This window comes from Pseudomonas sp. TH08 (genome assembly GCF_016651275.1).
Classification (GTDB): Bacteria; Pseudomonadota; Gammaproteobacteria; order Pseudomonadales; family Pseudomonadaceae; genus Aquipseudomonas.
Map to the genome: position 1 here is coordinate 403,700 of NZ_JAEKEE010000004.1, position 115,343 is coordinate 519,042.

Below are 115,343 nucleotides of genomic sequence, written 5' to 3' on the forward strand. Positions count from 1 at the left end.
GGTCGAACATGCCCGGCGCAAAACCGAACTTGCGGTAGGCGCCCTGCGCCACGTCGTTGCCTTCAAGGACTTCGAGGGTGATCTTGCAGCAACCGCGCTGACGAGCGATTTCTTCGACTTTGCGCAGCATTTTCTGGCTCAGTCCCAAACCGCGAAAGCGATTCACCACGGCAACATCGTGGACATTCACCAACGGCTTGCAGGCGAACGTTGAAAAGCCTTCAAAACAGTTGACCAGCCCCGCCGGTTCGCCGCCGACAAACGCCAGCACACTGAAGGCATGAGGCCGTCGGGCCAGTTCTTCCGGCAAGCGCTGCAGCAGCTCGGGAGCGATCGGATGGCCGCCGCCCATGGGGTCTTCGGCATAGTGATTGAGCACGACACCGATGGCCTCGGCGTGCAGCGGATTGGTGTAACTGGCTTGAAGCACAAGAATTTCTGCGGAATCCATTTCCATCCCCGAACACACTAGCGCCCCGGCGCGCAAAGTGCGTGCTGAAAGGCGCTTCGACCTTAGCGCGAGCGAGTACAAGCAACAACCCTGTGGTGAGGGGATTTATCCCCTCACCACAGGGTAGGTGTCTTGAGTTTCTCAGCGCCCCCAGATCAACTCTTCAGTCCAGCCAAGTTCAGCGAAATCCTGCGCACGCAATCCGGCCTCGCCCGCACAGAAAAACTCATCCAGTTGTGGCGGTTTCACTGGCGTATCACTGAGCATCGCATGCACCTGCCCACGATGATGGAGCTGATGTTCAAATAGGTGCGAGAGCATGCGCAAACGGCTGTCGTGTTGCGGTGTGTCGCGGGCAATGGTGACGATACGGCCCAGATCGGCATCGCGCAGTTGCTCGCAATAGGCGATCAGGCGCCGATCGACATGCGCCTGTTCGGCGTGCAGCGCGGCGGCCTCGGTGAACGGCTCGTCCTGATTGAAAAACACATAGCAATCCGGGTGCGGCTCGTCACCGCGCAACTCACGCTCCAGCGCATCGACGTAGAACCAGTCACAGGTGAGGAGGTGATTGAGGGTCAGGCGAATGCCCGGGAAAAAGCTCACCCGTGGCGCCACCAGATCGGCTTCAGAGAGTTGTGTCCAGGCCTTGGCCAGTCGGTGATTGGCCCAGGCGTTCTGATACGCCATGGTCAACAAATGATGGGAAAGCGGCTGGCTCATGTCGGCGCCCTCTTCAATCAAGCTTCGGCAAAGCGCTGCAATTGCATCTCTTGCAGGCGACTGAGGGTGCGGCGGAACGGGAATTCCAGATAGCCCTCGGTGTACAGCGCGTCCATCGGCACGTGCGCCTCGATGTACAGCGGCACTTTGCGGTCGTAGCACTCGTCGACCAGTGCGATGAAGCGGCGCACGCCATCGTCGTGTACCGACAGCTGCGGTAATTCGCGATCACCCGCCACGACTCGCTCGGCGCCGTCTTCAGTGCCTCGGGCGATTCGCCCTTCGCGCTTTTGTGCGCTGAGGTTTGGCACCTCGCTCAACAGAATAGCGCGATAGCGGTCGCATAAAGCGATGAAGTCCATGGCGGCAAACGGTTGCTCGCAAAGATCGGCATAGCGGCACCACAACACTGATTCGCTCGCTTGCACCACGTTCAACACACGATGTCCGACCGACACCGGCTGATCACTGGCGGATTGCCCCGCAGCGAGCGTTTTGAATACTTCGTCCAGCGCGCTGTTTGAACCCGGCACAGCGACAAAATAGCGCTGCAGCCCTGCGCCCGGATGCAGGCGATGATCTTCGGTACCGTTCACCGGCACCACCTGCATGTGCGCCTTGATCGCGGCGATCGCCGGCACAAACCGATCACGGTTGAAGCCATCGGCATACAAATCGTCCGGCGGCAGGTTTGAGGTGCAGACCACCACCACGCCTTCGTCGAACATCACTTGAAACAACCGCCCCAGAATGATCGCGTCGCCAATGTCATTGACGAACAGTTCGTCGAAGCACAACACCCGCACTTCAGCGGCAAGCTCTTTGGCCAGCGCGCGTAGCGGATCGGCAATGCCGCTCAACTGGAACGAGCGCTGATGGACCCAGCCCATGAAGTGATGAAAATGCTGACGCCGGGCTGGCACGCGCAGGCTCTGATAGAACTGGTCCATCAACCAGGTCTTGCCGCGCCCGACCGGGCCCCACAAGTAAACGCCGGTAACGGCACGGGCCCCGGCGTGCAGGGCTTCGTGGCATTTTTGCAGCGCCCAGACGGCGTGCTCCTGAGCTTCATCCTGGATGAAGCCCTTGTGTTCGATGGCGTGCTGCCAAGCGCTGAGGGGGGAGTCGAAAGTCATGCGCGGCAGTATGCACGATGCTCCCCGGCCAACACATCCCCCGCCTGCGTCGCCCGTGTAGGAGCTGCCGCAGGCTGCGATCTTTTGACCTTGTTTTTTAAAAATCAAAGGCAAAAGATGGCAGCCTGCGACAACGCCTGCAGGGGTTTGGGTGTTTCAGCGGTCGACTTTGTGTTTGGCGGCGTAGAGGCAGAGCATTTCCATGGCCAGCGTAGCGGCCGCCAGGGAAGTGACGTCGGCGTGATCGTAGGCCGGTGCGACTTCGACGACGTCCATGCCGACCAGATTGATCCCGCGCAAGCCGCCGAGAATTTCCAGCGCCTGCACCGTGCTCAGGCCGCCGCACACCGGGGTGCCGGTGCCCGGAGCAAACGCCGGATCAAGACAGTCGATGTCGAACGTCAGGTACACCGGGTTATCGCCAACCCGCGCACGGATCGCCTCGACGATTGCCTCACAGCCACGGCGATGCACTTGCCGCGCATCGAGTATCTGGAAGCCCATGGGGTCGTCGTTGGTGGTGCGCAAACCGATCTGCACTGAACGCGCCGGATCCACCAGACCTTCGCGTGCCGCGTGCCAGAACATGGTGCCGTGATCAACGCGTTTGCCCTCTTCGTCTGGCCAGGTGTCGCTGTGCGCATCGAAATGGATCAACGACAGTGTGCCGTGCTTGCGCGCATGGGCCTTGAGCAGTGGGTAGCTGATGAAGTGGTCGCCGCCGAACGTCAGCATGGCACTGCCGGATTGAAGAATCCGCTCGGCGTGGGCCTCGATACTTTCCGGGATGGTGTGCGGCGAGCCGTAGTCGAAATCGCAATCGCCGTAATCGATTACCGCCAGATGATCGAACGGGTCGAATGCCCACGGCCAGTGGCGTTCCCAGGCGATCCCGGTGGAGGCGGCGCGAATGCCCCGTGGGCCGAAACGCGCGCCCGGACGGTTACTGGTGGCGGTGTCGAACGGCACGCCGCTGACCGCCACGTCGACGTCACGCAAATCGCGGCTGTAGCGACGGCGCATGAAACTGGTAATGCCGGCGTAGGTACTTTCGGCGGAAGTACCGTAGAGGCTGTCACGGGTCATCGCCTGATCGTTGATCATTGGCACGTCCATCGATGTGCTCCTTGTTGTTTAGAGGCTATTGGTGACTACGGAAAGTGGTCCACAGACGGGTGCGCAGGCGCATGTCCTTGAGACTCATGCTGCGATCGGCGTACAAGCGCTCGCGCACTTCTGCGGGTGGATAAATGTCCGGATCGGTGCGCACCGCTTCATCCACCAGCGGCGTTGCAGCCTGGTTGGCGGTGGCGAAAAACAGCGTGTTGGTCAGTTCGGCCACTGAGTCGGGGCGCAGCATGAACTCGATGAACGCCCGCGCGGCTTCGGGATGTGGCGCGTCTTTGGGAATGGCCAGGTTGTCCTGCCAGATCAGTGTGCCTTCCCTGGGAATGCGGTAAGCCACCTCAAACGGTTTGTTGGCCTTGTGCGCCTGATCGGCCGCCATGCTCGCGTCGCCGTTGTAAGTCAGCGCCAGACAGACGTTGCCGCTGGCCAGATCGTTGATCTGTCGCCCCGTGGCGACGTACAGCACCGACGGCTGCAGTTTTTGCAACAACGCTTCGGCGGCAGTCAGATCATTCTTGTCGGTGCTGTAGGGATCTTTACCGAGGTAATGCAGCGCCAGGCCGATGACTTCCTGCGGCGAATCGAGCACGGCGATCCCGCAATCCTTCAGCTTGCTGGCGTATTCCGGTTTGAACAGCAGATCGAGACTGTTCAGCGGCACGCCGGGCAGGCGTTGTTTCACCGCTTCGACATTCATCCCCAGACCGAGCGTGCCCCACGTATAGGGCACACCAAAGCGGTTGCCGGGATCGACAGCGGCGAGTTTTGCCAGCAGATCCGGGTCGAGATTGGCGTAGCCCTTGAGGCCCTCGTGGGGGATTTCTTTCAGCGCGCCCGCGGCCAGCCCCCGCGCCAGCACGCTGGACGATGGCACCACCACGTCGTACCCACTGCCGCCAGTGAGCAACTTGGTTTCCAATACCTCGGAGGTATCAAAGGTGTCGTAGCGCACGTGAATGCCGGTTTCTTTTTCGAAACGCTGCAGGGTCTGCGGCGGTACGTAATCGGCCCAGCTGTAGAGGTTGAGGGTTTTGTCCTCGGCTTGAGCATTGATGGCCACGGACAACAACAGCGCGGGAAAACACAGCTTGAGCATGGGAGGCATGACGAACACCTGACCGGAGGAAGTGGTCGCAGAATGCGCCGTCGGATACATTGGCAAAATATCAAGTTTGTTAACCTGACTTTATCCCGGAGTAATGTGATGCTCGGCCAGCTTCACGATGTCGATTTGCAGTTGTTGCGCCTGTTTGCGCGGGTCGTCGAGTGCGGCGGTTTCAGTGCTGCGCAAGGTGATCTGGGCCTGAGCCAATCGAGCATCAGCCAGCAAATGGCCAAACTGGAAACCCGACTCGGCTACCGATTGTGCAGCCGTGGCAAGGGTGGTTTCAGCGTTACGCCCAAGGGTGAGCAACTGCTGATCGCCGTGCGCACGCTGTTTGAATCGATCGAAACCTTTCGCCATCAATCCAACGGCGTCGCCGGGCGCTTGATCGGTGAAGTGCGTTTGGGCATTTCCGAATCAGTCGAGCCTGCGGTACTGCAAAGAGTTGCCGAGGCGATCCGGCGGTTTCGCGAGCGCGATGAATCGGTGCGCATCGAACTGATCAGCGCCATGCCCGGCGAGATGGAGCGTTTGCTGCTGCAACAGCGGCTGGACCTGGCCATCGGTTATTTTTCGCAGGTGCAGAGTGCATTCGATTACCGCCAATTGTTCAGCGAAACCCAGCACTTGTATTGCGCGGCCGGGCATCCGCTGTTTGCCGCTGAAGCGCCATCGGACGCCGCGCTGGCGGCCTGCGACCGGGTTGATCATCCGTATCGGTTTTTGCGCAGTGACGAGCCGTTTCAGGGCAAGGTCTGTTCGGCGCGCTCGGAACAGGTTGAAGGCACCCTCGCGTTTATTCTGTCGGGCAAACATGTCGGGTATCTGCCGGACCACTATGCGCGCCAGTGGCAGGACAACGGGTTGCTGTGGGCCTTGCGCCCCGGCGAGTTGAGTTTCGAGGTCGCGTTTCATCTGGCCCGGCATCGGGCGCAAGTGCCGGGGGATGCGCAAAAAGCCTTTGAAGAAGACTTATTGGCCGCATTCACCTGAACATAGAGAACCCTGTGGCGAGGGGATTTATCCCCGATGGACTGCGCAGCAGGCCCATTCTTTGCGAGCCAAGAACTGGGGGCGCTCCGCACCCCATCGGGGATAAATCCCCTCACCACAGATAAATCCCCTCGCCACAAAGTTCTCTGTTTGTCTGATGGCTATGTCCAAACCCGCCTGGCCCAATAAAACCTGACCTTTCAGGCAATTTTATTGCGTTGCCCTCGCCGCACTCTTCCGGCATCCTGCGCCTCCATTTTCTGACCCGGCCCCGCCTCACGGCGCGCAAAACACCATGACCGCCTCTGAAAAAGTCCCGCGCAACAACGATCTGATCTACGGCCTCAACGACCGTCCACACCTGACTGCCACCGTGTTTGCCGCTTTGCAGCACGTGTTGGCAAGCTTTGTCGGCATCATCACGCCGACCCTGATCATGGGTGGCGCGCTCGGCCTGCAAAGCGAAATTCCTTACCTGATCAGCATGGCGCTGTTCGTTTCCGGCCTCGGCACCTTCGTCCAGGCCAAACGTTTCGGCCCGGTCGGATCGGGTTTGCTGTGCCTGCAAGGCACCAGTTTTTCCTTTATCAGCGTGATTCTCAGCGCCGGGTTCATGGTCAAGGCGCGCGGCGGCGGCACCGATGAAATCCTCTCGACGATCTTCGGCGTGTGCTTTTTCGCCGCATTCATCGAGGTGGTGCTGAGCCAGTTCATCGGCAAACTGCGCATGCTGATCACCCCGGTGGTCACCGGCACGATCATCACGTTGATGGGCTTGTCGCTGATCAAAGTGGCAATGACCGACATTGCCGGTGGCTTCGGCGCCGCCGACCTGGGCGCGTCCAGCCATATCTTTCTGGCGGCGCTGGTGATTGGCACCATCGTTGTACTGAACCGCGTCGACGTGCCGTTTCTGCGCCTGGGCGCCATTGTTATCGGCCTGACCCTCGGCTACGTGGTGGCGTGGCTGATGGGCACAGTGGATTTCGCCACGATGCCCGAAGTGCCGCTGGTCAGTGTGCCGGTGCCGTTCAAATACGGCTTCAACTTCGACTGGGTCGCCTTCGTCCCGGTGGCGGTGATTTTCCTCGTTTCGCCGCTGGAGGCTGCGGGCGACCTGACGGCCAACTCGATGATCTCGCGTCAGCCGGTCAAAGGCCCATTGTACATCCGCCGAATCAAGTCCGGCCTGCTTGCCGATGGCCTCAACTCGGCCATGGCTGCGGTGTTCAACAGCATGCCGATGGTGACGTTCGCGCAGAACAACGGCGTGATTCAGCTCACTGGCGTGGCCAGCCGTTACGTGGCGTTTTTCATTGCCGGGCTGCTGGTGATACTGGGACTGTTCCCGATGATTGGCGCGGTGCTGCAACTGATGCCGAAACCGGTACTCGGCGGCGCTGAACTGGTGATGTTCGGCACCGTCGCCGTTGCCGGGATCAAGATCCTCGCCGAAGCCGGCCTGCATCGGCGCAACATGCTCATCGTGGCGATATCCCTCGGCATGGGCCTGGGCATCGCGGCGGTACCGGAGGTTCTGCGCGAACTGCCGCAAGCGTTGCGCAACATCTTCGAATCGCCGATCACCGTTGGCGCGCTCTGCGCTATCGTCTTGAATGTCTTCCTGCCGGAAGAATTCATCGAGCTGGAAGAAGATGATTTTGACCCGGAAGCGTCGATTCTTCAGGTCATGGAAAATCCGGACATGCCGGCCAAAGGTGAACCTGCCTCGGCGGCAGCTGTCGCACAGTTGAACCGCTAACGTCTGGCCTTGGCAAAAAGGGCTGAGCCGGCAACGGTTCAGCCCTTTTTCGTTGAGAGACCGTTTATGCGCCGTGTCCATGCCGTCATCCTGTCGCTGCTTCTGCTGTCCCTCAGCGCCTGCGCGCTGTTCCCCAACCGTGATCCGGTGAACATCAATGTGGTCGGCCTCGAACCGTTGCCGAGCCAGGACCTGGAAGTGCGCTTCGCCATCAAGTTGCGCGTGCAAAACCCCAATGAAACCGCGATCGACTACAACGGCATTGCTTTGGATCTGGAGGTCAACGGCCATTCGCTGGCGTCGGGCGTGAGCGACCAGAGCGGTTCGATTCCTCGCTTTTCCGAAACCATCGTCAGCGTACCCGTCAGCATTTCCGCGTTCTCGGTACTGCGCCAGACCCTTGGCCTCAGCCAGACACAAACCCTCGACAACCTGCCTTACGTGTTGCGCGGCAAACTCGCGGGCGGTGTGTTCGGCACCATGCGTTTTGTCGACAGTGGCAAGCTCAGTTTGCCCAAGGCCAGTGCCGCGACCTGGTAAAAATGCGTTAGCCTCCCACGTCTATCAAAGACACTCAGGGAGGCTGCAGGTTTATGGAAGACACACCGACGTTGTACACCGAACGGCTGATCCTGCGCCCGCTGGAACTGGCCGATGCTGACGCCGTGCAGCAACAGTTTGCCCATTGGGAAGTGGTGCGTTATCTCAATGCCGCCGTGCCTTGGCCGTACCCTGATGACGGCGCCCTCAGCTACCTGCGTGACGTTGCGTTGCCGGCGATATCGGCTGGCAAAGAGTGGCATTGGTCGATTCGCTTGAAGTCGGCGCCCGAGCAGTTGATCGGCAACATCAGCCTGATGGATCAGCCTGACAACAACCGTGGTTTCTGGCTGGCGCCCGCATGGCAGAGTCAAGGATTGATGACCGAAGCGTGTGCCGCGGTGACCGATTACTGGTTCAAGAGCCTTGATCGCCCGCTGATGCGCGTCCCGAAAGCCGCGCCGAACATCGGCTCACGCCGCCTCTCCGAACGCGCCGGGATGCGTCTGATTCGCAGCGATGAAGACAATTTTGTCGGAGGGCGCTTTGCTCGGGATCTCTGGGAAATCACCCGCGAGGAATGGCTGCAAAATCATTAACCATTGAAACTGGAACTGTAGGAGCTGCCGAAGGCTGCGATCTTTTGATCTTGTTTATAAAAGACAGATCAAAGGATCGCAGCCTTTGGCAGCTCCTACAGGGGATTTTCGGGGTCACGTTGTGAAGCGCACGCCCGGTTTGGCGCGTTCGTCCACGCTCAACTCGAAGACGTCCGGCCGCGCGTAGTGGCCGACCACGTCATAGTCATACCGCGCACGAATCAGTTCATCGGTGTCGATCTCGGCGGTGAGCAATCCGGCCTCACCGCGCAGCGGCCCGGCCAACACGTCACCCATCGGCCCGATTATCACGCTGCCTCCGGCAATCAACGGGCGCTCCGCCGGCCAGTTGGCAATCTCCACGCCCAGTTGCTTCGGCGACGCCTGCACCTGACAGGCACTGACCACAAAGCAACGGCCCTCATGGGCGATATGGCGCATGCTCACCTGCCACATTTCACGCTCGTCCACCGTCGGCGCACACCACACTTCAATGCCCTTGGCGTACATCGCCGTGCGCAGCAACGGCATCATGTTTTCCCAGCACACTACCGCGCCGAGTTTGCCGACCTGGGTGTCGAGCACCGGCAGCGTTGAACCATCACCCTTGCCCCAGATCAGCCGCTCGGTGCCCGTCGGCATCAGTTTGCGGTGCCTGGCTGCCAGCCCGGTCTGCGGATCGAAGTACAGCACCGTGCAATACAGCGTGCTGCCGGCGCGTTCAATCACGCCAATCACCAAATGGGCGCCGGTACGCGCCGACAAACCCGCCAGGGCTTCGGTTTCCGTGCCCGGCACGTCGATGGCATTGGCGAAGTAACGGGCATAAGCCTCACGCCCTTCCGGCAGTCGATAACCCAGTTGCGTGCCGAACCCTTCACCTTTCGGATAGCCGCCCAACAAGGCTTCCGGCATCACCACCAGCGACGCGCCGCAGGCAATGATCGCCGCTTCCCAGCCGAGAATCTGTTCCAGGGTTTCACCTTTGCCACCGGGCAGAGAGCCGATTTGCAGGGCGGCAACTATCGATTTGGCCATCACATTTACTCCGTCAGGTTCAGATGTTGCTGATTCTGCGGCGCCACGCGATCATGAATAAAGCCCAAAGCACTGCTGAATGATATGAGCCAAATGAATATCACCAATGTAGATCTCAACCTGCTGAAAGTTTTTGAAGCCCTGCACGAGGAGTCCAGCGCCAGCCGCGCAGCATTGCGCCTGGGCGTGACGCAATCGGCGGTCAGCGCGGCGTTGCGGCGTTTGCGCGAGGTGTATGGCGATCAATTGTTCGTGCGTACCGGTCGCGGCCTGGCGCCGACGCTGCAAGCCAATCAGCTGAAACCGGTGCTCAGCGAAGCGTTGAACAAGTGTCGGCAGAGTCTGGCGATGGTCGATCCGACCACGCAGCAGTATGACGGTCGCTCGGTAACGGTTGGCCTCTCGGATGATTTCGAGATTGCCTACGGCCGGCGTCTGATCGAAGAGATTGCCCGCAGCGCGCCGAAACTGCGCCTGATCTTTCGCCAGACCCACAGCCAGATCGTCGCCCGCGATCTGATCGAACGCAGCATTGATCTGGCGATCACCGCCGGCGGATTTGCCGAGCGGCTGCTCAGCCGTCAGGTCTTGGGCGAAGGCGGTTATGCGTGTCTGGTCGACCCGGCGAGCCTGGCGCCGGGCCAGCAGCAGATCGATCTGCAGGAATTTGTCGCCCGCGAGCACTTGCTGGTGTCGTCCGGGGGATTTATCGGGATTACCGATGAAGGGCTGGCAACGCTCGGCTTGAGTCGTCGGGTGTGCGCGTCGACCACGCATTTTGCCGCGCTGCCTTATCTGCTCAAGGGCAGTCAGGCGGTGGCGACCATTCCGGCGCATGCTGCGCAGAGTATTGCGGCCATCAGCGGGCTGACCTTGCTGCCCTGCCCGCTGGCCTTGCCGCGCTACCCGATCGAACTGGGCTGGCGCACCAGTACGCAGATCGATCCGGTGGTGGTCAAAGTGCGCGAGGCGATTGCCGCCAGTTTCGGCTGAAAGGTTACTTGCTCGCGGCCATCAAGCGGTTGACTTCACTGCGCACCATGTTGGCGAACTCGGGCGGTGACATGGTATCCAGCTCCGCGCGAACCCACTCCGCCCATTTGCCTTTGCGCTTCGCGCGCTCGCCGAACAACCGCGCAGCTTCACCTTTGGCTTTGCCCAGATTGTTCTGCCAGAGTTCGAACAGACGGGATTTCTCGTCTTCCAGAGCGGCGCGCTCTGCGAGGGATTTGTCGGCCAGATTGAAACTCATGGGGAATTATCCTGCTGCGTAAAATGGCGACATCTTACACGCTCGACAGAAATCTCCCGCGCAGGTTTTTCTTTCTGACCTAAATTCAGTGCAACTTTTCGCGATGCGCCACACTCCATTGATCACTGTCCATTCAACTGCAAGGAGTCACCCAATGGCCCGGAAATCCGCCGTGCAAGCCGCCCAGGATCAAATCAAGGATCAAGCCTTCAGCGAGCTTCAGGCATTGATCGAAGAATCCGACAAACTGCTGAAAAACAGTGCCTCACTGGTTGGCGAGGAAGCGGAAACCCTGCGCGGGCAAATAGCCCTGAAGTTGGAGCAAGCCCTGGAATCGGTGTCGAACGTACGCGAACGCACCAAACCTGCAGTCGAGGCCACCGAGAGCTACATCGGCGGCCATCCATGGCAGACCGTGGCTATTTCCGCCGGTTTTGGTCTGGTGGTTGGCCTGTTGCTCGGCCGTCGTTAAGCAGAATATTTTTTAGCAGAAACTCGTACCTGAGTTTGAACTCATTGTGGTGAGGGGGTTTATCCCCGATGGGGCACGAAGTGGCCCCCGCTTTTAAATCAAAAGGCGGGCCTGCTGTGCAGGCCATCGGGGATAAATCCCCTCGCCACAATGTGTAATCTCAATCAGCAGCCAGTTCCCGCAACTGCGCCAACGTCTGCTGATCCAGCACTATCCCTTCTGCCAACGATTTTTCCCGCTGCAAATGCCGGCGATCACCCGGCAGGCGCTTAAGGCCAACACCGTGCATTTGCCGCACCAGTTCATGACTGCGCTCAGCGAAACTCTGCCCGGCGGCCTTGTCCGGATCGATCACGATCAATAGCTGACCGGTCCAGGGCGTCTTCGCCCCCGGGTGGTTCTTCCAGTCAAACTCGAAGGAAAAATTACCGCCGGTCAACGCCGCTGCGAGCAATTCCACCATCATCGACAGGGCCGAACCCTTGTGGCCGCCAAACGGCAGCAGCGCGCCACCTTCAAGAATGGCTTTCGGATCCTGAGTCGGCTGCCCGAGACTGTCGACCCCCATCCCAGGTGGCAAACGCTCCCCCTTGCGCGCCGCGATCTGCACGTCACCGTGGGCGATGGCGCTGGTGGCCAGATCGAAAACGATCGGCGCTGCACCTGCACGTGGCGCCGCGAAGGCGATGGGGTTAGTGCCGAACAGCGGCCGGTCGGCGCCATGCGGCACGACGCACGTCATGCTGTTGACCACACTCAGAGCCACCAGACCTTCTTCGGCGAAAGGCTCGACGTCCGGCCACAACGCCGCGAAATGATGCGAATTGCGAATCGCCAGAACAGCGATTCCGGCACTGCGGGCCTTCTCCACCAACAACCTGCGTGCCGCCTCCAGCGCTGGCTGAGCGAAACCGTTGCCGGCATCAACCCGCACAAACCCCGAGGCGACGTCCTCGACCTGCGGCACGGCTTGGCCGTCGACCCAGCCACTGTTGAGGGTCGACACATAACCGGGAATGCGAAACACGCCATGGCTGTGGGCACCGTCTCGCTCGGCATTGGCGCAGTTGGCTGCGAGGGATCGTGCAACGGCGGCGGATGTGCCGTGGCGCAGGAAAATCGTTTCAAGCAATTGCGTCAACGCCTCAAGCGACAGCGTTGACGAGGCAGCAGCAGACAGGTGATCGGATGGCGCAGACATCTGAAGCTCCAGATTAATTATTGGAGGGAACAACAGCGTACGAACTCGCGAACCGATTAACCATGCCCGGGCTGCCGCCTGTCAACCCTCAATACCGCCCATTGCCTCGCGGAAAACCTTTCAGCCTGACAGTTTTGCCTCTGCGGCGTGACATAGCTATCTACCGCCTGCGCAGCATCGGGCGGTCCTAGTCTTGCGGCTCCGTCTGCCGGCGCTGATCCATGCGCCCCGAAAAGAGCCTCAACGATGACCACTGCCGTTTCTCCCCTGCTGTTTCCCGAAGTTCTGAACTCGCCCGGTCTGTGGCAAGCGCTGGGCAAGACTCATCATCTCAATCAAAAAGATTTTGCCTGGCTGGCTCATGTGAAGCTGGCCTCGCACACTCTGCGCAATGAGCAAAAGCCGCCCATGCTCGTCCAACGCATTCGAATAACGGCGGGCACGCAACCACCGATTACCCTGACCGGATGTTTCATCCTCAGCGCCACCGCCGACGACAACGGCGCGGTCCTCTATACGCCCTACGACGGCATCAAAAAGTACGACAGCCTCGCGGCCCTGCAGACCGCACTTGAAGAGCGGGTAAAAAAGGCTGGTGAGCAGGATGATTTATTGGCGTTTCTCGGCTTGCTGCAACGCCAACAGCTTGTTGAACAAACCAGCAGGACGTTGACGTACGAAACCATTGAGGGTGACGTATTTGATGATCAGAAAGCAGCCATTCTGGCGTCTCAACGGTTGAATGCAGAGGCCATGCTCAGCGAGTTGAAACAACTGCCATCGCTGACGGCGCTGCTGGAGGCCAGCCTTGACGAACTGCTGAAGGAGTCTTTGCCGAATCTGCAGCAAGGGCAAACGCGCACCAGTTTCTACACGCAGACAGACCCGAGCGGCAATGCGTCGTCGGCCCGACACTGGCACGACTCGACCAGTCTGAGTGAAGCGGTACTGATGCGTTACCGGCAACAGAACTGGCCGACTGAGCAACTGTATGAATTTTCCAACCCGCGCCACACGCCGACACCCGGTGATCAGGCCCTGTGGGACAAGGCGCTCGACACCGCGTCAGGCAAACTGTTGGTGCTGCTGTTTCGTGCCATGGAAAGCTACTGGGACGGCGCCAGCGCGGAGGGCTCGACTCGCCGCGTGTTCTTCGCCAAGGCCCTGCTGGAACAGGCGCGTGCCGAGCTGATGATCAAGCGCGAAACCGCCATTATCGATGCCGGCCAATTCGCCACGCTGCACCAGATGATTCGACAGGACGCGTTGGCGACCCGTCGCGCCACCATCGAAAACGTGCGTCTGTGGGAATACGAGCCCAACTACGTCGAACTGGCCGGTTCGTTGATGATCAGTTTCAGCGAAGCCTGTCTCTATACCCCGACCATGGGCCTGCAAGTGCTCAAGGACTATCAGGACCTGAAAGACACCGTGCAGAGCAAATTCCTTGCCGCCGGTCATGAGGACGAGTTGTATGGCCTGCTGAGTCTGGAAGAACGAAAACGCTTTGTGGGCTTCGACAAGCCCCACGTGACAGGCGTGCCGATCGGTGGCGAAATTTTCGAGGTGTTGTTCGAGGCCATCATCGGCAAACAGCGGCAGAACATCGAATATGCCTTGCAAGTGTTCCGCCTCAGCGATGGTGCCGTGGATATCCACGCCATGTTCGACAAGGCTCTGGACATTCGCGCCATGATCCAGGAGCGCTTGCTGGAGCTTGATGCCGGTGAGCGCTGGACCACGCGACCGGTGCTGATGGGTGTGCAACAACCGTCCGCGGTCCTCGCGGAAAAGGCCGATAACGTGGCGCGCTCCTGCACGGGCATCGAAGCGTTGCTTACCGGCTCGTTTCGCGGCCAGCCTAGCGCTACCGCAGAAGCGCAGCGAAGCTATCTCGAAGGCATGAAGTCTCGGCTGGGTCATTCACTGTATGTCGGCGTGCGTGGTGAGGCAGAGCTGCGCGAGCTCAGTGGTTCACTGAAAGCCGCTGAACGGGCCATTGTCGATACGGTGTTTCATCCCGACCAACCGAACCGCAGTGATCGACGTTCGCTCAACGGCTTTCGCCCGGATGCCTGGTCATTGACCGTTGAAAGTGCAGACAGCCCGACGCCATTGCCCTTGGCGCAATGTGTTTTGCTGACCGAGCGCGGCGGGCTCGACGATTCGCACTCCGGACGCGCGGTGTTATGGACCCCTGCCCTCGGGCTGGAGGTATTTGCCAGCATTGGCAGTGCGCGCCGGGCATTGACGCAACGCCTCAAGGATCCGGTGGATCGCCTGACACTGCTGGAAAACCTCGACCCACAAAAACGCCAGTTCCATCAGCGGTACACCTTGGGCGCCCTGCGTTTGATCGAGGACAATGTGCTGCACAACCGGGCGCAGACCGGCATTGAACACTTTCTTGCACGCTGCGATCTGGTACGTAAGCACATGAAGGACAAAACCGGCCTGCCCGACGCCCTCGACAAGCTGAAGAGAGACCTGATCGACACCAACCTGCCGCGAGCCATACACCTTGCACAAGCCATCAACCGGCAACAAACGCTACCGGCATGGCTGGGCATGGCCGCGGTCAAGGAGCAACAGCTGCACCTGGAACTGCTGGAGCAATGGCACAACAGCGTCGTTGATAATCTGGATTACCTCAGCGGTGTGCCCTCTCTGCAGGATTACGTGCACAAGACATTGCAGACACTGCTCGACAGCCGATTTTCCGACAGCAAACTTGACCCGAAAACCATCGAGATCACACCCAACCTGACCCTGGCCGGCCCTGCCCGCCCCCTCGGCGAATACGCGCTGAACCACATCAATATCGCTCAAGGCACCGGTTTCAAGGTTGCCTCGAAGAACACGCAAAAGCTACCGGAGGGGTTTGATGAAGCAGCCGTCAGGCAACTGTTGCAGTCGCTGGAAATACCGACGACTTACGCAGTACAAGTAACCGAGGCCCTGTCGGGCGACTCGGTCGAGGTAGAAGCGCGCAAACAACGGTTTTACCGCCAATTGCCCTGGCAACTGTTGCAGCATGCCCATGGTTTGAAACTGCAACAGCAATTGTCCGGCACCGCATTCGAACAAATCTGTCAGGTGCTGGACATGCCGGACGGCATAGCTCGCGCTACCGTCGAGGGCGCTCATGCGACTTTCTCGCCGTTGTCGCTGATCAAAACCGCCGGCAGTGCCGCAGTGGAAGCACTGGGCCTGTATGTGATCAGCCCGGGCACGGGGCACAAAGGCCCATCGGTGCTGTATGCACCTTATGCCGATGACGTTTTTCGCGAATTCGAAGGCCAGGAGCAACTGATTGCAGCGCTGAATACACCGGGGCCACTGCAGGATTTGCTGATTCGCCGGCTGCCACCCGAGGATCAGGCGGTATTTCGCGCACTGTTGAAGTCGAGTGTCGGCGAAACCAGTGAAATGACTCTGGCCGGCGATGCCATCAGCGGCAATCTGTTGCACCGGCTGTTCAAGGACAACCTCAAACTGTTGACGCAATTCCTCGCCTGTCAGGCGCAAAGCACCGCGCAGGATGATTGGGAGACCGCGAAAAGCCTGTTCAGCTACGGGATCAAACTGCTCCCCGGGCTGCTGCCGGGCAAATTGTCCTACTTGACGTTTCTCTGGCAGGCCTACAAGGACTTCAAGGTCTCGGCCGAAGCGCTGCAGGATCATCACTGGGCAAAAGCCTTGAAAGCTTTTATCGACGGTGGGATACAGATGGTCAGTCTGGGCCGGGTGTCGCTTGAGGGATTATCGGAGACCACGGTGCAGTCCCCGGCGGCGGCCGCGACGACAAGAGCCAGACGCCAGACGCCAACCACCGTGACAACGACAACCGATGTGACTACCCAAACGGTCGACCTGGCAACAGCCCTGACACTGCCGGTTCCACGCTGGTCGAGCATCCGACTGACGTCGCCATGGCGCACTGCGTTACAACTGTTTGAAATGGCGGCCGTGGCACTTAAGGATCTCAAGCACAACTCAAAGAATGGCACCTACGAGCACCCGACCAGCAAGCAGATTTACAACGCTATCGCCGGCAAGGTTTATCGCATCGAAAAACCTGGAGCTGTCTGGCAAATCGTCAATGACCAAATGCCCGGCCCCTCGTTAATAGAACAGGGCTCGCGTCTGTTGTTGGCACCTGATTCGCACACCGTTCACTACGGCAAGGCCATTTCAAAACTGCACACACGCTACACCGTAGAGCAAAACCGCCGGGCACTGCTGAACATCGAGGCCAAGGGCATGGTGGACATTCGTCGCCATCACCCCGAAAAAGCCCGCGTCATTCAACAAGCAGTCGATCTGGCGCGGTTCTATGCGTTCAACAGTCTGCACAATCTGGTTCTACTGAAAAGCAACGTTCCGGGTGGCCGACTGGAAGGCTATCTGAAAGACTTTTTCGGCGTTGCACAGATCGATACGACGTTGCTGGCCAAAATCAACAAGGCCATCGTGCCGATCTGCAATGCCTTGGTCGATCCTGACGAAGACTTGATGAATACCGATCGCTTCATTGTCGGCTCGAATATTTTCAGATCACCCATCATTGCGTTCGTCTTGACCAACGACGACAAAAAAATGTGCACTTCACCGAGCACTTCTTCAACCAGCAGTTGGATCTGTATGAAGGGTTTCTCGCCCAGCCATTCGATGTCGCCGGGCACGCTCAAGCGGCGACATTGATCCACGAATTCGCCCATCAGTTCTCAAAAGCGGAAGATTTCGCCTCACTGGAGGCTCGCCGACCATTCGCCGATCTGATTGAAGACCTCACCCATTACGGGCAATCAATGAGGAGTGAACTCGAACTCTTTCAGAGCCGGGCGCTGTCATTGCTCACCCCTCGCGAGGAGTTGTTTGCACGTTGGAGCGCCAAGAAAGGCGAGTTTGTGAGTCTGGATAAAATTCGTGGGGGCGAAGTGCTGACCAAGGAAATTCTCCAGTTGACCCTCAGTCCGACCATCGATGAGGCGCGCAACAAGTTTTATGATCGAACGTCATCGGATGTACGTGCCGATGTCATCCTGCGCAATGCCGACTCGATCGCCCGGCTGATTTGCGAGATGGGCCGGCAACTCGATCCGGTACCCGCCCCTTAAAAATTCCAAGAAAAAAGCGCAGGTCGTAACCTGCGCCTTTTCGCGAGCAATTAGTCTCAGTCTTTCTGATCCCTCAGTACATTGCCCGATGCGCCGTCGATGCGAAATTCGTAAACAACGCCATCGGCTTTGCGCCCCTCGCCTTTCCAATAACCGTTGTTGTCGGCTTCGATTTCATAGACTTCGACATAACCGGCCTTGGTTTTGACGATTTCGATGGCTTTTTCAATGGTGACCCAGCCGGCACCTGGTTTATCCGCCAAAGCGGCACCCGCAGTGAGCAAACTGGCGGTGGCAATCACGGCTGCGAAGGTTCTTTTGATCATTTTTTCACTCCATTTGTGGATAGTAGTCAGTGGCGTCCTGCTTTTTGGGCGTCAGAGCGAAAAATAAGTTCCACTTTGATGGGTAATTGCCATGACGGATGTTCTCGGCAACTTCCCCTCAAGGTTAGAATGTGCGAAATCAGGACGAGTCAATGACCCAAGACACTCTCTCGGAAGCCGAATACGATGCGATCACCGATGCCGCCGCGCATTGGTGCATGCGTCTGCATGCCGCCGATTGCACGGATGGAGAACGTCGCGCATTCGAACAATGGCATGACGCTCATCCTCTGCACGCATTCGAGTATGAAGCCATGCTGGAAATCTGGGACGTCGCCGAGCACTTGCCGCGCCCGGAACCTGCCGTTGTGGTGCCGATCCGCCAACCTTCACGCGCATGGCGTCAATACGCGGTAGCAGCGGGTGTCTGTGCACTGGCCTTGCCGCTGGCGGCTTATGCCGGCTGGAATCTCGGCTGGTTGCCTGACAGCTATGAGCATTTCGCCGCGACCGACAATGTGCGCCAGGTCACCTTGAGTGACGGCAGCCAGCTCCAACTGAACCTCAACACTGACCTGACCTTCAGCAATTACAAGGATGAACGACGCGTTACCTTGAAAAAAGGGGAAGCGTTTTTCACTGTCAGCCACGACCTCAGCCATCCGTTTATCGTTCGCGCAGGCGAAGGCAGAGTTCGCGTGACAGGCACGCGCTTCAATGTCTGGATGTACGAAGATCAAGTGCGGGTGAATCTGGTCGAAGGTTCAGTGCTGGTCACCAGCAATTCCGCACTGCCGGGTGATGGCTTGCGTCTCGGGCCAGCGATGCAGGCGCGTTATCGGCAAGGCGATTACATGCCACAAATCAGCCAGACGTACCCCGGCGACACGTCGCTGGCCTGGCTAAGCGGAAAACTGGTGCTGGACAATCTGGCACTCAGCGATGCGCTGCCGCTGATCAACCGTTACCTGAAAACCCCCTTGATGCTCGCCGACAGCAATACCGGTTCGCTTCGGGTCGGCGGCATTTACAACATCAAAGAACTGAACAACCTGGTGAGCTCTCTGCCCAAAGTGTTGCCGGTCTACGTGACGCGCAACAAGGAAGGCAACACCGTTATCAATACCCTGCCGCAACAACCGCCAAAAAGCTGAAGGCCACATCCTTTAACGGAATGTGGCCTTCGGGTCTTGCGTAGAAAGCAATCTAATTATTGCGCTGCCACTTTCCCGCTCTTGTCTAGCGAATCACCGACTGTTTGCACTTGATACTGCGGGTCGGCCTGGATCTGCTGTTCAGTAAACGGCAGCACACTCCACTGCTTCTTCGAAAATGCCTCGGTCTGGTCCCGTGAGTATTTCGACGCCGGATCACTGGACAGCGAGAATGCCAGCAGTCCCTGCGCGTGTGGCCCCTTTTCATCGAACGTCACGACTTGCAGATAGCTGGTGCCACCCACCACCTCAAGCTTGCCATCCTCGCGCGGCACACTTTGAATCGCGTTGTAGATCCCCAACGTACCCGGCCCACCGTGGATCGGCGTTTGTTGGCCGCCACTGCTGACCACCTGGATATCGCCCCAGCGAGTTTGCGCCTTGAGGCCCATTTTGCTCGCCGACTCCGCCGAGGCCAGCATGGCTTCGCGCAGTGCCTTGGCCACTGCCGGTTGCTCGACAGCCAGGCCACGCGGCGTGTGCTGTGCATCTTCAGGGTCGAAGGCGACGCTCCAGATATCCGGCGATTGCTGCAACGCTTGCATGATGTGTTGGAAATGCACCAGACCCAGGCCCGAATCAAGGTTTGCCCGACCATCCCACGCCTTGAGGCTGGCACACACCGACTTCAATGTTGCGGCGTTGCTAGCCTGCTCGGCAGCACAGAACTTCAACAGATCCGGTACCACCAGCGTCGCCAGATACACCTGATCGTCCATGACCATCTGTTGCAGATCCTTGACGGCCAGTGGGCCTTTCTTGCTCAGATTGCCCAAGCGATCCAAGGCAAAACGCGAGCGCAACCCCAGCGGTTGGCCTTCCTGACTGATCAATGGCGAGAAACCGGTCAGCGGCTGAGCCGGGTTGGCCAACCACGCGGAATCGTTGGAATGCTGGACAAAGTCCTTGCGCAGCAATTGCGGCAATTGACTGGCGGCATAGATCCCCTTCTGCGCGGCCTGCGGATCAATGTCCCAGGCGCAGCCGCTGTTGGCACCGTCCAGCACGATCAGTTGCAGACCGATACGCGGGTCGCTGCACTTGGCCAGTTTCTCGGCGCTAACGTTCGGCACCACCGACAGGTTCATGTACAGCGTCTGCCCTTTGTCATCCACTGCCAGGGTGTTCACCCAGGGGATGCCCTGAATCTTGTGTACCGAATCCTGCAGATCCTTGAGGCTGGCAGCCTGATTCATGGCGTACCACTGCTTCAGCACTCGGTCGTTGTCGAGATTGGCATCGCGCAGGCTATAAGCGTACTGCTTGTCCCAATCGAGCTTGCCCGGCCATTGCACAATCGGACCGAACTGCGAGCTGTAGACATCACGTGCAACCGGCACCACTTGGCCGTCCGCCTGCTTGACCTGCACGGTGACGGTCTGCTTGCTCATCGGCAGCGATTTGCCGTCAAGCAGGTAATGCGTCGGATCCTTCGGATCAAGTTGCAAGCGATACAACGTGAAGTGCTTCGACGAATCGACGGTGTGAGTCCAGGCGAGATGCTGGTTGAAACCGATATTGATCATTGGCAGGCCAGGCAAGGCAGCGCCCATGACGTCGAGTTTGCCGGGAATGGTCAGATGCATCTGATAGAAACGCATACCGCCCACCCACGGAAAGTGCGGGTTTGCCAACAACATGCCACGGCCATTGAACGAGCGCTCACTGCCGACGGCCACCGCGTTACTGCCGCGATCCAAGGCAAAGCGTTGCTGGCGCGCGTCGGCCAGTTGGTAGGCGCGCTGGTCGTGCGTGATGCTCGCAGTCGCTTGCGGCGGTGTCGCGCCGGCCAAGGCTTCGGCAAACTGGCCAACGCCGCCTTCAACCAATAGACGACGCGTCAGCTTGACCAGATCCTCGGGGGCGATATCGCGCACCCACTCGCCCTGACACTGCTGCGGCAAGCCCTGCTGGCGACGCTCGGCAAGATAACGGTTGTAGCCTGCGGCGTAGCCTTCGACCAGATCGCGTACCTGAGTAGATTGCGCCTGCCAGAACGTCTGTACCGCCTCGGGCGTATTGAGCCAGGTGAAGAACACATCGCTGACGCGGTTTTCGCGTTGTTCGACCGTGAACTGATCGGGACCGAAATAACGTGAGCGCTGACCGTTGACCGTAACGATCTCGTTGGCCAGCAGGCAGAGATTGTCCTGCGCATAGGCATAGCCGATGCCAAAACCGAGGCCGCGTTCGTTTTCAGCGCGAATGTGCGGCACACCAAAACCGGTTCGGCGGATATCGGCACGGGCTTCAGTGGCTGGACTGAATGCATGGGCCGACAGACTCAGTCCGAGAAACATACCGGCAAGGGTCAGTCCGGTTAACTGCCTGGAAATAATCACGTTCGCTCCTGATCGAAATACCGAAGAGCGGACCAGACGTTGCCACGCGAATAGGACGGCAGCGGATCCGCTCTGGAAACGCCCACGCGTCCACGCGCAATGAGCCTGTCCTGAAAACGAAGCCGGAAGAAAAAAATTTAACCCGTTGAATGGCAATCCGGAGCCCTGAAAACGCAGAAAAGACGAAACAGCGACGAATTTTCTACATTTTTTCTTTCATGATTTGCCGAGCTGATACGTCTTGTTTAGAGAACGCAAAAAAACCTTTCCCGATCAGGTTCTGAAAAGGAGTAATCGCATGTACAACTCGCAACTACCAACGGACGGTAGCCAGGCGCCACAAGGAGCTTCCATGAGCCCACACGCGAGCGATTTCGGGCACAGTGTCGACCGTCACGGCAACGAACGGATTCGGCTGCTGCTGAAAAGCTTCGGGTTGCGCACCAGCCTGATCCGCCTGAAAGTCATCGACGCCCTGCTGGTGGCTGCTCAAACCGAGCGTCGCCTGGGCGTGCGCGGTGTCCACAGCCAATTGCTGGATCTGGACATTCCGCTGTCATTTCTCAGCGTACGCGAAGTCCTCAAGCGTCTGTGCGCCGAAGGGGTCATCACCTTCAATGCGGACAAGAGCTACAGCCTGCATCCACAGGCTGCGGCAGTCCTCAACAACGAGTGAAGCGCGTAGCGATCGCCGTCAGGGCTTGACCTTGCGGCGCATCACGCCGTTGATAATCACCACGACTACCGCAACACCAATTGCGATGAACTGAAACATCTTCTCCGTGATCATCCCGGCGTTTTGCAGCCAGGACAGACCTAACATGATCAGCAGTACGGACACGGCGATCACGATCGAATAAATCAAGCGTTGCTTGTGGGTCATTGCGGCTTCCTGAAACTTTGAAATGTATCCGGTTTGTATCCGTTCGCATGCCATGCGCTTACCGTGTTTCGGGGATGCGCCTGCACAAACGGGGTCTCATGTTACAGCCGATGAAGAGTTTTGGCTTCATGACGGCATCACCATGAGGACTTTTGAAATGCTGCGTCGAATCACCTGGCTGATTCCCCTTCTCGCCCTGCTGACCCTGAGCGGTTGCATCATCTTCCCGCACGGCGGCTGGCACGACGATCACCATCGTTATTACCAGGGCGGTCCTGGTTATTATCAACATCGTTAGAACAGGATTGTTCGCCCTGCCCGCCTACCGATAATGCGCGCAGGGAAATTGACAGCCGAACCACTTCAAAGATGCCCGCTCCTAGCGGGCATTGTTTTTTCCGACGTCCACCGACAACGAACGTCGGATCCAATCAACACAATGCAACCATTTGAAATTTAATGTATTAGCAAACAACTAGGTCACTCGCATCACTACCCTTAGTCTCTGCAAACTTCCTTAACACTAACTTAACAAGGATGCTTCATGCAGAGGACATTGATAAAAATAGGTCCGCGACACCTCATCGGATTCTGTCTGGCCCTGAGCGCTTTTGAACTACTGACCTATATGGCCAGCGACTTGATCATGCCGGCGATGTTAAGCGTCACTGCCGATTTACATGCTGATGTCCGCCATGTACCCCATGCCTTCAATCTTTATTTGCTGGGGGGCGTCTGCCTGCAATGGTTGATGGGGCCACTGTCTGATCAGTGGGGTCGACGACCGATGTTATTAATCGGTTGCGCAGTATTCGGGATTGCCTGTGCGGCTACATTCATCACCCACAACATCGAAGTTTTCAATCTGCTACGACTGATTCAGGGGGCAGGCCTGGGATTCGTCGTGGCAGTCAGCTATCCAGCCCTGCAGGAAGTCTTCTGCGAGGCCGATGCAGTGCGTCTGATGGCCCTGCTGGGCAACGTCGCGCTGTTATCGCCATTGCTGGGTCCATTGCTCGGCAGCCTGTTGCTGGAATGGCTGAGCTGGCGCGAGCTGTTTCTGGCTCTGGGTTTCGCTGCGGCGGCGGTCTGGCTGGGGCTCTATGCTTTCATGCCGGAGACCGTGGGCGTTGTGCGACTTGATGGCCAGCAACAGGCGCAAGTGCGGTTTTCCCTGCGCCAGACGGGACAGCGCTACCTGGCTTTGCTGGGCAATCGTCACTTCGTCTGGGCGTGCCTCGCCCTGGGGCTGATGAGCCTGCCGCTGATCGCCTGGATCGGCGTGGCACCGCTACTGCTGATCCAGTTGCTGGGTATGACACCGCTTGAATACGGGCTGTGGCAGATCCCGATTTTCTCAGCCGTCATCGCCGGCAATCTGATCCTCGACCGCTTGCTGGTCACTCACTCATTGCCACAGGTGATTCGCTTGGGGCAATGGCCATTTTGCCTGGGTCTCTTGGGGTTGATCGGTTGCGCGTTGCTGTGGAAAGGCCTGGTACCCGTGGTGGCCAGTCTGACGCTTTATGCCGTCGGGTTGGGCATCAGCAATGCCGCGCTGTATCGACTGGCATTGTTCTGCACGGATGACAGTAAAGGTCTGGTCTCGGCCATGGTCGGCATGATTTCGATTGCCGTGATGGGCATCGGTGGATCACTGGTTGCCGTCCTTGGCGGCGGCACACACCTTGGATTTTTCGCACTCTTGTCTGCCTTCGGCGGCCTGATGTGCCTGCCCTTTCTGCACGGATTCTTACAAGACCGGCATAACGACTGCATCTCACCTCAGTAAAGGAATATTGATGAATCACTTACCCGTCAGCGACGCGCTCTGCGCGTTGCCAGGACCTTATTGCCTGGATTCCGTGCCCGGTGGCCTGTTTGATCGGGCCATGGCCGAAATCAGCCGCTTTCACTGCCGGCACACACCCGGTTATGAAGGCTGGCTGAACGCCAACGGCCTTGTGGTAGATGATTTGGACGGCCTCGATGACTGGTCACGACTGCCACCGATCTTCGCCAACTTTTTCAAGCAGCGACTGCTCCTCAGCACCGTCGGCGAAGACGCGCTGGAACTGACGTCCTCCGGCACCAGCGGTCAGCAAAGCCGCATGCGCTATGACAAACGCAGCCTGGCGGCAGCTCAGTTCATGGTCGCGCAGATCTTTCGGCATTACGGCTGGGACACTCCGGACACGCCCTGCAACTACCTGCTGCTGAGTTACGAGCCGCAAGGCCGGATCACGCTGGGCACCTCATTCACTGACCAGTTTCTGTGTAGCTTTGCCCCCGCCAATCGCGTGGTTTATGCCCTGCGCAATACCGGTGACGGTCACCAATTCGATGTGTTCGGCGTCATCCAGGCTTTGCAGGAGTTTGCCGAAGAAGGTCTGCCGGTGCGCATCCTCGGTTTCCCGGCGTTTCTCTGGCAAACCCTGCAACGGATGCAGGCCACTGGCGTCGCGGATCTGCAGTTGCCCGCCGGTTCGCTGGCATTTTTCGGTGGTGGCTGGAAAACCCAGGCAGCGCAAGAAATTCCCCGGCAACAACTGTACGCACACATCCATCAGCAACTGGGCATTGAAAAGGTTCGTTGTCGCGATGGTTACGGCGCCGTCGAGCACGCGGTGCCTTATGTCGAATGCGACCACCATCACTTCCATGTCCCGGTTTACGCAAAGGTGCTGGTGCGCAATCCCGCGGACTTTTCCTTGCAGCCCTATGGCCAGCAAGGCCTGCTGGGCTTCGTCTCGCCGTACATCTCGTCCAGCCCCGCGCATGCGGTGGTGATGAGTGATCTGGCGACGCTGCACCCCGGCGCGAGCTGCGGTTGTGGCTTGGCCAGCGACTGGTTTGAGCTGCATGGCCGTGCGGGCACCACGGCGGGCAGAAGCTGTGCGATGGCTGCGTCCGAACTGCTAGGAGGTCGATGACATGTACTTGATCAACGGACAGCAACACCACGCCTATAACTTCGACAGTGCACTTGAAAGCCTTGAGGCGGACCTGGCGCAACACCTGAGTACGCCGCTGCACAGCGAAACCGTGATCAACGCCGCCCTGCACTTTGCGCAATACCTGCGCAGCGCGGACACCACGCTGCCGCTCGATACAGAGCAACGACAGGCTTTGATCGACTTCTGCGATCCGCAGGCGTTACGGCGCAAATTGCAGCGCGAACTCGGCGCACAACCCGGCTCATTGCGGCGCTTTGATTATCGCCAGGCCCGCTTCGAATGCTGGAGCCCGCTTGGGCTGGTGGTCCACATCACGCCGGCCAACGCGCCGTTGCTGGCCTTCTGCGCGGTGCTGGAAAGCCTGCTGGCCGGCAACGTCAACTGGTTGCGACCCAGCAGCAGCGATCAGGGTCTGACCGCAGGCCTGCTTGGCGCTCTGCTGCAATGCGACCCGAGCGCTCAACTCGCAGGTTACGTCGCCGTATTGCCGGTCAGCACGGCGCAAATCGCACGCCTGTGCAAACGGGCCAACGGCGTCGCAGCCTGGGGCGGTGAAGCGGCCCTGCAAGCCATTCGCCAACAGATCCCGGCCGGCTGCCGCTGGATCGATTGGGGCCACCGCATCAGTTTCGTTTACCTGACGCCCGATGCCGCCACCCCACAAGCCCTGGATGCCGTGGCGGATGAAGTCTGTCGGCTGGATCAGCAAGCCTGTTCCAGTCCGCAATGGCTGCTGGTCGACAGTGACGACCCCGAGATCCTGCACGACATCGGCGAACGGCTGACGGCCGCCTTCGAACGTCGCGCAAGACAATGGCCAGCGCTGCTGCCCACGGCGCAAGAAGCCTCGCAAATCACCACGCATGCGCAAATGGCGCGGCTGGCGCAGAGTTTCGCTGAGCAAACCGGGCACGTCTGGAGCGCACCGGGCTGGCGAGTCATCTGGGCGCACAATCGTCAACTGACGCCTTCGCCGCTGTTTCGCAGCGTGCTGATGTATCCGGTGCCGCGCGCCCTGATCACCGACACGCTGTTGCCATGGCGCAATGTCCTGCAGAGCTGCGCGCTGCTGTGCGGCGCAGCGCAAACCGGCGAGCTGGCACGTACGCTGATCGGTGCGGGCGTCACGCGAATCGCCCCGATCAGCAGCATTCATGACGGCTATGACGGTGAGCCACATGACGGCGTCTACGCCCTGCAACGACTGAGCCGTCGCGTGTCCGTCAGCTTGCCCGCCGACGTTTTGCCGAACCACGCCACCCTTGATTGCCCGCCATTGTCCGCGTCGCTGTCCGGGCTGCCGATCATGGACAAAACAGCCTTTGTCACCCAGCAACTCAACGCTAGCGCGCAGCTGTACTTTCGCTCCGGAGGCAGCAGCGGCACACCAGCGTTATCGGCTTACAGCTATGACGATTTCGACCGGCAAATGCGCGCGACGGCTGACGGCTTGTTCGCTGCCGGCCTCGACCCGGCCCGGGATCGAGTGATGAACCTGTTCTTCTGCGGCGGTTTGTACGGTGGCTTCCTCAGTTTTGCCAAAGTCCTCGAGTTGCTGGACATCACGCACCTGCCGATGGGCGCCCCGACCGATGACGATTACCGCGAAATCGCCGAATTGATCGTCAGTCAACGCGTGACCACATTGATTGGCATGCCGAGCACCGTGCATCGGCTGTTCCTCAACGAACGGCAACGGTTGCAGGCCTATGGCGGGATCGACAAGGTTTTTCTCGGCGGCGAACACCTCAGCGCAAACAGTCGCGAGCTGCTGCACAGCTGTGGCGTGTCGAACATCCGCTCGGCCATTTACGGCAGTGTCGACGCCGGCCCACTCGGTCATGCCTGCCAGGCTACCAGCGATGGCGTTTTCCATTTGATGAGTGACACCCAGCACCTGGAAATTGTCGCCCTCGACGCCGATGAACCCGTCACGGGTAATCAAATCGGCCGCTTGCTGTTTACGTCTATCGCACGGGAGGCACAAAACGTTCGGCGTTATGAGGTTGGCGACACGGGACGCTGGATTTCCGGCCCCTGCGCCTGCGGACTCCTCTCGCCGCGCTTCGAACTGCTGCAACGCCACGGCAAGCTGATACGCATCGGCACCGACTTCATTTCATTGAGCGAACTGGCAGAACACCTGCAGGTGCCGTTTCAGTTGCTGCTCGAGCATGCCCCCGATGGCCTGGAACGCATGAGTCTGCGAAGCGAGCTGGAAGCGGCCGACGCACAGTTGCGGTTGTCCCGTTACCCGACACTGACCACGGTGATCGAAACCGGACTGTTACACCTGGAAGTTGAAGTCTGTGCCGTCGAGCACTTCACCCGAAACAGACACAGCGGCAAGACGCCGATCCTGATTGATTCACGCACTTGATACGTGCGGCGAGTTCAACCAGACCACGATAAAAATGGTGAACATTGTGAAAACTTCCGAACAACTGAACGAGTTGATCAACTTCGCTCGTCAACATTCGCCGTATTACCACGAACACTTAGTTGACGTTTCGAAAAAAATTACCGCATTGACTGAACTGCCGCTGATTGAACCTGCTGAATATTGGCAAAACAGTCAGACGTTAAACAAATGGCCAGTTTTGACCGGTGCTGTGGCACAGGCATTGGTATTTAAAACCGGCGGTTCAACCAGCGCTGGAAAACTTTCTGTATATACGCAAGATGAATGGCGTTCATTGGTCGGTGAATTCGGCAAAAGTCTGAATTGGCAATTCCAGCCCGGTGACCGAGTCGCCAATCTATTTTTTGCCGGTGACCTGTATGCCAGCTTCCTGTTCGTCCACGACGCACTGGCCCATGTTGCCGTAGAGATTACCGAGTTCCCCTTTACCGGCAATGTCGACTCCGCTGTTCTGGCGCAATCCATCGTGCAGCATGGGATCAATGTGCTGGCGGGCCTGCCTGCACATCTGTTGACGTTCGCGGCCTGGCTCAAACGTCAGGAGCAGACGCTGCCTGTGGTCGACAGCCTGCTTTACGGCGGTGAAAGCCTGTTCGACTCGCAGCGCCAGTTACTCGAACTGGCGTTCCCCAACGCGCGCATTGCCTCCATCGGCTATGCCAGTGTCGATGCCGGTTTCATCGGTAGCAGTCAGCGCGACTGCGCCGAAGGCGAGCATCGAATGCATGCCGAACACATCCTGGTGGAAATCATCGACGAACATTCCGGCGCAGTGATCGATGCCTGTGACCACACCGGTTTGCTGGTGATCACCAGTCTGCATCGTCGGTTGATGCCGTTGATTCGCTACCCGGTGGGCGACCGCGCCTGCTGGCGAGAACCCGTCGGCAGCGCCCGGCGCAAGTTCGCACTCAAGGGCCGCAGTGCTGGCAGCCAACGGGTTCGGCTGGGGATTTTGTCGCTGATGCCGGAGGAAATCGGCGTGTTGATCCAGCACACCGCCAACAGTGACGACTGGCAACTGCTGATCGAACAGGACGGGAACAAGGATGTGTTGAGCCTGAAATGGGTGCCAAGCGCGCGATCCGCCGCCGTGGGCGATGTCAACCGGGACCTGGAGGCGGGACTGATTGAACAGTACCCGTTGATCACGCAATTACAGGCGGATCACCAGCTAAACCTGCTAGTCGAGTGCTGCACCCATGAAGATCTGCCACGCCACGCCCGCTCGGGCAAATGCTTGCGTGTGCTGGATTTGCGCTGCTATGAACACCGTCACAAGGAGGTGCCCTATGAAAGCGCTGATTCTGCGTAACTACCGTGACAGCGATGCCACGGCCGTCAGCCAACTGTTTCGTAAGGTGTACGGCGACCTTTATGTGCAGCCCCATGTGTATCTGCCACACATGATCAGCCAGAACCACGCCGACAAGCGTTGGCACTCGCTGGTTGCCGTGGTCGGTGAGGACATTTGCGGGCACGCCACGCTGTTCCGCGAAACAAACGCGCGCACGGCCGAACTGGCTTTGAGCGTGGTTCACCCGAATACCCGAGGACAAAACGTTGCTACCCGTCTGAGCCAGCATTTGTTGACCCATGCACAGGCATTGGGCTGTCAGAGCGTATTGATCAAACAGGTCACCCACCATCCGTACACGCAGCGGATGGCAATCAACCTCGACTTTCATAACACCGGATTACTGCCGGACTACGTCCCTTCGCCGTTCGGCAGCGCGGTGCCGGAATCGATAGTCCTGGGCTGTTATGCCGTCGACGGCCGCCAGCGCCCCTTGCCTCGGCAGATCTGGCCTGCCGCTTACCGGGATTTCATGCAGCAGTTATGTCGGGTGTTCGGCACAAAGAAGCAGACATTTCGTTGGCATGGCGCGGCCATTCAGCTGGAAAAACACGCTGATCGTTATGACATGCGGCTGAAAAAGCTGCGGACCGGGCTGCTCAAAGAACTAAGCGAACTACCTCGGCAATGGCTGATTTCACTTCGCCTGCGACTGTCGCGGCACTTTGCCTGGGACCTGAACAGGCTGAACGCCATTGGCTTTATCTTTACCGGGCTGGCACCCATGGAAGGTAAAGGGGGGGGATGGCTGGCGCTGTTTCACCGCGGTTACCGGTTGCGCGAGCTGGCGTTAGCCTGCCCGCACATGCAGCAATTGCACGATCAGGCCCAACAGGAACTTGCCAATCACTTGATCGAGACACCGCCATCGCGCGATTGAACGCAGTGCCGTCATTCGACAACGGCCCGCTCAATGTCGAGCGGGCCACATTGAAGTCTCAAGCCTTGGCTTTGACGCCTTGGTCGACCGGTTTCGCCGCGTTGCCTTCACCGTACGTCTTGAGGTTCTGCAGGACGTAGATGGCTTTTTTGTACTCAGGGATCAGGGCTTTCCCGTAAGCGTTGCCATTGAGGCCATTGTTCTGGATCGCATCGAGCTGAGTCGCGAAATACTCCAGTGCGTTGAATTTAACATCAACGTCTTTGGTTACGCCGAAACGGTCGAATTTGTCGCCGGCATTCATCAGCGTGAAAGACGTGATCTCGGAGATCAGCCCTCGGCTGCGCAACATGGCGCTGAGGTTGCCCATCTGTTTTACCGAGACGTTCGTAGGATCAAAGCCCTTGATGTTCTTGCGCAGGCCTTGCTTGTCCATTTCGGCGGTATTGATGGCGTTGGGATCGGTGCCGACCTTGGTGAGCATCTGCTGCACCTTGACACTTTGCGCAACCTGCTTTTTCGCGCCAGTGTCGCGCACCAGAACCCCTGCCTTGCTTTGCCATTGGCCGACAATGCCGATAGTCATGCGCGGACTCCCTGTGAAATGTGCATTGAATGTCCTTGTTGAACAACGTGAATAGCGCGGAGTATCTACCGGCCAACTGATAGCACCAACCCTTTTGGTGCACTTTTTTACAATTCTTGTACATTCTCGATACAAACAGACAAACGCCCATAAATGCTGGTCTGTACGCCCTTGATCGAAAATCTTTCAATAGACCGTTTGCTCTAACGGACGAGCCCGAGAGGCTACCTGTATCAGACCCGATACTGACCAATCGTCGGTACGCGTATTTTTAGTACGCCAGTACCTAAAGCTTCTTTCAACGGCGACGATACGTTAGGGATACCCGCACTGTTTTATCCCCCGCCCCTAATAAGAATCGCAGCTCAAGGACCGGTCTCCATGCCCGCATTCCGCACCATTCAGGCTCGCTACACGCTGTTTCTGGTTCTGTTCATCTTGCTGTTGTCGGTGCTGACCGTGGTCGGTATCAGTCAACTGGTTGCGCCCAAACTGCGGCATACCGAAGAGCAGGTAGTGCTTAACCGTATCGCCGAAGTCGCCGAGCAGATTCAGGGCGAGCTGAACAAGGTTCAGTCGCAGCAACGCAGCATCACTCAGACCATCCCGCTACTCGACAGCGCAGCCATCGACACGGTATTGCCGGGGCTGGTGGATCAGTACGGCGAGTTGAAGGTTTTTGGTGGCGGGATCTGGCCTTTGCCCGGCCAGCGTGAAGCCGGGCGCAACAAGTTCAGCACCTTCTGGCACCGTGACGCCTCGGGCAAACTGGCGGTCAACACCTTCTGGAACAGTGACGCGGCGCCCAACTATTACGACCAGAGCTGGTACAAGGGCGGCATGGCCACGCCTCGCGGTCAGTGCGCCTGGGCCGCGGCCTATAAAGATGACGCCAGCGCCGAGCCACGCACCAACTGCGCCATGGCCATTCAGAAAAACGGCAGCGCCTGGGGCGTTTCGACCATTGACGTGACCCTGGGCTTTTTCAATGACCTGGTGGCGCGCAAGGAAAAAGACCTCAACGCCGAAATGCTCATCGTCGAGGCCGACGGCAAGATCATCAGCAACAGTTCGCGCATCAGCGGTCCGATCGTGTTGAAAAACATCAACGAACTCGCCGGCAGCTCGACGTTCGCCAGCCAGATCAAAACCGGCCTGCAAAACCGCGATCAAGCGCAACGCGTCGAGTTCGACAACAACGGTGAAGCCAGCACCTTCTTCATGCGTCCGATCGAAGGCACACCGTGGTTCCTTGCCACGGCCCTGCCGACCAAAATGCTCACAGCGCAACGCGATGACGTGCTGAGCACCTTGAGCCTGTTGCAGATTCCGCTGGTGATCCTGCTGGTGCTGTTGCAGGTCTACGCGATTCGCCAGTTGGTTCAGCGCATGAAAGCACTCAAGGCCAACATCGATTTGCTCTCCAGCGGCGATGCCGACCTCACCAAACGGATCACCATCCGTGCTGAAGATGAACTCGGTGCGATCGGCCATTCGATCAACACCTTCATCACCTACTTGCAAAACATGATCGGCGAAGTCACCCAGGCCACCGGTGCCATGGCGTCGAGCCTCGACAACCTGCAACGCACGTCGGCGCACACCAGCCAGATTCTGCTGCGCCATGCTTCGGAAACCGATCAGACCGTGACGGCCATCACCGAGATGAGCTCGACGGCGGACAGCGTTGCGCAGAACGCCGCCGAAACCGCAGCGTTCACTCAGCGTGCCAACGAAAACGCCGACCGTTCGCGAGTGGTCGTCGGCGAAGCCACCAATAGCGTCGTGGCGCTGATTGATGAAGTGGCCAGTGCCACACACAAAGTCGAAAACATGCAACAGGACGCCCAGCGCATTACCGAGATTCTCGGGGTGATCGGCGCCATTGCCGGCCAGACCAATCTACTGGCACTCAACGCGGCGATTGAAGCGGCACGCGCCGGTGAACAAGGTCGCGGTTTTGCCGTGGTCGCCGATGAGGTTCGCGCCCTCGCCGCCCGCACCCAGGCCAGCACTTCAGAAATCAATGAGATGTTGACGCGCCTGACCCAAGGCGTGAGCTCGTCGGTTGCAGCCATGGAAAACACCCAGGCCAGTTGCCAGTCGGCGGCCGACGCGACCGCACGGGTCAATTCCGGTCTGGATGAAATGGCCGGTTCGGTCAGCCACATCAACAGCCTCAGCACGCAAATAGCGACGGCGGCCGAACAGCAAAGCGCGGTAACCGAAGAAATCAACCGCAGCATGGTGCAGATCCGCCACATGGTCGATGAACTGGTGCAGAGCGGCCAGGCCAGCGAGCTCAACACCCGCCAGTTGCTGGAAGCCAACAGCCGAGTGAGCGCGATCATGGGCCGCTTCAAAGTCAGTTGATTGATGCAGTTTTTTTGCCAATCAGATAACCCCTGTGGGAGCTGGCTTGCCAGCGATGGGGCCCGGTCAGACACATCGTCATTGACTGACCTGCCGCCATCGCGGGCAAGCCCGCTCCCACAAGGTCCCACGGCGTTCACGCAATCGTCATTCGTGGCCGCCTGACAGATTTGTCATCTTGCGCTCAGTTATTTGTCAGCGTTGATCTACGATCATTCTGGCAGTCTGTCTTGTAGCAACTGGAAACACTCCGTTGATGCCAGGCAGGAAAAACCGGTCAAAATGCGTTCTTTTTTGACCGCCAACCGAGTCGAGAACCCGTCATGCGAACCCATTTGCGTCTGGTCGCCCTGAGCGCCCTGTTCATCTCCTCCCTGGCTCAAGCGGCCGACCTGATCCCCATCGAAGTCCACCGCGATGCCAATTGCGGTTGCTGCAAAAAGTGGATCAGCCACCTCGAAGCCAACGGTTTCAAAGTCGAAGACCACATCGAAGCCGACATGAGCAGCTTCAAGCAACAACATGGCGTACCGCCGCGCCTGGCGTCGTGCCACACCGCAATCATCAATGGCAAATTCGTCGAAGGCCACGTTCCCGCAGAACAGGTGCTGGCATTGAGCAAACGCGACGATCTGCTGGGCGTTGCCGCCCCGGGCATGCCGATGGGCTCGCCGGGCATGGAAATGGACGGCATGAGTGACGCCTATCAGGTCATCGGCCTGAAGAAAGACGGCGCGGATGTGGTGGTGGCGGACTACCCGGCCCATTGATCGGCGCTGCCTACACAGGGCTGTTCGTTGCCGCGTTCGGTGCGGCGACCCTGTTGCCGCTGCAGTCGGAAGCGTTGCTGGTCGGTTTGATCGTCAGCGACCGTTACTGGCTGTGGGGCCTGCTCGGCGTGGCAACGCTGGGCAATGTGCTCGGCTCGCTGGTCAACTGGTGGCTGGGCCGAGGCATCGAAAGATTTCAGGAGCGGCGCTGGTTTCCAGTCAGCCACAAACACATGGCCAGCGCGCGCAAGCACTATGAGCGTTACGGGCATTGGTCGTTGCTGCTCAGTTGGCTGCCTGTGATCGGCGATCCGTTGACCTTGATTGCCGGCGTGATGCGTGAACCACTCGGGCGTTTCCTGTTGATCGTCACCTTCGCCAAAGGCGCGCGTTATGCGGTACTGGCGATGCTGACCCTCGGCTGGCTCGGTTGAACGATCAACCTGCAACATTGCCTGTGTTTAACGTCGCCCTAATCCAGCCGTTCCAGCATCGGCCGATTTCCATGGAGTTTGCCCTTATGACCGTCACGCTTTCCCGCTGGCTGCCCGGCCTGTTCCTCAGCGCTGCCCTGCCGCTGTTCGCTCATGCCGCCACCGAGGCGGCGCCCGCAGAGGGCCCGGCGTACGGCCCGGAACTGCAAGGCTTCGAATACCCTTACACCCTTAAACACTTCGCCTTTCAGTCCCAGGGTAAATCCCTGCAGATGGGTTACATGGACGTCGCGGCGCACGGCAAGGCCAACGGTCGCACCGTGGTGCTGATGCATGGCAAGAATTTTTGCGCAGCAACCTGGGACAGTTCGATCAAGGCTTTGAGCGAAGCGGGCTACCGGGTGATAGCGCCGGATCAGATCGGTTTCTGCACCTCCAGCAAACCGGACAACTATCAATACAGCTTCCAGCAACTGGCAACCAACACCCAGCAGTTGCTCAAAGCGCTGGGCATCCAGAAAGCCACCCTGCTCGGCCATTCCACCGGCGGCATGCTCGCCACCCGTTATGCGCTGCTGTTCCCCGAGCAAGTCGAGCAACTGGCACTGGTCAACCCGATCGGCCTCGAAGACTGGAAAGCCCTCGGCGTGCCTTACCGCACGGTGGATCAGTGGTATCAGCGTGAATTGAAAGTCAGCGCTCAGGGTATTCGCGACTACGAACGCACAACGTATTACGACGGCCGCTGGAAGCCTGAATTCGATCGCTGGGTCGACATGCTCGCCGGCCTCAGCAAAGGCCCGGGCAAGACTCAAGTGGCGTGGAATTCTGCATTGATCTACGACATGATTTTCACCCAGCCGGTGTACTACGAGTTCAAGGACCTGAAGATGCCGACCCTGTTGCTGATCGGTACTTCCGACACTACAGCCATTGGCAAGGACCTCGCGCCACCTGAGGTGAAAGCGAAAATCGGCCACTATGCGGTGCTCGGCAAACAAGTGGCCAAGCTGATCCCGCAGTCCACGTTGGTGGAATTTCCCGGCATGGGCCATGCGCCGCAGATGGAAGAGCCCGCGCAGTTTCACAAAGCCCTGCTCGGCTGGCTGAGCACAACCAATCCCTTTCGTTGATGAGGTGAAGCTGATGGCGGTGCAGATTGCAGTGATCGATGACTGGCAGGACGTAGCCCGCGACGTGGTCGACTGGTCGGTGCTCGACAGCCTCGGTGAAGTGACGTTCGAGCATGATTACCCGGCGGACAACGCCACCCTGGCCGAGCGCCTGGGCCGCTATCAGGTGATTTGCGTGATGCGTGAACGCACGCGGTTCGACGAAGACCTGCTCAAGCGATTGCCCAACCTCAAGCTGCTGGTCACGGGTGGCATGCGTAACGCGGCGCTGGACATGCAAGCGGCGGCAACGCTCGGCATTCAGGTCTGCGGCACTGACAGCTACAAGCACGCCGCGCCGGAACTGACCTGGGCACTGATCATGGCCGCCACACGCAATCTGGTGAACGAGGCCAATGCCCTGCGCGCGGGTCAGTGGCAGCAAGGCCTGGGCGCTGATCTGCATGGCCGGACGCTGGGCATCCTTGGCCTTGGCAGCATCGGCCAGAAAGTCGCACAGTTCGGGCAGGTCTTCGGCATGCGGGTGATCGCCTGGAGTGAAAACCTCACGGCTGAGCGGGCCGAACAGGCTAGCGTGACCTATGTCAGCAAGCAGGCACTGTTTGAGCAGTCCGATGTGCTGTCAGTGCATCTGGTGCTGAGCGAGCGCAGTCGCGGCCTGGTCGATGCGCAGGCCTTGGCCTGGATGAAACCGACGGCGCTGCTGGTCAACACGGCACGCGGGCCGATCGTTGACGAAGCGGCGTTGATCAAAGCCTTGCAGAAACAACAGATCGCTGGCGCCGCGCTGGACGTGTTCGAGCACGAGCCGTTGCCGGCCATGCACCCGTTTCGCACGCTCGACAACGTATTGGCGACGCCGCACGTGGGGTATGTCAGTCGGCAGAACTATGAGCAGTTCTTTTCGCAGATGATCGAGGATATTCAGGCCTGGTCGGCCGGCAATACGCTTCGCCAGCTGAACTGAAATTCGCACTCGCTCACTGAACTGCCCCCTGTAGGAGCTGCGGCACGCTGCGATCCTTTGATCATGATTTAAAAACAGGATCTAAGGATCGCAGCCTGCGGCAGCTCCTACATTGGCAAGGGTCACCCCTTTAACAAAGTGTTCGCACCACAACAGTGCAAGCGCTCTTCCTGCTAGCACGAAAACGTGACCGCCCGGTCACCGTTTTGATCCACTCCCCCAAAAAAACCTGCACTTCGTCGGTGCGTTTGCCCCAGCAAACCAAGGTTTCCGTTAACGGCAAACCGATTGTCGAACAATTTACCCATTTGCGCTCGCCCGCTCTAGGATCTGGCCTAGACTGATTTTTCGGGGACATGACCTGCCGGTCACATCGCGGAAAAAAAGTCGAAACTTTTGCGTGAAGCGGCGGGTCATCTGAAAGGCGGGGCCAAAGCGGCTGGTGCAATCCTTGCAACGGCCCAACCACCCATTCTGCTTAAGCGTGTTGGGTAGCATTTGCTCACCGATGCGTGGCGCGTTTGCGCCCGGCCACAGGACGTGGTCATGGACAGGGTTTGTTCAAGACAAGAATCAGATCAACGACACGGGAGATTCATATGATCAGTGCGGCATTGGATATTCAGGGAGAGCGTGCTCAACAGTCGACAGGCGAATCGAGCACCGTCAGCGTTCCCGGCAGCCGAGCGATCAACGTCCCCGGCACCAAGACCCTGACACCAGTAGCAAGTCAGAATCCCAACAAGAAAAAAGTGTTGTTCGTGACGTCGGAAATCGCCGATCTGGTCAAGACCGGTGGCTTGGGCGACGTCTCTGCCGCTCTGCCCCGCGCCATGGCGCACTTGCATGATGTGCGCGTGCTGATTCCCGGTTACCCGCAGGTGATGCACAGCGAAAACCCGATTCACATCATCGGCGAACTCGGTGGCCACGCTGCGCTGCCGCCCTGCAAGATCGGCCGCATGGACATGCCCGACGGCCTGGTGATCTACGTGCTGATCTGCCCGGAACTGTATGAGCGCGAAGGCTCGCCGTATGGCGCCAACAACGGGCGCGACTGGCCGGACAACCATATTCGCTTCGCCCGCCTTGGTCTGGCCGCCGCTGATATCGCCGCCAACCTCGCGCAAATCCACTGGTGCCCGGATCTGGTGCACGCCCACGATTGGCCGGCCGGCCTGGCGCCCGCTTATATGCACTGGCGCGGGCAGCGTACGCCGACGCTGTTCACCATTCACAATCTCGCCTATCAAGGCGTGACCAGCCTCGGCTCGTGCCCTGAGCTGGGCATTCCCAACCATGCCCTGCAACAGGAAGGCATGGAGTTCTACGGCAAAATGTCGTTCCTCAAGGCCGGCATGGCCTATTCGAGCCACATCACCACGGTCAGCGCCACGTACGCGCAGGAAATCACCACACCGGATTTCGGCTGTGGCCTCGACGGTTTTCTCGCCGCCAAGACCCAGCAAGGCTTGCTCAGCGGTATCCCCAACGGTATCGACGAGAGCTGGGACGCTGCCACTGATCCGCACCTGTTCGCACCGTTCGCCATTGGTGACTGGGAAGGCAAAGCCGTCAACGCCGCCCATGTCCGCGAGCTGTTCGAGCTGAATGATTCCGCAGGCCCGCTGTTTGCCGTGGTGTCGCGCCTGGTGTATCAGAAAGGTCTCGACCTGACCGAGGCCGTGTCCGAGTACATCGTGCAGAACGGCGGCCAGATCGCGATCATCGGTCGTGGCGAGCCCGAAGAAGAGCAAGCCATGCGTAATTTGGCCTTGCGCTTCCCCGGTCAGATCGGCGTACGCATTGGCTTCAACGAAACTGATGCCCGACGCATGTTCGCCGGCAGCGACTTCTTGCTGATGCCATCCCGCTACGAACCTTGCGGCCTGAGCCAGATGTACGCCCAGCGCTTCGGATCGTTGCCGGTGGCGCGCAATACCGGGGGTTTGGCCGACACCATCGAAAACGGTGTCACCGGTTTCCTCTTTGACGAATCCACTGCCGAAAGCTATCAGGAAGCCCTGAGCCGCGCGTTCAAGGTCTTCGCCTTTCCCGAACTGCTCAACGCCATGCGTTGCCGAGCGATGGCCGCACCGTTCAACTGGTGCAAAGCGGTTGAACCGTACGCCGAACTCTACGAACAACTGGTGGCCAAGGCACTCGGTAAAGCGCTGCACAAATAACAGGGAGAATTGCCACAATGCCGTTACGGTCTTCTGAAACCTGGCCCCACGGCGCGATCATGCTGGATGCCGAGCACACGCAGTTTGCGTTGTGGGCGCCGGATGCGTTTTACGTCAGCGTCGAGCTGGAAGACGGCCAGTCCCTGCCCCTGCTACCGCAGGCTGACGGCTGGTTCGTGATCAAGGCTCGCTGTGCGGCGGGTATGCGTTACCGCTTCAACATCGATGGCGAACTGGAGGTCCCCGACCCGGCCTCCAGAGCGCAGGACGGCGACCTCGACCGCCAGAGCATTGTCGTCGATCCACTGGCCTATCAATGGCAACACAGCGCCTGGCACGGTCGGCCGTGGAGCGAAGCGGTGATCTACGAGTTGCACGTCGGTGCGCTGGGCGGCTTCGCCGAAGTCGAGCAACACCTGGCCCGCCTGGTGACCCTTGGCATCACCGCCATTGAGCTGATGCCACTGGCGCAATTCCCCGGGGATCGAAATTGGGGCTACGACGGCGTCCTGCCCTATGCGCCACAAGCCTCCTACGGCACGCCGGAACAACTAAAGCATTTGATCGATACGGCTCACGGTCAAGGTCTGGCAGTGATCCTCGACGTGGTCTACAACCACTTCGGCCCCGACGGCAATTACCTGCATCGCTACGCCAAAGGTTTTTTCCGCGAGGACAAACACACGCCATGGGGCGCGGCGATCGATTTTCGCCGCCGCGAAGTGCGCGATTTCTTCATCGAAAACGCGCTGATGTGGCTGCTCGAATATCGCTTCGACGGTCTGCGCCTCGATGCGGTACATGCCATCGAGGATCCGGATTTCCTCATCGAAATGGCCCAGCGCATCCGCCAGCAGGTTGACCCGAGCCGCCACGTCTGGTTGACCGTGGAAAACGAGCTGAACCAGTCGAGCCTGCTGGAATACGACTACGACGCGCAGTGGAATGACGATGGCCATAATGCCCTGCACGTCTTGCTGACCGGCGAAACCGACGCCTATTACGCCGACTACGCCTTGCAACCCACCGAGCAATTGGTCCGTTGCCTGAGCCAGGGCTTCGTGTTTCAGGGCCACATCACCCGTCATGGCGAACCGCGCGGCGAACCGAGCGAGCATCTGCCGTCGACGGCGTTTGTGCTGTTTTTGCAAAACCACGATCAGATCGGCAACCGCGCCTTCGGCGAGCGCCTGCATCAACTGGCCGATCCGCGGGCTTTGCAAGCGGCCACCGTGCTGTTGCTGTTGTCGCCGATGATTCCGCTGATGTTCATGGGCGACGAGTTCGCAGCGGAACAACCGTTCCTGTTTTTCACCAGTCACCACGGTGAGCTGGCCAAGTTGGTGCGCGAAGGCCGACGCAATGAATTCGCCGCCTTCAGTACTTTCGCTGATCCGCACAAACGCGAGCAGATTCCCGACCCCAACGCCGAACAGACCTTCCACGCCTCACAACCCAGGCTGATCGGCAGCGGCACTCAACACCAGCAGCAAACCCTCGCGCTGTACCGGCAACTCCTGCAATTACGCCATCGCTACATCATTCCCAACCTGTCCGGCACTCAGGCGCTGGGTGCACACATGCTCGGTTATGGCGCGGTCAGTGCGCGCTGGCGCCTGGGCGATGGCAGCGAGCTGCGAATTGACCTGAACCTCAGCGACACGCCGGTGGTCAACCCTCCACAGACCGACGCCGTGTGGCTGTTTCAGCAGCCGCCCGCTGCGGCGCTGTCGGATCCGGGCGAACTGCCCGCGTATTGCGCGATTGTCAGCCTCACGGCCGCAACCCCTTTGCAACCTCTGGATGGAGAGCGCCTATGAGCGATGCGCAACTGGAAATTCTGGCCAGCCGAGCCGGCCTCGCCGTCGACTGGATCGACGCCAACGGACGCCCGCAAAAAGTAGCCCCGGCGGTGCTGCGCAATGTCCTCATCGGCCTCGGCCACCCCGCCAGCACGGCGCAGGAAATCGACGCCAGCCTGCTGCAACTGCAAGAAGTGCAACAAGACCGCCACTTACCGCCGCTGTTGACCAGCGATGTCGGCGTCGGCGTCGATCTGGCGCGCTATTTCGAGCCGCACACCCCTTGCGAAATCCACCTTGAAGACGGCTCCCGCCTCAATCTCAAACTCGATGCAGAAGCCGTCCTGCCGGGCCTGATTCCTGTCGGTTATCAGCAAGTACACATCGCCGATCAGTACTTCACATTGGCCGTGGCGCCGGAACGCTGCTTCAGTGTTGGCGATGCTGTCGACAATCCGATCCCGCGCGCCTGGGGCCTGAGCGTGCAGCTGTATTCATTGCGCCGTCCCGGCGATTGCGGTTTTGGTGACACTCAGGCATTGGAAGAGCTTGCTCGCGTGGCTGGCGAGCGCGGCGCCGAAGCCCTGGCGATCAGCCCGCTGCACGCGATGTTCAGTGCCGACACTGGCCGCTACAGCCCTTATTCGCCTTCCAGTCGCTTGTTCCTCAACTCCCTGTACGCCGCACCGGGCGCGATTCTCGGCGAACGCGCCTTGCGTGATGCCATCGATGCCACTGGGCTGGCCGAGCACTTTGCGCAGCTCGAAGATCTCAAACTGATCGACTGGCCGGCCGCCGCCGAAGCCAAACAGAAACTTCTGCACGCGTTGTACGAAGGTTTCGTGGCCGGCGACCACCCGTTGCATCCCGACTTCGCCAGTTTCCGTCACGCCGGTGGCGAGGCGTTGGAAAACCATTGCCGCTTCGAAGCGATTCAGGAAATGCGCGCCGCCCGTGGCGAAAACCTCGATTGGCGGCAGTGGCCGCAACATTGGCATGACCCGCGCGGTGCAGCGCTTGAAGCCTTCGCCGAAGAATATGCCGAACGCATCGGTTACTTCGCTTTTTGCCAATGGTTGATTCATCGTTGTCTGGAGCGCGCGCAAACGGCCGCTCGCGGCGCCGGCATGGGCATCGGCCTGATTGCTGACCTCGCCGTCGGTGCCGATGGCGCCGGCAGTCAGGCGTGGAGTTTCCAGGACGAATTGCTCGCCTCGCTGACCGTGGGTGCACCGCCAGACATACTCAACCGCTCCGGTCAGGGCTGGGGGATTTCCGCATTTTCCCCGGAAGGCCTGATTCGCAATGGTTTCCGTGCCTTCATCGACATGCTCCGGGCCAATTTCGCCCATGCCGGCGGCTTGCGCATCGACCATGTGATGGGCCTGCAACGCCTGTGGGTGATCCCCAACGGTGCAGCCCCTGCCGACGGTGCGTATCTGTATTACCCGGTCGACGATCTGCTGCGCCTGCTGACGCTTGAATCCCATCGTCACCAGGCCATCGTCCTCGGCGAAGACCTTGGCACTGTGCCGGACGGCCTGCGCGAAAAACTCATCGCCCGCTCAATCCTTGGCATGCGCGTGCTGCTGTTCGAACAAGACAACAGTCATTTCAGACCGATACTCGACTGGCCGGACAATGCGCTGGCGACCACCAGCACCCACGACCTGCCGACGCTCAACGGCTGGTGGCACGGCCGTGACATCGACTGGAATGCGCGGCTGGGGTTTGTCGACGCCAATGGCGAAATCGAATGGCGTCACCACCGGCAACGCGAGCGTGAAGGCCTGCGCAGCGCCTTGAGTCAGGATCCGCAGAATTTTCGCGAGGAGTCCCACGAAGCCGATCAAGTGGTCGATGCCAGCGTGCGGTTCCTCGGTCATACCCGCGCGCCTCTGGTATTGCTGCCGCTGGAGGATGCGCTGGGCATCAATGAACAGGCCAATCTGCCGGGCACCATCGACACCCACCCGAACTGGTCGCGGCGATTGCCCGGCACCAGCGAAGCACTGCTCGACGGCGTCGATGCGGCGCGACGCCTAGAGTTGCTGGCCTGTGCACGTCTCCAGGCTGCCGAGCGTGACCAATGAATCAAACGCTTATTCAGCCCCTGCGCGCGACTTTGCGCCTGCAATTTCATAAAGACTTTACCCTCGAAGACGCGGTGCCGCTGGTGCCGTACTTCGCCAGTCTCGGCATCAGCCACATTTATGCCTCGCCGCTGCTGGCGGCCCGAGCCGGCTCAATGCACGGTTATGACGTGGTCGACCCGACACAAGTGAACCCGGAACTTGGCGGCGAAGCGGCGCTACGGCACTTGGTCAGCACCCTGCGCGAACACAACATGGGGCTGATCCTCGACATCGTTTCCAACCACATGGCTGTTGGTGGCAGTGACAATCCATGGTGGCTGGACCTGCTGGAATGGGGACGGTTGAGTCCCTACGGTGAGTTCTTCGACATTCAGTGGCACTCGCCGGACCCGTTGATGGAGGGCCAATTGCTGCTGCCGTTTCTCGGCAGCGATTACGGCGTGGCGTTACAGGAAGGCACGCTGAAACTGCATTTCGATGCGCAAAAAGGCAGCTTCCACGTCGAGCATTACGACCACCACTTCCCGATCTGCCCGAGCGATTACGCTGAGTTGCTCACGTCCGACGAAGCGCTGAAACCCTTGGCCGATCGCTTCGGCGCGCTCAGCTACCAGACCGATGCCCATTCGCTGGCGATTCCTTTGAAGGAAGAGCTGCGGCAAGTGGCGAGTGATCCGCACATCCTCGAAGCGATTCAAACCAGCCTCACTCACTACGACTCCACAACCGAAGAAGGCTTCCACAAGCTGCACCAATTGCTCGAACGGCAAAGCTATCGTCTCGCCAGTTGGCGCACGGCTGCGGACGACATCAACTGGCGGCGTTTTTTCGATATCAACGAGCTTGGCGGTTTGCGCGTCGAACGCCCGGCCGTGTTCGAAGCGACCCACGGCAAAATCTTCCAGTTGATCTCTGAAGGGCTGGTCGACGGTTTGCGTATCGACCATATCGACGGCCTCGCCGATCCGCGCGGGTACTGCCGCAAACTGCGTCGGCGAGTCGATCTGCTCGCGCCGGGACGCCACTTGCCGATCTACATCGAAAAGATCCTCGGCGCTGGTGAAACCCCACGTCGCGACTGGTCGGTGGATGGCACCACCGGCTACGAGTTCATGAATCAACTGTCGCTGCTGCAACATGATCCGGACGGTGAGTACGTGCTCGGTGAGCTGTGGCAGCGCCGCACCGAACGCCCCGCCGCATTCATCGAAGAAGCACAACTGGCGCGCCAGCAGATACTCAACGGTTCGCTGGCCAGCGATTGCGAAAGCGTCGCTCAGGCGCTGCTGCAAGTCGCCCGCGATGACTTGATGACCCGCGACCTGACCCTCGGCGCGATTCGTCGCGCGTTGCAGGCGTTGATCGTGCATTTCCCGGTGTATCGCACCTACATCAGCGCAATGGGCCGCTCAGCGCAGGATGAAGTATTTTTCCAGCAGGCCATGGACGGTGCGCGACAGACCCTTGGTGAAGGCGACTGGCCGGTGCTCGACTGCCTGGCGGCCTGGCTCGGTGGTACACCGTGGCGGCGCAAACCGCGCGGGCGCTCGCGCAAAATCCTCAAGCACGCCTGCGTACGCTTTCAGCAATTGACCTCCCCGGCTGCGGCGAAAGCTGTGGAAGACACCGCGCTGTATCGTTCGGCGGTGCTGCTGTCGCGCAATGACGTCGGCTACAACACTGAACAATTCAGTGCGCCGGTCAGCGACTTCCATGCCGTCAATCAGCAGCGTCTGGCCGAGTTCCCCGACAACCTGTTGACCACCGCTACCCACGATCACAAACGCGGCGAAGACACCCGCGCACGCCTCGCCATACTCAGCGAGCGCAGTCACTGGTACGCCGAGCAGATCGAATTGTGGCGCGCCCTCGCCCGCCCGGTGCGCAGTGACGATCAAGTGCCGTCGTCGGGCGATGAATTGATTTTGTATCAGGCATTGCTTGGCAGCTGGCCGCTGGAGTTGCACGAAGGCGATCAGGCCGGGTTTGCCGACTACGCCAAACGCATCTGGCAATGGCAACAGAAAGCGCTGCGCGAAGCCAAGCTGCAAAGCAGTTGGAGCGCGCCGAACGATGCCTACGAAGACGCCGCCAAAGCTTTCACCGAAAGACTGCTCACCGGTGATGAAGGCGAACTGCTGCGCGCGGCGCTGGGCAAGACGGTCAACAGCATCGCCGCTGCCGGCGCGCTCAACGGTTTGGCGCAAACCTTGCTGCGCATGACCGTGCCGGGGGTGCCGGATCTGTATCAGGGCAATGAGTTCTGGGACTTCAGCCTGGTTGATCCGGACAACCGCCGGCCGGTGGATTACGCCGCTCGCAAGCAGGCCCTGACGGCGCAATTGCCGATCACGGAGCTGCTGGCGAACTGGCGTGACGGGCGCATCAAGCAAGCCTTGATCGCCGAGGTGCTGAACCTGCGCGTTGAACATGCCGAGCTGTTTCGGCGTGGCTCGTACCAGGCCCTGGAGGTGCTGGGCAGTCAAGCGCACAACGTGCTCGCGTTTGCCCGCGAGTACGAGGGGAAACAGGCCATCGTGATCGTGCCGATCCGTTGCGCGACGTTGCTGGAAAATAGTGCTGTATCTCAGGTGGATGCGCTGCGCTGGGGCGATACGCGGGTGGTTTTACCGTTCGCCGCCTCTGATACAAACCTGAAGGGACTTTTTTCGAGCGGCGCAGTCACAAAAAACAGGGAGCTGAATATCAGCGACGCGCTGGGGGATGTCCCGGTCAATCTCTTTATCCAACACTTAACGTAAGCACGAGTTCAGTTCAGGAGCATTGCGATGAGCACCGACGATAAACGCATCCGCGAATTCGCCTATCAGATCTGGGAATCCGAAGGGAAACCCGAAGGCCACGAGGATCGCCACTGGGAGATGGCGCGCAAATTGGCTGAAGCCGAAGCGTTGGCCCCGAAGAAAGCCCCGAAAGCGGCGGGCAGCAAAACCGCTGGCAAGACTGCTGAGGTCAAGGCACCTGCTGCCAAACCGAAAGCGCCGGCCAAGGCCAAGCCTTCCAGCGCCGCCAAGGTGATTCCACCCGGCGAAAAACCCGCCGAGAAAAAGCCACGAGCGCCGCGCAAGCCTTCGGCGATCTGACGCTTAACCCGACGATTGAATTGAACTGAATGACCGTGTGGCGGGCTTGCTCGCCACCGAGGGCCAACTCTTCCTGAAAAAACCTCACAAACCAGAGCCTGACTTCAAGGAGGCAGCTTTTGTGGTGAGGGGATTTATCCCCGATGGGTCGCACGGCGACCCCAAATGCTTCAATGCGGGATTTCAGACATTCCGCATTCAACGATTTTGCGACTGCTGCGCAGCCGATCGGGGATTTATCCACTCACCGCAAAAGCCCGCTCCCACAGGGGATCAGTGTCAACGAACTATCCCCGTTTTTTGCAGGAGCAATTATGACCCGTCCAAAGAAAGCCGAGCCCGCAGCGCACACCGAGCCGTCGAGAATCCGTGAAGGCCTGCCCTTCCCGCTGGGTGCGACCTGGGATGGACTGGGGGTTAACTTTGCGCTGTTCTCCGCCAACGCCACCAAGGTCGAGCTGTGCATTTTCGACGACGCCGGCGAAGTCGAACTCGAACGCATCGAATTGCCGGAATACACCGATGAGATCTACCACGGCTATTTGCCCGATGCGCATCCGGGGTTGATCTACGGCTACCGCGTTTACGGCCCGTACGATCCCGCCAACGGCCACCGCTTCAACCACAACAAACTGCTCATCGACCCGTACGCCAAACAGCTGGTGGGTGAGTTGAAATGGTCGGAAGCACTGTTCGGCTACACCATCGGCCACCCTGACGCCGACCTCAGTTTCGATGAGCGTGACAGCGCGCCGTTCGTGCCCAAGTGCAAAGTCATCGACCCGGCGCACACCTGGGGCAACGACCACCGTGTCAGCGTGCCGTGGGACAAGACCATCATTTATGAAACCCACGTGCGCGGCATCAGCATGCGTCACCCCTCGGTGCCGGAAAACGTGCGCGGCACGTTTGCCGGGTTGATGGTCGACGACGTACTCGAACACATCCGCAAGCTCGGTGTGTCGACGGTCGAGCTGCTGCCGATCCACGCCTTCGTCAATGACCAGCACTTGTTGCAAAAAGGCATGACCAATTACTGGGGCTACAACAGCATCGCGTTTTTTGCCCCCGACCCGCGCTATCTGGCCAGCGGCAAGATCGCCGAATTCAAGGAAATGGTCGCGCACCTGCACGAAGCCAATCTCGAAGTGATCCTCGACGTGGTCTACAACCACACCGCCGAGGGCAACGAGCAAGGCCCGACCCTGTCGATGCGCGGTATCGATAACGCCTCGTACTACCGCTTGATGCCCGACGACAAACGCTTCTACATCAACGATTCCGGCACCGGCAACACCCTCGACCTGAGTCACCCGTGCGTGTTGCAAATGGTCACCGACTCGCTGCGTTACTGGGCGAGCGAGATGCACGTCGACGGCTTCCGCTTCGATCTGGCGACCATTCTCGGTCGTTATCATGACGGTTTCGACGAACGCCACAGCTTCCTCGTCGCTTGCCGACAGGACCCGGTGCTGCGCCAGGTGAAAATGATCGCCGAGCCGTGGGACTGCGGCCCCGGTGGCTATCAGGTGGGTAATTTCCCGCCGGGCTGGGTCGAGTGGAACGACAAGTTCCGCGACACGGTGCGCGCGTTCTGGAAAGGCGACGATGCTCAGGTCGCCGACTTCGCCAGCCGCATGACTGCGTCCGGCGAGATGTTCAATCAGCGCGGTCGCCGGCCGTATTCGTCGGTCAATTTCATCACCGCTCACGACGGTTTCACCCTCAACGATCTGGTGTCGTACAACGACAAGCACAACGAAGCCAACGACGAGAACAACCAGGACGGCAGCAACAACAACCTGTCGTGGAACCACGGCGTCGAAGGCCCGACCGACGACCCGGAGATCAATGCCCTGCGCCACCGGCAGATGCGCAATTTCTTCGCCACGCTGTTGCTCGCGCAAGGCACGCCGATGATCGTCGCCGGTGACGAGTTTGCCCGCACGCAGGACGGCAATAACAACGCCTACTGCCAGGACAGCGAGATCGGTTGGGTCAACTGGGATTTGAGCGAGGACGGCAAGGCATTGCTGAAATTCGTCAAGCGCCTGATCAAGTTGCGCCTGGCGTACCCGATCCTGCGTCGCGGACGTTTCCTGGTCGGCGAATACAACGAGGACATCGGCGTCAAGGACGTCACCTGGCTGGCCCCGGACGCCACCGAGATGACCACCGAGCATTGGCATGACGCGCACAACCGTTGCCTGGGCATGCTGCTTGATGGCCGCGCGCAGGAAACCGGGATTCGTCGCAAGGGTGGCGATGCGACCCTGCTGCTGGTGGTCAACGCGCATCACGACATCGTCAATTTCAAATTGCCGGAAGTGCCTGACGGCGGATTCTGGACATGCATGATCGACACCAATCAGCCATCGATTCGCGGGCAGGAGCGCTTTGATTTCGATCATGAGTATTCGGTGACCGGACGTTCACTGCTGCTGTTTGAACTACAACGTGATGAAGAAGACTGAAATGGACTTGGTACATTATCTCGCCCGTCGGCCGCCGGATTATCCCGACGCCGCGGCCCTCGGCCATTGCCTGCGGGCGCTGGTCGAGGCCGGGCTGGATCGCTTGCCGTTACCCGGCAGCGGTCTGACGCTCGCGCGGTTGCAACGGCTGGCCGATGTCGGCGGGCATGATCTGGGGTTGTGCAAACTCTACGAAGGTCACACCGACGCACTGGCGATCATCGAGCAACTCGGCGGTACGCCGACGCCCGGCAGCACTTGGGGCATGTGGGCCGCAGAACCGCCGCAGGCGCGAGTGCAAGTGCGTCCCGCCGGGCACATGGTGGCGCTGCACGGACGCAAGGCATGGTGTTCCGGCGCGGCGGTGCTCAGCCATGCGCTGCTCACCGCGTGGGATGCCGATGATCAGCAGCAACTGGTGGCGGTCGCACTCGATCAACCGGGCGTGACCATCACCGATCAAGGCTGGCAAGCCGTGGGCATGGCGGCCACCGGCAGTGTTGAAGTGCTCTTCGACGGCGCCGAAGGTCAGGCCATCGGCAGCCCCGGCGACTATCTGCAACGGCCGGGCTTCTGGCAGGGTGGCGTCGGCATTGCGGCATGCTGGTATGGCGCCACACGGCAAATTGCCGAATCCTTGCGCCAGCACTGCGCGCAACGTGAAGAACCGCATGCCCTCGCTCACCTCGGTGCGGTCGACAGTGCCTTGCAGGCCGCCGCCGACGTGCTGCGCTTCAGCGCCTTGCACATCGATGCCCACCCCGAAGACAACGCGCAACTGCTGGCCCGTCGCGCCCGCGCTGTGGTCGAACAGACTGCCGAACAGGTGATTCGCGAAGTCGGCCGTGCGCTGGGCGCCGGGCCTTATTGCAAGGATCGGCACTTCGCGCGACTGATCGCCGACCTGCCGGTGTTCCTGCGCCAAAGCCACGCCGAACGCGATCTCGCTGCCCTTGGCAGCCTGGTTGCCGGCCAATCCAGCGAGGTCTGGTCACTATGAGAGCCAATCCAATCGTCGGCCAGGGCACCTCGCTGCAACAGTGGCAAGCCTCGCGGCATCTGGCAGAACTGCCCAGCATCGACATTCTCAGTCTGGTGCCCCCAGGCGCGCGGGCGGTGATTGTCGCCCCGCACCCGGACGATGAAGTGCTCGGCTGCGGCGGCCTGTTGCAAGTGCTCGCAGCCGCTGGCCGGCCCCTGCAATTGATTTCGGTCACCGACGGCAGCGCCAGTCATCCAGGCTCGGCACGCTGGCCGGTACAGCGCCTGAGCGTGGTGCGCCCGCAGGAGTCCGCCGAAGCCCTGCGTCGTCTCGGCCTGCCAATGCATCGTTTGAAGTGGCTGCGCGGTGGTTTCACCGACAGCCAGGTGGCGGCACAAGAGGCGCAATTGTGCGAGTTCATCGAACGCCATCTGCGTCCCCAAGATGTGCTTTTTGCCACTTGGAGTGAGGACGGCCATTGCGACCACGAGGCCGTCGGCCGTGCCAGCGCTGAAGCTGCGCGGCGCGTGGGCGCGAGCTTCCATGAGTTGCCGGTGTGGACGTGGCACTGGGCAACGCCCGAAGACGCGCTGGTGCCTTGGCAACGGGCGCGCAAAATTCTCCTGTCACCCGAGCAAATTGCGCGCAAACGCCATGCAGTGCATGCCTTCGCCAGCCAATTGGAGGGTGATCCCGACGCCGGTCTGACGCCAGTGCTGGCGCCCTATGTGCTGGATCGCCTGCTGCAGCCCTTCGAGGTGGTGTTTCTATGAGTGTCGAAGATCGCTATTTCGAAGGCCTGTTCGCCGGCAACGACGACCCTTGGGCCTTCCGCGAGCGCTGGTACGAGCAACGCAAACGCGCGATCACCCTCGCCGCCCTGCCCCGACCGCGTTATCGCGCAATTTTTGAACCGGGCTGCGCCAATGGCGAACTGAGCGCTGAACTGGCGAGCCGTTGCGACCGTTTGCTGTGTTGCGATACGGCCGCTGCCGCCGTGCGGCTGGCGAAAACCCGTTTGAGCCATTTTGACCACGCCGAAGTGCGGCAAAATCGCTTGCCGAGCGACTGGCCGGAGGAAAAATTCGACCTGATTGTATTTAGCGAAATCGGCTACTACCTGGATAGCAAAGATCTGACAGCCGTTATCCGTCACATCAGCAATTCCCTGACTGCGGACGGCCAATTGCTCGCCTGTCACTGGCGTCCACCGATTGATGGTTGCCCGCTGAATGCGCGCCAGGTTCACGACCTGATTCATGAGCAATTGCAATTGCCACGCCTGGTGCTGCATCAGGAAGCGGATTTCATCCTTGAAGTGTGGAGTCGAGAGCCACGTTCCGTGGCGGCGCTGGAGGGTTTGCGATGATCGGCATCCTGATTCCGGCGCACAACGAAGAGGACTTGCTCGACGCCTGCCTGAACGCGGCGTTGCGTGCCAGCAAGCATGGTTTGCTGGCTGGGGAACGCGTGGAAGTGCTGGTGGTGCTCGACAGTTGCACCGATCGTTCGGCGCAAATCGTCGCGCGTTACCCGGTCATGAGCCTGCCAATCGAGGCGCGCAATGTCGGCCAGGCCCGCGCTTGCGGTGCGCGAGTGCTGCTTGAGCGCGGTGCGCGCTGGATCTCCTGCTCGGACGCCGACAGCCGCGTGGCCGACGACTGGCTGGTGGCCCAACTGGGGCTTGGCGCCGACGCCGTGTGCGGCACCGTGACGGTCGAGCACTGGCATGACTCGTTCGATGAGGCTGCGCAGATCCGCTATCACAGCCACTATCAGGCCAGTGACGGTCATCGCCACATCCACGGCGCCAATCTGGGCATCAGCGCCGATGCCTATCGCTGGGCCGGAGGCTTTAAACCGCTGGCTTGCGACGAGGATGTGCAATTGGTGCGGGAGCTGGAACTGTGCGGCGCCAACATTGCCTGGAGCCATCGTCCGCAAGTCCACACCAGCGCCCGACTGGACAGCCGTGCACGGGGCGGATTTGGCGATTATCTGCGACAACTGACACAGCTTTGCGAAAAAAAACCGGATCAGCTGAATCTGTAACGCGACGAATGACAGTTCATGAGCAATACTCTGCTGCGCGGCAATCCAGGGTTCGGAGCGTCGCACGGCAATTCACCAGCCTTCACGGGTCGGCCACGGGCGTCATGTCTGTGCGCGACAGAGGGCCAGACACACAAGGACGTCGCTCACATGAAACTGTTATCCCTCAGCGAAAACAGAGCGCCAGCGCAGATATGGAACAGCGCCCGGCAACTCGACAACATTCCGGTCATCAACACCCGCAGTCTGGTGCCCGTCGGCGCGCGAGCCGTCGTCATCGCCCCGCACCCCGGCGATGAGGTGGCGATAGCCGGCGGCCTGCTGCAACTACTCGCCAACCTTGGCCATCCGCTGCAATTGCTATCGATCACTGACGGCAGTGCCAGCCATCCCGGTTCACGGCAATGGTCGGAGAAACGCCTGAGCGTGTTCCGTCCGCAGGAAAGCGTCGAAGCCTTGCGCCGCCTCGGTCTGCCCATGCACAGCCTGAAATGGGTGCGTGGCGGGTTTACCGACAGCGCACTGATCGATCAGGAAGCGCAGCTGACCGAGTTCATCAGCCGTTACCTGCGCCCCGGCGACGTGGTGTTCAGTACCTGGCGGGGCGACGGCAATAACGACCATGAAGCGGTCGGCCGTGCCAGCGCCAAAGCCGCTGAAATGACAGGGGCGACATTCCACGACGTAGCGATCTGGGCCTGGCACTGGCCGGAACGCGAACACACGCTGATTCCCTGGGAGCGCGCACGCAAGCTGCGCCTTGACAGCTGGACCGTCGCGCGCAAGAGCCACGCCACCCATGCCTACGCCAGCCAGCTCAACGGCGAGCCTGCGCTGGGCATCGCACCGATGATGCCCCCGGTGACCCTCGAGCGCCTGCGTTTACCCTACGAGATCGTGTTCGTCTAACACCGCACCGTGTGTAAATGCGGAATGCGATCAACCGGTGGGTGTGGCACTTTCGCCACCGCCGCACCATCCGTCGCCACCTGTCAGATCTGACAGGTGCGCAAATCCTCATTTAGCGCTCTGATGGCTCCTGCCCGTTCTCACTACGCAGGAGCCTCTTCCATGACCGCCTCGTCCTCTGGCGACAACACTGTCCTTGTCCTCTTTCCGCCCATAGTCAACGGCCAGACCGAGCCCGTGGTTGGCGCGGACATCGGCGTGCCTTTGGTGGCCTATGACCTGGTCACCGACGGTGAAGGCGCGGTTGTTTTTGTCGATCCGCCATTCTCTCCCACCATGGAGTCCGGGGATGTCATGGAGCTTTGGCTCAAGGACGAGTCGGCCAAACTGGACAGTAAAACCATTGACGATCCGAACGTGCGCACCAGGTTGCGCATTCCCAAGGGCCGGCTGCTTCCTAATCGGGTCAACGAGCTTTACTACACCATCACGCGCGGCAGCCAAAACATCGGCAAGTCGAATCCGCTCACCATCCTCTACAACAAGATCCGTCCAGGCTTGAAGGACAAGTACGACGCATCCGGTGGCCATTCCGAACTCAAACTGCTGCTGCCCGACGTGATCAAGAACGGCGTCGGTGCGGATTTCGTCAGCGCCGACGTCTGTGTGTCCTACCCGTACTGCCGGGCTTATGACCTCATCACCCTCAAATGCAACGGCGAACTGATGACGGCCAATGTGAATCCGAATCAGGCGCCGCAACCGCCGAATCATGGCTCCGAAGAGCCCATCACCATTTGCTTCACCATCACTCGCGCGTTTCTGGACAAGGCGAAACGGATAGAGCAGAAACTGTATTTTTCCTACACCGTCACCGACCAGATCGGCAACGGCCCGGACACCGATGCGCCATGGTCGCCGGTACAAGCCGTGGATGAGGATCTGGATGGCATCCGTTTGCCGAAGCCGATTCTGCTGGAACTGCTGGAGGAATTTCCGGGGGATGACCCCGAGGAAATCGATCTGAAAAAACTGGCCGGCAAGCCTTTGCTGCTGGTGGTGTTGACGGCGAATCCCCCTTTTGTTGCGGGTGATAACGTGCTGGCGACCTACACCGCCCAAGACACCGGGCAACCCGCCGATGTGGTGGTGAACGTCAGCGGCAAAGTCGAAGCGGATCAGTTCGGATCGAAAAAGCCCTGCATTCTCGAAGTGCCCAACGCCAAGGTCTTCGCCGGCAGCCGTGTAACGGTGATCTATGAACTGCGCAGACCCAATGGTGACTTGGTGGGCAATTCCGTCACGGCCAACGCAACGGTAACCGGAGCCACGCCGATTGATCTGCTACCGCCGAGTCTCGTGGCGCCGGCCGTCGATCCTGTCGATGTGCTGGCCTATCCGAACGGGATCACGATGCGCATCGAATACCTTGCAGCCCTTGACGGCGATCGTGCGCGATTGGCCGAGGTCGATCCGCCGACAGGTTCGCCACAGTTTCCGTTGGTGGCATTCAACAGCAACAAACGGGTCAACACCGTGCTGACCCCGGCGTATCTCGCGGCCCGCCAAGGCAAGTCATTCGAGTTGCGCTGGAACCTCAATCGCAATGGCGGGCAGGCCGGGAAGTCAACCCCGACGCCACTGAGGGTGCTGAAGATTGCCGATGGCGACTCACGTTTGCCGACACCGAATATCGCAGGCAATACAACTAACGTACTGGACGTTGAAGCCCTCAACGACGGGGCGCGGATTCTTGCAGTGAAATGGCCAGTGTTCGAGCCAGCGCAACCGATCTGGGTTACGTGCAAGGGTTTTGACAACAATGGCAACCCGATCAGTACCGAGGTGAAGTCTGGCGAGCCCAATGACTCATTGGATGGATTGAACGTTCAGGCGCCGGTTGCGTGGTTGAAGGCGCTCAAGGATAGCAGCGCACTGACCGTGGAATGCGCCGTCAGTCTTGATGGCTCGCGTGACAGGACCAGGGCGGTTTTACTTCCGCTGCGCACTTACACCATCAACAGTGTGGAGCTGATTGTGCCAACAATCACCAAAGTAACGGACTCCAGAGGTAATCCGATCCCAAACAACGCACGCACCTTCGATACAACTCTGACTCTCGAAGGATCTGCCACGAAGAATCTAAGTATTGATGTGCTTGATCGAGGGAACTTTCAGGCCACCAGAACAGTTGATACTGCTGGAGTGTGGATACTTCCTTCACTCACGGTGATACCCGGCTCGTATATCTTTACTGCGAAAGCGAAGTATGGGGAAGATCTAGAGTCCGACCCATGGATTGTTACTGTCGATCCGACCGCTTGAGTACGAAATTACAACGTTTGAAGACGGTACATTTGGGGGATGGTCGCCTGGCCCAGCAGCGAGTGACCCTAGGGATTTGAGTATCAGACTGGAACAGGGCAATCGAAGATTATTCAATAACACGTTTACCAACAACTCGGCGGGGATTGTTCTTAAAAAATCCTTTGGCAACTTCAAAATCGGACAACGTTATCAATTTTCCATTACGGCTGTTACCCGTTGGATCGGAGGGGTGGTGCTGTACCGATTCTTTCTTTGAGCACGACACTGGAACAGTTAACCCAAGCCACGGCTCTTCCCAGAACATGGATATACCTCACAGGAACATTCATTGCCCAGCAAAATACTCTGGAGCTGAGAATAAACAGCCACCAAGCCACAACTGACAGCAACGATTATGAGATGGATAATTTACAGATAAAAGCTATTTAGCAATTGCTACATGATCAAGGACTGACCCTGTGAAGCTGCCGATGCCGATCTTTTGCATTTAAACACCAACGTTTAAATGAAACGCCAAGACACGTAATCAGACTACACGACCTTGCGTAATTGCCTACAGCTACGCCAGAATCCGCCGGCTTGTGCGCCTTGGGGGCGGGTTCTATTGTGGGGCGGTCGCTGACGAATCAGCGGTCGGGTTTCGCAGCCCGGGTCAATCAAGGCGCACAACGTCCGCAATCGTTGCTCTCAAGATTTATTGCAACGATGCTTCATGGCGGCTGTGCGCGGGATACCTTCGGGTATGCCGGGTTCCTTGATTCCCGGTCTGCGAACCTGCGTACAGCTGCCACCTCTCTTCGTTTCGCAGCGAAATGTGGCGGCTCCGACAATCAAGGAGCTTCACCATGATCAAACCAACACCCAACCCGCCCGAAACCGACCTCACTTCGCCCTACGAATCCATCGAGTCGAAAAGGCTCAACGAAGCCGCCGATCGCGCCCTCGATCACTACCTCTGCCCGCCCGGGTCTGTGCCAGCGCCCCGTAAAACCCGCAGGATGTATGCCGTAACAGCAGACTTCAAAAACGAAGAGCTGCTGGTCGATGCCTGCGAAACCCTCGCTTCTGCCAGAACCATCGTCAATGATTTCGCTCATCTCATACCCGCCTCACAACGCCGGACGCTGCTGGGCATTGCGCAACTGATCATGCTGGGGGAACTGGCGGTGAATCGGGCGCTGGATAATCTCGAGCTGCCCGCCTGAGAAGTCAGACAAAAATCCGTGGCGAGGGGATTTATCCCCGTTCGGCTGCGCAGCAGCCCCAAAACCTGTGACCTCGATCTTTCAGGAAGACCGCATACTCAGGATTTACAACTGCTGCGCAACCCATCGGGGCGGTGCGACGTTTCGCTGAATCCCCTCACCACAAGTACGTAGTTTTTCTGAAGGATCGAGGTCATAAGTTTTGGGGCGGTGCGATGTCTCGCTAAATCCCATCACCGCAATGATTTTGTAAAAACTGCCGCAGGCTGCGATCTTTTGATCTTGTTTTTAGAAACCAACGTCAAAAGATCGCAGCCTTCGGCAGCTCCTGCACGGGAATCGGGAAGGAACTGCGTAGCCCTCGGATCTGTCGCATGAATAGGCAGACAGATTCAGAGGAGTGAACGTGTCCAGCGATCCCGAGCGTCACCACGTCGACGCACCCGTCATCCATCGCCTGCGCGTGCTGACGGTCAATACCCACAAAGGCTTCACCGCGCTCAATCGGCGTTTCATCCTCCCGGAGTTGCGCGAAGCGGTGCGCAGCACCTCGGCCGATCTGGTGTTTCTACAAGAGGTGGTGGGTGAACACGAACGCCATTCGAGCCGCTACAACGAATGGCCACAGACTTCGCAGTACGAATTTCTCGCCGACAGCATGTGGAGCGATTTCGCCTACGGACGCAACGCCGTGTACCCCGACGGTCACCACGGCAATGCCCTGCTGTCGAAATACCCGATCCGCGAATACCGCAACCTCGACGTGTCGATCACCGGGCCCGAACGCCGTGGCCTGCTGCATTGTGTGCTGGACGTACCGGGGCATGCCGAGGTGCATGCGATTTGTGTGCACTTGAGTTTGCTCGAAAGCCATCGCCAATTGCAGTTGCAGTTGCTCTGTCAACTGCTTGAATCCCTGCCTGACGATGCGCCGGTGATCATCGCCGGCGACTTCAACGACTGGCAGTTACAGGGCAACGCCACCCTCGCCCGTCGCGACTATTTGCACGAAGCGTTCGAGCGCCATCATGGTCGTCCGGCGAAGACCTATCCGGCGCGGTTTCCACTGTTGCGGCTGGACCGGATCTACCTGCGCAACGCCAGCAGCCACGACCCGCAGATCCTGGGCAACAAGCCGTGGACGCACCTTTCCGATCACCTCCCGCTGGCGGTCGAAGTGCATCTGTAGCACCGTCATGAGTACGACCGTTCGTCAGTCATGCTGACAACGACAGAAATACCTTCTACACCTTAAAAGGCTGAAGGATTGGCACTTTCATAACGTTAGGGTTCAGATCTCACGTAGTTCATAAGCTTCAGAGGTTTTTAGATCAGGCACCCCTTCAAGGACGAATTCCCCCAGTCGCTACACTAGGGAATTGCCACGATGCGATCTATTCAATCTTTGAAAAGGCTGTCGCACACTTTCATTCTCCCGGCGTCCATTGCGCTACTCGCCAGTCCACCGGCTTGGTCTGCCTGTGTATTGACACCCGGCCCCGGCAACGATTCCTTCACCTGTGACAGTGGCAGCAGCGGCCCGTTGACTGACCTTTCGGGTAACAACAGTCTGACCCTCCCCGTAAACGGCACCGGCCAGATCAATGGCAGCGTGACTTTCGGCGCTGGCACCGATCGGGTTGAGATGAACTCCGGCGTTATCACGGGTGCGGTGAATCAAGGGGCGGGCATCGATGACTTCGTCATGACTGGCGGCTCGATTGGCTCCCTCGCCCAAGGCGACAGCCGTGACACCTTTCTCATGACCGGCGGCACCATCGTCGGCGCCTTTGAAGACGGCGATGTCGCACGCATGACGGGTGGCACGATCGGCCGCGTCGACATGAAACTCGACAACAATATTTTCGACCTGTCCGGGGGGCAGATTCTCGGCAATCTGGTCACGGGGTTCGGCACCGACACGATCATCGTCTCCGGTGGCCGCATCGGCGGCAATATCAGTGTCAGCGGCGGCAACGACAGCATCACCGTGACCGGGGGCGAAATCCTCGGTGAGATCCGCGCCAGTGTCGGTGACGACCGATTGCTTTGGGACGGCGGTGGGATCATTCGTTCGGCGATCCTGATGGACGTCGGCAACGACAGCGCCACCCTGCGCAATCTCGACGACAGCATTCTTGCCATCACGCCGAGCGTCGACGGCGGTGTCGGCAGCGACACCCTGACCTTCGATAATACCCGCACGGCACTCCCCGCACGCTTCATCAATTGGGAAACAGTCAACCTGAGCAATGCTTCACAACTGGATCTGGGCTCAGGCAGCCTGGTACTCGGCGATGCCGGCACGGGCAGCGGTGCATTGAACATCGATGCCAGCAGTACGCTGTTTTCAACTCAGGGCACAGTATCGGCCGCGGTGGCCGGGCAAGCCGCGACGCTGACTAACTCGGGGGTCATCGACCTGACCCGTGATAACAGCCGCATCGACGACACTCTGACCGTACAAGGCAACTACGTCGGCAACAACGGCCAGTTATTGCTGCAAAGCGTCCTCGGTGGCGACAACTCACCGAGCGACAAACTCGTGGTCAATAACGGCAACCTGAGCGGCGCCACGGTCATCAGCGTGACTAACCTCGGCGGATCAGGTGGGTTGACGCAGGTAAACGGCATTCAGTTGGTGCAGGCGCAAGGCAGCACGGTCAGTACTGATAACGCGTTTACCCTGAGCAGCCGGTTGTCCGCCGGGGCCTACGATTACTACCTGTTCAAGGGTGGCGTCACTGCCGGCACGGAAAACAGCTGGTACTTGCGCTCCGCCGTGGTCGCGCCGCAAGTGGTCAGCGTGCCCAACCCCGATCCGAGCCTGCCACCGATTCTGGTGCCAGTGGTGGCTACGCCTGTCGCGGCGGCTATTACGCCGATTGTCGCGACACCGGGCGAACCTGCGCCCGCCGTATCGCTGCCCGTGCTGCCGGCGGCCGTGGCGGGTGCCGCGCCGATTCCGTTGTACCGCCCGGAAGTACCGACGTGGTCGGTGTTGCCACCCGCTGCCGCGCAACTGACGCTCAACGCTCTGGGCACCTTCCATGATCGTCAGGGCGATCAGCGCCTGCTCAGTGAAACCGGTGCATTCGGTGCCGGCTGGGGCCGGGTTTACGGAAAAAACATCGACCAGACCTGGGCCGGCACCGTTACACCGCGTCTGGATGGATCGCTCAACGGCTTTCAGGTCGGCAATGATCTGTACAGCTCACAGACGGCTGGCGGCCAGACTCAGCGTGTCGGTTTCTTCGTTGGCCACAGCCGTTTGCAAGGCGACGTCGACGGTTTCAACGAGGGCTTTGAGGACAACAGCGCCGGCAAGATCAAACTCGAAGGTGACAGCTACGGCCTGTACTGGACGCTGACCGACCCGTACGGCTGGTACATCGACACGGTGGTGATGGGCACCCGCTTCGATGGCGACAACCATTCTGATCGCGGGCTCAAACTCGACAATCGCGGACATGCCCTGACGCTGTCTGCCGAAGCCGGTTATCCATTGCCGATCAACGACACTTGGGTGGTCGAACCGCAAGCCCAGGTCATCCACCAGAAAATCTCCCTCGACAGTCAGGATGACGGCATCTCGCGGGTATCGTTCGACTCCGACGGCGCATGGACCGGACGCCTCGGCGCACGCCTCAAAGGCCGTTATCAGGTCAGCGGCCTGCCGGTTGAGCCGTATTTGCGGGCCAATCTGTGGCACACATTTTCCGGTACTGATTCGGTAACCTTCGGCGACAGCGACGTGATTACCACGGAGCAAAAATCCTCGACGGCGGACATCGGCCTCGGTCTGGTCGTGACCCTGGATCGTGCCGTGAGCGTGTACGCCAGTACCGATTACAGCCGCAATATTGACAGTAATGACCTGCGCGGGGTGTCGGGCAACGTGGGCATCCGCATCAGTTGGTAAACATTCCGTCGGTAATGGAAAGCCTTTGAGCCGGGGTTTCAAAGGCGATTTCCCATGCAAACAATCACTTAGTTATGTAAAGAAAAACAAACGCTTGCACCGCACGATTTACCCCTACCGCTCATCGTCCAGGTTCTTGACGCGCGCAAGCACGTCTTCTTATCTCTACCTTACTACCCCCGGAATCACTGTCCGGGGCGAGCCTTCGGACACTCGCGAAATCGAGCGGCCACGACTCGCCCCGCTCCATTCGGTCGCCCCTCGTTCGGGGTAGGAGAGACGCCACATCGAGATGCCCAATGCGCCTGCAAGGTAGACCTCCATGAAAATTTCATTCACCCCACACGAGATCAAAATCACCTTTTGCACAGTGTCGAGTTCAATCTTGCTGTGCTCGTCCATGGAGGCCCAGGCCAGCCCTGCGGCGGATGAGACCGATCCGTGGTACCGAGAGAATGTGCCGGTCATGACCTTGCCCGCGACGGTGATCACCCCCTACCCGCAACGCTTCAGCCCTCGGCCGGATCTGCAGGGCACACGCTTGATCACCGAAGACCTCGCACCTTCGGCGTGGGATGAGTTATATGGGCGCAGTGCCCGTCAGGCGCAAACCGATGTGCTGTCGCCGGGGTTCGCCACACCGGGCAGCGACGCTTTCAAAGGTCCGGCGGTGCTGACGCTGCAAAGCGCCAGCCATACCCAGAAGATCGGTTTGATCGGCGGCCTCAATCAGATTCAGGCAAACGGCAATGGCTTGATCACTAGCCGTGCCCTCTCCGACCCGACCACCGACACGTTGAACTTGCAGGGCCAAAACCTCGGCGCTTATTACAGCCTGATCGGTGCCCAGGGCTGGCACGTCGATCTGTCGGCCAGCGGTGGCCGGGTCAGCGGTTTCAGTCGCAACGAACAAGGCGCTCGGCAAGCCACCGAAGGGAGCGCGATGACCTTCTCCGTGGAGGGTGGTTATCCGATTGGCTTGAGTGAGAACTGGGTGGTCGAACCGCAGGCGCAATTGATCAATCAGCGGATTACCCTTGATACGCCGTATGCCGGGTCGGGCAATGCCTCATCGACCGATCTGAGCGCGTGGAGTGGCCGCGTCGGAGCACGGCTGAAAGGCAGTTACGATTTGAACGGTTTGCCGGTCGAACCCTACGTTCGCACCAACCTCTGGCACACGGTGTATACCGGCAACACGGTGACACTGGATCAGGTCGACAAGATCAGCAGCAGCCGCAAGTCATCGACCGTCGAGTTGGGATTGGGCTTGGTGGCGCGGGTAACGCCGGCTGTGAGCCTGTATGTGAGTGCCGATTACAGCAGCGATGTCGATGACAATGACCTCAACGGACTGATCGGCAGCCTCGGCGTGCGGATGCGCTGGTAGGGTTTGGCTTGGAGGCGATGGCGTTGGTGCGGACGCCATCGCGAGCAGGCTCACTCCTACAGGGAAACGCATTTCAAATGTGGGAGCGAGCCTGCTCGCGATGGCAGCAACTCGGTCTCGGATCAACCCTCAGGCTTGAGGATCAATACGGCCAGCGGTGGCAGGTTCAGTTCCAGCGACAATGACTGACCATGGCTCGGCACTTCCTCGGTAAACGCCCCGCCGCCATTGCCGTAGTTGGAACCGGCATACGTGTCGGCATCGCTGTTGAGCAGTTCAGTCCAGCGCCCGGCAAACGGCACGCCGACCCGATACGCCTGACGCGGCACCGGCGTGAAGTTGGCCACCACCAGCACTGGTTTGCCCTCCTTGCTCCAGCGCAACCAGGCGTAAACACTGTTGATCGCATCGTCGCCGATCAGCCATTGAAAACCCTGCGGCGCGTCGTCCTGATCGTGCAGCGCCGGCTCCTCGCGATAGAGCCGATTGAGGTCGCCGACCAGTTTCTGTACGCCTTTGTGCTCGGAGTACTGCAGCAGATACCAATCGAGTTGCTGATCGTGATTCCACTCGCGCCATTGCCCGAATTCGCAGCCCATGAACAACAGCTTCTTGCCCGGATGGGTCCACATGAAACTCAAATAGGCACGCAGGTTGGCGAACTTCTGCCAGCGATCTCCAGGCATTTTGTCGATCAGCGAATGCTTGCCGTGCACCACTTCGTCATGGGAGATCGGCAAGATGAATCGCTCTGACCAGGCGTAGACCAGACCAAAACTCAACTCGTTGTGGTGATGCGCGCGATACACCGGATCCTGCTGGATGTAATGCAGCGAATCGTGCATCCAGCCCATGTTCCACTTGTAGGCAAAACCGAGGCCGCCCTGCTGGGTGCTCTGGCTGACGCCCGGCCACGCCGTGGATTCCTCGGCGATCACCAGCGCGCCCGGCGCTTCCAGCTCGACCACGTCATTCAAGTGCCGAAGGAAATCGATGGCTTCAAGGTTTTCCCGGCCACCATGGCGATTCGGCACCCATTCACCGGCCTTGCGCGAGTAGTCGCGATAGAGCATCGAGGCGACCGCATCAACCCGCAGACCATCGATATGGAAATGCTTCAACCAGTGCAGCGCCGAAGCAAGCATGTAGCCATGTACTTCGGTGCGGCCGAGGTTGTAGATCAGCGTGTCCCAATCCTGATGGAAACCTTCCAGCGGATTGCCGTACTCATACAGCGCGGTGCCGTCGAATTGCGCCAGGCCATGGGTGTCGGTGGGGAAATGCGCGGGTACCCAGTCAAGAATCACCCCAATGTCGGCTTTGTGGCAGGCGTTGACGAAGTCACCGAACTGCTCGGGGGTGCCATAACGGGCACTCGGGGCAAACTGCGAAAGCAACTGATAACCCCAGGAACCACCGAACGGATGCTCCATGATCGGCATCAATTCGATGTGGGTGAACCCGAGTTCCTTCACGTATGGAATCAAGCGATCAGCCAACTCGGGCCACGTGTACTGACGGGCGACTTCGCCCAGATCATCCAATTCGCATTGCCACGAGCCGGCATGCAACTCGTAGATCGACAGCGGCGCCGAATGTTTCTGCCGATCCCGGCGGCTGTTCATCCAGTCGTGATCCTGCCAGTCGACTTGCAGCGGCGCGGCGACTTTCGACGCGGTGTCCGGCGGCAGGCTGGTGGCCAGCGCCATCGGGTCGGCCTTGAGCGGCAGAATCCCGTGAGCACCGAGAATCTCGTATTTGTACAACTCGCCCGCTTGCAGGCGCGGGATGAACAACTCCCAGACCCCGGACGGATGCCGCAAACGCATCGGATGCCGACGCCCGTCCCAGACGTTGAAATCACCGACCACCGACACCCGTCGGGCATTCGGTGCCCATACGGCAAAACGCACGCCATCAACGCCCTCGACGGTCATCAGCTGCGCGCCGAGGCACGAACTGAGATCGCGGTGATTGCCTTCGGCGAACAGATACAAATCCATTTCACCGAGCAACTGGCCGAAGCTGTAAGGATCTTCCGCTTCCTGCTCGCCACCGGCCCAGCGGGTACGCAGCCGATACGGCCGCGCCTGGTCGAAGTGCCCGACAAACAGCCCCGGCGTTTCGCTCTGTTCCAGCGCACCGCGCTCTTCACCGCTGTCCTTGTCCAGCACCACAACACTCAGCGCACCGGGCAAATAGGCGCGAATAAACTGCCCGCCCGCGCCATCGCCGTGCGGACCGAGAATGGAAAATGGATCGGGATGTTCGGCACGTACCAGCGCGTCGATGTCTTTCGCCGACGGCAGCAGTGCCTCTTTGACCTGACCCTGTTCCTTGTTCGAGAAACTCATGACTACTCTCCACCAAGATCGGAAAAGGGTTTAAGACCTGTCAATAACCCGTACAAACCGTGCAACGGCACGGGCAGCCACGTGGGGCGATTTTCGGCTTCATAGGCCACTTCATAGGCCGCCTTCTCCAGGCCGAACAACGCAAGCGCGGCGTCGGCGCCATCAGGATCCTGCCAGGCATGATCAAGACTAGCTGCCGCTCGGCGATATGCCTGAACAAATGCCTCACGCGCCTCGCGCAGATAACGTTCGGCGACACGTTGACGTGCGCCTTCGGACTCGGCGCCGTGATCAACGTTGTGTACGTTGATGGTCATCGCCGCTGCGTAATCGAAGGAACGCAGCACGCCACTGACGTCCTTGTACGGACTGTGTTTGCCGCGACGCTCGCTCAATGGCCGCGCCGGTTCACCCTCGAAGTCGATCAGGTAGGCGTCGCCCTTGATCACCAACACTTGGCCCAGATGCAAGTCGCCGTGGACGCGGATACGCAGACCGCCGACGGCCTTCTTCGCCAGATCCTGCACGTGGGCGAGGATGGTTTTTTTCTCATCGACCAAGCGTTTGACCAGCTTCTGATCTGCAGCATTGAGCTCGCCCTGATGCTGCTTGAGCAACTTCAACGCATGCTCGACCTGTGCGGCGACATCCTTGCCGGTGGCCTGCATATCCTTCGCCGTACTGGCTTGCGGAGCGAAGTCGGCATTGTCGGTCGGGGCTGCGAGCACTTGATGCATCTCACCCAGTCGCTGCCCGAGCATGCCAGCGAAGTCCTTCAATTCGCTTAGCGCGTTGTAGTGCTGTTCCTGCTCGGACATGGCATCGGCCAGTTCGTCGCGCAACGCCCGTTCGAGGTTGTTCTGCGTCCATTCCCAGGCATCGCCCTGATTGCTCAGATAACCCTGAGCGATCATCAGCAGGTTGTCTTCGCCCTGCGCATCGCGGCGAATCACCGAACCGAGCAGCGGTGAGATATTGGCAAATCCGGCAGCGGTCAGGTAAGCGCTCATCTCCAGTTCCGGGTGGACGCCGGAGGCGACTTTACGGATCAGCTTGAGCACCAGGCTGTTGCCGATCACCACCGAACTGTTGGACTGCTCGGCCGACAGATAACGCACTTCGGACTCACCGCCGAGGTTGAGTGTGTCCAGCAGCGGCGTCGGCTCGAAGCGAATTTCGCCGTCGGCAGATTCCAGCACGGTGTTGTTCTGCATGCCTTGCAGGACCGCGCGGATAAACGCTTCGAGACTGAAGGCGTCAGTGATCAAACCGACCTGACGCACTCGACGCACGCGGGCCAGTGCCAATTGTTGCGGCAGCGCCGCGCCAACCTGATCTTCCGAGATAAAGCCGAACGGCAATTGATAACGGCTGGTCTGGCCGCCGCTGGTGACTTCGATTTCGCTGAGCAGCACCGGGTGCTGGGCATCGCCGAAGCGCACGCCATAAGCCAGATTGACCTTGTCGATGGCCGCATCCTTGCCGGCGAACCAGCGTCGGTTCTGCAGCCAGCTCGGCAGAATGCCCTGCTCCAGCGTGGTGCGGGACGGCGTTTCGAGCAGTTCTTCCATGCGTTTTTTCAGCACCAGCGTGGTGAAGTCCGGCAGGCTCTGCGCCGGTTCGACGTGCCAGCTCGGCATCTGGTTTTCGGTCGCCAGGGCGAACCAGTAGAAGCCGTACGGCGCCAAAGTCAGGAGAAAATTCAACTGGCCAATCGGCGGGAACGCGTTACCGCCGAGCATCTCCACCGGCACCATGCCGACGTACGCCGACAAATCCAGCTCCGCCGCTTGCGCACTGCGCGACACGTTGGCCACGCACAGAATGATTTCGTGCTTGCCATCGGCATCGGTGAATTCGCGGGTGTAGGCCAAAATGCGTCGATTGCTCGGCGAGAGCATCTTCAGCGTGCCCCGGCCGAATGCCTTGGATTGCTTGCGCACGGCGAGCATACGCCGCGTCCAGTTGAGCAACGAATGCGGGTCACCGGCCTGGGTTTCGACGTTGACCGACAGATAACCGTATTGCGGGTCCATGATCGGCGGCAGCACCAGACTGGCCGGATCAGCGCGGGAGAAACCACCGTTGCGGTCGATCGACCACTGCATCGGCGTACGCACACCGTCGCGGTCGCCGAGGTAGATATTGTCGCCCATGCCAATTTCATCGCCGTAATACAGAGTCGGCGTGCCCGGCATCGACAGCAGCAGACTGTTGAGCAATTCGACGCGACGACGATCACGCTCCATCAACGGCGCCAGACGCCGACGAATACCGAGGTTGATCCGCGCGCGGCGATCAGCGGCGTAGTAATTCCACAGGTAATCGCGCTCCTTGTCGGTGACCATCTCCAGCGTAAGCTCATCGTGATTGCGCAGGAAGATTGCCCACTGGCAGTTGGCAGGTATTTCCGGGGTCTGGCGCAAAATGTCGGTGATCGGGAAGCGATCTTCCTGGGCCAGGGCCATGTACATGCGCGGCATCAGCGGGAAGTGGAACGCCATGTGGCATTCGTCGCCATTGAGGCCGTGGGCGTCGGTGTCGCCGAAATACAGTTGGGTGTCTTCCGGCCATTGGTTGGCCTCGGCCAACAGCATGCGGTCAGGATAATTGGCGTCGATCTCGGCACGAATCTGCTTGAGGACGTCGTGGGTCTCCGGCAGGTTTTCGTTGTTGGTGCCGTCACGCTCGATCAGATAAGGGATGGCGTCGAGGCGTAGCCCGTCAATGCCCATGTCGAGCCAGTAGCGCATCACCGACAGCACCGCTTTCATGACTTGCGGGTTGTCGAAATTCAGGTCGGGCTGGTGCGAATAGAAGCGGTGCCAGAAATATTGGCCGGCGACCGGATCCCAGGTCCAGTTGGACTTTTCGGTGTCGAGAAAAATGATCCGCGTGCCTTCGTATTTCTGGTCGTCATCCGACCACACGTAAAAGTCCCGCGCTGCCGAACCGGGTTTGGCTTTGCGGGCACGCTGGAACCACGGGTGCTGGTCGGAGGTGTGGTTGATGACCAGCTCGGTGATCACCCGCAAGCCGCGCTTGTGCGCCTCGGCGATAAAGCGCTTGGCGTCGGCCATGGTCCCGTAATCGCTGTGTACACCACGGTATTCGGCGATGTCGTAGCCGTCGTCGCGACGCGGCGACGGGTAGAACGGCAGCAGCCAGATGGTGTTGACACCGAGTTCGGCGATGTAGTCGAGCTTGGCGATCAAGCCGGGAAAGTCGCCGATACCGTCGTTGTTGGAGTCGAAAAACGATTTGACGTGAACTTGATAAATCACCGCATCCTTGTACCAGAGCGGGTCTTTGATAAAGGTGGCTGCCTTGGGTTTCTTCGCCATGTGAAACTCCTGTTGAATTCTCTGATACCACATGAATACCCTGTGAAGAAAGGGCTTTTGTGGTGAGGGGATTTAGCGAAACGTCGCACCGCCCCGATGGGCTGCGAAGCGGCCCCGCTTTTATCCAGTAATAACAAGCTGCTTTATGTGGCTGCTGCGCAGACAGTCGGGGATAAATCCCCTCACCACAAAAAACAGGGCAGAGCATCAAGGGGCAGTAATCCGCCAGATGCCGAACGGCTGGTACGCCGGGTCCAGGCGCATGAACTGATATTTGCCGTACCAGTCCCACCGATGCCCGCTCATCAAGTCTTCGCCATGGGTCGTTGCATCGTCCGGCAGGCCCATTTCCCACAATGGCAGCTCAAAATTCGCCTCCTGCACGTTGTGCGGATCAAGGTTGACCGCCACCAGGATGAAATTGCTGCCATCGGCGCTGCGCTTGCCGAAGTACAGAATGTTGTCGTTCCAGGCGTTGTAGACCTTCAAGCCCAGATGGGTGTGCAGCGCCGGGTTCTGCCGACGGATGCGGTTGAGCTGGGCGATCTCGGCGATGATGTTGCCGGGTGCCGTAAAGTCGCGGACGCGGATCTGGTATTTCTCCGAATCGAGGTATTCCTCCTTGCCCGGCACCGGCGCCGCCTCGCACAGTTCATAACCGGAATACATGCCCCACAGGCCCGAGCCCATGGTTGCCAGCGCCGCGCGAATCAGAAACCCGGCACGCCCGGATTCATGCAGGAACGCCGGGTTGATGTCCGGCGTATTGACGAAAAAGTTCGGCCGGTAGCATTCGCGCCAGGGTGATTCGTTGAGTTCGGTGAAGTAAGCGGCGAGTTCCGCCTTGGTGTTGCGCCAGGTGAAATAGGTGTAACTCTGCGTGTAACCGACCTTGCCCAGCCGCGCCATCATTGCCGGCGTGGTGAAAGCTTCGGCGAGGAAAATCACTTCCGGGTACAGCGCCCGCACATCGGCAATCAGCCATTGCCAGAACGGCAGCGGTTTGGTGTGCGGATTGTCGACGCGAAAGATCTTCACGCCCTCCTCGACCCAGCCGATGACGATGTCGCGCAACTCGACCCAGAGGCTCGGAATCGCGTCCGGCGCATAGAAGTCGACGTTGACGATGTCCTGGTATTTCTTCGGCGGGTTTTCCGCGTATTTGATCGTGCCGTCCGGCCGCCAGTTGAACCAGCCCGGATGCTGTTTGAGCCACGGGTGATCCTGGGAACACTGAATGGCAAAGTCGAGGGCGATCTCCAAGCCATGGTCAGCGGCGGCCGCCACCAGTCGGCGGAAGTCTTCGCGGGTGCCGAGTTGCGAGTGGATCGCCTCGTGGCCGCCCTCCTCGCTGCCGATCGCATAAGGGCTGCCTGGATCATCCGGGCCCGCGGTGAGGGAATTGTTGCGGCCCTTGCGGTGCGCACGACCAATCGGATGGATCGGCGTGAAGTACAGCACGTCGAAACCCATGTCCTGAATCATCGGTAGCCGTGAATGCACGTCGTTAAAAGTGCCGTGACGGCTTGGATCGTCGGTGATCGAGCGCGGAAACAGCTCGTACCAACTGGCGAACTCGGCCAGTTCACGCTCGACGTCCATGGGAAATTCGGCGCTGACACTCAGATAGGCGCGATGATCAGCCTCAGCCATCAGTTGCGCACTGTGCGAGTGCAGGAACAACGCAACCTGCTCGGTTTCGAGCAGGCCGGACAGTTCGTGATGCAGGGCCGCGAGTTGTTCGCTGAGCTGGCCTTCGCTGCGTTCGGCGGCCTGTTGCACCATCGTTCGGCCTTCTTGCAGCTCCAGCGAAATCGGCACTGCAGCGTTGTGCTTTTTCTCCAGTTCGTACTGGAAACTGGCGAAGTGGTCGATCCACGCCTCGATGCAATACAGGAAGCGCCCCTGATGCTCGGGGCGGAACTGGCCTTGCCAGCCGTTATTGCCCTGGTCGGCCATGACCTCGCTTTGCCAGACCTCCTCGCCTTCCTCGCGCCAGCGAATGCGCACCGCCAACTTGTCGTGGCCGTCGGCGAAAACCTTGCAGGTGACCACCACTTCACGGCCAGCAATCGATTTGACGGCAAACTGCCCGCCATCGAGAGTCGGCATGGTGTTTTCAATCGCGATGCGTGGCAGCAGCAACGCCTGCGACAGTGGCATGTGCGGGTTGTAGCTCAGTTCAGACGATTTTTCAGCAGTCATTGAGCATCTCTCCTTAACGCCCCAAGGACGCTCTTGTGCCGGATCAGTGTTCACAACAAGACACCGGCCCCGTCATGAACTCGCTTAGGTTCCGAGCAACCCGCGCCGGGAAAAGTTCAGATGAAATTACTGCGCCGCACCAGCGGATCGAATTCAGCGCGAGGCGGTCAATCCACTTAAGCACTTCTCACGCCATGTGCCACACGGAGGTCTACAGATGAACAACCCATTTCCGGCCGAAACGCCCGATCCGAACATCGACAACCCGACGATTCCCGAGACCGAACCACAACCGGTGCCCGAGCAGGAACCGCCAGGCACGACCCCACCGCCGAAAGAGGAGCCGCCGACGACCATGCCGCCCGTGATCGTCTAACCTGTCGCCGCGACCGATCGTTCCGATCATGGGATCGATCGGTTACAGGTGATCGTTCTTCTGTTCGTCCTTCTCGAACAGCCTGACGATGCGCGGCATCACGCTGAAGATCGCCAGTGCCAGAAAGGTACTGAACAGCGCGGTCGCCTCCTTGCCCAAACCCGCCGCGACGCCGATGGCGGCCGTCATCCACAGACCGGCAGCCGTGGTCAGGCCTTTGACGTGGCCTTCATCGCCCTCGCGGTTCTTCAGAATGGTGCCGGCACCAAGAAAGCCGATCCCCGCAATCACACCCTGCAACACTCGGCTCATCGCGTCGGACTCCGCACCCGAAGTTTGCGGCACCAGCACAAACAGCGCCGCGCCCAGCGCCACCAGCATGTGCGTGCGCACCCCGGCAGCCTTGCCCTTGTGTTCGCGCTCGAACCCGAGAATCCCGCCGAGTACCGCCGCCATCAGCAGGCGCACGGTGATCCGCGTCAGTTGCGACGCATCGCCAATGTCGGCGAATTCCTTTTGCAGCGTTTCCCACACTTCATGCCACCACGCGTTCATCGGGTTGTCCTTGTTATTGGCTCGATAAACGATGGACAGCGCCGACCATTAATCAGTTGCGCAGAACCATCGGCAAACGCTGCCCCCTAACCCTTTAGACACCCCCTGTAAAAAAGGACTGCCACCATGTCTCTGCGAGTTGATAAATCCAATCCCGAGCAAGAAGTCTGTTTTTTCACCGTCGAAAATGGCGAAGAAATACGTATCTGCGACACCCTCGAAGTCAAAACCGATAGCGACAAAGCCATGTCCTTCGTGGAAATCGAAGCGCGGCGCGTCTACATCACTGAAGCAGAAGCCGACGCTCTGACCGTTGCCGGTGCGAAGGACGGCCGCAAGCATTTGAAGGCCGACGAGAGTGATTCGGTTATTTGACTGACCTCGGTCAATGCCCGCCGCAAACGCCTGCGATAGGCGTTTGCGCCCCGCCACCCGGGCTGCTTCAAGTTGTCGCAGGGCTTGCGCAAAAACGCATCTGATACGCTTTTTATTGAAATAGCTGAGTCTGTTATGCAAACAGATCGGCGCTCATAGTTCATCGGCCTGATGGAGGCTGATGAGCGAATAACCATGAGCGAACAAATCCCCGTCCGAACCGTAGAAGCATCGCCAACAATAGCGCCTCAGATAAAGAAGGTGCCCGCACGCCCAATGAAGGCGACGGCCAAATCCAGCGACAACCAGATCCACACCCGCAGTTTCACCGGCCTGTTCCGCACCCTGCGCATGAGTGGCGCGGGTTTTCTGTTTCTGCTGTTTTTCGGCACGGTGTGGCTGAACTGGGGCGGACGTCAGGCGGTGCTGTGGGACTTTTCCGAAAGCAAGTTCCACATCTTTGGCGCGACCTTCTGGCCACAGGATTTCATCCTGCTCTCGGCGCTGCTGATCATTGCCGCGTTCGGTCTGTTCGCCATCACCGTATTCGCCGGACGGGTCTGGTGCGGTTACACCTGCCCGCAGAGCTCGTGGACATGGATCTTCATGTGGTGCGAGAAAATCACCGAAGGCGAGCGCAATCAGCGCATCAAACTGCAAGCCGCACCGTGGGGACTGAACAAGCTAGCCCGCCGCGCCGCCAAGCACACACTGTGGCTGGCGATCAGCGTGATGACCGGCCTGACCTTTGTCGGCTACTTCACCCCGATCCGACCGTTGGCCGAGGAACTGCTGACCCTGCAAATCGGCGGCGTCAGTTTGTTCTGGGTGTTGTTCTTCACCGCCGCCACTTACATCAACGCCGGCTGGCTGCGCGAAGCGGTGTGCATGCACATGTGCCCGTATGCGCGATTCCAGAGCGTGATGTTCGACAAGGACACCTTGGCGATTGCCTACGACGTGGCGCGCGGCGAAAACCGTGGCCCGCGTAAACGCGACGTGAAACCGGTCGAGGCCGGGCTCGGCGACTGCATCGATTGCCAGTTGTGCGTGCAGGTCTGCCCGACCGGCATCGACATCCGCGACGGCTTGCAGATGGAATGCATCGGTTGCGCCGCCTGCATCGACGCCTGCGATTCGATCATGGACAAAATGAACTACCCGCGCGGTTTGATTCGCTACAGTTCCGAGCGCGAACTGCAGGGTGGCAAGACGCATCTGCTACGCCCGCGATTGATCGGTTACACCGTGGTGTTGCTGGCGATGATCGGCGCATTGGCTTTGGCGCTGGTCGAGCGGCCAATGGTCTCGCTGGACGTGACCAAGGATCGCGGGCTGTTCCGCGAGAACGGCCAGGGCCAGATCGAAAACATCTACAGCCTCAAAGTCATCAACAAGACCCAGCAGCGCCAGGACTACAACCTGAGCCTGGTCGATGGTGAGGGCTTCCAGCTGCAAGGTAAAACTGAACTGAGCCTGGCGCCGGGTGAAATTGTTGATGTGCCGGTGTCGGTGGCGATGACCACGGAACGCCCGAGCAGCAGCTCGCAAACCTTGAGTTTCAAGATTGCCGACAGCGACGAACCCGAGGTTTATAGCGTGGCAAAAAGCAGGTTTGTGGCGCCGATGAACCGCTGAGCCGTTAAGATGCTGTCGTTTTTCACTGACAACGCAACACCCTGTGGCGAGGGGATTTATCCCCGATGGCTGCGAAGCAGCCCCAAACCCTACAGCTGAGAAATACCTGGCACACCTCGCTGCATGGTTTCAGGGCTGCTTCGCAGCCCATCGGGGCGGTGCGACGTTTCGCTAAATCCCCTCACCACAATTGCATACACTCGAATCACTCACTGACCGGGCAACCGATGAAACGCTACGAAAAATTCGCCGATGACATCGCTGAACTGATCCGCTCCGGCGTCCTCGGCCCCGGCCAGCGCGTGCCTTCGGTGCGCTACGCCAGCCAGACCTACGGCGTCAGCCCGTCCACGGTGTTCCAGGCCTATTACCTGCTCGAACGCCGCGGCCTGATTCGCGCCCGACCGCGGTCCGGCTACTTCGTCAACACCCACGCACCGAGTCCGTTTTCAGAGCCGGTGATCAGCAGCCACGTCAACGACTCTACCGAAGTCGACGTCAGCGAACTGGTGTTCTCCGTACTGGATTCGATCAAGGACCCGAGCACCGTGCCGTTCGGCTCGGCATTCCCCAGCCCGACCCTGTTCCCGTTGCAACGCCTGTCGCGTTCGCTGGCCAGCGCCGCGCGGGAGATGGATCCGCGCATGGTCGTCACCGACATGTCGCCGGGCAACCCGCAACTGCGCCGGCAAATCGCCCTGCGCTACATGGTCGGCGGGCTGATGCTGCCGATGGAAGAATTGCTGATCACCAACGGCGCACTGGAAGCGCTGAACCTGTGCCTGCAAGCCGTCACCGAACCCGGCGACCTGGTGGCCATCGAAGCCCCGGCGTTCTACGCCAGCCTGCAAGTGCTGGAACGTCTCAAGCTCAAAGCGGTAGAAATCCCCGTACACCCGCGCGATGGCATCGATCTCGGCGTGCTCGCGCAGACACTGGAGCGCCACCCGATCAAGGCCTGCTGGTGCATGACCAGTTTCCAGAACCCGATGGGCGCGACCATGCCCGAGGCGAAGAAACAGGAGTTGGTCGAACTGCTGCGCCGCCATCAGGTGCCGCTGATCGAGGACGATGTCTACGCCGAACTCTACTATGGCCAACAGGCACCGAAACCGGCCAAGGCGTTCGACACTGAAGGCCTGGTGATGCACTGCGGCTCGTTCGCCAAGAGTCTGGCTCCCGGTTACCGCATCGGCTGGGTTGCCGCCGGGCGCTACGCGCAGAAGATCGAACGGCTGAAGCTGATGACGTCGTTGTGTGCGTCGATGCCCGCACAAGCGGCGATTGCCGACTACTTGCAACACGGTGGGTACGACCGGCATTTGCGCAAACTACGCTACGCGCTGGAGGAACAGCAGAGCGCGATGCTGGCTGCCATCGCTCGGTACTTCCCGGCGCAAACGCGGGTCAGTCAGCCGGCGGGCGGCTATTTTCTTTGGCTGGAACTGCCACCGCAGATGGATTCGTTGAAGTTGTTTCAGATGGCGCTGGCACAAGGCATCAGCATCGCACCGGGGCCGATCTTCTCGCCGACGCAGCGCTTCAGGAATTGTATTCGTCTGAACTATGGCAGCCCGTGGACCGAGGATTCGGAGAAGGCCATGGAAACGTTGGGGCGGATTGTGCGGTCGTTCTGACAGATTGTTTGTGCTTCGCAAAATGCTATCGCGAGCAGGCTCACTCCTACAGGGGAACGCATTCCAACTGTAGGAGTGAGCCTGCTCGCGATGAGGCCCGCCCGAGCGACGCTGATCCGAATGCCTAACGCCCGCCACCTAAATCAACAAACGTCCCGGTCGCATACGACGCCTTGTCCGACAGCAACCAGACAATCGCCTCCGCCACCTCATCCGGCCGCCCCCCACGGGCCATCGGAATCGCCGACTCGAGCTTGCTGACCCGATCCGGATCGCCGCTCAGCGCATGGAAATCGGTATAGATGAATCCCGGACGCACCGCATTGACCCGAATCCCCTCGCCCGCCACTTCCTTGGACAAACCGATGGTGAAGCTGTCGAGCGCACCTTTGGATGCCGCGTAATCAACGTACTCATTCGGCGACCCCAAGCGCGAAGCCACCGATGACACGTTGACGATACTGCCGCCCTGCCCGCCGTGTTTGGGCGACATGCGCAGGATCGCGTGCTTGGCGCAGAGGATCGGCGCCAGGACATTGGTTTTCATGATTTTGAGGATGCGGAATTCGGACATCTCGTCGACCCGCGACTTGTGGCCGACGGTGCCGGCGTTGTTCACCAGTGCGGTGACCCGGCCCAGCTCGGTGTCGACCCGATGGAACATCGCGACCACTTCGTCTTCGATGCTGACGTCAGCACGCACGGTGATGGCTTGTGCGCCCAGCGCGCGGACTTGCTCCAGCACGCTTTGTGCGGCCTGTTCGTCAGACTGGTAATTGATGCAGATCCGATAGCCCTGCTCGGCAGCCAATAACGCCGTAGCGGCGCCAATTCCGCGCCCGCCACCGGTGATCACAATGACTTTATCCATGCTGGCCTTTCCCCCCGATGCACACGTAACAGTCGGGAGGGAGAATAACCGCCATTGACGGCTTTTGCATGGACTGTGTGCGAAGCGAAACCTGAGCTGAACACTTGTGGTGAGGGGATTTATCCCCGATGGGTTGCAGAGCAGCCCCAAAAACATCTGGCACGGTTTGTCAGGAATATTTGATTCGCAGGGTTTGGGGCTGCTGCGCAACCCATCGGGGATAAATCCCCTCACCACAGAGTTTTCCTCATCAGAAAGGGATTGTGCCGGTCAGACTGTCGCCAGTTTCTCTCCCCGCGCGATGTCCTGCATGAACTGCTCGGCCGGCATCGGATGCCCGAGCAGGTAACCCTGCAACGAATCACAGCCCAACTTCGTCAGAAAGTCCTGCTGCACACCTGTCTCGACACCTTCGGCCACAATCCGCAATCCCAACGCCTGACCCAACGCCACAATCGCCGAAACAATCGCTGCGTCATCACTGTCATGCTCCAGATCACGCACAAACCCTCGATCGATCTTCAGCTCGTTGGCCGGCAGACGCTTGAGATACATCAGGCTCGAATAGCCTGTACCGAAGTCATCGATCGATAGATCGACGCCCATGTCAGACAACTCCTGCAACACCGTCATGCTCGCATCGGCATCGCTCATCGCCGTGGTTTCGGTGATCTCAAGCGTCAGACTGTTGGCCGGCAAATGGTGAACGGCCAACGCCTTGGCCACGCTTTGCACCAGCCCGGTATGGCAAAACTGCAACGCCGACAGATTCACCGCGATACGCCAATCGGTGTAGCCGAGCACATACCACTCGCGCATCTGCCGGCAGGCCTCGTTAAGCACCCACTCACCAATCGGGATGATCAGACCGCTCTTCTCCGCAAGATCGATGAACTTGTCCGGCATCAGCATGCCATGCACCGGATGCTGCCAGCGCAGCAGCGCTTCGGCACCGATCGCACGGCCATTGGCGGCGTCGAATTTGGGTTGGTAATGCAAACTGAACTGGCTGTGTTCCAGCGCCGCACGCAGATCCTGCAATAACTGCAACTGCTTGCGCGCGTTGCTGTTCATCGACGCATCGAAGAAGCTGTAACCGTTCTTGCCACCGCCTTTGGCGTGGTACATCGCCGCGTCGGCGTTCATCAGCAGTTCCTGAGCGGTCAGGCCATTGCCTGGATACAGGGCGATGCCGACGCTGGCGGAAATCTGCAAGTCATGCTCAGCCACGCGGAACGACCGGGCGATAAGACCGACCTGGCGTGCGGCCAGGCTCAACGCGTCATTGGGTTCGGCCAAGCGAACGAGCAAAGCGAATTCGTCGCCGCCGATCCGTGCCAGCGTGTCGAGACTGCGCAAGTCATCCCGCAGACGCAATCCCACCTCGCGCAACAACTGGTCTCCCATGTGGTGACCGAATGCATCATTGACGGGTTTGAAGCCGTCCAGATCGATGAACATCAAGGCGAAACAGCCGCCCTGTTCGTGGACCTTTTTCATCGCCTGATTGATCCGGTCGTCGAGCAGCATGCGGTTCGGCAGGCCGGTCAGCGTGTCGTGCAGGGCCAACTGCGTCAGTTCGCGGTTGGCCACGGTCAGCGAGTGCGCCAGATCGGCGGTGCGTGCTTCGAGACGGGCGTCAAGAATCGAGGTGAGCAAGGCAATGGAAAGCACCGCCAACGTGGTGATCAACACCAGACTGTCGAGGCCGTTGCCCTTCAAGCCATTGAGCGTCGCGCCGCAGAAGCTGCCATCAGGAAACTGTGCAGCGGCCATGCCGGTGTAATGCATGCCGACAATGGCGATACCCATGATCACCGCAGCGCCGCCACGGATCAGGCGCACATAGGGCGAATGCTGGCGCAGGCGAAACGCGATCCACAGTGCGGCGGCTGAAGCACCGACAGCAATCAGCAGTGAAGCGCCGAACAGCGTTGGGTCGTAGTCGATCCCCGGCGTCATGCGCATCGCCGCCATGCCGGTGTAATGCATGGCGCTGATACCGGCGCCCATGATCAATGCGCCAAACGCCAATTGCAAAATCGGCAGTTTCGGTTGGCTGACCAGCCACAAGGCAAAACCGCAGGACAACACGGCAATCAGCAGCGACAGCGCGGTAATGACGATGTCATAGCCCAGATCGATCGGCAGTTTGAAAGCTAGCATGCCGATGAAGTGCATCGACCAGACGCCGACCCCCATGGCCAACGCACCGCCTGCCGTCCAGAAATGCACGGCACGTCCCTTGGCGGTGGCAATGCGCCCGGTCAGATCGAGCGCGGTGTAGGAGGCGAGGATCGCCACACACAGCGAAATGAACACCAGGGTGAAGGAATAACTACCGATAAGCATGGAGACTCTCGTGGACACCCAATCCGTACTGCGTCCTTTCTCGGCCGGGCAAATGCGCCGATTGTACTGATTGCACAAAAGAACGCACTGACAAAGTGAGCAAATTGCCATCAAGCCGATGAAGCGCTTGTTCGATCGTCCTACAAGGCTCTGGCCCGCGTGTCATAGCAATTATTGAACACTTGTGGCGAGGGGATTTATCCCCGACGGGCTGCGAAGCGGCCCCAAAATCCAGCAACGCAAGTATTCCTGAACCACCAGGTCGGATGGTTTCAGGGCTGCTCCGCAACCCATCGGGGCGGTGCGACGTTTCGCTAAATCCCCTCACCACAGGTTTCCGGCACTCACTTTTTGTTGTCGCTTACTTCCAGATCGCCATCCCAACCACCGCCCAGCGCTGCAATCAATTGCACGCTGGCAATCAATCGGCTCTGCAGAATGTTCAGCACGGTCCGCTCGTTGCTCAACGCCGTGGCTTGCACCACCACCACATCGATATAGGCAATCAGGCCGGCCTTGTACTGGTTCTCCGTCAAGCGCAGGGAATCACGCGCGGCGTCCAGCGCCTCTTGACGCACCGCCGCTTCGTCCTCGTAGACTTTGAGCTGCACCAGATAGTTTTCCACTTCGCGGAAACCGTCGAGCACGGTTTGCCGGTACTTGGCCACGGTCTGGTCATACACCGCCTCGGTGCGATCAACCTCGGCCGAACGGATGCCGCCGTCAAACAGCGGCAAGTCGAGTTTCGGCCCGACCGACCAAAAGCGGTTTGGCAGACTGATCAGGTCTTTCGACGTGCTGCTGCTGTAACCGCCACTTAAACTCAGGGACAGATCCGGGTAATACGCCGCTTTCGCCACGCCGATATTGGCGTTGGCGGCGATCACCGAGCGCTCGGCCGAGGCAATGTCCGGGCGGCGTTCCAGCAGCTGCGATGGCAGGCTCAACGGCACCTGCGGCAGGTTCGGAATGGTCTGCGTTTCCGCGATGTTGAAATCCGCCGGGGCCTGCCCGGTTAGCACGGCGATCGCGTTCTCGAATTGCGCGCGCTGCCAGATCAGATCGACCAGATCAGCCTGGGTGCTCTTCAACTGCGTTTGCGCCTGGGCCACCGCGTCCCGCCCGGAAACGCCCGCACGGTACTGGTTCTGGGTCATTTTCAGCGATTTTTCGTAAGCCGCCACTGTCGACTCGAGCAGACGTTTCTGCTGGTCGATCACACGCAATTGCAGGTAGTTCTGCACCAACTCCGACTGCTGGCTGAGGCGCATCGCCGCCAGATCGGCAAAACTTGCCTGGGCACTGGCCTGATCCGCCTCAAGACCGCGCCGCAGCTTGCCCCAGATGTCCGCTTCCCAACTGACGCCCAATTGCGCGTTGTAGGTGTCACGGATACCGCTGGAAGAGCTGCTCAAACTCGAACTGCTGCTGCCGGTGCCCTGACTGGAACGGGTCTTGCCCAGGCTCAGGTCAACATTGGGGTAGAACGCCCCGCGCGCACTGCGCACCAGAGCTTGAGCCTGCCGGTACTGGGCTTCCGATTGCGCAACCGTCTGGTTGGAACTGTTGAGTTTCTCGATCAGCCCGTTGAGTTGCTGGTCGCCGTATAACTCCCACCACGCGCCACGGGCCAGGGAATCGCTCGGATTGGCCTGACGCCAGCCCTCGGCTTCCTTGTATTGAGCAACTTCAGCAGTCTGCGGGCGCTGATAGTCCGGGCCGACGGCGCAGGCACTGAGCAGCGCCACGCACAGCGACAGGCTCAGCAGACGCGAACCGCGAACAGTGGCCAGATTGATAAGCGAACGGTCAGTCATAGCGGAGTTTCCAAAGCGGCGTCAGTACGCACGCCACGCCATTTGTTGAAACGATGGCGCAGCTTGTCGAGATAAAGGTAAACCACAGGTGTGGTGTAAAGCGTCAGCACCTGGCTGAAAATCAGCCCGCCGATAATGGTCAGGCCCAGTGGCTGGCGCATTTCCGCGCCCTCCGCCCGGCTGAGCAACAACGGCAGGGCACCGAGAATCGCTGCCAGCGTGGTCATCAGAATCGGACGCAGCCGTTGCAGGCAAGCACTGCGGATCGACTCCAGCGGAGTCATGCCCTGATGCCGTTCCAGTTGCAGCGCCAGGTCGATCATCAGAATGGCGTTCTTCTTCACCACACCGATCAGCAGGAACAGCCCGAGCAGCGAGATCAGGCTGAACTCGCCGCCGAGCAAATAGATCGACAGCAACGCCCCGACACCGGCCGACGGTAACGTCGAAAGAATGGTCAGTGGGTGAATGTAGCTTTCATACAGCACACCCAGCACCAGATACACCGCCAGCAGTGCTCCGAGGATCATGAACGGCTGACTCTTCTGCGTGGCGGCGAAAGCGTCGGCGGTGCCGGCCATTTTCGCAATCACGTCTTCCGGCAGACCGAGCTTGGCAATCGCTCGCTCGATGGCAGCGCTGCCCTGCTCCACCGTTACGCCTTCGGCCATGTCGAAAGAGATGTCTTCCGAAGCAAACTGGCCTTCGTGGCTGACGCGGTCGTCTTCCAGGCTGTTTTCGTAGTGAGCGATGGTCGACAGCGGAATCCGTGCACCGTCAGCCGTGATCACTTGCACCTGCTTGAGCGTCACCGGGTCCTGGGCGTACTTCGGATTGACCTCCATCACCACCTGGTATTGGTTGAGGCTGTCGTAGATCGTCGAAATCTGCCGCTGGCTGTAAGCGTTGTTCAGCACTGCGGTGACCATGTTCATGTCCACACCCAGGCGTTTGGCCTGATCGCGATCGACAATCAACGTTACCTGCTGCGCGCCCTTGCCTTCACGCGCATCGATCGCCGTCAGCTCGGGCAAGGCCCGCAGCGCGGCAACCACTTTCGGATACCACTCACGCAACTGACCCAGATCACCGCTCTGCAGGATGTAGCTGTATTGCGACGTGGTCTGTTCACGACCGCCGCCGAATTGCAGGTCCTGGTCAGCCATCAGCATCAATTGCGCGCCCGCTACTTTGGGCATTTCCTTGCGCAGACGTTCGATGACTTTCTGCGCCGACAACTGGCGATCCTTGATGGGTTTCAAGCGCACCAGCATGAAGGCGTTGTTTGTGCCGTTGGTGCCGCCGATGAACCCGGCAACACTTTCCACCGCTTCGTCTTTAAGCACGGCGCGGCGGAAAGTCTCCATTTTCGGTTGCATCACGCTGAACGACAGACCGTCGTCACCGCGCACGAAACCAATCAGTTGACCGGTGTCCTGCTGTGGCATGAAGGTTTTTGGCACCACTACGTACAGCGCAACGTTGACCGCGACGGTAATCAGCAGGCTGAGCAAGGTCAGGCGCCGATGGCGCAGCACCCAATCGAGGCTGGTGGCGTACTTGCCGACCATCCAGTCGTTGGTCTTGCGGCTCCAGCGTTGCAGGCGATTTTCCTCGCCCGGGGTGTGCGGCTTGAGCCAGCGGGCGCAGAGCATTGGTGTCAGGGTCAACGAAACCACCAGCGACACGACGATGGCTGCGGCCAGGGTGATGGAAAACTCGCGGAACAGGCTCTCGACAATCCCGCCCATGAACAAAATCGACAGAAACACGGCGACCAGCGAAACGTTCATCGACAGGAGCGTGAAGCCGACTTCCTTGGCCCCGAGGTACGCGGCCTGCATCGGTTTGACGCCTTCGTCGATGTGCCGGGAAATGTTTTCCAGCACCACAATGGCGTCATCCACCACCAGGCCGGTGGCAAGGATCAGCGCCATCAGCGACAGGTTGTTCAGCGAGAAGCCATAGAGGTACATCACCGCAAAGGTGCCGACCAGTGACACCGGCACCGCCAGCGTCGGAATCAGCGACGCGCGGAAGTTACCGAGAAACAGGAACACCACGAGGATCACCAGCGCCACGGCGATCAGCAAAGTCATCTCGGCTTCGTGCAATGTCGCCTTGATCACCGGCGAGCGATCCATGGCCAGATTGAGCTTCACACTGGCCGGCAATACCGCTTGCAGCGCTGGCAGTTGCGCCTTGATTTCGTTGACCGTCTCGATGATGTTGGCACCGGCCTGGCGGTTAATCACCAGCAACACCGCCGCGTCATCATTGAAGAAACCGCTGTTGTAACGGTCCTCGACGCCATCGCTGACCTTGGCCACGTCTTTCAGGCGCAACGCGGCACCGTCGGCGTAATGGATGATCAGCGACTCGTAATCCTTGGCCTTCTCCAGTTGATCGTTGGCCTGAATCTGCCACAGCCGCTGGCCGTCCTCGACCGAGCCCTTGGGCCGGCGCACGTTGGCGTCGGCGATGGTCTTGCGCACATCGTCGAGCGCCACGCCATACTGGTTCAGCGCCTGCGGTTCGAGTTCGATGCGCACGGCCGGCAGCGAGCTGCCGCCGATCTGTACTTCGCCGACACCCTGCACCTGCGACAGGCTCTGGGAAAGAATGGTCGACGCCAAATCGTAGAGCTGACCTTTTTCCAGCACGTCCGAGGTCAGCGACAGCACCATGATCGGTGCCTGCGACGGGTTGACCTTCTTGTAGGTCGGCATGCTGCGCATTCCGCTCGGCAACAAATTGCGCGAGGCGTTGATGGCTGCCTGTACTTCCCGCGCGGCGCCGTTGATGTCGCGGTCGAGGTCGAATTGCAGGATGACCCGCGTCGAACCCTGGCTGGAGCGGCTGCTCATGGTGTTGACGCCAGCAATGGCGCCGAACGAGCGTTCCAGCGGTGTCGCCACGGTGGACGCCATGACCTCGGGACTGGCACCGGGCAGACTCGCCTGCACGACAATGACCGGGAAATCCATTTGCGGCAGCGGCGACACCGGCAACAGACCGAAGCTGACACCACCGAGCAGCATGATCGCCAGGCTCAGCAGCATCGTCGCTACCGGGCGCTTGATGAAAGGACCGGACAGGTTCATTGACCAATATCCCAGGATTCACACTGAACCACTGTGGGAGCGAGCCTGCTCGCGATAGCGGTGTTTCTGTTTACATTGATGTTGCAGGTGCTGGCCTCATCGCGAGCAGGCTCGCTCCCACAAGGGGTTAGCTGTAGGGCTGAAGTCATACCGAGACCTCTTCGGCGTCCGCATTGGTCTTGCCAAAGCGCCGGCCCAGACGATCGAAATACAGGTAGATCACCGGCGTGGTGAACAGCGTCAGCACCTGGCTCACCAACAAACCACCGACCATCACCAGACCCAGCGGTTGGCGCAGTTCAGCGCCGGAACCGGTGGCGAGCATCAATGGCACAGCGCCAAACAAGGCCGCCAGCGTTGTCATCAGAATCGGTCGGAAACGCAGCAGCGCCGCCTGATAAATCGCCTCCTCCGGCGCCATGCCCTGGTTGCGTTCGGCATCGAGGGCAAAGTCGATCATCATGATCGCGTTCTTCTTGACGATACCAATCAACAGAATGATGCCGATGATCGCGATCATGCCCAGGTCGTTGCCGCTGAGCAGCAATGCCAACAACGCGCCGACCGCCGCCGACGGCAATGTCGAAAGTATGGTGATCGGGTGGATGTAACTCTCGTAAAGCACACCCAGCACGATGTACATGGTCACTACCGCCGCCAGAATCAGCAGCAAAGTGCTCGAGAGCGAAGCCTGAAACGCTTCCGCCGCGCCCTGGAACTGGGTCTGCACGCCCACCGGCATGCCGATGTCTTTCTGAACCTGCTCGATCACGTCGACCGCATGCCCCAGCGCCACGCCGGGCGCGAGGTTGAACGACATCATCACTGCCGGAAACTGGCCGATGTGGGTAATCGCCAGTTGCGCCTGACGTTCCTCGACATGGGCAAGACTCGATAACCGTACCTGCGCGCCGTCGGTGGTCTTGACGTGAATCTGATCCAGCGCCTGCGGGCCGATTTTCTCCCCGGCCTGTGCCTGCAGCACCACGCGGTACTGACTGGCCTGGGTGTAAATGGTCGAGATCTGCCGTTGCCCGAAGGCGTCGTACAAAGCGTCAGTGATATTCGCTACCGAAACGCCGAGGCGCGAGGCGGCATCACGGTCGATCACCAGATAGACCTGCAAGCCCTTGTCCTGCAAGTCGCTGGCAACATCGGTCAGCTCCGGGCGTTGCGCCAACGCTTCGACAAGACGACTGCTCCATTGGCTGAGCAGTTCAGAGTCCGGCGAGGACATGCTGAACTGGTATTGCGTGCGGCTGACACGGTCTTCGATGGTCAAGTCCTGCACCGGCTGCATGAACAGACGAATACCGACCAGTTTGTCCAGTTGCGGTTGCAGGCGTGCGATCACTTCAGTGGCAGTCAGCTCTCGCTGCCCGTGAGGTTTGAGGTTGATCAGCAAGCGCCCGCTGTTGAGCGTGGCGTTGTCGCCGTCGACACCAATGTAGGACGACAGGCTTTGTACTGCCGGGTCTTCGAGAATGATTTTCGCCAGCGCCTGCTGCCGCTCGCCCATCGCCGCGAAGGAAATCGACTGCGGTGCCTCGGAAATACCCTGAATGACCCCGGTGTCCTGTACCGGGAAGAAACCCTTCGGCACCACCATATAAAGGAACACGGTCAACGCCAGTGTGCCGATGGCCACCATCAAGGTCAGCGGCTGATGCTTGAGCACCCACTGCAATTTGCGCCCATAGGCCGCAATCATCCAGTCGATCACCGCGCCACTGGCCCGATAGAAACGGCCTTGCTCATGTTCTTCCGGCTCACGCTTGAGCAAGCGCGCGCACATCATTGGCGTCAGGGTCAGCGAGACGACAAGCGAAATCAGGATTGCTACCGCCAAAGTGATGGCGAACTCGCGGAACAGCCGCCCGACCACGTCAGCCATGAACAGCAGCGGTATCAGTACCGCAATCAGCGACAGGGTCAGGGAAATCAGGGTAAAACCAATCTGTTTGGCGCCCTTGAGCGCCGCCTGCATCGGACTATCGCCCTCTTCGATAAAGCGCGCGATGTTTTCCAGCATCACGATCGCATCGTCGACCACGAAACCCGTGGCGATAGTCAACGCCATCAGGGTCAGGTTGTTGACCGAAAACCCGGCCAGATACATCACGCCGAAGGTACCAATCAGCGACAGTGGCACCGCCACCGACGGAATGATCGTCGCACTGGCGCGACGCAGGAAAAGGAACGTCACCATCACCACCAGCGCGATGGCGATCAGCAGTTCATGTTGCACGTCGGTAACCGAGGCGCGGATGGTTTGAGTACGGTCAGTCAGCACCGTCACTTCGAGACCGGCCGGCAGGTTGTCGGTGATGCTCGGCAGCAAAGCCTTGATCCGGTCGACCACTTCAATCACGTTTGCGCCCGGCTGACGCTGGATGTTCAGCAAAACCGCCTGATTCAGGTTAGCCCACGCGGCCAGACGCTCGTTTTCCGCACCATCGACGATTTCCGCAACGTCCTTGAGCCGCAGCGGCGCGCCATTCTTGTAGGCGAGGATCAGGTTGGCGTAATCCTTGGGCGAGGTCAGTTGATCATTGGCATCGAGCATCGACACCCGGGTCGGGCCGTCAAAGTTACCTTTCGGCTGGTTGACGTTGGATGCACTGATCAGCGTGCGCACGTCCGACAGGTTCAGGCTGTTGGCGGCCAGGGCTTCCGGGTTGACCTTGATCCGCACGGCCTGCCGCTGGCCGCCGGCAATACTGACCATGCCGACGCCGCTGATCTGGGCGATTTTTTGCGCCATGCGCGTATCGACCAGGTCATTGAGTTTGGGCAGGAGCATGGTTTTCGAGGTAATGGCCAGGGTCAGCACCGGGGTGTCGGCCGGGTTGACCTTGTTGTACACCGGCGGCGCCGGCAAGTCGGTCGGCAGCAGATTGGTTGCCGCATTGATCGCCGCTTGCACCTGTTGTTCGGCGACATCCATGTTGATGTCGAGGCTGAAACGCAGGGTCAGCACCGAAGCGCCACCGGAGCTGGTCGAAGCCATCTGCGTCAGCCCCGGCATCTGCCCGAACTGACGCTCGAGCGGCGCGGTGACGGCGCTGGTCATCACGTCCGGGCTTGCGCCGGGATACAGGGTCATGACGCGAATGGTCGGGTAATCGACCTGCGGCAGCGCCGAGACCGGCAGCAAGCGATAAGCGATCAGGCCGGCCAGAACAATGGCCAGCATGCTCAGGGTAGTGGCTACCGGACGGAGGATGAACAGCCGCGAAATGTTCATGCGCCCTTCTTGGCCTTGTCGGTGACAGCAGTGTCAGTCGGGGTCGCGGCGGATTTACCTTGCAGGTGTTCGGTCGGCGTGGTCGGCACCTGATTGCTGTCATTGACCACCTCCACTTCGCTGCCTTCCTTGAGGCGATCGGTGCCTTCCAGTACCACGCGATCGCCGGCGGCCAGGCCTTCGGTGATCACGGTGTTCTCACCGTCACTGGCGCCGATTTTCAGTTGTCGGATGGTGACTTTCTTGTCGCCGTCCAGCGCGTAGACGAAGGTGCCGTTGGTGCCGAACTGAATGGCCGCCGACGGTGCCAGCACTACGCCTTTCAGCGTATCAGCCAGCAAGTGCACGTTGACGAACTGATTGGGGAACAGCGATTGATCGCGGTTATCGTAACGCGCCTTGAACTTCAGGGTGCCAGTGGCGACGTCGATCTGGTTATCGAGGCTTTGCAACACGCCGGTGGCTTGCAGTTTGGCATCGCCGCGATCCCACGCTTCGGCGGGCAGTTTGGCGCCGCTGCGGTAGCGGGCAAGCACGGTTTCAAGGCTGTTTTCCGGCAGTGTGAAGGCGACGCTGATCGGTTGGGTCTGAGTAATCACGGCGAGGAATGTGGTGTCGTTGGCCGCCACGAGGTTACCGACGTCGACCTGACGCAAGCCGACACGACCGGCAATCGGCGCGCGGATTTTGGTGAATTCCAGATTGAGCTTGGCGTCGTTGACCGCTGCCTGATTGGTCTTGACCGTGCCCAGATACTGGCCGACCAGCGCTTCGGCGGTGTCCAGAGTCTGTTTGGCGATGCTGTCCTCTTTGAACAGACCGCGGTAACGCTCAACGTCGACCTGAGCATTTTTCAGCTGTGCCTGGTTCTGCAGCAAGGTGCCTTCAGCCTGCAGCAAGGCATTCTGATAAGGACGCGGATCGATCTCTGCCAGCAAATCCCCGGCCTTGACCATCTGCCCTTCTTCGAAATTGATCTTCACCAACTCGCCGCCAACCCGGCTGCGTACGTTGATGGTATTGAGCGCCGTCACCGTACCCAGTGCCTTGTAATACAGCGGGAAGTCCCCTGTCACCGCCGGCGCGACCCGCACCGGAATCGGCCCGGTGCCACCACCGAAGCCCGGCCGCATCATCCCCGAACGCCCGGTATGCCCGGCCGCCTTGTCAGCGCCCTCTTTGTGGGCCGAACCGGTGGGCCAGAATTTCCAGCACAGGACGGCGATAACCAACAAGACAAGCAGGCTGATCAGCCAGCGACGGGAGTTGCGTGGGGACGATTGCATGGATTGATTAACCATTGGGCGCGTGGGCTTCTTTTTACGGGAGGCTGAACGATAAGCACTGACGAGACTTAAGCAAAGCAGCTTTACCGGCTATTTACTTTCAACTTACGTTTCAAGGTGTGTGGCAAAGCACTGATACACAAATGAAAACGGCCTGGACAAGGCCAGGCCGTTAACAATTGTAAAGCGCTTGTTTCAGAACACTTATTTCAACACAGCCAGTGCCGCGTCGTAGTTCGGCTCTTCAGCGATTTCCTTGACCAGTTCGCTGTGCAGGACGTTGTCGTTTTCGTCCAGAACTACCACAGCACGGGCGGTCAGGCCTTTCAGCGGGCCGTCAGCGATGGCTACGCCGTAGTTTTCGATGAACTCGGCACCGCGCAGGGTCGACAGGTTCTGGACGTTTTCCAGACCTTCGGCGCCGCAGAAACGCGCTTGGGCGAACGGCAGGTCAGCCGAGATGCACAGCACCACGGTGTTGGCCACGTCGTTGGCCTGAGCATTGAACTTGCGCACGGAGGTGGCGCAGGTCGGAGTATCGACGCTTGGGAAGATGTTCAGCACTTTGCGCTTGCCGGCAAAGTCTTTCAGGGTGACGTCGGACAGATTGCCGGCAACCAGGGAAAAGGCTGGCGCCTTGGAACCGGCTTGTGGCAACTGGCCGTTGACTTGAACCGGGTTGCCTTTGAGGGTGACTTGAGCCATGACTTGAGTCCTTCTGAACGTTGTTTTAGAAAATCACGCAAGGGCCGAAGTTAACCACGAAATTGTTCGACAACCTATGCCTGAACCGAAATTGTCATGAACAACCACCCCAAACTGCATACAACTCAAGCCCCCTGTAGGAGCTGCCGAAGGCTGCGATCTTTTGATCTTGATCTTGAAAAACAGGATCAAAAGATCGCAGCCTTCGGCAGCTCCTACAGGCTTGTTGCGTATTTTTTAACGCCTCTGTCGATTCATTCCACGATCGTTCGACTAAGCAATGAATCCCTCACACTCTCTGGAGTAACCGCCATGCGATTCATGATCTTTGTCAAAGCAAGCGCCGATTCCGAAGCCGGCATCATGCCTAGCGAACAATTGATTACCGAAATGGGCAATTTCAACGAAGAACTGGCCAAGGCCGGCATTCTGGTCGATTGCGATGGCCTCCATCCAAGCAGCAAAGGCGCCCGTGTTCGCTTCTCCGGCGAAAAGCGCACAGTCATCGACGGCCCCTTTATAGAGACCAAGGAGTTGGTCGCCGGCTATTGGATCTGGGAAGTGAAATCGAAAGAAGAAGCCATCGAATGGGTCAAACGCTGCCCCAACCCAATGCCGGGCAGCGACTCGGACATCGAGATCCGGCAGATATTCTCTGCCGAGGACTTCGGCGAACAGTTCACACCTGAATTGCGCGAGCAGGAAGAGCGCATCCGCGACCAAGCGAAGAAATCCTGACCCATCCCACGCGTGGAATGCGATCAACCTGTGGGAGCGGGTTTGCTCGCTCCCACAGGGGACTGGTTCTGACCCACCAAAAACTTGCAGTCTCCGACGGCCTTTACAAAAGGTGAAAGAGTTAAACCACCTGAATCTCTGAAACTTGCATTGCGTCGGGGCCTTTGATTACCACGAATTGAACCCTGTCGCCTTCTTTAAGTTTAAGCGTTTTGAATCCATCCGATTTGATCGCAGAGAAAGGCGCGAATAGATCCGGGCCACCGCCATCTGGAGTGATAAACACATACTCCTTCGCATCGTTAACCCACCTCACAACTCCTCTTACCATAGTCATGATTGCCACCCTTTCGCTCATCTTCGCGCAAGTCGATAATCCTGCGCGGCACCCCACCATCAAACGCCCATCCCCCCACCCCGACAACTGTCAAACCTGACAGGGTGTAAATATCCACAGTCCCTCCGTAGGAGCTGCCGCAGGCTGCGATCTTTTGACCTGGCTCTACAAAAACAGGATCAAAAGATCGCAGCCTGCGACAGCTTTTACAAAAGCTGAAAGCGTTATATCGCCTTAATATTGGAAGCTTGCAGTCCTTTAGGGCCTTGTTTCTCCTCGAAGGAAACCTTTTGGCCTTCTTGAAGCGATTTGAAACCATCGGATCGCACCTCAGAGAAATGCGCAAATAGATCCGCGCTTCCGTCATCTGGAGTGATAAACCCAAACCCTTTTGCATCGTTAAACCACTTCACCGTCCCTGTTTGCGCTGCCATGGTTGCCATCCTTTCGCTGATCTTCGCGCAAGCCATTAATCCTGCGCGTTACCCCACCATCAAACGCCCATTTCCCCACCTCGACAACTGTCAGACCTGACAGGGTGTAAATATCCACAGTTCCCCAGTAGGAGCTGCCGCAGGCTGCGATCTTTTGACTTGGCTCTACAAAAACAGGATCAAAAGATCACAGCCTTCGGCAGCTCCTACAAAAGCGAGATATTCATATCGGTCGGATATTTATGGCGCGGGGTTCTTTGCCATCATTTTTTACTTCATACGAAACCTTCAAATTTTCAGCAATCGATGTAGATGTAAAAGCCTCGGGTATGAAACCGGTGGAATGCGCATATAAGTCCTTACCCCCATCATCCTGAGCGATAAATCCAAACCCTTTGGTATCGTTAAAAAATTTTATCTTTCCTGTTGCCATGATTGCCTTCCTTTCGCTCATTTTCGCGCAAGCCATTAATCCTGCGCGTTACCCCACCATCAAACGCCCATCCCCCCACCTCGACAACTGTCAGACCTGACAGGGTGTAAATATCCACAGTCCCTCTGTAGGAGCTGCCGCAGGCTGCGATCTTTTGACTTGGCTCTACAAAAACAGGAGCAAAAGATCGCAGCCTTCACAGTTCCTGCGAAAAGCGGGAATGCTCAGCACACTTTCCCGTGAACTCGCACACAAAACCAAAGAATTAATCCATTCGACTGGCTAACTCCGAATTTGCTGCTAGCGTCATTCAGACGTGTCCTACAGGGTTGATAAGAAAGGGATTACGCCGTCAACGGCCGCCAAGTGCCGAGTTATCCAATCAGCCACCAGGGAATCGGGGAATGGTTTTGAATCAATGGGGATGCTGCGCCTTGCTGTTGGCGAGTTCGCTGACGCCCGTAGGTTGTGCCTGGGCGAATAACGCCGAGGAAGCCAACAAGAGCAACAACCCGCTGAACCTGGCGCCCGGCGCCAACCTTCAGGACTACTACACACCCAAGCTCTACGACACCAATGTCCATACCAACGACGCCCTGTTGCGCGGCACCTTGCCGATTGCGCCGAACGACTTCATTGGTGTGCCGCAATTGCTCCGCGCAACCATGCCGGTCAGCACCCGCCCCGACCCGCACGGCGGTTATAGCAGCGGCATCGGCGATCTCAATCTGTTCGATATCTTCCTGCTCAAGACCGATGGCGTGCAGTTGGGCATCGGCCCGCAAATCACCGCACCCACGGCTGCCGAGGACGAACTGGGCACCGGTAAATGGCAGGCCGGCCTTGCCGCGATAGCGATTGACTCTTCACCGCGCGGGCTGCTTGGCGCACTGGTGCAGTACCAGAGTTCGTTCGCCGGCGATCATGATCGGCCCCACGTCGAAACGGCGACGATGCAGCCCTTCATCATCCATAACCTGGAAAAAGGCTGGTACCTGCGCTCCACCGGCACCTGGACGTTCGATCTGAAAAACGACACCCACTACATCCCGATCGGCCTCGGCGCAGGCAAGGTGTGGAAATCCGGCAGCAACATTCTCAACGCCTTTGTCGAGCCGCAATGGACGGTCGAACGCAAAGGCGAGGGACTGCCGCAATTCACCCTGTTCGCCGGTATCAACGTGACATTTGGCAAGTAGGTAAAACGCCATGAGAAGAGCTATCAAAATCGCCGGTTACAGCTTGATGACAATGTTCGCCAGTTGCGGTGTTGGCGCCCAGGATTTCAGCGCCAGCCCCGACGAGGCCCGCGCCATTGCCAAGGAAGCCTACCTATATGGGTTTCCGGTGGTGGAGATGTACAAGACCCTCTACACCCAGGCCGTCGACACTAAAAGCCCGAACTACAAGGCACCGTTCAATCAGATCGGCAACACCGCCAAGGCCTTCACTGCCAAGGACACCGCATTCGTCACACCGAACGCCGACACGCCCTACTCGTTCGTCTGGATGGACCTGCGTGCCGAACCGTTGATCCTGACCCTGCCAGCCATTGAGGAGCACCGCTATTACTCGGTGCAACTGATCGATGCCTACACGCAGAACTTCGCCTATCTGGGCACCCGCAGCACCGGTAACAATGGCGGTCACTTCATGATCGCCGGGCCGGACTGGTAGGGTCAGCAACCGGTCAATATCGACCGACTGGTGCGCAGCGAAAGCAACATCGCCTATGCGCTTTACCGCACACAGCTGTTCGATGAAAAGGATCTGGCCAAGGTCAAGCAGATTCAGAAGGGCTACAAGGTCGAAACGCTCAGCCATTATTTGAAACAGAAAGCCCCGCCCCCGCACCGAAGGTCAGTTGGCCGAAACCGACGCCAACCATGAGCGAAACCGCGGATCTGTTTCGCTACTTGAACTTCATGCTCGCCTTCACGCCACCGCAGGATGTCGAGAAAGACCTGCTCGCGCGCTTCGCCAAAATTGGTATTGGTGCGGGTCAGCCGTTCGATCTGAAACAGTTCAGCGCCGAGCAACGCAAAGCGCTCGAGGATGGCATCAGCGATGCCAAGGCCGAGTTTGCCGCGTTCAAGAAAGACAAGGTTGATACCCACGAAGTCAGCAGTGGCGATCTGTTTGGCACCCGCGATCGCCTCAAGGGCAATTACCTGTATCGCTATGCCGGCGCCAACATGGGCATCTTCGGCAACTCCGCCGAGGAGGCGAATTACATCGGTTACTTCGTCGACAAGGATGGCCAACCGGTCGACGCCGCGAAACACGACTACACCCTGCATTTCGACAAGGGTGCCCTGCCCCCTGCCGACGCGTTCTGGTCGCTGACCATGTACGACGGCAAAAACAAATTGCTCGTGGCCAACCCGCTCAACCGCTACCTGATCAACTCGCGGATGTTGCCGGATCTGAAGCTCGACGCCGACGGTGGCCTGACCCTCTACGTGCAACACAAGAATCCGGGCAAGGACAAACAGGCTAACTGGCTGCCGGCGCCAAACGGGCCGTTCTACGGGGTGCTGCGTCTGTACCTGCCCAAACCGGAAGTGGCCAGCGGCGAGTGGAAGATGCCGTTGTTGACGCCCGTGATCGCTAAACCATGAGAATCCAATCGACAAATCGCTGGAGCACTGAGATGGGCCCGAAGACATCCAAAAAAGCCGCATTGACAGCGCTTGGCCTGACCATGGCGCCACTGTTGAGCGTTGCGGACAACGCGCGCGACTGGCAAAACCTGCCCACCGATCTGAACATGGTGTTTGGTTATTACAACCGTATCGATACCAACACGCCGATCGATACGGCGCTGCCGATCGACGGCTTGTCCCTCGACGCCAACCTGTACATCGCCCGATTTGCCCGATCGTTTGCAATTGACGGGCGCAACAGCGCGATCCAGATCTTGCAACCCTATGCCGATATTTCGGCGTCCTTCGACAATGCGCAGTTTTTCAACGGTACCAAACACAATGGCGGTATGGCCGATACCCAGGTGGTGCTGGTGCATAACATTTTTGGCGGCCCGGCGCTAACCAAGGAAGAGTTCGCCAACTGGACGCCGGAGACGTTCCTCACCGGCGCACTTTGGGTAACCGCGCCTACAGGCGATTACGACAAGGACCGGATCATCAACATCGGCTCGAATCGTTGGGCATTCAAACCGGAGGTTGCCTTTGGTACCCCGATTGGCCCTACCTGGCTCGAATTCAATACCTATGTGTCGTTGTACGGTGACAACGACGACTATCACGGTGACGGCAAGCTCGAACAGAAAGCGCTTTATGCCGTTGAGGGTCACTACAGCTACACCATCAACCGCGCTTTATGGGCCTCACTCGATGCGACGTACAGTCGTGGCGGCGAAACAAAAATCAACGGCGACTGGCAAGACAACAAACAGGAAAACGGCCTGCTGGGCGCCACTGTCGGCTTCATGCTGTCACCTCAGTTTGGTGGGCTGATCGCCTACTCGGACACGGTCTCCGAACGCACCGGTTCACCGGATGTAAACACTTGGACGTTACGTCTGCAGTACGCCTGGTAGCGGAGCCGTATCACCATGACGACTGCATGGAAGCGACCCGGCCTGGCCCTGTGCACCGCAATGTTCAGTGGCCTCGCCTACTCGGCGGGCAACTTGCCGACCCTCGACAACACACCGCCGCCCAGCGCCGGCAAGGGCGACCCCGAAACCTGCCACCGCCTGCAACAGGACTTCGACATCGACCTGAAAAAAGTAGTGGCTGCCGGTTGCGACCCATCCACCGAACAGATCGCCAAGTTGATGGACAACCCGGTCGGCAACCTCGTGCTGCTGTTCAACCAATACGACTACACCGCGCTCAAAGGCCCGAACAGCAACGGCACACGGATGCTCGGCAAGTACAGTTTCATGCCGACCTTCCCGATCTCCCTCGGGGAAGACTGGAACCTGATCAACCGCTTGCCGATCAGCTACGTCAGCGCCCCGGTCAACCGCAAGGCCGGCAATCTGATCGGCATGGGCCCGAACGAGTTGCTGCACGATCGCGGCGACTTCGCCTCGGTTATTCAGGATCCGTTCGACCGCACCAGCGGTTTCGGCGATCTGGCCTATGTCGGCGTGTTCTCGCCCAAGGAGCCGATCCGCTTCGACGGCGGCGGCAAACTGGTCTGGGGCGTCGGCCCGACGGCGATGTTTCCCACCGCTGAAGAAGACGTGCTCGGCACCGGCAAATATTCGCTGGGCCCGGCGTTCGTCGCCGCTTACCTCGGCCCGGACTGGACGCTCGGCGTGTTTCCGCAGCACTGGTGGTCCGTCGGCGGCGACAGCAAACGCAAGGACGTCAGCCTGACCAACGTGCAGTACTTCATTCAACGGGCGATTCCAGGGCCGGAACAATGGCGGATCGGTATGACGCCCAACGTCACCGTCAACTGGAAAGCCGACGGCGGCAACAAGGTCACCTTCCCGATCGGCATTGGTGCCGGGCGGATTTTCAACTTCGGCAAATTACCGGTGCGCATCTCCGGCGAAATCCAGTACTCGGCGATCCACCCTGACGACCTGATCAGTAGCCGCTGGAATTTCCGGCTGTCGTTCATTCCGGTCATTCCGACGTTCATGTTTTGAGAAGGAAGCACACGCCATGACAGCACTCAGCGACCTTAATGCCCTGCAAGCAAGCATTGCCGAATCGGTGCTCGGCCAGGATCAGGTGATCCGGCAGATCCTCCTCGGCCTGCTGGCCAACGGGCATTTGCTGCTGGAGAGCCTGCCGGGGTTGGCCAAGACTCGCACGGTCAAGGCATTGGCCAAACACCTCGACGCGAAGATGAGTCGCATCCAGTTCACGCCGGATCTTTTGCCCTCGGACATAACCGGTGCCGAGGTCCTGCATCAGGTTGCGGGCCAGAACGAAATCCGCTTCCAGCAGGGCCCGCTGTTCGGCAACCTGATCCTCGCCGACGAGATCAACCGAGCGCCCGCAAAAGTGCAGGCAGCGCTGCTCGAAGCCATGGAAGAGCGGCAGATCACCGTGGCTGGCAACAGTCATCCGCTGCCGGAACTGTTCATCGTCGTCGCCACGCAAAACCCGATCGAGCAGGAAGGTACTTATCCGTTGCCGGAAGCGCAGATGGACCGCTTCCTGATGAAAGTCCTGCTCGATTATCCGAGCGCCGACAACGAAGGCCAGGTCCTGCGATTGTTGCGCGCCGAGGAGTTCGCCCAAGGCGCCAACACCGCGCCAACCAAGGGTTTCAGCCTGTCGCAGGAGGTGATTTTCGCTGCGCGCAAGGAAGTCAGTGCGGTGCATGTATCGCCGGCCATCGACACCTATCTGATCGACCTGATCAACGCCACCCGCCACCCCGCCGATTACGACGAAGACCTTGGCCGCTGGATCAGCATTGGCGCGAGTCCGCGGGGCGGCATCGGTCTGGATCGCTGCGCGCGCGCCGATGCGTGGTTGCAGGGTCAGGATTTTGTTTCGCCGGACAACGTCCGCGCCGTGGTGCATCCGGTACTGCGGCATCGCCTGCAATTGAGCTATGACGCGGTGGCTGATGGCGTGACGGCCGACCAGGTGCTCGACCGGATTCTCGACAAAGTGGCGATTCCGGCCTGAGGTTGCATATGAACAGCACGGATGGCCTGGTTTACGTCTCTCTCGCGCAATTGATGGCGCTGGAGTTCAAGGCCCGTGACCTGAGCTTTCTCGCCCGCCAACCGCAGGGCAGCATCCTCGCCGGCAACCATGCCTCGCGCCTGCGTGGCCGTGGTCTGAACTTCGATGAGCTACGCCGTTATCAGCCGGGCGACGATCTGCGTCACCTCGACTGGCGCGCCTCGCTGCGCACCGGCAAACCGGTGGTGCGCACCTTCACCGAAGAGCGCGATCGCCCGGCGCTGATTGTGGTTGATCAACGCATGTCGATGTTTTTTGGCTCGCAACGCAGCTTCAAGTCCGCACTTGCCGCCGAGTTGGGCGCACTGGCGGCGTGGATGGTGTTCAACGCCGGTGACCGGGTGGGGGGCCTGGTGTTCAATGATCAACGCATCGACAGCGTCGCGCCATTGCGCAGCCGCAAGCGGGTTGAGGCGTTGCTCAGCCGCATCGCCGAACAGAATCAAGCGCTGAACGCCGCCAACCCCGATGCCGAAGACGAAGATCAGCTGGATAAGGCCTTGCAGCGCTGCCTGGCATTGGCCGGCCATGATCATCTGATCTGCATCGTCAGCGACTTTGCCGGCGCCGCAGAGCGCACCTTGCAATTGATGCGGCAACTGCGCGCGCACAACGATGTGATCGCTCTGCAAGTCTATGATCCGCTGGCGTTGAAACTGCCGAGCAATGGCCGGTTACTGGTGACTCAAGGGCAATTGCAGGTAGAACTGGCGGTTGAAAAACGCAGCGTGCATCAGCCGTTGGGCGATTACCTTGGCGGCCGACTCAAGGACGTCGCCACCCTGCTGCGCCGCAGCCGTGTGCCGCTGATGATGTTCAGCACCGCCGAAGAAGCACACACGCAATTGCGTGCCGAACTTGGCAAAAACGGAGCGCGACGTTGAATCCGAACGTCCCGAGCATCGAACAACTCAAGGAGTTGGGCCTGCCCGCGCCGGTCAGCTATGCGCCGCAGACGTGGGGCTGGTGGGTGTTGCTCGCGGTTTTGATCTTGTTGGCGCTGGTTGTCTGCGTACGCCGCCATTTGCAATGGCGCCGCGATCAGTATCGCCGCGAAGGCCTGGCCCGGTTGGCGCAACTGCGTGATCGCAGTGATGACCTCAGCGCATTGCGCGAGCTGCCAGAGCTACTGAAACGCGTGGCCCTCTCGATGCCCACACAATCCCCGAGCTGGAACCCGATCAATGTGGGAGCGAGCCTGCTCGCGAAGAGGCCGGCACATTCAACATCTGTATTGTCTGGCACAGCGCTTTCGCGAGCAGGCTCGCTCCCACAGGGGGCGGCGGCGTTGGGGGGACTGGATTGGCAAGACTTTTTACAGCGGTATAGCAAGAAGCCGCTCCCGGCGGACTTCAGCGAGCAACTCGCCCAGTTGGCCTACGCCGCCGACGACTCCTTGCGCGCCCTCCCCGCCGAGCAACGCCTGGCGCTGTTCGACACCTGCCAATACTGGGTGGAGCATCATCATGTGGCAGCTTGATTACCCATGGCTGTTGCTCCTGCTGCCATTGCCCTGGCTGGCTTACCACTACCTGCCCGCTTACAACGAAGCTCGCAGTGCCGTGCGCGTGCCGTTTTTCGGCGCCATGAGTCGCGCGGTCGGTGAAGCACCGGCCAACGCCGGCACTCGCCGCAATGCCTGGCAAGTGCTGCTTAATCTTTTGGTCTGGGCACTGATTCTGCTGGCTGCGGCGCGCCCGGTGTTCGTCGAAAAACCCATCGAACGCCAGCAACCGGTGCGCGACCTGATGCTCGCCATCGATATCTCGCAATCGATGGAAACCGAAGATTTCACCAACGCCAGCGGCCAGAAAATCAATCGTCTGGCAGCGGTAAAAGAGGTCGTGCAAGGCTTCATCGATAAGCGCAAGGATGATCGTCTCGGCCTGATCGTGTTCGGCAGTGGCGCTTATCCGCAGGCACCGCTGACCCTCGATCACGCGAGCCTCTCGCTGTTGTTGGCTGACACCGGCATCGGTATGGCCGGCCCCAATACCGCCATCGGCGACGCCATCGGCCTGAGTCTGAAGCTGCTCGATCAGGCCCACGAACAGGAAAAAGTGCTGATCCTGCTCACCGACGGCAACGACACCAGCAGCGCGATCACCCCGGATCACGCCGCGCAAATGGCGGCCAACAAAAGCGTGGTGATTCACACCATCGGCATTGGCGATCCGAGCGCTTCCGGCGAAGCCAAGGTCAATCTGCCGGGCCTTGAGCAAATCGCCAAAACTACGGGGGGCCAGTTCTTCCGCGCCGAAGACCGCACCGCGCTGGATCAGGTCTACAGCACCCTCGACCGCCTCACTCCGCATCAGGTGAAAACCCTCAGTCATCAACCGCAACGGGAGTTGTTCTACTGGCCACTGGGCGCGGCGATCGTGTTGTTGGCGCTGTATCACCTCGGCGCGATGTTGCACCTGCGGTTGTCTTTCGCCCACCAGCGGCAGGAGGCCTGAGATGGAGATCAATCTCGGCGACTTGCATTTCCTGCGCCCGCTATGGTTGCTGGTAGCGCTGCTCGGCGCACTGCTGCCGCTGATCTGGCGTCACAGCCGTAACCTGCGACAGCGACTGCGCGGCAACATTGCCGAACACCTGCTGCCACACTTGTTGGTCACGCCACAGGATCACCACCGCCTGCGTCCGGTGCATCTGTTGTGCGCGGTGTTGATACTCGGCGCCATTGCGGCGGCCGGGCCGACCTGGGAACAGGATCGTCCGGACTTCCTCGAAAATCGTGCGCCGCTGATCGTCGCCGTCGATCTGTCGCCGTCGATGGATGCCAATGATGTGCAACCGACACGCCTGGAAGCGGCCAAACACAAGCTGCACGACCTGATCCAGCGCCGTGCTGGCGCCCGCACGGCGCTGATCGCTTACGCTGGCAGTGCGCATCTGGTGTTGCCGCCCACCGATGACCCGGCGCTGCTCGACACCTTTATCCAGGCCTTGGGCACCGGGCTGATCGACAAACCGGGCAAGGACGTCGGCGCCGTGATCGATCAGGCCAAACGCCTGCTCAGTGCTGAAAAGACTCCTGGCAGCCTGTTGCTGATCACCGACGGCGCCGACACCGCGCAACTCGCAGGCCTCGACAAACAGCTGAGCGGCAGCCAGTTGCAAGTCCTGGTACTGGCGGTTGGCAGTGCGGACGGCGGGATCCTTCACGATACCAATGGCCAGCCACGCACTGATGCCAATGGACGCCCGGCGCTGGGCAGTTTTGATCAGGCCGCCCTCAAGCAACTGGCTTCGGCGCTGGACGCGCCGCTCGGCAGCCTGACGCTTAATGACGATGATCTGGACTGGGTCGAACTGCACGCGCAACAGCACTTCCAGAGCGCCAGCGCCGAACAGCGCGAACTGCACTGGAAAGACGCCGGATATTGGCTGTGTTGGCCGTTGTTGCTGTTGGCGCTTTTCAGCGTTCGCAAAGGCTGGAGTGTGAATTGGATGCCGGCGCTGGCGCTTGCCGTGGGACTCGGCTGGCCGGCCGCACCGGCGCAGGCTAACGCGTTGACCGATGCGTTTTTCACTCGCGATCAGCAAGGGCGCTGGGCTGTCGAGCATGAGCATTGGCCGCAAGCTGCTGCGCTGTTTGTCGACCCTTACTGGAAAGGCGTCGCGGCCTATCACGCTGCCGATTACGACTTGGCATTGGCGACGTTTGCCCGACTGGACACACCGCAGGCGTACTTCTATCTAGGCAATATTTACGTGCGCCGCTTCAAGTTTGATGAAGCGATTGCTGCCTATGAGCAGGCGTTGAAACTGCAACCGCAGTTCCCCGAAGCGACGGCCAATCTGGCCTTGGCGCAGGCATTGCTCAAAGACACCGACAGCGCCGAGAAAAATGCGCCTGAGACCAAGCCGGACGAGGTGAAATTCGACAAGGCCCCGGGCAAGGGGCAGAGCAAAGCGGTCGAAACCGAGCAGGCGACGTCGGATGCGTTGTGGTTGCAGAACCTCACGACCTCCCCGGCGAAATTCCTCAAGCAGAAGTTCAGCTTGCAGGATCAATCGGGGGCCAAGCCATGAACCGGATTGAAGCATTCGCGAGCAGGCTCGCTCCCACAGAGGAGCTTCGGCGTATACAAAACCAATGTAGGAGTGAGCCTGCTCGCGATGGCGGCAACCCAGTCACCCAAAAACTCTGCATCCTGTTGTTGGTCAGCCTGCTCAGCCTCAATGCCTTTGCAGCCGAACCCCAACTCAAAGTCCAGGCCCACCTGCAACCCGCTGACGGCGCCATGGTTGGTGGTCTGGTCGAGTTGCAAGTCGACGTTCTTACCGACACCTGGTTCACCCGTGCCGCCACCCTGCCTGACCTCAAGCTCGACGGCGCACTGGTCATGCCGCCGGACAGTCAGGCGCAGCACCTCAACCAGACCATCGATGGTCAAGCCTTCAACGGCATGCGTTACAGCTACCTGATCACCCCAAATGTCGCGCAACGCTACGACATCCCGGCGCTGACCGTGCGCGCCACACCCGCGCAGGCGACCAGCGAAATCAACGCTCAGACCGCACCTTTGCAATTCAGCGCCGCCCAGCCGCCCGGTTTCAAGCCCGGTGATGTGCCGTTGGTGGCAACCGCAGTGCGCCTCGGCCAAACCATCATCAACTCGGCCACGCCGCTGAAAGTGGGTGACAGCATCACTCGGCAACTGACCTTGCAAGCCGACGGCACATTGGCGATGGCCCTGCCGACACCGACCCTGGGCGATGTCGCCGGCCTCAGCCGTTATGCAAAAACACCGCAGGTCACCACGCTCGATGACGGGCGCGGCGACATCCTCGGTGGTCAGCGTATCGACAGCGTGACCTACCGCATCGACAGCGCCGGCTCGCACACCCTGCCCGCCATCGAAGTGCAATGGTGGGACTCAAGCACCCGGCAATCCCGTACTGCACAAGTCCCCGCAGTGACCTTCGACGCCGCCACCAACAGCGCTTACAAACCGGTGTTCTCGATCGCTGAAGACCTGAAGCAACTGGGCCGCAATCGCCTGCATCTCTCTACGCAATGGTTGCTGTGGGTGTTCGTTCTCGTAGCACTGCTAGCGCTCGGTTACCTGAGCCGAGCGCCGCTCACCCGTGCCCGCCTTGCGATGCAAGCACACAAACAGGCAAGGCACGCCGCGTGGCTGCAATCACCCGACTACGCCTGGCAACAAATCAATCCGCAACTTGCCGCCCGACCCGCACAGTTGAGCGCGCTGTATCTATGGCTGCGCCGCAGTCGCCTCGGCTTGAAACTGGTCGATGCCGGCCCGCGTCTGCAAGGGCTGATGCGCGGGCTCTACGGTCGCGAACCGAGTACTGAAAAAACCTTGGCCCAACTGCGCCAATCGTTGACTACGCTTCACAGTCAGGCCGAACAACAGCAGCAAAAATCCACACCGGCCCTGCGCCCGCTCAACCCCGTTCACGAGAAGGATTTCCCATGATCAACCCGATGCTGCACCGCCAACGTTTCGGCCTGGCCCTGTTGTTCGGCCTGGCTTTACCGCTGTTGGCTCAGGCCAGCGAACCGTTGCCGTCGTGGAACGACGGGCCGGCGAAAAAGAGCATCATCGAGTTCGTTCAAGCGGTCACTGACCAATCGAGCAAGGACTTCGTCAAACCCGCTGAACGCATCGCCGTGTTCGATAACGACGGCACTCTGTGGAGCGAGCAACCGGCGTACTTCGAGCTGCTGTTCGCCTTTGACGAGATCAAGCGCAACGCGCCGCAGCACCCGGAATGGAAAACCACGCAGCCGTTCAAGGCGGTGATCGAAAACGATCACAAAGCCCTTGGCGAAGCCGGCATGGACGGCATCCTGAAGATCTTCGGCGCCACCCACACTGGCATGACCACCGAGGCGTTCGATGATTACGCCAAGACCTGGCTGAGTCAGGCCCGCCACCCGAAAACCGGCAAGCCGTACACCGAGATGATCTTCCAGCCGATGCTGGAAATGCTCGACTACCTGCGCAGCCAGAACTTCAAGACCTACATCGTTTCCGGCGGCGACACCGCGTTCATGCGCGCCTTCGCCGAAAAGGTCTACGGCATCCCGCCGGAACAGGTGATCGGCACCACGTTTGTCACCGCATTCCAATACAAGGACGGCAAGGCCACGATCCTGCGCACGCCAAAACTGGCGCACAACGACGACGGCCCCGGCAAACCGGAAAGCATCGACGCGGTGATCGGCAAACGACCGATCCTCGCCTTCGGCAACTCCGACGGTGACCTGCAAATGTTGCAGTGGACTGCCGCAGGGCCGGGCAAGCGTTTCATGGGCCTGGTGCATCACACCGATGCCAAACGTGAATGGGCATACGACCGCAAATCTCAGGTCGGCAAACTCGACAAAGCCCTCGACGAAGCAAATTCCCGGGGTTGGACGGTGGTGGACATGGCGGCCGAATGGCGCCGCATCTATCCGTTCGATCCACCGGCAACCGAGCAAGTGCAATAACAAAAAACGTCATGCAGGACCGCAGTAAACGTAAGTCGCAGCAAGCGACACCCCCGCGCAAAAGGAGCAAGTCAGATGACTCGCATACGCAAGTGGCTACCGAAATTCGCCCTGGTGGCAACCTCGGTGATGGCGCTGTCGGCAACCGCCACAGCGGCTGAAAAACCCAACATTCTGGTGATCTTCGGCGACGACATCGGCCAGACCAACATCAGTGCCTATTCGATGGGTGTGGTCGGTTATAAAACGCCGAACATCGACCGCATCGCCAAAGAAGGCATGATGTTCACCGACTACTATGCGGAGAACAGCTGCACCGCCGGTCGTTCCTCGTTTATCACCGGGCAGACGCCGCTGCGTACCGGTCTGTCGAAAGTCGGTATCCCCGGCGCACCGGTAGGTCTGCAAAAACGCGACATCACCATCGCCCAGGCACTTAAGGGCCTGGGCTACGCGACCGGACAATTCGGCAAGAACCACTTGGGCGACAAGGATGAATACCTGCCGACCAACCACGGTTTCGACGAGTTTTTCGGCAACCTCTATCACCTCAACGCTGAAGAGGAACCGGAGCGTCCGTACTGGCCAAAAGACGATGCCGAATTCGTCAAGGCCAACACTCCGCGTGGCGTGATCCACAGCTTCGCCGACGGCAAGATCGAAGACACCGGTGCGCTGACCACCAAGCGCATGGAAACCATCGACGACGAAACCACCGCTGCCGCGCAAGCGTTCATCGAGAAACAGGCCAAGGCCGACAAGCCGTTCTTCGTCTGGATGAACACCACGCGCATGCACGTGTTCACCCACGTGCGTGATTCGATGAAGGGCCAGAGCGGCATGCCCGGCAACGAATACGCCGACGGCATGCTTGAGCACGACGCCGATGTCGGCAAACTGCTGAAGACCCTCGATGACCTGAAAATCACCGACAACACCATCGTCGTCTACACCACCGACAACGGCCCGAACCAGTTCTCCTGGCCGGACGCGGCAACCACGCCGTTCCGCAACGAGAAGAACTCCAACTGGGAAGGCGCGTACCGGGTGCCGGCGATGATCCGTTGGCCGGGCAAGATCAAACCGGCCGAGGTGTCTAACGAGCTGTTCTCGGGCATGGACTGGTTCCCGACCCTCCTCGCAGCGGCGGGTGATGCCGACGTCAAAGGCAAGCTGCTCAAGGGCTGGGCGCCGACTGCCGGCGGTACCAATTTCAAGGTGCACCTGGACGGTTTCAACCAACTGCCGTACCTGACCGGTCAGCAGCCTAAAGGCGAGCGCAAGGAGTTCTACTACTTCAACGACGACGGCGTGCTGGTGTCGATGCGCTTCGATAACTGGAAAGTGGTGTTCTGCGAGCAGCGCGAACCGGGCGGTTTCCGCGTCTGGAGCGAACCGTTCGTGTGCCTGCGCGTACCGAAAATCCTTAACCTGAGGATGGACCCGTACGAGCGTGCCGACGTGGTATCCGATCAGTATTACGATTGGCAGACCAAAAACGTTTACCTCGCGGCGCAAGCGGTACAGAAGTCAGCAGCGTTCCTGCAGACCTTCATCGAGTACCCGCCTAGCCAGAAACCGGCGAGCTTCAGCATTGATCAGATCCGTGCTGCGGTTGACGCCAAAATCGCTGAAAAAATGAAAGCTGCACCGGCTGCACAGTAAGACGCTCGACCGCCGCCCGCCTTCACCGGCGGGCGGCCCCTATACCGGATCGAGCACTCAATACCTGTAGGAGCTGCCGAAGGCTGCGATCTTTTGATCTTGCCCTTGTTTTAAACAACCAAGATCAAAAGATCGCAGCCTTCGGCAGCTCCTACAGGGTATTGATGCTCTGTTGAACATTTGTAGAAGGCAACCGCAATGTCCTCACGTATCGCCAGCAAGCCGTCGGCCATACCCCTCTCGCAAGCCGCTTCACCAGCGCTGTTGATCCCCGCCCTGCTGCTGTGCATTTCCGGCGCCGCAGCGCTGGTGTATCAGGTGTTGTGGATCAAGCAACTGTCATTGGTGGTCGGCGTCGAGGTGTATGCGATCACCACCGGCATCAGCGCTTTTTTTGCCGGCCTGGCCATCGGCGGCTGGCTGTTCGGGCGCTGGGCCGATCGTTTGCAGCAACCGGTTCTGCTGTATGCAGGGCTGGAAGTGCTGGTGGCGATATTGGGCGTCGGCGCGACGGTTGCGATGAGTCTGGCGGCGAGTCCGTTTGCCTGGCTGCAAGGTCACGTCAGTCTGTTCGCGTGGGTTTTGCCGTTCGCACTGGTGGGCCTTCCCGCGATACTGATGGGCGGCACCCTCCCGGTGCTGGTGCGCGCGCTGGCGACAGATCCGGGCAAGGCCGGCGGCCAGTTGTATGCGGCGAACACCCTGGGTGCGATTATCGGCACTCTGCTCGCAGCGTTTGTGCTGATCGCCGCCCTCGGCGTGCGCGGCAGTGCACTGTTCGCCGCGATGCTCAATCTGCTCGCTGCCGTCGGTGCGCTGTGGTTCGCACGTCAGCAGCCAACCTCGGTGACAGCGCCAGTCAAACATCACAGCGCGAAACCTGCGGATCGCACCGCGTTGTGGCTGTACTCCATCGCCGGTGGTGTAGCGCTGGGTTATGAAGTGGTCTGGTCACAATCAATCGTGCAGTTCATGAGCACCCGCACCTACGCGTTCGCCGTGGTGCTGGCGACTTATCTGACGGGTCTGTTTATCGGCAGCGCCCTGCTCGCCCGTCGCGTCGATCGCATCCGTGACCCGTGGGGAGTATTCGGATTGCTGATTGCCGGCGCCGGATTGATCGCGCTGCTGGAAATTGCGCTGCTCGGGCGTTGGTTGGTGTTTGCACAAAGTCAGGCCGAGAGTTGGCTGCTGGCGATGGGCGCCAGTGAATTAGCCGGTATGAGCGCACGGTTTGCCGTGGCGGCGTTAAGCATTGTGTTTGTGCCAACGTTGTTGCTGGGCGCGGCGTTTCCGCTGGCCCTGCGTTTGAGCGTTGGTCAGGAACGCGTCGGGCGTGATGTCGGCGCGGTGGTCGCGTTCAATACGCTCGGCGGAATCATTGGCGTCATGCTGTGTGGTTTCCTGCTGATCCCGTGGCTGGGGCTGGTGCGTACCTTGGGGCTGTTGGCGATCATCGCTGCCGGCATCGGTTATTTCGCTGTGCGCAAGGGCCACCACGTCAAGAAAGGCCGACGTCAGGCGGTAGTCGCACTGGGCCTGGCCGCTGTTTTATTAGCCGTGCTGACGCCGGCCGACAAGCTTGCCAGCCTGCTGCCCGGTGCGCGCAATGGCACGCTGGCGTTCTACGAAGAAGGTCGCGGCGGCACCGTTGCGGTGGTCGCTCAGGGCCGAGGCGAAAACACGTTCCACCGTTTGTATATTCAAGGTGTGTCGAACACCGGCGATGCCATGCCCTCGCTGCGCTACATGCGCATTCAGGCTCTGCTGCCGCTGCTGATCCATAACGGCGAACCGCGTTCGACGCTGGTGATCGGTTTCGGCACCGGCATCACGGCCGGGGCGATGCTGCGCTATCCGGGGCTGGAACACCGGGTGGTTGCCGAGTTGCTGCCCTCGGTGGTCAAGGCTGCGCCGTTGTTCAAGGGCAACTTCAATGCCGGCAGTGATCCCGGCGTCGACGTGCGTTTGCGCGATGGTCGCCAGGAACTGCTGCGCAGTCCGCAGACCTATGACTTGATCACGCTGGAACCACCGCCGCCGTCCGCCGCTGGCGTGGTCAATCTGTACTCACGAGACTTCTACCAATTGGCCGCCAGTCGCCTGGAGAAAAAGGGCATCGTCGCGCAATGGCTACCGCTGCCGACGCAGAACATCGATGACTCGCGCTCGCTGGTGCGCAGCTTCCTCGACGTGTTCCCGTATGCCTCGCTGTGGACCAGCGAGTTCCACGAGATGTTGCTGGTGGGTTCATTGGCGCCCATGGAGCTGGACGCGGCAAAAATCACCGAACGCTTCCAGCAGGACAGCGTTCGCAGCACGTTGCAGGACGTCGGGATTGGTTCGGCGGCGGCGTTGCTGGCGACCTGGGTTACCGACCGCGCCGGCCTGGAACGTTTCGCCGCTGATGCACCGGCGGTGACTGACGACCAGCCGCGTATCGAATACGCACCGTGGGTGCGCAGCAAGGAAATCACTCGGGTGCTGCCGGCGTTGCTGGATCTGTACCAGGCGCCGACGCTGGTGAATGCCGATGCTGGATTCACTGAACGCATGAACGCCCATCGGCAACGGCTGATGCAGTTCTACCGGGCGAGCCTGCATGCGTACGACGGCGATCGGGATGCGTGGGGGCGGGATATGCAGGAGGTGATGCGTTGGGATGGAGGGAATCCGTATTTCCGCTGGTTTACCGGGCAGTAATCCTGCCATCTGCAGGAGCTGCCCGAGCCTTCGGCAGCCCCTGCAGTGTGACTGTTATTTAGCGGATTTGAGTTTGAGATACGACTGATGCAGGTCCGAAGCCCAGCCATCGATAACGCCTTTGACGTCATCGGTCTTCAGCACCTGAGTGTCGTTTTCCAGCGGTTTGCCGGTGCCTTTGCGCACCACTTGTGCCACCACTTTATTGTTACCGCCGTCGATGAACACGGCCTCGGTGGCCAGTGTAGTTTCCTGATCACGAATGCCGCTGGCGGTGCTGACAGCCGCCGCCACCAGTGCAATCGGGATCACTTCATAGGGTTTCAGGCCTTCGGTTTTGCTGCTGACGGCCGTGATCGCGGCACGCACGACGATGACGCCCGGGCCAGGACCGGTGGCCAATGGCAGATCCTTGCCGATCTCACGCTTAAGCGCCTGATCGTAATAGGCGGTGAGGCCATTGAGGGTCTGTTGCGGAATCTTCGCGGTCGGTTGTGGTTTTGGATAGAGTTGGGTCGGTTCGATGTACACGCTGGTGAACGTGTTGACGTTGATCTTCGGATCGATCCAGCGCATCACTTCGGCACCGGAGGGGGATTGGGTCTCCTTGAGTTGACTGTAGTCCTTGAGAAACCCGGAATATTCATCGGGAGCCACGGTTTTGCTTGAACAACCGGTCATGCCGAGGGTGGCGATGCACAGTGTGCCCATGATGACTGCTAGCTTCATGCTGTAACTCCTGTCAGAAAGCCTGAATGTGTGACTTGGGGGTGCTACAGGTATAGCTAAAACATTGGTAATTGCGATTGAAAATCGCAAAATTCACACAAGACTGCGCGGCACCTCACAACCGTCATTTGACAGACGCCGGGCATCCGGCAAAGCTGCACCAAGCTTGAACGCACGCCAGACGGCAAATGCACCTGGACTACGGAAGTCGCAATGCCCAAGCATAAAAATAAAGCAGTACAACCTGACCCTGAATCGTCTCCTTCTGCAATTTCCCGCTATCTGTTCCCCGTCACCATCGGTGTGCTGTTGGCCGCCGTGGCCGGGATCGGCTGGTTTCTCTTCAGCCCTGCTCCGGCGCCAGTCAAACCCGCGCCGATCATTACGCCCGTTGCCCCGCCTGCGACACCGCAACCCGTCATCGCGAGCAAACCGGCGACCATGGTTGATGAGCAGCAATGCCAGGGCTGCCACACCGAGCAGGTCAAGGATTGGCAAGGCTCTCACCATCAATTGGCGATGCAACCGGCGACTGCCGAGACCCTGCTCGGCAACTTCAACAACATCACTTTCAAAGCCGAAAACGAGACCACGCGTTTCTCGCGCAAGAACGATGAGTTCTGGGTCAACACGCCCGGCATCGACGGCAAGAACGCCGATTTCAAAGTGGCCTACACCTTCGGCATCGCGCCGCTGCAGCAATACTTGATCGAAGTCGGCGAAGGCCGGTTGCAGGCACTCGGCGTGGCGTGGGATACCGAGAAGCAGCGCTGGTTTCACCTCTACCCCGGCCAAGGGGTCAACTTCAAGAACCCACTGCACTGGAGCAAGCCGAGCCAGAACGCCAATTTCATGTGCGTCGAATGCCACACCACCGGCTTCAAGCGCAATTTCGATGCGGCCAGCAATACCTTCAACAGTCAGTGGAACAGCCTCGGCGTCGGTTGTCAGGCCTGCCATGGCCCGGCGTCGAATCACCTGGAGTGGACGCAGAAAAAGGGCGACCTGATCCATCAAGGTTTTGACGTCGATCTGAAGGACAAGAACGCCACCGTCGAGATCGAAACCTGCGCTCGCTGCCACGCTCGCCGCGCCCCGCTGGGCGATGGCTATACCGTTGGCAAGCGCTTGATGGATGATTACCTGCCAAGCACCCTCACCCGCGAACTGTATGCGCTGGACGGCAAGATCAAGGACGAAGTGTTCGAACACGGCTCGTTCCTGCAAAGCAAGATGTTCGACAAAGGCGTGCGTTGCAGCAACTGCCACAACCCTCACAGCACTGAGCTGAAAGCACCGGGCAATGCGGTATGCCTGCAATGCCACAACACCGCTGGCAAAACCTCAGTGGAAGGCGTCGACGGCAAGGGCCTGCAAGCGAAGAACTACGATTCCATCGAACACACTCGCCACACCATGGGCCAACCCGGCTCGCAGTGCGTGGATTGCCACATGCCCGGCAAGTTCTACATGGGCAACGATTTCAGGCATGACCACAGCTTCAGCATTCCCAACCCCGAGCGTGCGCAGAAGCTCGGTACGCCGGACGCGTGCCTGACCTGCCATCAGGGCAAGGCTGGCGACAAGGTCACTGCGCAGTTCAAGTTGTGGAGCGCCTCAACTGCCCCGCAAGCCCCGCGTTATGACGAAAGCCTGTGGCTGATTCGTAACGGCCAGCCCGGCGCCGCCGACGCGCTGTACACGCAATTGCAGCGCAGCAATCTGCCGGCGATCCAACGCGCAACCTTGCTGGCGGAACTGCCGCTGTATCCGAGTGAGCAAGCGTTGAAACTGGCGACTCAGGATTTGAAAAATCCAGCGCCGCAGGTTCGTGAAAGTGCCGTGCGGGCGATCAGCGCATTCCTGCCGCCAGCGGAGCGCGCGCCATTGTTGTCGCCGTTACTGGGTGATCCGGTGAAAGCCGTGCGCATTGTCGCGGCCAGAGATCTGTTGAGCGTCGCGCGCAACAATACTCTGGGTGCAGCGCAAGCCAACTGGGACGCGGCGATTGCCGAGTATGAAGCGGTGCAGGAAAGCCTGGCGGAACGCGCTGAGGCCAACCTGAATCTGGCGATGCTCTATCAGGCCAGTGGGCGCGGATCGGAAGTCGAGGCGCTGCTGCGCACGGCGCTCAAGCGCGACCCGGATTTCTACCCCGCATTGGTCACGCTGGTGCAATGGCTTGAAGCGAATGGTCGCGGTGAGGAAGCGCAAAAGCTGCTGACAGATAGCCTCAAGGAACATCCGGAGGCGGCGCTGTTGCAGCACACCCGTGGCCTGTCTTTGATCCGCGCCGGCAAAACCGCCGAGGCCATGGCCCCGCTGAAAAAAGCCGCCGAACTGGAGCCGCAGAACGCGCAGTACGGTTACGTGCTGGCGGTGGCGTTGCATGAAAGCGGCAAGGTCGATGAGGCGTGCGCAATACTCGAACGCCTGCTCAAGGCACAACCGGCGAACCGCAATGCGCGGCTGTCGCTGATCCAGTGGTATCTCGACAGTGGGCAGGAACCGAAGGCGCAGGTGCTGTTGCAGGGTTGGAAGAAGATGAATATGGGCGATCCGGCCCTGAAATAACCTACTACCCCCTGTAGGAGCTGCAGCAGGCTGCGATCCTTTGATGTTGAACTTTAGGATCAACAGATCGCAGCCTGTGGCAGCGCCTACAGGGGTAGGTTTTTACCAGGAAGAGGATTCGCCGCTGCGCAAGGCCATCTCGCGCCGGCTATTGGCGCGCATTGCCTTGATCAGCGACACCGTGCCTACCAGCAAGATTGCCGCGCCAAACAGAAAATCGATGTTGTACAGCTGGAAGTCTTGCACTGGCCCGATCAGCAGCACCCGCACCACCGCAATACCCACCAGCGTGGCGAGGAAGTCGATCCCCGGTTCATCGCGGTAGAACACCAGCAGCAACGGCAGGCACAGCACCAGCAGAAGCAACAGCACAACAACCTTGAACGAACCCTTGCGCTCGACACTGAAGGCACATTCGTGCGGCCCGTAAGCCGTGTAATCTTCGTCGCGAATCATCGAGTTTTTCTCGTTGATGTAGTCGACGCGGTTGTACTTCTGGATCGGCGTAAAGGTGTTGGACATCTCCATCAACGTGGTGATGTTCTTGAAGCGCAGGTCGATACGCTCGCTGCCCTTGAGGTAATACAGCACCGGTTTGTAGCCGTAACGATAGGTGTCGAACGGGAAGTCGGTAACCTGACCCTGTACGCCGATCGGACGTGGTTCAAGTTCGGCGTAGGCACTTTTGTTGGTCGAGGACAGGTTGCGACTCAGTGGCTGAACCTTGACTTGCTCAAGGAAGATCGGCGTGACGCCATAGGACCACTGCAACGGTTCCAGACGCAGGCGCAGCTCGTTGCGGCTCAGGTCATAGCGGTTGAACGTGCGTTCGGAAACCACCAGTGAACCACTGAGCATGAACTCGCCGCGCAAGTTGTTGGTGACGCGCAAGGTCAGTTGATCCTTGCCCAACAGCGCCGCTTCAGTGGAGGGCGGCGTGCCGCACCACGCGGTGCTTTCACCGGCGCCGCCGAGCTGACCGTCACGGTTCTCTTTGAAAATATAAAAGTAACTGGCCCACAGCGTCATCATCAAAAGCAACGCTGTGAGACCGAGGATTTTTTTGCCCGGACTCACTGATCAGACTCCCTTCTTCGGTTCCATCGTCCAGCCGAAAACCCGCTGGCGACGGCGACTCTACCAAAAGGCCACCATCGACCCAAGGGAAAATGCCTGATTCATGTGGGTTGTAGGGGTTTCCCCTGCATGCAAAACACCAAACCTGTGGCGAGGGGATTTAGCGAAACGTCGCACCGCCCCGATCGACTGCGCAGCAGTCGCAACCCCAGCAAACGCGGTTGACCTGTGAGAGCCGGTTGCCAGTTTTCAGGGCCGCTGCGCAGCCCATCGGGGCGGTGCGACGTTTCGCTAAATCCCCTCGCCACAACGTATACACACCACAGGCAGTCAATCCCGCAATCAGCGTCTTCGGAACAGGGGCCGTGGTTCGATGACTGAGCGGCCGTACAGCACGCTCATCCCCGCCAGGCCCTTCAGTGCATCCTCGGCCGATTTGTCCTCACGCACCGCGAAACTGTCAAAACCGCACTGGCGCATATGGCTGAGTTGATCGCGCAGCACATCGCCAATCGCCCGCAACTCCCCTGCCCAGCCGAAACGACTACGCAGCAGATACGCCTGACTGTAAGCACGGCCATCACGAAAACTCGGGAAATCCAGTGCGATCAGCGGCAGTGACGCCAGCCACGGGACAAGGCTTTCAACCTCATCGTCCGGTCCCAGCCATACGGCATGGGTCGAAGGTGATTCCAGCCAATGAGCCAACGGAAGAATCAGCAATCCCGAAGGCCTGGTCAAAGCAGGCTCACGCACCAGCGTCCACGGATCGTCCACCTCAATCCGCGCCACACCCTGCTCCAGCCGCAGCAGATTGTTCATGCCGGCACCTCCAGCACCTTCGGGTAGACCCGCTCCTTGAACGGCTCCAGGCCGATTCGCGCCAACGTATCGACAAACAGCTCCTCGCTCTCGCGATAGCGCACAAACGTGCCGATGATCCGTTCGATCACCTGCGGTACTTCGGCAGCGCTGAACGATGGACCGATGACTTTGCCCAGCGCACTGTTTTTGCCCTGCGCGCCGCCGAGGGTGACCTGGTACCACTCGCTGCCGTTCTTATCGACGCCAAGGATGCCGATATTGCCGATGTGGTGATGGCCGCAAGCGTTTATACAGCCCGAGATGTTCAGGCTGATATCGCCCAGATCGTGCAGGTAATCGAGGTTGTCGAAGCGCGCCTGAATCGCCTGAGCAATCGGGATCGATTTGGCGTTGGCCAATGCGCAGAAGTCACCGCCGGGGCAAGCAATGATGTCGGTCAGCAAGCCGACGTTGGCACTGCCCAGATCGTGTTTGCACGCCAGTAGCCACAGCGCATGGAGGTCTGACTTGGGCACATCCGGCAGGACGATATTCTGCTCATGCGCAATGCGGATTTCGCCAAAACCAAAACGCTGCGACCAGTCCGCCAATGCCAGCATCTGTACGCCCGTGACATCTCCCGGCGGCGAGGCCATACCCGGTTTGGTCGACAGCACCACACTGGTGTAACCCGGTTTTTTATGCGGCTGCACGTTACGCGCGACCCAACGGGCGAACGCCGGGCTCTCGGCCAGACGCGTGCCGAAGTCCAGATCGGTGTCGGGCAAGGTGTGATAGATCGGCGGCACGAAAGCACTGGCGACGCGCTGATACTCAGCCTCGGTCAACTGCGCGGGGCCGTCCTTGAGGTGCTGCCACTCTTCTTCGACTTCCTTGGCGAAGGCCTCTATGCCCAGTGCCTTGACCAGAATTTTGATGCGCGCCTTGTACTTGTTGTCTCGACGACCGTGGCGGTTGTAGACCCGCAAAACGGCTTCGACGTATGACAGCAAATGCTGCCACGGCAACCCTTCGCGAATCTGCAAACCGAGAATCGGCGTGCGCCCCAACCCGCCGCCGACGATCACCCGCAACAGCATTTGCCCGTCACGACCGGGGTAAAGGTACAGACCGATGTCATGCATCATGATCGCTGCGCGGTCCTGTTTCGCCGAGCAGATGGCGATCTTGAATTTGCGCGGTAAAAAGAGGAATTCCGGGTTGATCGTCGACCACTGCCGCAGGATTTCGGCGAGCGGTCGCGGGTCGATCATTTCGTCCGCCGCAACCCCGGCAAAAGCTTCAGTGGTGATGTTGCGCACGCAGTTGCCGGAGGTCTGGATCGCATGCATGTTGACCTGCGCCAGGCGTTCGAGAATGTCCGGTACTTCGGCCAGTTCGATCCAGTTGAACTGCATGTTCTGTCGCGTGGTGAAGTGACCATAGCCACGGTCGTAATCGCTGGCAATGCTCGCCAACGTGCGCATCTGCTCAGCGCTCAACGTGCCATAGGGGATCGCCACTCGTAGCATGTAAGCGTGCTTTTGCATGTACAGGCCGTTTTGCAGACGCAGCGGCAGAAACTCTTCTTCGCTCAATTCCCCGGCCATGAAGCGCTCGACCTGATCGCGAAACTGCGCAACGCGTTCGAACACCAGCGCCCGGTCGTAATCATCGTACTGATACATGCAACTGCCACCTCATCAGGAATGCGCACAATTCCTGTAGGAGCAGAGCTTGCTCGCGAACGCGGTGTGTCAGACACACCGCGTTCGCGAGCAAGCTCTGCTCCTACAGATTTGCATGCACTATGCCCATGCAGCGCAGTTCGTTACAGATTCACCTGAAACGATAAAAACCGTATCAGGGCGCGGCAGAACGCCGCAGGCAGCACTTCAATCTGATCCGCACAAATGAATAATTCCTGAGCCTGTTTTGTTTCTGGCGGTGTTCCTACAGTGCAGTCCATGCCAGACCGGGTGGCCTGGCAAGACTTGCAACCGTGGATGAACTGACCATGAGTACAGCAACAATCGGACAGGCTTATAACTACAAGGTCGTCCGCCAATTCGTCATTGCGACTATTTTCTGGGGCGTCGTGGGTATGGCGATGGGTGTCTTTATCGCCTCGCAACTGGTATGGCCGGAAATGAATCTGGACCTGCCGTGGACCACCTTCGGACGCCTGCGGCCATTGCACACCAGCCTGGTGATTTTCGGTTTCGCCGGCAGCGCACAATTCGCTGCCAGCTACTACGCGGTGCAGCGCACCTGCCAGGTCCGGCTGTATTCGGACAAACTGGCCGCGTTCACGTTTTGGGGCTGGCAATCGGTGATCGTGATCATGCTGATCACTCTGCCGATGGGCTACACCACCACCAAGGAATACGCCGAGATCGAATTCTCCGGCGCGGTGTGGATGGCCGTGGTCTGGGTGGCGTACGCCGTGGTGTTCTTCACTACCGTGGTGCAGCGCAAGACCAAACACATCTACGTCGGCAACTGGTTTTTCGGCGCGTTCATCCTGGTGATCGCCATGCTCCACGTGGTCAATCACTTGTCGATCCCGGTCGACTGGTTCAAATCGTATCCGGTGTATTCGGGCGCCACCGACGCCATGGTGCAGTGGTGGTACGGGCACAACGCGGTGGGGTTCTTCCTGACCACCGGGTTCCTCGGGATGATGTATTACTTCGTGCCGAAACAGGTCAATCGCCCGGTGTATTCGTACCGGCTGTCGATCGTGCACTTCTGGGCGCTGATCACCCTGTACATCTGGGCCGGCCCGCACCATTTGCACTACACCGCGCTGCCGGACTGGGCGCAGTCGCTGGGCATGGCGATGTCACTGATTCTGCTGGCACCGAGCTGGGGCGGAATGATCAACGGCATGATGACCTTGTCCGGGGCCTGGCATAAGTTACGCACCGACCCGATCCTGCGTTTCCTCGTGCTGTCGCTGGCGTTCTACGGCATGTCGACGTTTGAAGGCCCGATGATGGCGATCAAGACCGTCAACGCCCTCTCCCACTACACCGACTGGACCATCGGCCACGTTCACGCCGGCGCACTCGGCTGGGTGGCAATGATTACCTTCGGCGCGACCTATCACATGGTGCCGAAAGTCTTTGGACGCGAGCAGATGTTCAGCACGCCGCTGATCAACCTGCACTTTTGGCTGGCGACTATCGGCACCGTGCTTTATATCGCTTCGATGTGGGTCAACGGCATCACTCAGGGCCTGATGTGGCGGGCGATCAACGAGGACGGCACGCTGACCTATTCTTTCGTCGAGGCGCTGCAAGCGAGTCATCCGGGGTTCATCGTGCGCTTTGCCGGCGGGGTGTTCTTCCTCAGCGGGATGCTGTTGATGGCCTACAACGTGTGGCGCACCGTGCGCGTTGCGGACGTGGCACTGGCCAGCCGTGAAGCGCAGATCGCCTGAGGCAGGGAGCCGCAGATGATGGAAGTTTTCTTGAATATATTGGGAGTGGTGTTTCTGTGGCTGGCGGTGGAGTACTGCTTGCGCCATCAGACCGCAGAAAGCCTTGATGACGCCAGCATGGTGCCGTTTGCCGATGATCCGGAGGTGGCGCGGCGGGTTGAACTGGCGACCGGTAAAACCGTAACCGCGGTGGCGCAGGAAGTCGCCAAACCGGGGTGGGGCAATCTGGATATGTAGCGACAACTCATCTGTGTAGGAGCTGCCGCAGGCTGCGATCTTTTGATTTTGAGTCTGAAAACAAGATCAAGAGATCGCAGCCTGCGGCAGCTCCTACAGGGATCAGGTGCGGTCGCGGGGGATCAGGCTTTGTAGTTGCTGGGCGAGAAAATCCGCATCGAACACAAACGTATCGGGATCTTTCAGGCCATTGGTCTTGCGCCACTGCCACTCGCCGTCCGGCAACCCCACCAGCGAAATACTGCCGTAGCGCGCCGCCGTCAGGCCCATCACCGCCAGTGAAATCTGGCCAGCATTGCCCATCACATCGGGCACGAACTCCACCGGTTTGCCGGCGATCACGATGCTCAGCTTTTCAGTCTTGAAGGTCGAAGTCTCCACCGGGGTACTCGGGCCGAAAGCTACATACGCTTCGCGACTCACTTCCAGCAGATGCGGCGCCTGAACTGGTTCCAGCCATTGCTGGATATGGCTGAACAGTTCGGTGATGCGTGTTGCCCACGCCTGTGACTGGGTTTCGAACAATTGCTTCTTGTGCGCTTCACTCTCGGCATAGTGACGAAGCATTTCGCCCAGCTGTTGTACGTCGTTCATCGGTACGTTCCTCGGTGAGCCTGCGTTCCCCGATAGTGACAGATCGAAGCGCCGACGTACGTTAAACCTCAGAAACCGACACCGGGACACTTTGCAAAAGGATCAACGGTACAGTTTGCCTGGCACTGGCATGCGCTCGTGAACAAATGGACACTCTGCCGAAGACCAACCTTAATAACCAAGGGAAATCCAATGCGCACCATCGGCCTGATCGGCGGCATGAGCTGGGAGTCCAGCGCCGAATACTATCGCCTCATCAATCAACAGGTTCGTGATCGTCTCGGCCCGTTGCGATCGGCGCAACTGCTGATGTACAGCGTCGATTTCGGCCCGGTCGAACAGGCCCAGCATGCCGGTCGCTGGGACAATGCTGCAGCGATTCTGGTGGATGCGGCGCGCAGGCTTGAGGCCGGCGGTGCCGAATGCGTGGTGCTGTGTACCAATACCATGCACAAGGTGGCGGAGCAGATTCAGGCGGCAATCACTATTCCATTCCTGCACATTGCCGAGCCGGCGGCGCAGGCAGCGTTGGCGATTGATGCGCGTACGGTCGGGCTGCTCGGTACGGCGTTCACCATGGAGCAGGACTTTCTCAAGGAGCGTCTGATTGCTCAGGGTCTGACGGTTCTGGTGCCAGACGAAGCGGAACGCAAGGATGTCCATCGGATCATCTACGACGAGCTGTGTGTCGGGGTGATCAGCGAGGCATCGCGCAAGATTTACCAACAGATAATCGAGTCGCTGACGGCGCGTGGTGCCCAGGCCATCATCCTCGGCTGCACCGAAATCGGCCTGCTGATCAAACCCGAACACAGTGCCCTGCCCCTGCTCGACACCACCGAACTGCATGCACAGTCGGCAGTGGCGTTCGCGCTGAACGACTGAGTCAGGTGTTTGGGCGGTTGCGCAGACGGGCCATACTCAGGGCGTCGAC

At 59.5% G+C, this 115,343-nt stretch carries 91 protein-coding genes and 1 pseudogene (2 of these 92 running past the window's edge); 60 read left to right on the forward strand and 32 right to left on the reverse strand.

Annotated features, from left to right (window positions below; all coding sequences use genetic code 11):
• The 5 genes from JFT91_RS18965 to JFT91_RS18985 all read right to left on the reverse strand — a co-directional run.
• Positions 1-451, reverse strand: the 5' portion of a protein-coding gene (locus JFT91_RS18965) for a GNAT family N-acetyltransferase (RefSeq protein WP_201225447.1). Its footprint begins 47 nt before the window's first position; only the first 451 of its 498 coding nucleotides appear in the window; the start codon lies at positions 449-451; its stop codon lies beyond the left edge, outside the window.
• Positions 452-592: 141 nt separating this feature from the next.
• Positions 593-1,174, reverse strand: coding sequence for a DinB family protein (locus tag JFT91_RS18970; protein ID WP_201233476.1), 582 nt, complete (start codon positions 1,172-1,174; stop codon positions 593-595).
• A gap of 17 nt (positions 1,175-1,191) precedes the next feature.
• The gene (gene zapE, locus JFT91_RS18975) at positions 1,192-2,310 is read right to left on the reverse strand and encodes a cell division protein ZapE (protein WP_201233477.1); all 1,119 of its coding nucleotides are present in this window, start codon (positions 2,308-2,310) and stop codon (positions 1,192-1,194) included.
• A gap of 156 nt (positions 2,311-2,466) precedes the next feature.
• Positions 2,467-3,426, reverse strand: coding sequence for an agmatinase (gene speB / locus JFT91_RS18980; RefSeq protein WP_201233478.1), 960 nt, complete (start codon positions 3,424-3,426; stop codon positions 2,467-2,469).
• Between the two features lie 25 nt (positions 3,427-3,451).
• The gene (locus JFT91_RS18985) at positions 3,452-4,543 is read right to left on the reverse strand and encodes a polyamine ABC transporter substrate-binding protein (protein WP_201233479.1); all 1,092 of its coding nucleotides are present in this window, start codon (positions 4,541-4,543) and stop codon (positions 3,452-3,454) included.
• A 99-nt stretch (positions 4,544-4,642) separates the two neighbouring features.
• On the opposite strand from JFT91_RS18985, the gene JFT91_RS18990 reads away from it, so the two are divergent.
• From JFT91_RS18990 to JFT91_RS19005, 4 genes are all read left to right on the forward strand, one after another.
• Entirely contained in the window at positions 4,643-5,536 is an 894-nt protein-coding gene (locus JFT91_RS18990) for a LysR family transcriptional regulator (RefSeq protein WP_201233480.1), read from the forward strand.
• Positions 5,537-5,831: 295 nt separating this feature from the next.
• Positions 5,832-7,298, forward strand: a complete 1,467-nt coding sequence (locus JFT91_RS18995; RefSeq protein ID WP_201233481.1) for a nucleobase:cation symporter-2 family protein — start codon at positions 5,832-5,834, stop codon at positions 7,296-7,298.
• 66 nt (positions 7,299-7,364) lie between these two features.
• Positions 7,365-7,838: an LEA/WHy family protein gene (locus tag JFT91_RS19000; protein ID WP_201203282.1), complete on the forward strand. Its 474-nt coding sequence runs from the start codon at positions 7,365-7,367 to the stop codon at positions 7,836-7,838.
• Between the two features lie 53 nt (positions 7,839-7,891).
• The gene (locus tag JFT91_RS19005) at positions 7,892-8,437 is read left to right on the forward strand and encodes a GNAT family N-acetyltransferase (RefSeq protein ID WP_201233482.1); all 546 of its coding nucleotides are present in this window, start codon (positions 7,892-7,894) and stop codon (positions 8,435-8,437) included.
• A 114-nt stretch (positions 8,438-8,551) separates the two neighbouring features.
• On the opposite strand, the gene JFT91_RS19010 is transcribed toward JFT91_RS19005, so the two are convergent.
• On the reverse strand, positions 8,552-9,475 hold the full coding sequence (locus tag JFT91_RS19010) for a carbon-nitrogen hydrolase family protein (RefSeq protein ID WP_201233483.1): 924 nt from the start codon (positions 9,473-9,475) through the stop codon (positions 8,552-8,554).
• Between the two features lie 84 nt (positions 9,476-9,559).
• Between JFT91_RS19010 and JFT91_RS19015 the strand changes: the two genes are divergently transcribed.
• Positions 9,560-10,468 carry a LysR family transcriptional regulator gene (locus tag JFT91_RS19015; RefSeq protein WP_201233484.1) on the forward strand — a complete coding sequence of 303 codons (909 nt, stop codon included), beginning with the start codon at positions 9,560-9,562 and terminating at the stop codon, positions 10,466-10,468.
• A gap of 4 nt (positions 10,469-10,472) precedes the next feature.
• Here JFT91_RS19015 and JFT91_RS19020 read toward each other — a convergent pair whose 3' ends face one another.
• Positions 10,473-10,727 (reverse strand): hypothetical protein, encoded by a 255-nt coding sequence (locus JFT91_RS19020; RefSeq protein ID WP_201147889.1) that lies wholly within the window; start codon positions 10,725-10,727, stop codon positions 10,473-10,475.
• A gap of 154 nt (positions 10,728-10,881) precedes the next feature.
• On the opposite strand from JFT91_RS19020, the gene JFT91_RS19025 reads away from it, so the two are divergent.
• Positions 10,882-11,199 (forward strand): ElaB/YgaM/YqjD family protein, encoded by a 318-nt coding sequence (locus tag JFT91_RS19025; RefSeq protein WP_201147888.1) that lies wholly within the window; start codon positions 10,882-10,884, stop codon positions 11,197-11,199.
• A gap of 160 nt (positions 11,200-11,359) precedes the next feature.
• Here JFT91_RS19025 and JFT91_RS19030 read toward each other — a convergent pair whose 3' ends face one another.
• Entirely contained in the window at positions 11,360-12,400 is a 1,041-nt protein-coding gene (locus tag JFT91_RS19030; protein ID WP_201233485.1) for an Ldh family oxidoreductase, read from the reverse strand.
• Between the two features lie 246 nt (positions 12,401-12,646).
• Between JFT91_RS19030 and JFT91_RS19035 the strand changes: the two genes are divergently transcribed.
• Positions 12,647-17,104, forward strand: a complete 4,458-nt coding sequence (locus JFT91_RS19035; RefSeq protein ID WP_347340642.1) for a dermonecrotic toxin domain-containing protein — start codon at positions 12,647-12,649, stop codon at positions 17,102-17,104.
• Positions 17,101-17,520: a hypothetical protein gene (locus JFT91_RS29990; RefSeq protein ID WP_347340643.1), complete on the forward strand. Its 420-nt coding sequence runs from the start codon at positions 17,101-17,103 to the stop codon at positions 17,518-17,520. Before JFT91_RS19035 ends, JFT91_RS29990 begins: the two co-directional genes overlap by 4 nt.
• Before the next feature lie 56 nt (positions 17,521-17,576).
• Here the strand turns inward: JFT91_RS29990 and JFT91_RS19040 are convergent, their stop codons facing one another.
• A complete protein-coding gene (locus tag JFT91_RS19040; protein WP_201226046.1) occupies positions 17,577-17,846 on the reverse strand; it encodes a PepSY domain-containing protein in 270 nt (89 codons plus the stop codon).
• Positions 17,847-17,998: 152 nt separating this feature from the next.
• On the opposite strand from JFT91_RS19040, the gene JFT91_RS19045 reads away from it, so the two are divergent.
• A complete protein-coding gene (locus JFT91_RS19045; RefSeq protein WP_201233486.1) occupies positions 17,999-19,000 on the forward strand; it encodes a FecR family protein in 1,002 nt (333 codons plus the stop codon).
• Between the two features lie 56 nt (positions 19,001-19,056).
• On the opposite strand, the gene pvdQ is transcribed toward JFT91_RS19045, so the two are convergent.
• Positions 19,057-21,402, reverse strand: a complete 2,346-nt coding sequence (pvdQ, locus tag JFT91_RS19050) for a bifunctional acylase PvdQ (protein WP_201233487.1) — start codon at positions 21,400-21,402, stop codon at positions 19,057-19,059.
• A 298-nt stretch (positions 21,403-21,700) separates the two neighbouring features.
• On the opposite strand from pvdQ, the gene JFT91_RS19055 reads away from it, so the two are divergent.
• A complete protein-coding gene (locus tag JFT91_RS19055; protein ID WP_201226049.1) occupies positions 21,701-22,078 on the forward strand; it encodes a fe2+ zn2+ uptake regulation protein in 378 nt (125 codons plus the stop codon).
• 18 nt (positions 22,079-22,096) lie between these two features.
• Here JFT91_RS19055 and JFT91_RS19060 read toward each other — a convergent pair whose 3' ends face one another.
• Complete coding sequence (locus JFT91_RS19060; RefSeq protein WP_201226050.1) at positions 22,097-22,285, reverse strand: hypothetical protein; 189 nt, start codon at positions 22,283-22,285, stop codon at positions 22,097-22,099.
• 157 nt (positions 22,286-22,442) lie between these two features.
• On the opposite strand from JFT91_RS19060, the gene JFT91_RS19065 reads away from it, so the two are divergent.
• The 6 genes from JFT91_RS19065 to JFT91_RS19090 all read left to right on the forward strand — a co-directional run bounded on the left by JFT91_RS19065 (position 22,443) and on the right by JFT91_RS19090 (position 29,901).
• A complete protein-coding gene (locus JFT91_RS19065) occupies positions 22,443-22,583 on the forward strand; it encodes a hypothetical protein (RefSeq protein ID WP_177431341.1) in 141 nt (46 codons plus the stop codon).
• 246 nt (positions 22,584-22,829) lie between these two features.
• Positions 22,830-24,077 (forward strand): MFS transporter, encoded by a 1,248-nt coding sequence (locus tag JFT91_RS19070; RefSeq protein ID WP_201233488.1) that lies wholly within the window; start codon positions 22,830-22,832, stop codon positions 24,075-24,077.
• A gap of 10 nt (positions 24,078-24,087) precedes the next feature.
• Positions 24,088-25,218, forward strand: coding sequence for a LuxE/PaaK family acyltransferase (locus JFT91_RS19075; protein ID WP_201233489.1), 1,131 nt, complete (start codon positions 24,088-24,090; stop codon positions 25,216-25,218).
• A gap of 1 nt (position 25,219) precedes the next feature.
• Complete coding sequence (locus tag JFT91_RS19080; protein ID WP_201233490.1) at positions 25,220-27,622, forward strand: aldehyde dehydrogenase family protein; 2,403 nt, start codon at positions 25,220-25,222, stop codon at positions 27,620-27,622.
• A 46-nt stretch (positions 27,623-27,668) separates the two neighbouring features.
• On the forward strand, positions 27,669-28,979 hold the full coding sequence (locus tag JFT91_RS19085) for a phenylacetate--CoA ligase family protein (protein WP_201233491.1): 1,311 nt from the start codon (positions 27,669-27,671) through the stop codon (positions 28,977-28,979).
• Positions 28,957-29,901, forward strand: a complete 945-nt coding sequence (locus JFT91_RS19090) for a GNAT family N-acetyltransferase (protein WP_201233492.1) — start codon at positions 28,957-28,959, stop codon at positions 29,899-29,901. The genes JFT91_RS19085 and JFT91_RS19090 overlap by 23 nt, the downstream gene beginning before the upstream one ends.
• A 58-nt stretch (positions 29,902-29,959) precedes the next feature.
• On the opposite strand, the gene JFT91_RS19095 is transcribed toward JFT91_RS19090, so the two are convergent.
• Positions 29,960-30,487 carry a hypothetical protein gene (locus JFT91_RS19095; protein ID WP_201204053.1) on the reverse strand — a complete coding sequence of 176 codons (528 nt, stop codon included), beginning with the start codon at positions 30,485-30,487 and terminating at the stop codon, positions 29,960-29,962.
• A gap of 381 nt (positions 30,488-30,868) precedes the next feature.
• On the opposite strand from JFT91_RS19095, the gene JFT91_RS19100 reads away from it, so the two are divergent.
• The 22 genes from JFT91_RS19100 to JFT91_RS19205 all read left to right on the forward strand — a co-directional run bounded on the left by JFT91_RS19100 (position 30,869) and on the right by JFT91_RS19205 (position 60,614).
• Positions 30,869-32,860 (forward strand): methyl-accepting chemotaxis protein, encoded by a 1,992-nt coding sequence (locus JFT91_RS19100; protein ID WP_201233493.1) that lies wholly within the window; start codon positions 30,869-30,871, stop codon positions 32,858-32,860.
• A gap of 323 nt (positions 32,861-33,183) precedes the next feature.
• Positions 33,184-33,630, forward strand: a complete 447-nt coding sequence (locus tag JFT91_RS19105; RefSeq protein ID WP_201233494.1) for a DUF411 domain-containing protein — start codon at positions 33,184-33,186, stop codon at positions 33,628-33,630.
• Positions 33,630-34,064, forward strand: coding sequence for a VTT domain-containing protein (locus tag JFT91_RS19110; protein WP_201226662.1), 435 nt, complete (start codon positions 33,630-33,632; stop codon positions 34,062-34,064). Before JFT91_RS19105 ends, JFT91_RS19110 begins: the two co-directional genes overlap by 1 nt.
• Positions 34,065-34,150: 86 nt before the next feature.
• The gene (locus JFT91_RS19115; protein WP_201233495.1) at positions 34,151-35,197 is read left to right on the forward strand and encodes an alpha/beta fold hydrolase; all 1,047 of its coding nucleotides are present in this window, start codon (positions 34,151-34,153) and stop codon (positions 35,195-35,197) included.
• A gap of 13 nt (positions 35,198-35,210) precedes the next feature.
• The gene (locus JFT91_RS19120; protein WP_201233496.1) at positions 35,211-36,164 is read left to right on the forward strand and encodes a D-2-hydroxyacid dehydrogenase family protein; all 954 of its coding nucleotides are present in this window, start codon (positions 35,211-35,213) and stop codon (positions 36,162-36,164) included.
• 599 nt (positions 36,165-36,763) lie between these two features.
• Positions 36,764-38,350 carry a glycogen synthase GlgA gene (gene glgA / locus JFT91_RS19125; RefSeq protein ID WP_201226055.1) on the forward strand — a complete coding sequence of 529 codons (1,587 nt, stop codon included), beginning with the start codon at positions 36,764-36,766 and terminating at the stop codon, positions 38,348-38,350.
• Positions 38,351-38,367: 17 nt separating this feature from the next.
• A complete protein-coding gene (treZ, locus tag JFT91_RS19130) occupies positions 38,368-40,170 on the forward strand; it encodes a malto-oligosyltrehalose trehalohydrolase (RefSeq protein ID WP_201233497.1) in 1,803 nt (600 codons plus the stop codon).
• A complete protein-coding gene (gene malQ, locus JFT91_RS19135; protein ID WP_201233498.1) occupies positions 40,167-42,245 on the forward strand; it encodes a 4-alpha-glucanotransferase in 2,079 nt (692 codons plus the stop codon). The genes treZ and malQ overlap by 4 nt, the downstream gene beginning before the upstream one ends.
• Entirely contained in the window at positions 42,242-45,010 is a 2,769-nt protein-coding gene (locus JFT91_RS19140; RefSeq protein WP_201233499.1) for a malto-oligosyltrehalose synthase, read from the forward strand. Before malQ ends, JFT91_RS19140 begins: the two co-directional genes overlap by 4 nt.
• Positions 45,011-45,037: 27 nt before the next feature.
• Positions 45,038-45,352, forward strand: coding sequence for a DUF2934 domain-containing protein (locus tag JFT91_RS19145; RefSeq protein WP_201226059.1), 315 nt, complete (start codon positions 45,038-45,040; stop codon positions 45,350-45,352).
• Positions 45,353-45,666: 314 nt separating this feature from the next.
• Positions 45,667-47,826, forward strand: coding sequence for a glycogen debranching protein GlgX (glgX, locus tag JFT91_RS19150; protein ID WP_201233500.1), 2,160 nt, complete (start codon positions 45,667-45,669; stop codon positions 47,824-47,826).
• A gap of 1 nt (position 47,827) precedes the next feature.
• The gene (locus JFT91_RS19155; protein ID WP_201233501.1) at positions 47,828-48,826 is read left to right on the forward strand and encodes an acyl-CoA dehydrogenase family protein; all 999 of its coding nucleotides are present in this window, start codon (positions 47,828-47,830) and stop codon (positions 48,824-48,826) included.
• Positions 48,823-49,581: a PIG-L deacetylase family protein gene (locus JFT91_RS19160; protein WP_201204074.1), complete on the forward strand. Its 759-nt coding sequence runs from the start codon at positions 48,823-48,825 to the stop codon at positions 49,579-49,581. Before JFT91_RS19155 ends, JFT91_RS19160 begins: the two co-directional genes overlap by 4 nt.
• Positions 49,578-50,177, forward strand: a complete 600-nt coding sequence (locus JFT91_RS19165) for an SAM-dependent methyltransferase (RefSeq protein WP_201233502.1) — start codon at positions 49,578-49,580, stop codon at positions 50,175-50,177. Before JFT91_RS19160 ends, JFT91_RS19165 begins: the two co-directional genes overlap by 4 nt.
• Entirely contained in the window at positions 50,174-50,860 is a 687-nt protein-coding gene (locus JFT91_RS19170) for a glycosyltransferase family 2 protein (RefSeq protein ID WP_201226064.1), read from the forward strand. Before JFT91_RS19165 ends, JFT91_RS19170 begins: the two co-directional genes overlap by 4 nt.
• A gap of 150 nt (positions 50,861-51,010) precedes the next feature.
• The gene (locus JFT91_RS19175; RefSeq protein WP_201226065.1) at positions 51,011-51,769 is read left to right on the forward strand and encodes a PIG-L deacetylase family protein; all 759 of its coding nucleotides are present in this window, start codon (positions 51,011-51,013) and stop codon (positions 51,767-51,769) included.
• Between the two features lie 162 nt (positions 51,770-51,931).
• The gene (locus tag JFT91_RS19180; protein ID WP_201233503.1) at positions 51,932-54,094 is read left to right on the forward strand and encodes a hypothetical protein; all 2,163 of its coding nucleotides are present in this window, start codon (positions 51,932-51,934) and stop codon (positions 54,092-54,094) included.
• Positions 54,095-54,170: 76 nt separating this feature from the next.
• Positions 54,171-54,353 (forward strand): hypothetical protein, encoded by a 183-nt coding sequence (locus tag JFT91_RS30275; protein ID WP_201233504.1) that lies wholly within the window; start codon positions 54,171-54,173, stop codon positions 54,351-54,353.
• A 589-nt stretch (positions 54,354-54,942) separates the two neighbouring features.
• On the forward strand, positions 54,943-55,302 hold the full coding sequence (locus JFT91_RS19190) for a DUF6124 family protein (protein WP_201233505.1): 360 nt from the start codon (positions 54,943-54,945) through the stop codon (positions 55,300-55,302).
• A gap of 406 nt (positions 55,303-55,708) precedes the next feature.
• Positions 55,709-56,491 carry an endonuclease/exonuclease/phosphatase family protein gene (locus tag JFT91_RS19195; RefSeq protein WP_201233506.1) on the forward strand — a complete coding sequence of 261 codons (783 nt, stop codon included), beginning with the start codon at positions 55,709-55,711 and terminating at the stop codon, positions 56,489-56,491.
• A 198-nt stretch (positions 56,492-56,689) separates the two neighbouring features.
• Positions 56,690-59,224 (forward strand): autotransporter family protein, encoded by a 2,535-nt coding sequence (locus JFT91_RS19200; protein ID WP_201233507.1) that lies wholly within the window; start codon positions 56,690-56,692, stop codon positions 59,222-59,224.
• A gap of 322 nt (positions 59,225-59,546) precedes the next feature.
• Positions 59,547-60,614, forward strand: coding sequence for an autotransporter outer membrane beta-barrel domain-containing protein (locus tag JFT91_RS19205; RefSeq protein WP_201233508.1), 1,068 nt, complete (start codon positions 59,547-59,549; stop codon positions 60,612-60,614).
• A 122-nt stretch (positions 60,615-60,736) separates the two neighbouring features.
• On the opposite strand, the gene glgB is transcribed toward JFT91_RS19205, so the two are convergent.
• The 3 genes from glgB to JFT91_RS19220 all read right to left on the reverse strand — a co-directional run bounded on the left by glgB (position 60,737) and on the right by JFT91_RS19220 (position 68,517).
• A complete protein-coding gene (gene glgB, locus JFT91_RS19210; protein ID WP_201233509.1) occupies positions 60,737-62,968 on the reverse strand; it encodes a 1,4-alpha-glucan branching protein GlgB in 2,232 nt (743 codons plus the stop codon).
• A 2-nt stretch (positions 62,969-62,970) separates the two neighbouring features.
• Complete coding sequence (gene treS / locus JFT91_RS19215; protein ID WP_201233510.1) at positions 62,971-66,312, reverse strand: maltose alpha-D-glucosyltransferase; 3,342 nt, start codon at positions 66,310-66,312, stop codon at positions 62,971-62,973.
• A gap of 207 nt (positions 66,313-66,519) precedes the next feature.
• Complete coding sequence (locus JFT91_RS19220; RefSeq protein WP_201233511.1) at positions 66,520-68,517, reverse strand: alpha-1,4-glucan--maltose-1-phosphate maltosyltransferase; 1,998 nt, start codon at positions 68,515-68,517, stop codon at positions 66,520-66,522.
• Between the two features lie 217 nt (positions 68,518-68,734).
• Between JFT91_RS19220 and JFT91_RS19225 the strand changes: the two genes are divergently transcribed.
• On the forward strand, positions 68,735-68,893 hold the full coding sequence (locus tag JFT91_RS19225; protein WP_201204089.1) for a hypothetical protein: 159 nt from the start codon (positions 68,735-68,737) through the stop codon (positions 68,891-68,893).
• Positions 68,894-68,935: 42 nt separating this feature from the next.
• Here JFT91_RS19225 and JFT91_RS19230 read toward each other — a convergent pair whose 3' ends face one another.
• The gene (locus JFT91_RS19230) at positions 68,936-69,448 is read right to left on the reverse strand and encodes an MgtC/SapB family protein (RefSeq protein ID WP_201233512.1); all 513 of its coding nucleotides are present in this window, start codon (positions 69,446-69,448) and stop codon (positions 68,936-68,938) included.
• 126 nt (positions 69,449-69,574) lie between these two features.
• On the opposite strand from JFT91_RS19230, the gene JFT91_RS19235 reads away from it, so the two are divergent.
• The 3 genes from JFT91_RS19235 to mapR all read left to right on the forward strand — a co-directional run bounded on the left by JFT91_RS19235 (position 69,575) and on the right by mapR (position 73,098).
• The gene (locus JFT91_RS19235) at positions 69,575-69,823 is read left to right on the forward strand and encodes a DUF3203 family protein (RefSeq protein WP_201226072.1); all 249 of its coding nucleotides are present in this window, start codon (positions 69,575-69,577) and stop codon (positions 69,821-69,823) included.
• A 195-nt stretch (positions 69,824-70,018) separates the two neighbouring features.
• Positions 70,019-71,461 (forward strand): cytochrome c oxidase accessory protein CcoG, encoded by a 1,443-nt coding sequence (ccoG, locus tag JFT91_RS19240; RefSeq protein WP_201233513.1) that lies wholly within the window; start codon positions 70,019-70,021, stop codon positions 71,459-71,461.
• Between the two features lie 227 nt (positions 71,462-71,688).
• Complete coding sequence (mapR, locus tag JFT91_RS19245) at positions 71,689-73,098, forward strand: GntR family transcriptional regulator MpaR (protein ID WP_007919188.1); 1,410 nt, start codon at positions 71,689-71,691, stop codon at positions 73,096-73,098.
• 124 nt (positions 73,099-73,222) lie between these two features.
• Here the strand turns inward: mapR and JFT91_RS19250 are convergent, their stop codons facing one another.
• The 7 genes from JFT91_RS19250 to tpx form a co-directional block, all read right to left on the reverse strand.
• On the reverse strand, positions 73,223-73,969 hold the full coding sequence (locus tag JFT91_RS19250) for an SDR family oxidoreductase (RefSeq protein WP_201226074.1): 747 nt from the start codon (positions 73,967-73,969) through the stop codon (positions 73,223-73,225).
• 270 nt (positions 73,970-74,239) lie between these two features.
• The gene (locus JFT91_RS19255) at positions 74,240-76,321 is read right to left on the reverse strand and encodes a putative bifunctional diguanylate cyclase/phosphodiesterase (RefSeq protein ID WP_201226075.1); all 2,082 of its coding nucleotides are present in this window, start codon (positions 76,319-76,321) and stop codon (positions 74,240-74,242) included.
• A 344-nt stretch (positions 76,322-76,665) separates the two neighbouring features.
• Positions 76,666-78,138, reverse strand: coding sequence for an efflux transporter outer membrane subunit (locus tag JFT91_RS19260; protein ID WP_201226076.1), 1,473 nt, complete (start codon positions 78,136-78,138; stop codon positions 76,666-76,668).
• Positions 78,135-81,242 (reverse strand): efflux RND transporter permease subunit, encoded by a 3,108-nt coding sequence (locus JFT91_RS19265; protein ID WP_201233514.1) that lies wholly within the window; start codon positions 81,240-81,242, stop codon positions 78,135-78,137. The genes JFT91_RS19260 and JFT91_RS19265 overlap by 4 nt, the downstream gene beginning before the upstream one ends.
• Positions 81,243-81,387: 145 nt before the next feature.
• On the reverse strand, positions 81,388-84,489 hold the full coding sequence (locus JFT91_RS19270) for an MdtB/MuxB family multidrug efflux RND transporter permease subunit (RefSeq protein ID WP_201226078.1): 3,102 nt from the start codon (positions 84,487-84,489) through the stop codon (positions 81,388-81,390).
• Positions 84,486-85,790: an MdtA/MuxA family multidrug efflux RND transporter periplasmic adaptor subunit gene (locus JFT91_RS19275; RefSeq protein ID WP_201233515.1), complete on the reverse strand. Its 1,305-nt coding sequence runs from the start codon at positions 85,788-85,790 to the stop codon at positions 84,486-84,488. The genes JFT91_RS19270 and JFT91_RS19275 overlap by 4 nt, the downstream gene beginning before the upstream one ends.
• A 189-nt stretch (positions 85,791-85,979) precedes the next feature.
• Positions 85,980-86,480: a thiol peroxidase gene (gene tpx, locus JFT91_RS19280; protein ID WP_201233516.1), complete on the reverse strand. Its 501-nt coding sequence runs from the start codon at positions 86,478-86,480 to the stop codon at positions 85,980-85,982.
• 312 nt (positions 86,481-86,792) lie between these two features.
• Here tpx and JFT91_RS19285 point away from each other — a divergent pair, with 312 nt between their 5' ends.
• Positions 86,793-87,218 carry a YciI family protein gene (locus JFT91_RS19285; RefSeq protein ID WP_201234018.1) on the forward strand — a complete coding sequence of 142 codons (426 nt, stop codon included), beginning with the start codon at positions 86,793-86,795 and terminating at the stop codon, positions 87,216-87,218.
• Between the two features lie 121 nt (positions 87,219-87,339).
• Here the strand turns inward: JFT91_RS19285 and JFT91_RS19290 are convergent, their stop codons facing one another.
• From JFT91_RS19290 to JFT91_RS19300, 3 genes are all read right to left on the reverse strand, one after another.
• A complete protein-coding gene (locus tag JFT91_RS19290) occupies positions 87,340-87,555 on the reverse strand; it encodes a cold-shock protein (protein ID WP_518524881.1) in 216 nt (71 codons plus the stop codon).
• A 224-nt stretch (positions 87,556-87,779) separates the two neighbouring features.
• A complete protein-coding gene (locus JFT91_RS19295) occupies positions 87,780-87,989 on the reverse strand; it encodes a cold-shock protein (RefSeq protein ID WP_201233517.1) in 210 nt (69 codons plus the stop codon).
• Positions 87,990-88,212: 223 nt separating this feature from the next.
• The gene (locus JFT91_RS19300; RefSeq protein ID WP_201233518.1) at positions 88,213-88,422 is read right to left on the reverse strand and encodes a cold-shock protein; all 210 of its coding nucleotides are present in this window, start codon (positions 88,420-88,422) and stop codon (positions 88,213-88,215) included.
• Positions 88,423-88,826: 404 nt separating this feature from the next.
• On the opposite strand from JFT91_RS19300, the gene JFT91_RS19305 reads away from it, so the two are divergent.
• From JFT91_RS19305 to JFT91_RS19365, 13 genes and pseudogenes are all read left to right on the forward strand, one after another.
• Positions 88,827-89,621 carry a hypothetical protein gene (locus JFT91_RS19305; protein WP_201226081.1) on the forward strand — a complete coding sequence of 265 codons (795 nt, stop codon included), beginning with the start codon at positions 88,827-88,829 and terminating at the stop codon, positions 89,619-89,621.
• Between the two features lie 10 nt (positions 89,622-89,631).
• Positions 89,632-91,043 (forward strand): annotated as a pseudogene (locus JFT91_RS19310) (DUF1254 domain-containing protein).
• Positions 91,044-91,126: 83 nt separating this feature from the next.
• Positions 91,127-91,984, forward strand: coding sequence for a transporter (locus JFT91_RS19315; protein ID WP_242489338.1), 858 nt, complete (start codon positions 91,127-91,129; stop codon positions 91,982-91,984).
• Between the two features lie 60 nt (positions 91,985-92,044).
• Positions 92,045-93,052 carry a transporter family protein gene (locus tag JFT91_RS19320; RefSeq protein WP_518524887.1) on the forward strand — a complete coding sequence of 336 codons (1,008 nt, stop codon included), beginning with the start codon at positions 92,045-92,047 and terminating at the stop codon, positions 93,050-93,052.
• Positions 93,053-93,068: 16 nt separating this feature from the next.
• Complete coding sequence (locus JFT91_RS19325; RefSeq protein ID WP_201204112.1) at positions 93,069-94,049, forward strand: AAA family ATPase; 981 nt, start codon at positions 93,069-93,071, stop codon at positions 94,047-94,049.
• A gap of 8 nt (positions 94,050-94,057) precedes the next feature.
• Positions 94,058-94,993, forward strand: coding sequence for a DUF58 domain-containing protein (locus JFT91_RS19330; RefSeq protein WP_201233521.1), 936 nt, complete (start codon positions 94,058-94,060; stop codon positions 94,991-94,993).
• Entirely contained in the window at positions 94,990-95,589 is a 600-nt protein-coding gene (locus JFT91_RS19335) for a DUF4381 domain-containing protein (RefSeq protein WP_201233522.1), read from the forward strand. The genes JFT91_RS19330 and JFT91_RS19335 overlap by 4 nt, the downstream gene beginning before the upstream one ends.
• Entirely contained in the window at positions 95,576-96,568 is a 993-nt protein-coding gene (locus tag JFT91_RS19340; protein WP_201233523.1) for a vWA domain-containing protein, read from the forward strand. The genes JFT91_RS19335 and JFT91_RS19340 overlap by 14 nt, the downstream gene beginning before the upstream one ends.
• 1 nt (position 96,569) lies before the next feature.
• Complete coding sequence (locus JFT91_RS19345; RefSeq protein ID WP_201204116.1) at positions 96,570-98,150, forward strand: VWA domain-containing protein; 1,581 nt, start codon at positions 96,570-96,572, stop codon at positions 98,148-98,150.
• Positions 98,147-99,562, forward strand: coding sequence for a BatD family protein (locus JFT91_RS19350; RefSeq protein ID WP_201233524.1), 1,416 nt, complete (start codon positions 98,147-98,149; stop codon positions 99,560-99,562). Before JFT91_RS19345 ends, JFT91_RS19350 begins: the two co-directional genes overlap by 4 nt.
• Entirely contained in the window at positions 99,559-100,581 is a 1,023-nt protein-coding gene (locus tag JFT91_RS19355; RefSeq protein WP_201204119.1) for an HAD family hydrolase, read from the forward strand. The genes JFT91_RS19350 and JFT91_RS19355 overlap by 4 nt, the downstream gene beginning before the upstream one ends.
• Positions 100,582-100,656: 75 nt before the next feature.
• Positions 100,657-102,246 (forward strand): arylsulfatase, encoded by a 1,590-nt coding sequence (locus JFT91_RS19360; protein ID WP_201204120.1) that lies wholly within the window; start codon positions 100,657-100,659, stop codon positions 102,244-102,246.
• 198 nt (positions 102,247-102,444) lie between these two features.
• Positions 102,445-104,949, forward strand: coding sequence for a fused MFS/spermidine synthase (locus JFT91_RS19365; RefSeq protein ID WP_201233525.1), 2,505 nt, complete (start codon positions 102,445-102,447; stop codon positions 104,947-104,949).
• A gap of 54 nt (positions 104,950-105,003) precedes the next feature.
• Here the strand turns inward: JFT91_RS19365 and JFT91_RS19370 are convergent, their stop codons facing one another.
• Positions 105,004-105,678 (reverse strand): DUF3313 domain-containing protein, encoded by a 675-nt coding sequence (locus tag JFT91_RS19370; RefSeq protein WP_201233526.1) that lies wholly within the window; start codon positions 105,676-105,678, stop codon positions 105,004-105,006.
• Between the two features lie 213 nt (positions 105,679-105,891).
• Between JFT91_RS19370 and JFT91_RS19375 the strand changes: the two genes are divergently transcribed.
• Positions 105,892-108,252, forward strand: coding sequence for a tetratricopeptide repeat protein (locus tag JFT91_RS19375; RefSeq protein ID WP_201233527.1), 2,361 nt, complete (start codon positions 105,892-105,894; stop codon positions 108,250-108,252).
• Positions 108,253-108,354: 102 nt separating this feature from the next.
• Here JFT91_RS19375 and JFT91_RS19380 read toward each other — a convergent pair whose 3' ends face one another.
• From JFT91_RS19380 to nirA, 3 genes are all read right to left on the reverse strand, one after another.
• Positions 108,355-109,329, reverse strand: a complete 975-nt coding sequence (locus JFT91_RS19380) for a hypothetical protein (RefSeq protein WP_201233528.1) — start codon at positions 109,327-109,329, stop codon at positions 108,355-108,357.
• A 342-nt stretch (positions 109,330-109,671) separates the two neighbouring features.
• Entirely contained in the window at positions 109,672-110,151 is a 480-nt protein-coding gene (locus tag JFT91_RS19385) for a DUF934 domain-containing protein (RefSeq protein ID WP_201226094.1), read from the reverse strand.
• Positions 110,148-111,821, reverse strand: a complete 1,674-nt coding sequence (nirA, locus tag JFT91_RS19390; protein ID WP_201233529.1) for a nitrite reductase NirA — start codon at positions 111,819-111,821, stop codon at positions 110,148-110,150. The genes JFT91_RS19385 and nirA overlap by 4 nt, the downstream gene beginning before the upstream one ends.
• A gap of 329 nt (positions 111,822-112,150) precedes the next feature.
• On the opposite strand from nirA, the gene ccoN reads away from it, so the two are divergent.
• The gene (gene ccoN / locus JFT91_RS19395) at positions 112,151-113,578 is read left to right on the forward strand and encodes a cytochrome-c oxidase, cbb3-type subunit I (RefSeq protein ID WP_201233530.1); all 1,428 of its coding nucleotides are present in this window, start codon (positions 112,151-112,153) and stop codon (positions 113,576-113,578) included.
• Positions 113,579-113,593: 15 nt separating this feature from the next.
• Entirely contained in the window at positions 113,594-113,815 is a 222-nt protein-coding gene (locus JFT91_RS19400; RefSeq protein ID WP_201233531.1) for a cbb3-type cytochrome c oxidase subunit 3, read from the forward strand.
• Positions 113,816-113,917: 102 nt separating this feature from the next.
• On the opposite strand, the gene JFT91_RS19405 is transcribed toward JFT91_RS19400, so the two are convergent.
• Complete coding sequence (locus tag JFT91_RS19405; RefSeq protein WP_201233532.1) at positions 113,918-114,409, reverse strand: hypothetical protein; 492 nt, start codon at positions 114,407-114,409, stop codon at positions 113,918-113,920.
• Between the two features lie 192 nt (positions 114,410-114,601).
• Between JFT91_RS19405 and JFT91_RS19410 the strand changes: the two genes are divergently transcribed.
• Positions 114,602-115,294, forward strand: a complete 693-nt coding sequence (locus tag JFT91_RS19410; RefSeq protein WP_201233533.1) for an aspartate/glutamate racemase family protein — start codon at positions 114,602-114,604, stop codon at positions 115,292-115,294.
• A gap of 1 nt (position 115,295) precedes the next feature.
• On the opposite strand, the gene JFT91_RS19415 is transcribed toward JFT91_RS19410, so the two are convergent.
• Positions 115,296-115,343: the 3' portion of a GNAT family N-acetyltransferase gene (locus tag JFT91_RS19415; protein ID WP_201204132.1), read on the reverse strand. The gene runs 471 nt beyond the window's last position; 48 of the gene's 519 nt are visible here — the last part of the coding sequence; its start codon lies beyond the right edge, outside the window — the gene reads right to left on this strand; its stop codon occupies positions 115,296-115,298.

Excerpts from the sequence above, each read along its gene's own strand:
- JFT91_RS19055 (WP_201226049.1), top strand. The coding sequence starts at position 21,701 with ATGTACAACTCGCAACTACCAACGGACGGTAGCCAGGCGCCACAAGGA.
- nirA (WP_201233529.1), bottom strand. The coding sequence starts at position 111,821 with ATGTATCAGTACGATGATTACGACCGGGCGCTGGTGTTCGAACGCGTT.
- JFT91_RS19035 (WP_347340642.1), top strand. The coding sequence starts at position 12,647 with ATGACCACTGCCGTTTCTCCCCTGCTGTTTCCCGAAGTTCTGAACTCG.
- JFT91_RS19145 (WP_201226059.1), top strand. The coding sequence starts at position 45,038 with ATGAGCACCGACGATAAACGCATCCGCGAATTCGCCTATCAGATCTGG.
- JFT91_RS19375 (WP_201233527.1), top strand. The coding sequence starts at position 105,892 with ATGCCCAAGCATAAAAATAAAGCAGTACAACCTGACCCTGAATCGTCT.
- ccoN (WP_201233530.1), top strand. The coding sequence starts at position 112,151 with ATGAGTACAGCAACAATCGGACAGGCTTATAACTACAAGGTCGTCCGC.
- JFT91_RS19265 (WP_201233514.1), bottom strand. The coding sequence starts at position 81,242 with ATGAACCTGTCCGGTCCTTTCATCAAGCGCCCGGTAGCGACGATGCTG.
- JFT91_RS19010 (WP_201233483.1), bottom strand. The coding sequence starts at position 9,475 with ATGGCCAAATCGATAGTTGCCGCCCTGCAAATCGGCTCTCTGCCCGGT.
- JFT91_RS19200 (WP_201233507.1), top strand. The coding sequence starts at position 56,690 with ATGCGATCTATTCAATCTTTGAAAAGGCTGTCGCACACTTTCATTCTC.
- JFT91_RS19080 (WP_201233490.1), top strand. The coding sequence starts at position 25,220 with ATGTACTTGATCAACGGACAGCAACACCACGCCTATAACTTCGACAGT.
- JFT91_RS19405 (WP_201233532.1), bottom strand. The coding sequence starts at position 114,409 with ATGAACGACGTACAACAGCTGGGCGAAATGCTTCGTCACTATGCCGAG.
- JFT91_RS19040 (WP_201226046.1), bottom strand. The coding sequence starts at position 17,846 with ATGATCAAAAGAACCTTCGCAGCCGTGATTGCCACCGCCAGTTTGCTC.
- JFT91_RS19255 (WP_201226075.1), bottom strand. The coding sequence starts at position 76,321 with ATGCTTATCGGTAGTTATTCCTTCACCCTGGTGTTCATTTCGCTGTGT.
- mapR (WP_007919188.1), top strand. The coding sequence starts at position 71,689 with ATGAAACGCTACGAAAAATTCGCCGATGACATCGCTGAACTGATCCGC.
- JFT91_RS19140 (WP_201233499.1), top strand. The coding sequence starts at position 42,242 with ATGAATCAAACGCTTATTCAGCCCCTGCGCGCGACTTTGCGCCTGCAA.
- JFT91_RS19260 (WP_201226076.1), bottom strand. The coding sequence starts at position 78,138 with ATGACTGACCGTTCGCTTATCAATCTGGCCACTGTTCGCGGTTCGCGT.
- JFT91_RS19330 (WP_201233521.1), top strand. The coding sequence starts at position 94,058 with ATGAACAGCACGGATGGCCTGGTTTACGTCTCTCTCGCGCAATTGATG.
- JFT91_RS19355 (WP_201204119.1), top strand. The coding sequence starts at position 99,559 with ATGATCAACCCGATGCTGCACCGCCAACGTTTCGGCCTGGCCCTGTTG.
- JFT91_RS19235 (WP_201226072.1), top strand. The coding sequence starts at position 69,575 with ATGTCTCTGCGAGTTGATAAATCCAATCCCGAGCAAGAAGTCTGTTTT.
- JFT91_RS19410 (WP_201233533.1), top strand. The coding sequence starts at position 114,602 with ATGCGCACCATCGGCCTGATCGGCGGCATGAGCTGGGAGTCCAGCGCC.
- JFT91_RS19105 (WP_201233494.1), top strand. The coding sequence starts at position 33,184 with ATGCGAACCCATTTGCGTCTGGTCGCCCTGAGCGCCCTGTTCATCTCC.
- JFT91_RS19155 (WP_201233501.1), top strand. The coding sequence starts at position 47,828 with ATGGACTTGGTACATTATCTCGCCCGTCGGCCGCCGGATTATCCCGAC.
- JFT91_RS19000 (WP_201203282.1), top strand. The coding sequence starts at position 7,365 with ATGCGCCGTGTCCATGCCGTCATCCTGTCGCTGCTTCTGCTGTCCCTC.
- speB (WP_201233478.1), bottom strand. The coding sequence starts at position 3,426 with ATGGACGTGCCAATGATCAACGATCAGGCGATGACCCGTGACAGCCTC.
- JFT91_RS19225 (WP_201204089.1), top strand. The coding sequence starts at position 68,735 with ATGAACAACCCATTTCCGGCCGAAACGCCCGATCCGAACATCGACAAC.
- JFT91_RS18990 (WP_201233480.1), top strand. The coding sequence starts at position 4,643 with ATGCTCGGCCAGCTTCACGATGTCGATTTGCAGTTGTTGCGCCTGTTT.
- JFT91_RS19065 (WP_177431341.1), top strand. The coding sequence starts at position 22,443 with ATGCTGCGTCGAATCACCTGGCTGATTCCCCTTCTCGCCCTGCTGACC.
- tpx (WP_201233516.1), bottom strand. The coding sequence starts at position 86,480 with ATGGCTCAAGTCACCCTCAAAGGCAACCCGGTTCAAGTCAACGGCCAG.
- JFT91_RS19115 (WP_201233495.1), top strand. The coding sequence starts at position 34,151 with ATGACCGTCACGCTTTCCCGCTGGCTGCCCGGCCTGTTCCTCAGCGCT.
- glgA (WP_201226055.1), top strand. The coding sequence starts at position 36,764 with ATGATCAGTGCGGCATTGGATATTCAGGGAGAGCGTGCTCAACAGTCG.
- JFT91_RS19060 (WP_201226050.1), bottom strand. The coding sequence starts at position 22,285 with ATGACCCACAAGCAACGCTTGATTTATTCGATCGTGATCGCCGTGTCC.
- JFT91_RS19020 (WP_201147889.1), bottom strand. The coding sequence starts at position 10,727 with ATGAGTTTCAATCTGGCCGACAAATCCCTCGCAGAGCGCGCCGCTCTG.
- JFT91_RS19400 (WP_201233531.1), top strand. The coding sequence starts at position 113,594 with ATGATGGAAGTTTTCTTGAATATATTGGGAGTGGTGTTTCTGTGGCTG.
- JFT91_RS19320 (WP_518524887.1), top strand. The coding sequence starts at position 92,045 with ATGTTCAGTGGCCTCGCCTACTCGGCGGGCAACTTGCCGACCCTCGAC.
- JFT91_RS19030 (WP_201233485.1), bottom strand. The coding sequence starts at position 12,400 with ATGTCTGCGCCATCCGATCACCTGTCTGCTGCTGCCTCGTCAACGCTG.
- JFT91_RS19340 (WP_201233523.1), top strand. The coding sequence starts at position 95,576 with ATGTGGCAGCTTGATTACCCATGGCTGTTGCTCCTGCTGCCATTGCCC.
- JFT91_RS19180 (WP_201233503.1), top strand. The coding sequence starts at position 51,932 with ATGACCGCCTCGTCCTCTGGCGACAACACTGTCCTTGTCCTCTTTCCG.
- JFT91_RS19345 (WP_201204116.1), top strand. The coding sequence starts at position 96,570 with ATGGAGATCAATCTCGGCGACTTGCATTTCCTGCGCCCGCTATGGTTG.
- JFT91_RS19350 (WP_201233524.1), top strand. The coding sequence starts at position 98,147 with ATGAACCGGATTGAAGCATTCGCGAGCAGGCTCGCTCCCACAGAGGAG.
- JFT91_RS19070 (WP_201233488.1), top strand. The coding sequence starts at position 22,830 with ATGCAGAGGACATTGATAAAAATAGGTCCGCGACACCTCATCGGATTC.
- JFT91_RS19300 (WP_201233518.1), bottom strand. The coding sequence starts at position 88,422 with ATGGCAACAGGAAAGATAAAATTTTTTAACGATACCAAAGGGTTTGGA.
- JFT91_RS19045 (WP_201233486.1), top strand. The coding sequence starts at position 17,999 with ATGACCCAAGACACTCTCTCGGAAGCCGAATACGATGCGATCACCGAT.
- treZ (WP_201233497.1), top strand. The coding sequence starts at position 38,368 with ATGCCGTTACGGTCTTCTGAAACCTGGCCCCACGGCGCGATCATGCTG.
- JFT91_RS19095 (WP_201204053.1), bottom strand. The coding sequence starts at position 30,487 with ATGACTATCGGCATTGTCGGCCAATGGCAAAGCAAGGCAGGGGTTCTG.
- JFT91_RS19290 (WP_518524881.1), bottom strand. The coding sequence starts at position 87,555 with ATGACTATGGTAAGAGGAGTTGTGAGGTGGGTTAACGATGCGAAGGAG.
- JFT91_RS19295 (WP_201233517.1), bottom strand. The coding sequence starts at position 87,989 with ATGGCAGCGCAAACAGGGACGGTGAAGTGGTTTAACGATGCAAAAGGG.
- JFT91_RS19305 (WP_201226081.1), top strand. The coding sequence starts at position 88,827 with ATGGTTTTGAATCAATGGGGATGCTGCGCCTTGCTGTTGGCGAGTTCG.
- JFT91_RS19120 (WP_201233496.1), top strand. The coding sequence starts at position 35,211 with ATGGCGGTGCAGATTGCAGTGATCGATGACTGGCAGGACGTAGCCCGC.
- JFT91_RS18995 (WP_201233481.1), top strand. The coding sequence starts at position 5,832 with ATGACCGCCTCTGAAAAAGTCCCGCGCAACAACGATCTGATCTACGGC.
- JFT91_RS19170 (WP_201226064.1), top strand. The coding sequence starts at position 50,174 with ATGATCGGCATCCTGATTCCGGCGCACAACGAAGAGGACTTGCTCGAC.
- JFT91_RS19250 (WP_201226074.1), bottom strand. The coding sequence starts at position 73,969 with ATGGATAAAGTCATTGTGATCACCGGTGGCGGGCGCGGAATTGGCGCC.
- JFT91_RS19100 (WP_201233493.1), top strand. The coding sequence starts at position 30,869 with ATGCCCGCATTCCGCACCATTCAGGCTCGCTACACGCTGTTTCTGGTT.
- JFT91_RS19385 (WP_201226094.1), bottom strand. The coding sequence starts at position 110,151 with ATGAACAATCTGCTGCGGCTGGAGCAGGGTGTGGCGCGGATTGAGGTG.
- JFT91_RS19360 (WP_201204120.1), top strand. The coding sequence starts at position 100,657 with ATGACTCGCATACGCAAGTGGCTACCGAAATTCGCCCTGGTGGCAACC.
- JFT91_RS19285 (WP_201234018.1), top strand. The coding sequence starts at position 86,793 with ATGCGATTCATGATCTTTGTCAAAGCAAGCGCCGATTCCGAAGCCGGC.
- glgX (WP_201233500.1), top strand. The coding sequence starts at position 45,667 with ATGACCCGTCCAAAGAAAGCCGAGCCCGCAGCGCACACCGAGCCGTCG.
- JFT91_RS19220 (WP_201233511.1), bottom strand. The coding sequence starts at position 68,517 with ATGACTGCTGAAAAATCGTCTGAACTGAGCTACAACCCGCACATGCCA.
- JFT91_RS19025 (WP_201147888.1), top strand. The coding sequence starts at position 10,882 with ATGGCCCGGAAATCCGCCGTGCAAGCCGCCCAGGATCAAATCAAGGAT.
- JFT91_RS19075 (WP_201233489.1), top strand. The coding sequence starts at position 24,088 with ATGAATCACTTACCCGTCAGCGACGCGCTCTGCGCGTTGCCAGGACCT.
- JFT91_RS19015 (WP_201233484.1), top strand. The coding sequence starts at position 9,560 with ATGAGCCAAATGAATATCACCAATGTAGATCTCAACCTGCTGAAAGTT.
- JFT91_RS19370 (WP_201233526.1), bottom strand. The coding sequence starts at position 105,678 with ATGAAGCTAGCAGTCATCATGGGCACACTGTGCATCGCCACCCTCGGC.
- JFT91_RS19090 (WP_201233492.1), top strand. The coding sequence starts at position 28,957 with ATGAAAGCGCTGATTCTGCGTAACTACCGTGACAGCGATGCCACGGCC.
- ccoG (WP_201233513.1), top strand. The coding sequence starts at position 70,019 with ATGAGCGAACAAATCCCCGTCCGAACCGTAGAAGCATCGCCAACAATA.
- JFT91_RS18970 (WP_201233476.1), bottom strand. The coding sequence starts at position 1,174 with ATGAGCCAGCCGCTTTCCCATCATTTGTTGACCATGGCGTATCAGAAC.
- JFT91_RS19325 (WP_201204112.1), top strand. The coding sequence starts at position 93,069 with ATGACAGCACTCAGCGACCTTAATGCCCTGCAAGCAAGCATTGCCGAA.
- JFT91_RS19365 (WP_201233525.1), top strand. The coding sequence starts at position 102,445 with ATGTCCTCACGTATCGCCAGCAAGCCGTCGGCCATACCCCTCTCGCAA.
- JFT91_RS19165 (WP_201233502.1), top strand. The coding sequence starts at position 49,578 with ATGAGTGTCGAAGATCGCTATTTCGAAGGCCTGTTCGCCGGCAACGAC.
- zapE (WP_201233477.1), bottom strand. The coding sequence starts at position 2,310 with ATGACTTTCGACTCCCCCCTCAGCGCTTGGCAGCACGCCATCGAACAC.
- JFT91_RS19205 (WP_201233508.1), top strand. The coding sequence starts at position 59,547 with ATGAAAATTTCATTCACCCCACACGAGATCAAAATCACCTTTTGCACA.
- JFT91_RS19315 (WP_242489338.1), top strand. The coding sequence starts at position 91,127 with ATGGCGCCACTGTTGAGCGTTGCGGACAACGCGCGCGACTGGCAAAAC.
- JFT91_RS19275 (WP_201233515.1), bottom strand. The coding sequence starts at position 85,790 with ATGGTTAATCAATCCATGCAATCGTCCCCACGCAACTCCCGTCGCTGG.
- JFT91_RS19230 (WP_201233512.1), bottom strand. The coding sequence starts at position 69,448 with ATGAACGCGTGGTGGCATGAAGTGTGGGAAACGCTGCAAAAGGAATTC.
- JFT91_RS19190 (WP_201233505.1), top strand. The coding sequence starts at position 54,943 with ATGATCAAACCAACACCCAACCCGCCCGAAACCGACCTCACTTCGCCC.
- glgB (WP_201233509.1), bottom strand. The coding sequence starts at position 62,968 with ATGAGTTTCTCGAACAAGGAACAGGGTCAGGTCAAAGAGGCACTGCTG.
- malQ (WP_201233498.1), top strand. The coding sequence starts at position 40,167 with ATGAGCGATGCGCAACTGGAAATTCTGGCCAGCCGAGCCGGCCTCGCC.
- JFT91_RS19160 (WP_201204074.1), top strand. The coding sequence starts at position 48,823 with ATGAGAGCCAATCCAATCGTCGGCCAGGGCACCTCGCTGCAACAGTGG.
- JFT91_RS19005 (WP_201233482.1), top strand. The coding sequence starts at position 7,892 with ATGGAAGACACACCGACGTTGTACACCGAACGGCTGATCCTGCGCCCG.
- JFT91_RS19270 (WP_201226078.1), bottom strand. The coding sequence starts at position 84,489 with ATGAACATTTCGCGGCTGTTCATCCTCCGTCCGGTAGCCACTACCCTG.
- JFT91_RS19175 (WP_201226065.1), top strand. The coding sequence starts at position 51,011 with ATGAAACTGTTATCCCTCAGCGAAAACAGAGCGCCAGCGCAGATATGG.
- treS (WP_201233510.1), bottom strand. The coding sequence starts at position 66,312 with ATGGCGAAGAAACCCAAGGCAGCCACCTTTATCAAAGACCCGCTCTGG.
- JFT91_RS18985 (WP_201233479.1), bottom strand. The coding sequence starts at position 4,543 with ATGCCTCCCATGCTCAAGCTGTGTTTTCCCGCGCTGTTGTTGTCCGTG.